Origin of the sequence: Nocardia arthritidis NBRC 100137, assembly GCF_001612765.1 — a bacterium.
Lineage (GTDB): Bacteria > Actinomycetota > Actinomycetes > Mycobacteriales > Mycobacteriaceae > Nocardia > Nocardia arthritidis.
Genome location: NZ_BDBB01000026.1, coordinates 1 through 115343, shown reverse-complemented (window position 1 = coordinate 115343; position 115343 = coordinate 1). Strand labels below are relative to the sequence as shown.

At 69.1% G+C, this 115343-nt stretch carries 102 protein-coding genes and 3 pseudogenes (1 of these 105 running past the window's edge); 63 read left to right on the top strand and 42 right to left on the bottom strand.

All coding sequences use genetic code 11. The features are described 5' to 3' along the window. A protein-coding gene (locus NA8_RS20050) for an SPFH domain-containing protein (protein ID WP_063051895.1) crosses the window boundary here: on the top strand, positions 1-325 show its 3' end. The gene continues 971 nt to the left of window position 1, outside the view; only the last 325 of its 1296 coding nucleotides appear in the window; its start codon lies off the left edge, out of view; the stop codon is at positions 323-325. A 63-nt stretch (positions 326-388) separates the two neighbouring features. Here NA8_RS20050 and NA8_RS20045 read toward each other — a convergent pair whose 3' ends face one another. Next, a complete protein-coding gene (locus NA8_RS20045) occupies positions 389-1234 on the bottom strand; it encodes an SGNH/GDSL hydrolase family protein (RefSeq protein ID WP_063051894.1) in 846 nt (281 codons plus the stop codon). Between the two features lie 115 nt (positions 1235-1349). Here NA8_RS20045 and NA8_RS20040 point away from each other — a divergent pair, with 115 nt between their 5' ends. Next, the gene (locus tag NA8_RS20040) at positions 1350-2027 is read left to right on the top strand and encodes an O-methyltransferase (protein WP_063051893.1); all 678 of its coding nucleotides are present in this window, start codon (positions 1350-1352) and stop codon (positions 2025-2027) included. A 10-nt stretch (positions 2028-2037) separates the two neighbouring features. Here the strand turns inward: NA8_RS20040 and NA8_RS20035 are convergent, their stop codons facing one another. Both NA8_RS20035 and NA8_RS20030 read right to left on the bottom strand, forming a co-directional pair. Next, entirely contained in the window at positions 2038-3030 is a 993-nt protein-coding gene (locus NA8_RS20035) for a zinc-binding dehydrogenase (protein ID WP_063051921.1), read from the bottom strand. 49 nt (positions 3031-3079) lie between these two features. Next, positions 3080-3754: a TetR/AcrR family transcriptional regulator gene (locus tag NA8_RS20030; RefSeq protein WP_063051892.1), complete on the bottom strand. Its 675-nt coding sequence runs from the start codon at positions 3752-3754 to the stop codon at positions 3080-3082. A 60-nt stretch (positions 3755-3814) separates the two neighbouring features. Between NA8_RS20030 and NA8_RS20025 the strand changes: the two genes are divergently transcribed. After that, a complete protein-coding gene (locus NA8_RS20025) occupies positions 3815-5287 on the top strand; it encodes an MFS transporter (protein WP_063051891.1) in 1473 nt (490 codons plus the stop codon). 9 nt (positions 5288-5296) lie between these two features. Here the strand turns inward: NA8_RS20025 and NA8_RS20020 are convergent, their stop codons facing one another. Further along, a complete protein-coding gene (locus tag NA8_RS20020) occupies positions 5297-6025 on the bottom strand; it encodes a hypothetical protein (RefSeq protein ID WP_063051890.1) in 729 nt (242 codons plus the stop codon). Between the two features lie 168 nt (positions 6026-6193). On the opposite strand from NA8_RS20020, the gene NA8_RS20015 reads away from it, so the two are divergent. From NA8_RS20015 to NA8_RS19995, 5 genes are all read left to right on the top strand, one after another. Then, positions 6194-6637, top strand: coding sequence for a DUF4440 domain-containing protein (locus NA8_RS20015; RefSeq protein ID WP_063051889.1), 444 nt, complete (start codon positions 6194-6196; stop codon positions 6635-6637). A 49-nt stretch (positions 6638-6686) separates the two neighbouring features. Beyond that, complete coding sequence (locus NA8_RS20010) at positions 6687-7556, top strand: SDR family NAD(P)-dependent oxidoreductase (protein WP_439957405.1); 870 nt, start codon at positions 6687-6689, stop codon at positions 7554-7556. A gap of 95 nt (positions 7557-7651) precedes the next feature. Then, positions 7652-8272 carry an urease accessory protein UreF gene (locus NA8_RS20005; protein WP_063051919.1) on the top strand — a complete coding sequence of 207 codons (621 nt, stop codon included), beginning with the start codon at positions 7652-7654 and terminating at the stop codon, positions 8270-8272. A gap of 25 nt (positions 8273-8297) precedes the next feature. After that, positions 8298-9011: an urease accessory protein UreG gene (gene ureG / locus NA8_RS20000; RefSeq protein ID WP_063051888.1), complete on the top strand. Its 714-nt coding sequence runs from the start codon at positions 8298-8300 to the stop codon at positions 9009-9011. Between the two features lie 9 nt (positions 9012-9020). Next, entirely contained in the window at positions 9021-9671 is a 651-nt protein-coding gene (locus NA8_RS19995; RefSeq protein WP_063051887.1) for an urease accessory protein UreD, read from the top strand. A gap of 137 nt (positions 9672-9808) precedes the next feature. Here NA8_RS19995 and NA8_RS19990 read toward each other — a convergent pair whose 3' ends face one another. After that, a complete protein-coding gene (locus NA8_RS19990) occupies positions 9809-10675 on the bottom strand; it encodes a hypothetical protein (protein WP_245663917.1) in 867 nt (288 codons plus the stop codon). Positions 10676-10762: 87 nt separating this feature from the next. Beyond that, on the bottom strand, positions 10763-12196 hold the full coding sequence (locus NA8_RS19985) for an NAD(P)/FAD-dependent oxidoreductase (protein ID WP_063051886.1): 1434 nt from the start codon (positions 12194-12196) through the stop codon (positions 10763-10765). Between the two features lie 219 nt (positions 12197-12415). On the opposite strand from NA8_RS19985, the gene NA8_RS19980 reads away from it, so the two are divergent. After that, on the top strand, positions 12416-13912 hold the full coding sequence (locus NA8_RS19980; protein ID WP_063051885.1) for a cytochrome P450: 1497 nt from the start codon (positions 12416-12418) through the stop codon (positions 13910-13912). Between the two features lie 18 nt (positions 13913-13930). On the opposite strand, the gene NA8_RS19975 is transcribed toward NA8_RS19980, so the two are convergent. Continuing rightward, positions 13931-14776, bottom strand: a complete 846-nt coding sequence (locus NA8_RS19975; RefSeq protein ID WP_084466937.1) for a serine hydrolase — start codon at positions 14774-14776, stop codon at positions 13931-13933. 165 nt (positions 14777-14941) lie between these two features. Continuing rightward, on the bottom strand, positions 14942-15148 hold the full coding sequence (locus NA8_RS19970; RefSeq protein WP_040866521.1) for a hypothetical protein: 207 nt from the start codon (positions 15146-15148) through the stop codon (positions 14942-14944). 250 nt (positions 15149-15398) lie between these two features. Here NA8_RS19970 and recC point away from each other — a divergent pair, with 250 nt between their 5' ends. The 9 genes from recC to NA8_RS19930 all read left to right on the top strand — a co-directional run bounded on the left by recC (position 15399) and on the right by NA8_RS19930 (position 29214). Continuing rightward, entirely contained in the window at positions 15399-18773 is a 3375-nt protein-coding gene (recC, locus tag NA8_RS19965) for an exodeoxyribonuclease V subunit gamma (RefSeq protein ID WP_063051884.1), read from the top strand. Between the two features lie 223 nt (positions 18774-18996). Continuing rightward, a complete protein-coding gene (locus NA8_RS19960) occupies positions 18997-22383 on the top strand; it encodes a UvrD-helicase domain-containing protein (RefSeq protein ID WP_063051883.1) in 3387 nt (1128 codons plus the stop codon). Further along, on the top strand, positions 22380-24278 hold the full coding sequence (gene recD, locus NA8_RS19955; protein WP_063051882.1) for an exodeoxyribonuclease V subunit alpha: 1899 nt from the start codon (positions 22380-22382) through the stop codon (positions 24276-24278). The genes NA8_RS19960 and recD overlap by 4 nt, the downstream gene beginning before the upstream one ends. A 46-nt stretch (positions 24279-24324) precedes the next feature. Further along, positions 24325-24798: an RNA polymerase sigma factor gene (locus NA8_RS19950; protein WP_040866535.1), complete on the top strand. Its 474-nt coding sequence runs from the start codon at positions 24325-24327 to the stop codon at positions 24796-24798. After that, positions 24798-25406, top strand: coding sequence for a methylated-DNA--[protein]-cysteine S-methyltransferase (locus NA8_RS19945; RefSeq protein WP_063051881.1), 609 nt, complete (start codon positions 24798-24800; stop codon positions 25404-25406). The genes NA8_RS19950 and NA8_RS19945 overlap by 1 nt, the downstream gene beginning before the upstream one ends. Continuing rightward, positions 25403-26194, top strand: coding sequence for a 2OG-Fe(II) oxygenase (locus NA8_RS19940; RefSeq protein WP_084466935.1), 792 nt, complete (start codon positions 25403-25405; stop codon positions 26192-26194). The genes NA8_RS19945 and NA8_RS19940 overlap by 4 nt, the downstream gene beginning before the upstream one ends. Before the next feature lie 12 nt (positions 26195-26206). Then, complete coding sequence (locus NA8_RS32985; RefSeq protein WP_084466934.1) at positions 26207-26458, top strand: Ada metal-binding domain-containing protein; 252 nt, start codon at positions 26207-26209, stop codon at positions 26456-26458. Between the two features lie 327 nt (positions 26459-26785). Next, the gene (locus NA8_RS19935; protein WP_063051880.1) at positions 26786-27799 is read left to right on the top strand and encodes an alpha/beta hydrolase; all 1014 of its coding nucleotides are present in this window, start codon (positions 26786-26788) and stop codon (positions 27797-27799) included. Next, positions 27796-29214: an MFS transporter gene (locus NA8_RS19930; protein ID WP_063051879.1), complete on the top strand. Its 1419-nt coding sequence runs from the start codon at positions 27796-27798 to the stop codon at positions 29212-29214. Before NA8_RS19935 ends, NA8_RS19930 begins: the two co-directional genes overlap by 4 nt. A gap of 89 nt (positions 29215-29303) precedes the next feature. Here NA8_RS19930 and NA8_RS19925 read toward each other — a convergent pair whose 3' ends face one another. Continuing rightward, complete coding sequence (locus NA8_RS19925; RefSeq protein ID WP_084466933.1) at positions 29304-31502, bottom strand: MMPL family transporter; 2199 nt, start codon at positions 31500-31502, stop codon at positions 29304-29306. A 263-nt stretch (positions 31503-31765) separates the two neighbouring features. Here NA8_RS19925 and NA8_RS19920 point away from each other — a divergent pair, with 263 nt between their 5' ends. From NA8_RS19920 to NA8_RS19910, 3 genes are read left to right on the top strand one after another with little or no spacing between them, the layout of a single operon-like run. Beyond that, positions 31766-38185 (top strand): type I polyketide synthase, encoded by a 6420-nt coding sequence (locus NA8_RS19920; RefSeq protein ID WP_063051878.1) that lies wholly within the window; start codon positions 31766-31768, stop codon positions 38183-38185. A gap of 28 nt (positions 38186-38213) precedes the next feature. Further along, complete coding sequence (locus NA8_RS19915) at positions 38214-39611, top strand: condensation domain-containing protein (RefSeq protein WP_063051877.1); 1398 nt, start codon at positions 38214-38216, stop codon at positions 39609-39611. Positions 39612-39620: 9 nt separating this feature from the next. After that, positions 39621-40304: a hypothetical protein gene (locus NA8_RS19910; protein WP_063051876.1), complete on the top strand. Its 684-nt coding sequence runs from the start codon at positions 39621-39623 to the stop codon at positions 40302-40304. Between the two features lie 95 nt (positions 40305-40399). Here the strand turns inward: NA8_RS19910 and NA8_RS19905 are convergent, their stop codons facing one another. The 8 genes from NA8_RS19905 to NA8_RS19870 all read right to left on the bottom strand — a co-directional run bounded on the left by NA8_RS19905 (position 40400) and on the right by NA8_RS19870 (position 49852). Then, entirely contained in the window at positions 40400-42514 is a 2115-nt protein-coding gene (locus NA8_RS19905) for an MMPL family transporter (protein ID WP_063051875.1), read from the bottom strand. Next, a complete protein-coding gene (locus tag NA8_RS19900) occupies positions 42511-43710 on the bottom strand; it encodes a hypothetical protein (RefSeq protein WP_063051874.1) in 1200 nt (399 codons plus the stop codon). The genes NA8_RS19905 and NA8_RS19900 overlap by 4 nt, the downstream gene beginning before the upstream one ends. A gap of 26 nt (positions 43711-43736) precedes the next feature. Next, a complete protein-coding gene (locus NA8_RS19895) occupies positions 43737-44783 on the bottom strand; it encodes an NAD-dependent epimerase/dehydratase family protein (RefSeq protein WP_063051873.1) in 1047 nt (348 codons plus the stop codon). Further along, a complete protein-coding gene (locus NA8_RS19890; protein ID WP_063051872.1) occupies positions 44780-45061 on the bottom strand; it encodes a hypothetical protein in 282 nt (93 codons plus the stop codon). The genes NA8_RS19895 and NA8_RS19890 overlap by 4 nt, the downstream gene beginning before the upstream one ends. Beyond that, positions 45058-46737 carry a fatty acid CoA ligase family protein gene (locus tag NA8_RS19885; protein WP_063051871.1) on the bottom strand — a complete coding sequence of 560 codons (1680 nt, stop codon included), beginning with the start codon at positions 46735-46737 and terminating at the stop codon, positions 45058-45060. The genes NA8_RS19890 and NA8_RS19885 overlap by 4 nt, the downstream gene beginning before the upstream one ends. Then, positions 46734-47648: a beta-ketoacyl-[acyl-carrier-protein] synthase family protein gene (locus NA8_RS19880; protein ID WP_063051870.1), complete on the bottom strand. Its 915-nt coding sequence runs from the start codon at positions 47646-47648 to the stop codon at positions 46734-46736. Before NA8_RS19880 ends, NA8_RS19885 begins: the two co-directional genes overlap by 4 nt. 8 nt (positions 47649-47656) lie before the next feature. Then, the gene (locus NA8_RS19875; RefSeq protein WP_245663916.1) at positions 47657-48709 is read right to left on the bottom strand and encodes a 3-oxoacyl-ACP synthase III family protein; all 1053 of its coding nucleotides are present in this window, start codon (positions 48707-48709) and stop codon (positions 47657-47659) included. Positions 48710-49189: 480 nt separating this feature from the next. Beyond that, on the bottom strand, positions 49190-49852 hold the full coding sequence (locus tag NA8_RS19870; protein WP_063051869.1) for a TetR/AcrR family transcriptional regulator: 663 nt from the start codon (positions 49850-49852) through the stop codon (positions 49190-49192). Positions 49853-49955: 103 nt separating this feature from the next. On the opposite strand from NA8_RS19870, the gene NA8_RS19865 reads away from it, so the two are divergent. The 4 genes from NA8_RS19865 to NA8_RS19850 are packed head-to-tail and all read left to right on the top strand — an operon-like array spanning position 49956 to position 53371. After that, positions 49956-50831: a metal-dependent hydrolase gene (locus tag NA8_RS19865; protein WP_063051868.1), complete on the top strand. Its 876-nt coding sequence runs from the start codon at positions 49956-49958 to the stop codon at positions 50829-50831. Then, on the top strand, positions 50828-51898 hold the full coding sequence (locus NA8_RS19860) for a PDR/VanB family oxidoreductase (RefSeq protein ID WP_063051867.1): 1071 nt from the start codon (positions 50828-50830) through the stop codon (positions 51896-51898). The genes NA8_RS19865 and NA8_RS19860 overlap by 4 nt, the downstream gene beginning before the upstream one ends. A gap of 37 nt (positions 51899-51935) precedes the next feature. Continuing rightward, positions 51936-52451 carry a hypothetical protein gene (locus tag NA8_RS33870; RefSeq protein WP_174550109.1) on the top strand — a complete coding sequence of 172 codons (516 nt, stop codon included), beginning with the start codon at positions 51936-51938 and terminating at the stop codon, positions 52449-52451. Further along, the gene (locus NA8_RS19850; protein WP_245663915.1) at positions 52448-53371 is read left to right on the top strand and encodes a short-chain dehydrogenase/reductase; all 924 of its coding nucleotides are present in this window, start codon (positions 52448-52450) and stop codon (positions 53369-53371) included. Before NA8_RS33870 ends, NA8_RS19850 begins: the two co-directional genes overlap by 4 nt. A gap of 15 nt (positions 53372-53386) precedes the next feature. Here NA8_RS19850 and NA8_RS19845 read toward each other — a convergent pair whose 3' ends face one another. Further along, positions 53387-54070: a TetR/AcrR family transcriptional regulator gene (locus NA8_RS19845; protein WP_063051865.1), complete on the bottom strand. Its 684-nt coding sequence runs from the start codon at positions 54068-54070 to the stop codon at positions 53387-53389. Positions 54071-54220: 150 nt separating this feature from the next. Between NA8_RS19845 and NA8_RS19840 the strand changes: the two genes are divergently transcribed. Then, positions 54221-55792 carry a succinic semialdehyde dehydrogenase gene (locus NA8_RS19840; protein WP_063051864.1) on the top strand — a complete coding sequence of 524 codons (1572 nt, stop codon included), beginning with the start codon at positions 54221-54223 and terminating at the stop codon, positions 55790-55792. A gap of 33 nt (positions 55793-55825) precedes the next feature. After that, on the top strand, positions 55826-56656 hold the full coding sequence (locus NA8_RS19835; protein WP_063051863.1) for an SDR family NAD(P)-dependent oxidoreductase: 831 nt from the start codon (positions 55826-55828) through the stop codon (positions 56654-56656). A gap of 163 nt (positions 56657-56819) precedes the next feature. On the opposite strand, the gene NA8_RS19830 is transcribed toward NA8_RS19835, so the two are convergent. Together NA8_RS19830 and NA8_RS19825 are read right to left on the bottom strand one after the other, a co-directional pair. Then, the gene (locus NA8_RS19830; protein WP_063051862.1) at positions 56820-57623 is read right to left on the bottom strand and encodes a putative protein N(5)-glutamine methyltransferase; all 804 of its coding nucleotides are present in this window, start codon (positions 57621-57623) and stop codon (positions 56820-56822) included. 92 nt (positions 57624-57715) lie between these two features. After that, the gene (locus tag NA8_RS19825; RefSeq protein WP_084466931.1) at positions 57716-58585 is read right to left on the bottom strand and encodes a YdcF family protein; all 870 of its coding nucleotides are present in this window, start codon (positions 58583-58585) and stop codon (positions 57716-57718) included. A gap of 482 nt (positions 58586-59067) precedes the next feature. Here NA8_RS19825 and NA8_RS19820 point away from each other — a divergent pair, with 482 nt between their 5' ends. After that, positions 59068-59931, top strand: coding sequence for a bifunctional 5,10-methylenetetrahydrofolate dehydrogenase/5,10-methenyltetrahydrofolate cyclohydrolase (locus tag NA8_RS19820; protein ID WP_063051860.1), 864 nt, complete (start codon positions 59068-59070; stop codon positions 59929-59931). A gap of 9 nt (positions 59932-59940) precedes the next feature. Here NA8_RS19820 and NA8_RS19815 read toward each other — a convergent pair whose 3' ends face one another. From NA8_RS19815 to NA8_RS19800, 4 genes are all read right to left on the bottom strand, one after another. Next, a complete protein-coding gene (locus NA8_RS19815) occupies positions 59941-60684 on the bottom strand; it encodes a DUF8176 domain-containing protein (RefSeq protein ID WP_157106796.1) in 744 nt (247 codons plus the stop codon). A gap of 161 nt (positions 60685-60845) precedes the next feature. Next, positions 60846-61493 (bottom strand): nucleotidyltransferase domain-containing protein, encoded by a 648-nt coding sequence (locus NA8_RS19810; RefSeq protein ID WP_063051858.1) that lies wholly within the window; start codon positions 61491-61493, stop codon positions 60846-60848. Between the two features lie 54 nt (positions 61494-61547). Then, positions 61548-62297, bottom strand: a complete 750-nt coding sequence (locus NA8_RS19805) for a L,D-transpeptidase (RefSeq protein ID WP_063051857.1) — start codon at positions 62295-62297, stop codon at positions 61548-61550. A gap of 196 nt (positions 62298-62493) precedes the next feature. Then, positions 62494-62922 (bottom strand): winged helix-turn-helix transcriptional regulator, encoded by a 429-nt coding sequence (locus NA8_RS19800; RefSeq protein WP_063051856.1) that lies wholly within the window; start codon positions 62920-62922, stop codon positions 62494-62496. Positions 62923-62988: 66 nt separating this feature from the next. Here NA8_RS19800 and NA8_RS19795 point away from each other — a divergent pair, with 66 nt between their 5' ends. Beyond that, entirely contained in the window at positions 62989-63891 is a 903-nt protein-coding gene (locus NA8_RS19795) for an NADP-dependent oxidoreductase (RefSeq protein ID WP_063051855.1), read from the top strand. Positions 63892-63926: 35 nt separating this feature from the next. Here NA8_RS19795 and NA8_RS19790 read toward each other — a convergent pair whose 3' ends face one another. Beyond that, complete coding sequence (locus NA8_RS19790) at positions 63927-64586, bottom strand: cyclodeaminase/cyclohydrolase family protein (protein ID WP_084466930.1); 660 nt, start codon at positions 64584-64586, stop codon at positions 63927-63929. Positions 64587-64732: 146 nt separating this feature from the next. Here NA8_RS19790 and NA8_RS19785 point away from each other — a divergent pair, with 146 nt between their 5' ends. Continuing rightward, entirely contained in the window at positions 64733-65770 is a 1038-nt protein-coding gene (locus NA8_RS19785; protein WP_063051854.1) for an LLM class F420-dependent oxidoreductase, read from the top strand. A 49-nt stretch (positions 65771-65819) separates the two neighbouring features. Here NA8_RS19785 and NA8_RS19780 read toward each other — a convergent pair whose 3' ends face one another. Then, positions 65820-66158 (bottom strand): STAS domain-containing protein, encoded by a 339-nt coding sequence (locus NA8_RS19780; RefSeq protein ID WP_063051913.1) that lies wholly within the window; start codon positions 66156-66158, stop codon positions 65820-65822. A 529-nt stretch (positions 66159-66687) separates the two neighbouring features. On the opposite strand from NA8_RS19780, the gene NA8_RS19775 reads away from it, so the two are divergent. After that, positions 66688-67464 (top strand): hypothetical protein, encoded by a 777-nt coding sequence (locus NA8_RS19775; protein ID WP_157106795.1) that lies wholly within the window; start codon positions 66688-66690, stop codon positions 67462-67464. Positions 67465-67849: 385 nt separating this feature from the next. Here NA8_RS19775 and NA8_RS19770 read toward each other — a convergent pair whose 3' ends face one another. Beyond that, positions 67850-68386 carry a hypothetical protein gene (locus NA8_RS19770; protein ID WP_063051852.1) on the bottom strand — a complete coding sequence of 179 codons (537 nt, stop codon included), beginning with the start codon at positions 68384-68386 and terminating at the stop codon, positions 67850-67852. A 383-nt stretch (positions 68387-68769) separates the two neighbouring features. Here NA8_RS19770 and NA8_RS19765 point away from each other — a divergent pair, with 383 nt between their 5' ends. Then, positions 68770-71379: an AAA family ATPase gene (locus tag NA8_RS19765; RefSeq protein ID WP_063051851.1), complete on the top strand. Its 2610-nt coding sequence runs from the start codon at positions 68770-68772 to the stop codon at positions 71377-71379. Positions 71380-71606: 227 nt separating this feature from the next. Here the strand turns inward: NA8_RS19765 and NA8_RS19760 are convergent, their stop codons facing one another. After that, entirely contained in the window at positions 71607-73268 is a 1662-nt protein-coding gene (locus tag NA8_RS19760) for an FAD/NAD(P)-binding protein (protein WP_063051850.1), read from the bottom strand. A 207-nt stretch (positions 73269-73475) separates the two neighbouring features. Here NA8_RS19760 and NA8_RS19755 point away from each other — a divergent pair, with 207 nt between their 5' ends. Further along, positions 73476-74594, top strand: a complete 1119-nt coding sequence (locus NA8_RS19755; protein WP_063051849.1) for a LuxR C-terminal-related transcriptional regulator — start codon at positions 73476-73478, stop codon at positions 74592-74594. A gap of 143 nt (positions 74595-74737) precedes the next feature. Continuing rightward, positions 74738-75345, top strand: a pseudogene (locus NA8_RS19750) (PAS and ANTAR domain-containing protein). 27 nt (positions 75346-75372) lie between these two features. On the opposite strand, the gene NA8_RS19745 reads toward NA8_RS19750, so the two are convergent. Then, on the bottom strand, positions 75373-75999 hold the full coding sequence (locus NA8_RS19745) for a TetR/AcrR family transcriptional regulator (RefSeq protein ID WP_063051848.1): 627 nt from the start codon (positions 75997-75999) through the stop codon (positions 75373-75375). A gap of 91 nt (positions 76000-76090) precedes the next feature. Here NA8_RS19745 and NA8_RS19740 point away from each other — a divergent pair, with 91 nt between their 5' ends. After that, on the top strand, positions 76091-76825 hold the full coding sequence (locus tag NA8_RS19740; protein WP_063051847.1) for a carboxymuconolactone decarboxylase family protein: 735 nt from the start codon (positions 76091-76093) through the stop codon (positions 76823-76825). Positions 76826-76912: 87 nt separating this feature from the next. On the opposite strand, the gene NA8_RS19735 is transcribed toward NA8_RS19740, so the two are convergent. Continuing rightward, entirely contained in the window at positions 76913-77914 is a 1002-nt protein-coding gene (locus NA8_RS19735) for a helix-turn-helix transcriptional regulator (RefSeq protein WP_063051846.1), read from the bottom strand. Positions 77915-77976: 62 nt separating this feature from the next. Here NA8_RS19735 and NA8_RS35220 point away from each other — a divergent pair. Both NA8_RS35220 and NA8_RS35215 read left to right on the top strand, forming a co-directional pair. Further along, positions 77977-78525: pseudogene (locus NA8_RS35220) on the top strand (DinB family protein); the annotation flags it as partial. Between the two features lie 21 nt (positions 78526-78546). Beyond that, positions 78547-78945 (top strand): RidA family protein, encoded by a 399-nt coding sequence (locus NA8_RS35215; protein WP_084466939.1) that lies wholly within the window; start codon positions 78547-78549, stop codon positions 78943-78945. Between the two features lie 174 nt (positions 78946-79119). Here the strand turns inward: NA8_RS35215 and NA8_RS19725 are convergent, their stop codons facing one another. Then, entirely contained in the window at positions 79120-80298 is a 1179-nt protein-coding gene (locus NA8_RS19725; RefSeq protein WP_063051845.1) for a DUF3089 domain-containing protein, read from the bottom strand. Positions 80299-80521: 223 nt separating this feature from the next. Between NA8_RS19725 and NA8_RS33865 the strand changes: the two genes are divergently transcribed. The 13 genes from NA8_RS33865 to NA8_RS19665 all read left to right on the top strand — a co-directional run bounded on the left by NA8_RS33865 (position 80522) and on the right by NA8_RS19665 (position 92069). Then, positions 80522-80800 (top strand): hypothetical protein, encoded by a 279-nt coding sequence (locus tag NA8_RS33865; RefSeq protein ID WP_157106794.1) that lies wholly within the window; start codon positions 80522-80524, stop codon positions 80798-80800. 37 nt (positions 80801-80837) lie between these two features. Next, complete coding sequence (locus tag NA8_RS19720) at positions 80838-81062, top strand: hypothetical protein (RefSeq protein WP_040867268.1); 225 nt, start codon at positions 80838-80840, stop codon at positions 81060-81062. Continuing rightward, positions 81062-81250: a hypothetical protein gene (locus tag NA8_RS19715; protein ID WP_063051844.1), complete on the top strand. Its 189-nt coding sequence runs from the start codon at positions 81062-81064 to the stop codon at positions 81248-81250. Before NA8_RS19720 ends, NA8_RS19715 begins: the two co-directional genes overlap by 1 nt. A gap of 344 nt (positions 81251-81594) precedes the next feature. Further along, positions 81595-82428 (top strand): MlaE family ABC transporter permease, encoded by an 834-nt coding sequence (locus tag NA8_RS19710; protein WP_040867357.1) that lies wholly within the window; start codon positions 81595-81597, stop codon positions 82426-82428. Between the two features lie 2 nt (positions 82429-82430). Then, positions 82431-83294 carry an ABC transporter permease gene (locus tag NA8_RS19705; RefSeq protein WP_063051843.1) on the top strand — a complete coding sequence of 288 codons (864 nt, stop codon included), beginning with the start codon at positions 82431-82433 and terminating at the stop codon, positions 83292-83294. A gap of 8 nt (positions 83295-83302) precedes the next feature. Continuing rightward, positions 83303-84754: an MlaD family protein gene (locus NA8_RS19700; protein WP_063051842.1), complete on the top strand. Its 1452-nt coding sequence runs from the start codon at positions 83303-83305 to the stop codon at positions 84752-84754. Beyond that, positions 84751-85773 (top strand): MlaD family protein, encoded by a 1023-nt coding sequence (locus NA8_RS19695; protein WP_063051841.1) that lies wholly within the window; start codon positions 84751-84753, stop codon positions 85771-85773. The genes NA8_RS19700 and NA8_RS19695 overlap by 4 nt, the downstream gene beginning before the upstream one ends. Next, the gene (locus NA8_RS19690) at positions 85770-86783 is read left to right on the top strand and encodes an MlaD family protein (protein ID WP_063051912.1); all 1014 of its coding nucleotides are present in this window, start codon (positions 85770-85772) and stop codon (positions 86781-86783) included. Before NA8_RS19695 ends, NA8_RS19690 begins: the two co-directional genes overlap by 4 nt. Further along, positions 86783-87883 (top strand): MCE family protein, encoded by a 1101-nt coding sequence (locus NA8_RS19685; protein WP_063051840.1) that lies wholly within the window; start codon positions 86783-86785, stop codon positions 87881-87883. Before NA8_RS19690 ends, NA8_RS19685 begins: the two co-directional genes overlap by 1 nt. After that, positions 87880-89001, top strand: a complete 1122-nt coding sequence (locus NA8_RS19680) for an MCE family protein (RefSeq protein WP_063051839.1) — start codon at positions 87880-87882, stop codon at positions 88999-89001. Before NA8_RS19685 ends, NA8_RS19680 begins: the two co-directional genes overlap by 4 nt. Then, the gene (locus NA8_RS19675; protein ID WP_063051838.1) at positions 88998-90176 is read left to right on the top strand and encodes an MCE family protein; all 1179 of its coding nucleotides are present in this window, start codon (positions 88998-89000) and stop codon (positions 90174-90176) included. The genes NA8_RS19680 and NA8_RS19675 overlap by 4 nt, the downstream gene beginning before the upstream one ends. Before the next feature lie 9 nt (positions 90177-90185). Beyond that, on the top strand, positions 90186-90884 hold the full coding sequence (locus NA8_RS19670; protein ID WP_063051837.1) for a hypothetical protein: 699 nt from the start codon (positions 90186-90188) through the stop codon (positions 90882-90884). 276 nt (positions 90885-91160) lie between these two features. Then, positions 91161-92069 carry an oxygenase MpaB family protein gene (locus NA8_RS19665; protein ID WP_063051836.1) on the top strand — a complete coding sequence of 303 codons (909 nt, stop codon included), beginning with the start codon at positions 91161-91163 and terminating at the stop codon, positions 92067-92069. Between the two features lie 244 nt (positions 92070-92313). Here the strand turns inward: NA8_RS19665 and NA8_RS34405 are convergent, their stop codons facing one another. Together NA8_RS34405 and NA8_RS19660 are read right to left on the bottom strand one after the other, a co-directional pair. After that, complete coding sequence (locus NA8_RS34405) at positions 92314-92466, bottom strand: hypothetical protein (RefSeq protein WP_169810527.1); 153 nt, start codon at positions 92464-92466, stop codon at positions 92314-92316. A gap of 80 nt (positions 92467-92546) precedes the next feature. Then, positions 92547-93221, bottom strand: a complete 675-nt coding sequence (locus tag NA8_RS19660; protein ID WP_063051835.1) for a PAS and ANTAR domain-containing protein — start codon at positions 93219-93221, stop codon at positions 92547-92549. A 270-nt stretch (positions 93222-93491) separates the two neighbouring features. Between NA8_RS19660 and NA8_RS19655 the strand changes: the two genes are divergently transcribed. The 7 genes and pseudogenes from NA8_RS19655 (at position 93492) to NA8_RS19630 (ending at position 99550) form a co-directional block, all read left to right on the top strand. Beyond that, positions 93492-94187, top strand: coding sequence for an APC family permease (locus tag NA8_RS19655; protein WP_245663914.1), 696 nt, complete (start codon positions 93492-93494; stop codon positions 94185-94187). 239 nt (positions 94188-94426) lie between these two features. After that, positions 94427-94972, top strand: coding sequence for a hypothetical protein (locus NA8_RS19650; RefSeq protein WP_157106793.1), 546 nt, complete (start codon positions 94427-94429; stop codon positions 94970-94972). Positions 94973-95226: 254 nt separating this feature from the next. Then, entirely contained in the window at positions 95227-96243 is a 1017-nt protein-coding gene (locus tag NA8_RS19645; protein WP_063051833.1) for a TIGR03617 family F420-dependent LLM class oxidoreductase, read from the top strand. A gap of 499 nt (positions 96244-96742) precedes the next feature. Continuing rightward, positions 96743-97120, top strand: coding sequence for a PepSY domain-containing protein (locus NA8_RS19640; protein ID WP_063051832.1), 378 nt, complete (start codon positions 96743-96745; stop codon positions 97118-97120). 33 nt (positions 97121-97153) lie between these two features. Next, complete coding sequence (locus tag NA8_RS19635) at positions 97154-97864, top strand: DUF8020 domain-containing protein (protein ID WP_063051831.1); 711 nt, start codon at positions 97154-97156, stop codon at positions 97862-97864. 99 nt (positions 97865-97963) lie between these two features. Beyond that, positions 97964-98125 (top strand): annotated as a pseudogene (locus NA8_RS35780) (DNA topoisomerase IB-related protein); the annotation flags it as partial. A 357-nt stretch (positions 98126-98482) separates the two neighbouring features. Next, positions 98483-99550, top strand: coding sequence for a DUF4185 domain-containing protein (locus NA8_RS19630; RefSeq protein WP_084466928.1), 1068 nt, complete (start codon positions 98483-98485; stop codon positions 99548-99550). Here NA8_RS19630 and NA8_RS19625 read toward each other — a convergent pair. From NA8_RS19625 to mftR, 6 genes are all read right to left on the bottom strand, one after another. Continuing rightward, entirely contained in the window at positions 99495-101789 is a 2295-nt protein-coding gene (locus NA8_RS19625) for a SpoIIE family protein phosphatase (RefSeq protein WP_063051830.1), read from the bottom strand. The genes NA8_RS19630 and NA8_RS19625 overlap by 56 nt on opposite strands. Continuing rightward, a complete protein-coding gene (locus NA8_RS19620; RefSeq protein ID WP_063051829.1) occupies positions 101786-102415 on the bottom strand; it encodes a SpoIIE family protein phosphatase in 630 nt (209 codons plus the stop codon). Before NA8_RS19620 ends, NA8_RS19625 begins: the two co-directional genes overlap by 4 nt. Then, the gene (locus NA8_RS19615; RefSeq protein ID WP_063051911.1) at positions 102408-102821 is read right to left on the bottom strand and encodes an ATP-binding protein; all 414 of its coding nucleotides are present in this window, start codon (positions 102819-102821) and stop codon (positions 102408-102410) included. The genes NA8_RS19620 and NA8_RS19615 overlap by 8 nt, the downstream gene beginning before the upstream one ends. Beyond that, positions 102811-103200, bottom strand: coding sequence for an STAS domain-containing protein (locus tag NA8_RS19610; RefSeq protein ID WP_039798459.1), 390 nt, complete (start codon positions 103198-103200; stop codon positions 102811-102813). The genes NA8_RS19615 and NA8_RS19610 overlap by 11 nt, the downstream gene beginning before the upstream one ends. Positions 103201-103212: 12 nt before the next feature. Continuing rightward, a complete protein-coding gene (locus NA8_RS19605; protein ID WP_039798458.1) occupies positions 103213-104118 on the bottom strand; it encodes an STAS domain-containing protein in 906 nt (301 codons plus the stop codon). Between the two features lie 139 nt (positions 104119-104257). Next, positions 104258-104854 (bottom strand): mycofactocin system transcriptional regulator MftR, encoded by a 597-nt coding sequence (gene mftR / locus NA8_RS19600; protein WP_063051828.1) that lies wholly within the window; start codon positions 104852-104854, stop codon positions 104258-104260. A gap of 64 nt (positions 104855-104918) precedes the next feature. On the opposite strand from mftR, the gene mftE reads away from it, so the two are divergent. Both mftE and mftD read left to right on the top strand, forming a co-directional pair. Continuing rightward, entirely contained in the window at positions 104919-105620 is a 702-nt protein-coding gene (gene mftE, locus NA8_RS19595) for a mycofactocin biosynthesis peptidyl-dipeptidase MftE (protein ID WP_063051827.1), read from the top strand. Then, positions 105617-106849, top strand: a complete 1233-nt coding sequence (gene mftD / locus NA8_RS19590) for a pre-mycofactocin synthase MftD (protein ID WP_063051826.1) — start codon at positions 105617-105619, stop codon at positions 106847-106849. Before mftE ends, mftD begins: the two co-directional genes overlap by 4 nt. A gap of 4 nt (positions 106850-106853) precedes the next feature. Here mftD and NA8_RS19585 read toward each other — a convergent pair whose 3' ends face one another. Beyond that, positions 106854-107324, bottom strand: coding sequence for a MarR family winged helix-turn-helix transcriptional regulator (locus NA8_RS19585; protein ID WP_063051825.1), 471 nt, complete (start codon positions 107322-107324; stop codon positions 106854-106856). A 275-nt stretch (positions 107325-107599) separates the two neighbouring features. On the opposite strand from NA8_RS19585, the gene NA8_RS19580 reads away from it, so the two are divergent. The 3 genes from NA8_RS19580 to NA8_RS19565 all read left to right on the top strand — a co-directional run bounded on the left by NA8_RS19580 (position 107600) and on the right by NA8_RS19565 (position 111160). Continuing rightward, positions 107600-109276, top strand: a complete 1677-nt coding sequence (locus tag NA8_RS19580; RefSeq protein ID WP_063051910.1) for a fumarate hydratase — start codon at positions 107600-107602, stop codon at positions 109274-109276. A gap of 140 nt (positions 109277-109416) precedes the next feature. Then, the gene (locus NA8_RS19575) at positions 109417-109881 is read left to right on the top strand and encodes a hypothetical protein (protein ID WP_218019484.1); all 465 of its coding nucleotides are present in this window, start codon (positions 109417-109419) and stop codon (positions 109879-109881) included. Between the two features lie 790 nt (positions 109882-110671). After that, on the top strand, positions 110672-111160 hold the full coding sequence (locus NA8_RS19565; protein WP_439957406.1) for a M15 family metallopeptidase: 489 nt from the start codon (positions 110672-110674) through the stop codon (positions 111158-111160). A gap of 95 nt (positions 111161-111255) precedes the next feature. Here NA8_RS19565 and NA8_RS19560 read toward each other — a convergent pair whose 3' ends face one another. After that, entirely contained in the window at positions 111256-112026 is a 771-nt protein-coding gene (locus tag NA8_RS19560) for an SDR family NAD(P)-dependent oxidoreductase (RefSeq protein ID WP_063051823.1), read from the bottom strand. Positions 112027-112110: 84 nt separating this feature from the next. Between NA8_RS19560 and NA8_RS19555 the strand changes: the two genes are divergently transcribed. Next, positions 112111-112425, top strand: a complete 315-nt coding sequence (locus tag NA8_RS19555; RefSeq protein ID WP_063051822.1) for an ArsR/SmtB family transcription factor — start codon at positions 112111-112113, stop codon at positions 112423-112425. Between the two features lie 39 nt (positions 112426-112464). On the opposite strand, the gene NA8_RS19550 is transcribed toward NA8_RS19555, so the two are convergent. Then, the coding region (locus NA8_RS19550) for an SbcC/MukB-like Walker B domain-containing protein (RefSeq protein ID WP_063051908.1) at positions 112465-115343 on the bottom strand (2879 nt) is incomplete at its 5' end.

Genomic DNA, 115343 nt, shown 5'->3' with positions numbered 1-115343 from the left:
CGGCGCGGAAGCCAAGCCGGAGGACGACTCCGATGTCGCGGACTGGTTCGACACCGCACCCGACCCGACCATCGAGCGAGCCGTGCGGGCCGCCGAGGCGACGGCGCGGACTCCGGTCGAGGGACTGACACCGACACCGACACCGCCTCCGCAGAGTTTCGAACCGTCGCCGCACCAGCCGGTCATCCCGCCGCAGGAGGCTTTCCCGCCCCAGCAGCAGCCGCCGCCGCAGCAACAACAACAGCCGCCGCAGCAACCGCCGGCCCAGCGCCCCGACGACCCGCACGGCCGTCCTTGGCAGCCGCCGGAGAACTTCTCGAAGTAACACCACCCGACCGCCCCGGACTCCCTGAGTCCGGGGCGGTCGGGTGGGTGTCGGCCGAATCGTTCAGCGGGGCAGGCCGGTGGCACGGATCGCGGGGAGCATGACGTCGGCGACGCCACGCATGCCCTGCGGGGTGAGGTGATAGGGGATGAGTGTTTCGGTGGCGATGACGGGGTCGATCCAGCGGACACCGACGGGCGCGCACGCGTCACGACCCGCCGAGGCGGCGCGGGTGTCGACGTAGGTCGCGCCGTGCGCGGTGGCGACGCGGGCCACCACGGTGTTGAGGCGGTCGAAGGCCGCTTGGATGGGCGCGGCGTCGGACGGTCGAAGACCGACCAGCTCCGGACAGCCGCCGTCGCGCACATAGGTCGGCCAGCCGTCGACGACGATCATCGCCCGCGGCGCCAGAGCCGAAACCTCTTGCAACGCGGCCGCATAGGGCGTCGCGATCGCGTCGATGGCGGCGTCCCAGTCCGGACCGGCGCACCCACCGGCGCCGGAGAGGCCGTAGACATGGCAGGCGACGATGTGCTCGGCCATCAAGGCGTCATTGGCGCCGATATGCACCGTGACCAGCCTCGTGCCGGGGCCGAGGGCCTCGAACTGCGGTGGAATGCCAGGCTGCTGCGCGGCGGCGAGATCCGGGATGCGTGCGGAGTTGCAGGTGCGGTCGTCGAGCTGCAGACCGAGCTCCCCGGCGATCAGCTTCGGGGTGTTCGCGGTCGAGCGCAGACAGCGCGGCGGGGCGGTGATGTCGAAGTTCCGCACGCCCGTGGTGGCCGCCCCGGAATCGCCCAGCGCGACGTACTCCGCCCCGCCGCCGAGGGGGGCGGCCTCGACGGGGCCGGTGGCGCCGAAGGCGATCGAGCAGGCGATGACCGCGACGGCCCGCGCAAGATTCGTCATGTCGGATCCTGTCCGTCCGTTCGTCGGCGCGCTCCCGGGACATGTACGTCTCTGTGCCGAACGCTACCCCGGCAAGGCGGGCACGCGTACGGAATCGGGTGGCAGACTTCCAGGTATGACGACACCTGGATGGGCCGACGTGGACCGCTATCTCGTGGAGACGCTGGTGGCGGATCCCGATTCCGCCGCGGCGCTGGAGGCGAACAAGGCGGCCGGCCTGCCCCCGATCGACGTGTCACCGCCGCAGGGGAAATTCCTGCATCTGCTGGCCAGGACGGTCGGGGCACGGCGGGTGCTGGAGATCGGCACGCTCGGCGGATACAGCACGATCTGGCTCGCTCGCGCGGTCGGGCCCAAGGGCCTGGTGGTCACGCTGGAGTTCGCCGCCCAGCACGCCGATGTGGCGCGGGCGAACCTGGAGCGGGCGGGTGTGGGCGACCGGGTGGAGATCCGGGTCGGCGCCGCGCTGGACAACTTGCCCGTGCTCGCGGAGGAGGACCCGGACCCGTTCGACTTGGTGTTCGTCGACGCGGACAAGGTGAACAACTCGAATTACGTGCTGTGGGCGCTGCGGCTGACGCGGCCCGGCTCGGTGATCATCGTCGACAACGTCGTGCGCGGCGGCGCGATCGCCGAGGAGCATTCCGAGGATCCGAACGCACAGGCCAGTCGCGAGCTGGTCGAGTTGCTCTCCGCCGAACCGAGCCTGGACGCGACCGTGGTGCAGACCGTCGGCGGCAAGGGCTGGGACGGCTTCGCCTATGCCGTGGTGAACGGCGACAGCGTCGAGTGAACCGGCTCGGCTAGGGCTCCAGCACCACCTTGCCGGTCGTGGCGCGAGTCTCCAGCGCGCGGTGCGCGGCGGCCGCGTCGGAGAGCGCGAAGCGTTGAACCGCGGGGCGCAGCCTCCCGGCGGCCGCCTCGGCCATGGCGCGGTTTTCGAGGACGCGCAGGTCGCCGCCGGCACGCGCCGACATCGGCGGGCCGATCACCATCTCCGAGGTGATGCCGCGTTCGGCCAGTTCCCCGGCGGAAAGCCGCACCGGCCCGTCGGCGGCCGACTTTCCGGACCAGCCGTAGACCAGATGCTGCCCGCCCGGTGCGAGTAGATCGATGCCGGTGCGGGCGACATCGCCGCCCACCGAATCGAACAACACGTTCGTCCCGCGGTCGCCGACGCGCGCACGGACCCGCTCTGGCCAGTCCGGCAACAGATAGTCCACCGCCAGGTCGGCGCCGTTGCGCCGCACCCGATCCACTTTCGCGGGGCCACCGGCCAAGCCGATCACCGTGGCTCCGGCGTTCTTCGCGTGTTGCACGAGCAGGGTGCCGATGCCGCCCGCCGCGGCCGTCACCAGCACGATGCTGCCGGGCTTCAGTTCGGTGAACTGGAGGATTCCCATGGTGGTCCGCCCGGTACCGACCATCGCCACTGCCTCCGCCGCGTCCAGGTTCGCCGGGATCTCGTGCAGCCGGGCGGCGTCGGTGACGGCCAGTTCGGCGTATCCGCCGGGCACCGCGCCGAGATGGGCCACCACCTGCGCGCCCAGCAGGCTCGCGGCCACGTCCGCGCCCACGCGATCCACCGTGCCCCCGACTTCACGGCCGGGGATGGTGGGCAGCTCGGGCGCGGGAAACGGCCCGGCCTCGCCCCGGCGCAGCGCCGTATCGACCAGATGCACACCGGCCGCCGCCACCGCGATGCGGACCTGGCCGGGGCCCGGCACGGGATCGGGTACGGGTTCGTAGCGCAAATTCTCGGCCGGGCCGAAGGCATGGAGGCGAATGGCGTACACGGTGGCTCCTTGGTCGTGAGGCGGTCGCCGGCCAGCCTGCAACATCAACTCAGGTCGAGGTCAACCGATCGCGGCGCGCGGCCCTGGCCTCGAATCCGTCGCAGAGCGCGTCGAGTCCGTCGTAGAGCAGTTCCTCCTGCGTCAGGTCGCGCATGCCGCTGCCGGCCAGATCGGCCAGGGCGGGCGGGACCGTATCCCGCGCCGCGCCGTTCAACAGCGTCCGTAGCCCGTTGTCCCCGCCGGGGTCCATGCCTTTGCGCGCCATCAAATCCGCGCTGATCTCCGGCAGCGTCGCGCCGGAGATGTGATTCCACACCGAGAAGGACATGCCGGTCGCCTCGCGGGTGGACACGCCGAGTTCCAGGAAGCCGTCCACCAACCAGGCCAGGCAGGCCAGGCTCTGCGGCCCGAAGCTGTAGCGCGGGGTGGCGAAGGTGAGCAGCACCCACGGATGCCGCCGGTACAGGGCCCAGTCGATCTCGGCGGCGATGCGAACCCGGTCGCGCCAGGTCCACCGCTGTCCTTCGGGGGAGGGGTACGGATTGCGCCGGGCCACTTCGTCGGTCATCAGCGCGAGCAGTTCGTCTTTGTTCGCGACGTGGCGATACAGCGACATGGCGCCGACCCCGAGCCGGTCGGCGATGCGCCGCATGGACAGCGCGTCCAAGCCCTCGGCGTCGGCGAGCTCGATCGCGGTATCGACTATGGCGGCGCGGTGCAGCATGCGTACACTGTACCCGGACTCATGCGTACGACGTACGCGCCAGCGAGAGGATGTTCGGCGATGACAGACGTGCAGCCGGTGCGGACCGCACCGTCCACGACCGGCTCGCGCCGCGCCTGGCTGGGCCTCGCGGTCCTGCTACTGCCGGTGCTGCTGGTGTCGATGGACATCTCGGTGCTGTTCCTCGCGATGCCGACCCTGACCCTCGACCTGGACCCGTCAGCGGACCAGCAGCTGTGGATCCTGGATATCTACGGCTTCCTGATCGCGGGACTGCTCATCACCATGGGCAATCTCGGTGACCGGATCGGGCGGCGCAACATCTTGCTGGTGGGCGCCGCGGTCTTCGGCATCGCGTCGGTGATCGCCGCGTTCGCGCCCAGCGCGGGTGTGCTGATCGCGGCGCGTGCGCTGATGGGCATCGGCGGCGCGACACTGCTGCCGTCCAGCCTGGCGCTGATCTCGAGCCTGTTCCCGGATGCGCGGGAGCGAGCCGCCGCGATCGGCGTCTGGACGGCGTTCTTCGCCGGAGGCTCTGCCGTCGGGCCGATCATCGGCGGCATGCTGCTGCACCACTTCTGGTGGGGTGCGGTGTTCCTCATCAACATCCCGGTGCTGCTGGTGCTGCTCGCGGTCGGTCCGCTCGTCCTGCCCGAACACCGGGCGGGTGTGCGGGGCCCGCTGGATCTACCGAGCGTCGCCCTGTCGATCGGCGGCATCCTGCCGGTGGTGTACGGCATCAAACACGCCGCGACCGAAGGTATCGATGCGCAGGCGATCGTCGTCGCGCTGGTCGGCGTGGTGATCTTGACGGTGTTCGCGCGCAGGCAGCGCCGGCTCGACGAACCGCTGCTCGATCTGCGATTGTTCGCCCGGCCCCAGTTCTCGGTGGCCATCGGCGCCAGTCTGACCGGGATGATGTCGCTGGCCGGGCTGAGCTACCTGACCAGCGTCTATCTGCAGTCGGTGACCGGGCGCACGCCGCTGTCCGCGGCGGTGCTCGGCATTCCGATGACGATCGCCGTTTTCGTCTGCTCCGTGGGCGGCGCCCGGGTCGGACATCGCTTCGGCGCTCGCGCCACCTTCGTGTTCGCCTTGCTGGCCTCCGCGGCGGGCAACCTGATGTTGCTCGGTGTCGGCGTGCACGACGGGCTCGGGTGGTATCTGGCGGGGTCCACGATCGCCGGGGTCGGCTACGGTCTGGCGTTCACCTTGGTGTCCGAGGTGTCGGTGTCCTCGGTGCCGCCGGAGCGGGCCGGGTCGGCGGTCGGCATCTCGGAGACCAGTTTCGAACTGGGCAACGCGCTGGGCTTGGCACTGCTCGGGTCCCTCGCGGCGCTGATTTTCCGGTCCGGGGGCGACTACGCGGCGACGCTCGGCGAGACCATCCAACAGGCCGCCGGCGACGCGGCGCTGGTGGAGGCGGCGCGCGGATCCTTCGTCGACGGCATGCACGTCGCGGTGGCCGTGGGCGCGACGGCGCTCACGGCGATGGCGCTGATCGCGCGGTTCGCCTCGCCCCGCCCGCGCTGAGCCGCGCGATCAGCGGCCGAATACCGCTGCCACGACCTCGGCCGCCCAGCGGTTCATCGGCCGGACGATGGTGCCGTGCACCCATCGGACCGGACGCACCACCAGCGCGCGCCAGACGACCGCGAAGGCGGCGAACACCGGGCGCAGCACAAAGCGGTACACCGCCCGGCACGGCATCACCACGAGCACGGCCACGATGCGAGCTGCCACCCGCCACCCGTACCGCGCGGTCGCGCGCACCACATTCCACAGCGGGCGCAGCACCCAACGCCACAATTGCGATAGGGGCCGGACGATCAGCCATTCGACGGTGTGGCGGCACACCCAGGCGACGGCGTAGACGATCGGGGACACGACCCACCGCAGCAGCCAAGCCCCAGCTGGGCGAATCACCTTGCGCCACAAGAAGATTTCCACTGCTCGCCGCAGCGGCCGCAGCAGGTACTCCAGCAGGAGGGAGGCCAACGGCGTGAGCACCGAGCCCCACAGTAGATGCTGGAGCATCCAGCCCCACAAGAAGTCCTTCGCGAAGATCCACGCGGGCCGCAGTATCCAATGCCAGATCAGTTCGGCTACCGGAACCAGCAGATGCCGCGCGACGAACACGAGCGCCGCGCCGGTGACGCGGCCGAGCAGGAGAATGCCCTCCCATAACAGGCGGATCGGGACCAGCACCGCGATCGCGAGCCCGCGTGCGATCCATTGGCCGATCGAGACCTGCGTGTCCGGCGTCGACACGGTGTTTCCCCCTCGGCTGGTGCGCCGGCGCGTAGCCCGGCGAAAGAGTCTCCGTAGAACCTGCATTCGAGCACATCGCCGCTGCCGCACGCATGAGTGGAAATGCTCGAGTGGTGTATCGGCGCGCCTCCCAGGAGTCGAACGCTGTTCGTGTTATAATCAAATGTCATGTTTTCACATGATCACGCGCACGCCGATGGCGCTTCCAAGTCAGGCGTCGAGGCGGTCCAGACGTTCCTCCGCCGCTACGACGACAGTGTCTCCGCTTCCGACTTCGACACGCTGCCAAGCTTTTTCGACCCGCAGATCCTGATCGTAACGCCCACGACGAGCCGCTGCGTCACCCGCGAGGAATTCATCGCCGCCGCCCGCGCCCGTGCCCGCGGGATCGCCGCCGGACACGCGCTGCTCGCCGCCCAGTCCACCATCGAACTCGGCGGGCACTACTGGCTCACTTCGGCGCACTGGACGATGACCCTCGATGACGCACCCGCCCTCGACCTCTACAGCGATTTCCTGGTCCGGCGCAGCGACGGGGAGTTGAGCATCGCCGCCTATCTCACCCGCCAGGACCTACCCCAACTCGTGCGGGACATCTCACGCGCGGACTGATCGCACGAACCCCGGATGGGTACCCTGATCGACGCCTACAGTCGAGTTCGTGAACCACGCCCAGGCCTCCAGAAGCGGCCGGCCGATCGCCGAACGGGTGGCGACGCGGCTGTTGTATCCCACGTCGCGGCCGCGCGAGCAGGCGTTGCGCGCCGCGGTGGGCGGCAAAATAGTGCTGATCACCGGTTCCTCGCACGGCATAGGCAAGGCCAGTGCGCGCAAGCTGGCCGCGGCGGGCGCGATCGTCCTGCTCATGGCCCGCTCCGGTGACGAACTCGACCGGCTGGCCGCGGAGATCACCGCCGCGGGCGGCGTCGCACACACCTACCCCACCGATCTGACGGACATGGACGCCGTCGAACAGCTGGGCCGCAGACTCCTCGACGAGCACGGCCGCCTCGACGTGGTGATCAACAACGCGGGCAAGTCGATCCGCCGCCCGATCGCCGAGTCCTACGACCGTTTCCACGATTTCACCCGCACCATCGATGTGAACTACCTCGGCCCGGTACGCCTGCTGCTCACACTGCTGCCCGCCATGCGCGCGGGCGGAGCGGGCCATATCGTCAATGTGTCCACCTGGGGTGTGCGCATGCCGCCCGCGCCCCGCTGGGCGGCCTACGGCGCGTCGAAATCCGCCTTCGACGTCTGGTTGCGCAGTGTCGCGGCCGAGGTGGCCCGCGATGGCGTCACCACCACCTCGATCTACCTGCCGCTCGTGCACACCAGGATGAGCGCGCCCACCGACTTCAGCCGTGTTCCCGGCTTGACCGTGAACGAGGCCGCCGACCTGGTCTGCCACGCGGTGACCGCCAAGCCGCGGGAGATCGCCCCGTGGTGGTCGGCCCCGGTGCAGGCGTGGACCGACCTGACCCGTGGCCACGCCCAGCGCCTCATGGAACGCGCCTTCCGCCGCTGATCCGCGACGAGCGGGACGCCGCTCGGCCCGCCGGGACATAGGATCGACCGGTGCGTGCATCCACTGCGACCGGCCCGGCCGCGTCCGGCCTGACGATGGTGCTCGCGCTCGCCGACTCTCGGCTGCCGATCGGCGGTCACGTGCACTCCGGCGGCGTGGAAGAAGCCGTCGCGTCCGGCTCGGTCCGCGACGCCGCGACGGTGGAGCTGTATCTGCGCCGCCGGATCCGGACGGCGGGACTGGTGGCCGCGTCGCTTGCCGCGGCGGTGTGCGCGGGCGAACTGGATCCGGCGCGCGCCGAGGCGGAAGCCGACGCGCGCACGCCCGCCCCGGCCGCGCGGGCCGCATCGCGCGCGCAGGGCCGCGGCCTGTTGCGCCTGGCGAAACAGCTCTGGCCCCGGCACGATTGGTCGCCCCTGGGCCCCACACCGCATCTGTCCACGGTCTTCGGCATGGCCGGCGCGGCTGCCTCGGTGCCGCCCCGGGAAATCGCGGGCGTGGTCGTCTACACGACCCTGACCGGCGCCGCCACCGCCGCCCAGCGTCTGCTGGCATTGGATCCCGCGGCGATCGCCGCGTGCACGATCCGGCTGGCCGCCCAGTGCGACCACGTCGCCGCCGAGGCCGTGACCGGTCTGGCCGCGATGTCCGACCCGTTGCAGGACGTGCTCGCCGAGCGCCATAGGCAACGCGACATGCCCCTGTTCGCGAGCTGAAGCCCCGGAAGAAGGAGACCGCGCCATGCCCCCGCATCTGATCGACGGTGAGCCACACGACCACGGTCACGATCGGCCGAAACGGACCCGCACGCCCGGAGAGGCGTTGCGCATCGGCATCGGCGGCCCGGTCGGTTCGGGCAAGACCGCCCTGGTGGCCGCGCTGTGCAGGCAGCTGCGCGACGAGCTGTCTCTGGCAGTGCTGACCAACGACATCTACACCACCGAGGACGCCGATTTCCTGCGCAGGCACGCGGTCCTGCCGGACGAGCGGATCACCGCCGTGCAGACCGGCGGTTGCCCGCACACCGCCATTCGCGACGACATCACCGCCAACCTCGACGCCATCGAGGACTTGATCGCCGCCAACCCGCCGCTGGATCTGATCCTGGTCGAATCCGGCGGCGACAACCTGACCGCGACCTTCTCCTCCGGCCTGATCGACGTGCAGATCTTCGTGGTGGACGTGGCGGGCGGCGACAAGGTACCGCGCAAGGGCGGCCCCGGCGTGACCTTCTCGGACCTGCTGGTGGTCAACAAGACCGATCTGGCGCCGCTGGTCGGCGCGGATCTCGGCGTGATGGAGCGCGACGCGGCGCGGGTGCGCGCCGACCGGCCGACGGTGCTCGTCTCGCTCACCGCCGATCCGGCGGCGACACCGGTGCTGGCCTGGGTGCGCGAGCAGCTGCGCGCCGTCGCCGAGCGGGACCGTGCGGACGAATCCGCCGCCGCGCACTGAGCGCCGCTGGTGCGCACCGAATTACGAATAGTCGCCCACCCGGCGGCCCTTCCGGAGATCCACGCCGGCGGCGGGTTGTCGGCCCGCCGCACGGGCCCGCGAACGGTCCACCTGATCGGCACCGCCGCCACACCGCTGGGCGGCGACGAACTCGACATCGTGATCGTGGTCGCGCCCGGCGCCGAACTGGTGGTGCGCTCCGTCGCGGCGACTCTCGCGCTACCGGGCGCGGCGACGCCCCTGTCGTCCGGACGCTGGCACCTGGAGGTCGGTAGCGGGGGAGTGCTGGATTTCGATCCCGAGCCGATGATCGTCGCCGGTGGCGCGCGGCACCATACGGTCACCACGATTCGGCTGGCCTCCGGCGCCCGGCTGCGCATCCGCGAACGTGTCCAAATCGGCCGCGCGGGCGAGGACGGCGGCGAGTGGCAAGGAGACCTGATCGCCGACGTGGACGACATGCCGCTACTGCGCCACCGGTTGGCTCTGGGCGCGGGCACACCGGCCGACGACGCGCTGTCCGCGCCACGGGCTCTGGAGAGCGAGCTCGTCTATCCGGACGAACGCGCCGCGGCGACGACCGGTTTGACGCAGACCCGGCTGCCGCTGGCGGCGGGTGGCAGCTTGTTCACCCGCACCGGGGCGCTGCTGAGCGTCTGACGAACGGACCGTGCCGTCTGTCGAATTCGTCTCGGACAGGTGTAGTCCGCGCGAGACGTGGAGAAAGAAAGGGTGGGAGCCCGACAGCGTCGTCGGGTTCCCACCCTTCCGGCTCGCTTCCCGGACATGTCATCCGATCAGCCGTTGGCCGTATCCGCGGCCTCCGGGGCCGTCTCGGTGACCTCCGGGGCCGTCTCGGTGGACTCCGGGGCCGGGGCGGCCGGCTCCGGCGCGCTGAGCGCCCGCGGAGGCGCGCTGAGCGCGTGTACCGCCCCGAGACCAGCGCCGATACCCGCGCCGATGGCGGACAGCGGCGCGGCCATCAGAGCCGCACCGTAAGCGGCCCCGACCGGGCCCGCGGCGAGGCCGATCGGCGCGAACGGCAGACCGATGGCCAGGCCGAGACCCCCGCCCATGGCCGCCCCGAACAGCGCGAACGGGCTGGCGAACACGAAGCCGGCCGCCGCGCCGATAGCGGCGGCGCCCATGGTCTGGCCGGCGACGCGGTCGGACCTGGTGCGCTCCATCCCGATCGAGTCGAGGAACGTCGCCATGTTGGCCTCGGCCATCGCGGAGCTGTCGTTGATCTGGATCGCCTGCTCCCGGTAGAGCCACTCCGGGGCGTCGACCTGTACGTCACCGAAGCGCAACTTGCCCGAAGGCGGTGCGATCGGCGGCACGGGGGCGACCGGAACGGGCGCGTGCAGCCCTTGCACCGGAGCCAGGTACTGGTGATCCGGCAACGGACGTGCCCACTGCAACGAACTCAGTACGTCGTCCGGGATTCGCAGACCCTCGTACGGGCGCACGTTCGGCGCCTCGGCCGCGGGCCACTGGGCCTGATCGGTGGAATCCGTTCTGGTCACCGGGACGGGGTGATCGGGCTCGGCGTTCGCCGTACCGGTTCCCACCAGCGCGAGAACGAGAGGAACCGTCCCCGCCGCGACGATGGAGCCCAGCTTCGGCCGATGCGGAGCGGGTGCTCGGTGCTTGCCTGTGCCCATAGATCACCTTTCATCCGAAGGAGACGTCGACGCCTCACATTCGGATCTGTCGGCGACCTGGATTGGTCGAGCGCGCCACTACACCGGTCAGCCGGCCTTGGCGTCGGTGTGCGCCTTGTCCACGGCGACCCGGCTGTTGGTGGCGGTGCCGAGGGCGGCGGCGAGTTGTTCGGCGTCCTCGTCGTCGCCGTTGCTGATCGCCTCCAAGGCCAGCCGGGCGAAGACCCACTGCTCGGTGGCTGCCATCTGCCCGCGACTGCGGCCGAGGAAGGTGACGAACCACTGGATGACGGTGATGATCCGGCTGCGGTAGCCGACCAGGTAGTACAGGTGCAGCGCCAGCCATGCCAGCCAGGCGATGAACCCGCCGAACTCGAGCTTGCCCACCTGGCAGACGGCGCTGAACCGCGAGATGGTGGCCATGCTGCCCTTGTTGAAGTACTTGAACGGCTTGCGCTCCTGCGGCGTCTGCCCCTTCAGCCCCGCCTCGATCTGCTTGGCGGCGTAGGTCGCGCCCTGGATGGCGCCCTGCGCCTGGCCGGGCACATTCGGCACCGACATCAGATCGCCGACCACGAAGACGTTCGGGTGGCCTTTGACGGTCAGGTCCGGTTCGACCACGACGCGGCCCGCGCGGTCGACCTCCGTGCCGTCGGACTGGTCGGCGATCATCTTGCCCAGCGGGCTGGCCTGCACACCCGCCGACCAGACCTTGCACGCCGACTCGATGCGGCGGATCGTGCCGTCGGAGTCCTTCACCGTGACGCCGAACGCGTCGACATCGATCACCATGGCGTTGAGCTGGATCTCGACGCCCATCTTCTCCAGGCGCCGTTCGGCCTTGCCGCCGAGCTTCGGCCCCATCGGCCCGAGCACCGCGCCGGCGCCCTCGATGAGCACGACCCGCGCATCGCGTGGATCGATGTTGTGAAAGGTGCCCTCCAGGGTGCGGTCGGACAGCTCGGCGATCTGCCCGGCCAGCTCGACCCCGGTCGGCCCGGCGCCGACGATGACGAAGGTCAGCAGCCGGTCGCGTTCCTCCTGGGTGGTCGCGAGCTCGGCCTGTTCGAACGCGCCGAGGATCCGGCCGCGTAGCTCGAGCGCGTCATCGATGGTCTTCATGCCCGGCGCGTAGGTGGCGAACCGGTCGTTGCCGAAGTAGGACTGCTGGGCGCCGGTCGCGACGATCAAGCTGTCGAACGGGGTGACCGTGTCCTGGTCGAGCAGGCGCGAGGTCACCGTGTTGCGGGTCAGGTCGATATCGGTGACCTCGCCGAGGAGCACCTGGGCGTTCTTCTGCTTGCGCAGCACCAGCCGGGTGGCGGGCGCGATCTCGCCGACCGACAGGATGCCGGTGGCGACCTGGTAGAGCAGGGGCTGGAAAAGGTGGGTCGAGGTCTTCGAGATCAGGGTGATGTCGACGTCGGCGCGCTTGAGGTGCTTGGTGCCGAACAGGCCGCCGAAGCCCGAGCCGATCACCACCACCCGGTGCCGGCCGTTCTCGACAGTCTGAGTGCTCATCGTCCTGCTCCTCGATGGACCTTGGGGCTCGTCCCCGGCGGCGGTTCCTGACAGCTAAACCGTAGCCGCCGCGCGGGGCAGCGTCACGGCGAGATCCCCGTTCCTGGCGTGTTGCTCACCGCCGCAGGGCCGGGGCGGGGAGGATCGACACGAGGTGAACCGGCCGAGCGGACGAGGTCGAGAGCCTACGATGGTGATTGTCGCTCAGGGAGGATTGCCATGGTCGCCGGTGACCGTGCGGTCGGCCGAAAGCCCAGCGTGCAGGCCGAATCGGAGAATATCGCGCTGATCGAGGTCCCGCACGGCCATCTGATAGACCGGGCGCTGGGACTGCTGCCGGAACGGCGCCAGGTGCTGGCCACCCCGCCGCGGGGCAGCGACACCCTGCCGGTGCGCGGCGATGCCGGACTGCCCTACCTGGGCCGGGCATTGCACTACATGCGCTGGGGTCCGGCCGAGATGATGGAGCGTTACCGCCGGTACGGACCCGTCTCGCTGAACAGCTCGCTCGGCGTGGACCGGGTGCTGGTGGCCGGCCCCGACGCGCTGGACGAAGTGCTCGGCCACCGCCGCCGTGACTTCGGCCAGGGCTGGGACTACTTCATCGGCCCGTTCTTCCGGCGGGGCCTGCTGCTGCTGGAATTCGACGAGCACAAATTCCACCGCCGGATCATGCAGCAGGCGTTCACCAGGGACCGGCTGGAGGCGCACCTGGCCGCGCTGACCCCGATAGTGCGGGCGAGCATCGCACGCTGGGTGCCGCGCGAGCGCGACGCCGAACGCACGGTGCGGCTGTATCCCACGATCAAAGAGCTGACCCTCGACATCGCGGGCGAGAGCTTCATGGCTGCCGACGTCGGGCCGCAGCGCAGGCAGTTGATCGACGCGTTCGTCGACTGCACCCACGCGGGACTGTCCATCATCCGGCACTCGGTGCCCGGCGGTCACTGGCGGGCCGGGTTGCGCGGCAGGAGAGTGCTCGAGGACTACTTCACCGCGATGCTGCCGCAGAAGCGCCGCGCCGAATCGGCGGACTTCTTCTCGGGCCTGTGCCACGCCCGCAGCGAAGACGGCGGCGTCTTCGGTGACGCGGACGTGGTCAACCACATGATCTTCTTGATCATGGCGGCGCACGACACCACCACGACGACCGCCACCGCCGTGGCCTACTACCTGGGCAAGCACCCCGACTGGCAGCAGCGGGTGCGCGCCGAAGTGCTGGACTTGGACGCGCGCCTCGGCGACGCGCCGCCCGCCATCGCGGACCTGGAGGCGCTGCGCGACCTGGATCTGGTGGTCCGGGAGAGCCTGCGGCTGATGCCGCCGGTTCCCGGATTGTCGCGCCGCGCCGTGCGCGACACCGAGATCGCGGGTCACTACATCCCGGCGGGCGCCCCCGTCGACCTCGCCTACCAGGTGAATCACCTGCTGCCCGAACTGTGGACTCGGCCCGAGCGCTTCGATCCGGAGCGGTTCGGCGAACAGCGGCGCGAGGACAAGTCGCACCGCCTGGCCTGGATGCCGTTCGGAGCGGGCGCGCACAAGTGCATCGGGATGCACTTCGGCACCTTCGAGGTGAAGACGGTGACCGCCGCCCTGGTGCGCGAATACGAGTGGCGGATCCCCGACGAATACCGCATGCCCTGGGGATTCACCACGATTCCCTTCCCCAGGGACGGTGCGCCGATGACGTTGCGCAGGCGCGCGGCGGCCTGAGCGGCCGGCCCGGCCGGGTCAGCGGCCGGCGAGCAGGATCTCCGCGAGCTTGGTGTCGGTCTCGGCGCCCTCGGTGTAGCCGCCCGCGTCACCCAGCGAGCTCATGATGGCCAGCGTGTAGCGCTCGCCCGGTCCCGCGAAGCCGACCGAGTTGACCACCCAGCCGCCTTGTTCGGCCGACCAGCCGTTCTTGAGCCCTGGACGCATGCTCGCGCCCGCGCCCCATACGCCCCAGTGCTGGTTGGAGTCCACCGCGCGCATCCGGTCGACCAGGTAGTTGCGGTCGTCGGGGTGCATGTGGTTGAGGATGTGGTCCATCAGCCGGTCGAGGTCGGCGGCGGTGCACTTCTGGAACGACCAGTCCGGGAACAGCGCGGTGTTGGTGGGCTGCGGAACCAGCGAGCTCATCCCGTTGGCGCGGAAGGCGTTGTTGAACGCCATCCGATCGATCCCCGAGTACTTGGTCCAGAGCAGGTCGGCGGCGCCGTCGTTGGAGGTGGCGAGCATTCCCTCCATCAGCCCGCGATCCTCGGGTGTCAGGTTGATGGCGCCGACACGCGCCCGGTTGAGCAGGTCGGCGGCGATCGCGAGCTTGATGGTGGACGCCGTCCAGACCGCGTTCTCGGCGTTGGCGTTGGCGTAGACGCCGCCGGAGACCCGGTCGCGCAGGACGTAGCCGGTGACACCGGGACGGCTGTTGAGGTAGGCGTCGGCTTTGGCGATGCGGCTGCTCAGATCGCAGTCGAAGCCGGGCAGGCAGCCCTGCGTATGCGCGAGCGGCGCCGCGCCCGCGATCGGGAGCGCGGCGGGCAGGCTCGGGGCGATGATCGCCGCGGCGGCGAGGAGACAGGCGGAGGCGGCCACGCGGGGAACGGTTCGGGTGGCGGGGGACGGGTAACGCACGAGGGACCACGATCGCACATCGCGGGTCCGGACGCACGTCTTGAGCTGGGGTCCAGGGTGTGCTATCGCCCGGTCCGGGTGCTTGCGCCGCAGCGTATTTCGCTCATCACCGCTGGCCAGGGCACGTCAGCGGAAGGCGGCGCGCAGTTCTTCGACGGTGCGTCCGTTGAGCCGGTAGCAGTGCTCGAACGCCTCGGTGTGCCGATCCCGGGGCCAGGAGTGTAGGACGACGGTGCGCCCGTAGTGGCGGGAGTTGACGAGCTCCCAGCGGTCACCGATCCGGCGGACCGTGAATCCGCCTCTCGGGACCAGGGGAATCACCATCGCATCCATGAACGCGAACCAGCCTTTCGGTGCAGCTCTCTCGTTCCGCCCCGGTGCAACTCTTACCTCCCCGGTGCAGCACTGTCGCACATCGCCGCGGCGGTCCCCTCGTGACACGGCGGAGTAATCCGTTCTCGTGTGGTCTATTTCACTGGCGTCCGGATGGGGGCGGTGCAGTTGCGCGTCGGTCGCTGGGCGTATAAACGTGCACGAAGTCCGAGGCCAGCGCAGCCGGACACCACCGATCGAGAGGGCGCAGATGCCGCTGCACATCCACCGTGCCGAGCGCGCCGACGTGCTCGCCCGGGTGCTCGCGGGGGTGCTGGCGTCGCCGCAGGCGGATCCTTTCGCGGCCGAGGTGGTCGCGGTACCCGCGAAGGGCGTGGAGCGCTGGCTGACGCAGACGCTCTCGGGGGTGCTCGGCGCGGACGGCTCGGGCGACGGTGTGTGCGCGAACGTCGCTTTTCCCTCGCCCGCGGCGCTGGTCGCCGAAGTGCTGGCCGCGGCGAGCGAGGTCGTGCCCACGGAGGACCCGTGGGCGCAGGAGCGGGCGGTGTGGTCACTGCTGCGGGTGATCGATGCGTCGCTGTCCGAGCCGTGGTGCGCGGTTCTGGCCAGGCACCTCGGCGCGCGCGACGCCGCGGGCGGTGAGCACCGGGCCGGTCGGCGCTATGCGACCGCGGCCCGGATCGCCGCGCTGTTCGACAGCTATGCCGCCCAGCGGCCCGCGCTGATCACCGAGTGGGCGGCGGGCCTGGACACCGATGGGACGGGCGCCCCGATACCCGACGACCTGCTCTGGCAGCCGATGCTGTGGCGCGGGCTGCGCGCCGAGATCGGGACGCCGAGTCCGGCCGAGCGGCTCGACGCCGCCTGCGCGCGGCTGCGCGCCCGGCCGGATCTGGTCGCGCTGCCGCCGCGGCTGTCGTTGTTCGGCGTGACCCGGTTGTCCAGCGACCAGCTCGCCGTACTGTCGGCGCTGGCCGCGGGCCGCGACGTCCACCTGTGGCTCGTGCATCCCAGCCCGGTCCTCTGGTCGGCGCTGAGCGAGCTGCCCACCGCCCGCGCCCGGGCCGAGGATCGCAGCGTCACGGCGGTCGCCCACCCGCTGCTGGCCGGACTGGCCCGCGACGTCCGGGAGTTGCAGCAGCGGCTGGCCGTACCGGCCGCCACCGGCTCCGACACCTATCACCCGAGCGCCTCGGCTGGGTCCGAAGACGTTGTCGCGGAAAATGATTCGCCCGCGACGCTGCTGCGTGCGCTGCAGCAGGGCATCCGGGACGACCGGTGGCCGCCGGTGCCGGGGAAAGCCGGCGCCGACGGCACCGTGCAGGTGCACGCCTGTCACGGCCCCGCACGGCAGGTCGAGGTGCTGCGGGAATGCCTGCTCGGGCTGTTCGCGGCCGACGAGACACTGGAGCCGCGGGACGTGCTGATCATGTGCCCGGAGGTGGAGGCGTACGCGCCCCTGGTGCGCGCGGCGTTCGGGCAGCGCACCTCGGGGACGCCGGAGGCGCAGGCCGACTCCGAACATCCGGCGCACCGGCTGCGGGTGCGCCTGGCCGACCGGGGCCGCGTTGTGACCAATCCGCTGCTCGCGGTGATCGCGGCGCTGCTCGAACTGGCCGACGGCCGGGTGACGGTGACCCAGGTGCTCGACCTCGCGTCCGCCGAGACCGTCCGGCGCCGTTGCGGATTCGACGACGACGACATCGAACGACTGCGCGAGTGGGCGGCCGAATCCGGGGCGCGGTGGGGCATCGGGCAGCGGCAGCGCCAAGCGTTCGGTCTCGCCGATTTCGCGCAGAACACCCTCAACAGCGCGGTGGACCGGATCCTGCTCGGCGTTACCGCGGGCGAGACCTCGGACGATTGGCTGGATCTCGCACTGCCCTTGGACGACGTGGACAGCAACGACGTCGACCTGGCCGGGCGCTTCGCGGAGTTCATCGACCGGCTCGCGGTGTGCCTGCGTGAGCTGCGCGGCCCCCGGCCCGCGCACGAATGGGCTGCGGTGCTCGGGCGTGCACTGGATTTGCTGACCGATGTACCGGACGCGCAGGCATGGGTGCGCACCGAGGCCAGGCAGGAACTCGCCGCCGCCACCGACCATGCGGGCGAGGTGTCGTTGCGGCTGGCCGATGTCGGTGTGCTGCTGCGTTCGCGGCTGGCCGCGCGTCCCACCAGGGCCAACTTCCGCACCGGTGAGCTGACCGTCTGCACGATGGTGCCGATGCGATCGGTGCCGCACCGGGTGGTGGTGCTGCTCGGGCTGGACGACGAGATGTTCCCCCGCGCGAGCGCCACGGACGGTGACGACGTGCTGGCCCGCGAACCCCTGCTCGGCGAACGGGATGCGCGCAGCGAGGACCGGCAGATGCTGCTGGACGCGATCCTCGCGGCCCGGGACGCACTTCTGGTGTTCCACACCGGCGCCGATCCGGTCAGCGGGGCGCACCGCCCGCCGGCCATCCCGGTCGCCGAGTTGCTGGACGCGCTGCGCGCACATGCGGGTCCAGCGTCGATGTCGAGGTTGGTCACGCGGCATCCGCTGCAGTCCTTCGACCGCCGGAATTTCCGGGCCGAGCGGCCGTTCAGCTTCGACACCGCGGCCTTGGCCGGCGCGTACGCGGCCGACGGACCCGTAGGACCGCGGCCCGCATTCCTGCCCGCGCCGCTGCCCGCCGCGGACACGGCGGATGTCGCGCTGGCCGATCTGATCTCATTCGCCGAGCACCCGGTGCGTGCCTTCCTGTGGCAGCGTCTCGGCCTGCGGGTGCCCGAGCACGACGAGGACATCGCCGACCGGCTGCCCATCGAACTCGACGGCCTGGCCAAGTGGGAGCTGGGCGAACGCCTGCTCGCGGCCCGCCTCACCGGCGCGGACCCGGCCGGGTTGCGGGCGGCGGAGTGGCGGCGCGGCGCCCTGCCGCCCTTCGGGTTCGGCGCGGCCGTGCTCGACGAGGTCGAGCACACCGTGGACCGGCTGGTGCGCGCCGCGCGGGCGGACTACACGGGCCCGGCGCGCGCGGTGGACATCGCGGTCGACCTGGGCAACGGACGGCGGCTCACCGGCACCGTGCCCGAAGTGCGCGGCGACACCCTGGTCCGCACCACCTTCTCCCGCTTGGCTCCCAAACACCGCATCGCGGCCTGGGTTTCGCTGCTCGCGTTGACCGTCACCGAGGATCGGTCCTGGCGGGCCGTGAGCACCGGCCGCGGCCAGTTCGGTCGTCCTGCCTGGCGCTGCGAGCTCACCGCGCCCGACGTGCCGGTGGCCGAAGAGATCTTGCGTCAGCTCGTCGCGCTGCGCGACGCGGGCCTGACCGAACCGCTGCCGGTCGCGCCTACCGCGTCCGCGGTCTACGCCGAGCGCCGCCTCCGTGGCGCGAGCACCGACGACGCGATCGCCGCGGCGGAGCGCGAATTCAACGGCGGCCCCAACGGTCCCGGGCCGTTCGGTGATCACACCGACCGTCACCTGCGCTACGTCTGGGGTCCGGCGCCCCGGCTCGGGGATCTCATGGCCTCGCCCGCCGCGGCGGGCGAGCCCGGGGAGAGCACCCGCTTCGGTGCGTTGGCCCGGCGGATGTGGGCACCGTTGCTGGCCGCGGAAAGCCAAGGCCAGCCGTGACCGAACACGAGGCGGCCGGGCGCCCGCGACGGTTCGGCGCCATCCGGTGCCGAGCGCCGGAATACACCGCCCCGGCGCGTGTCGGTCGCCGGTGGGTGGACGGGCGCGCGGCAGAATGTCAGCTCGGACAATCGCTTCGGGGCCGTGCGCCATGGCAGGCCAGCGGGGCGCGCGCGACGGCCGCGGACCGCGTGACCACCGGCCGCGCAGGAGGGAGGCACGCATGACCGTGCAGGAAACCTCCTTCGCCGCGGCCGCTTTCGACGCCGACGCGTTCGAGCCGTACGGGTCGCTGCCCACCGGTACGACCGTGCTGGAGGCCAGTGCGGGGACCGGCAAGACGCACGCCATCGTCGGTCTGGCGGTGCGCTACGTCGCCGAGGCCGGGATCGATGTTGCCCAGTTGCTACTGGTGACATTCAGCCGTGCGGCGACCCAGGAGCTGCGGGAACGCACCCGCGACCGATTCGTCGCCGTGGCCGCCGGATTGGCCGACCCGGCGGCGGCTCGCGCGCACGCCGACGAACTGGTCCGTCATCTCGCGCAGGCCGGGGAAGGCGAGGTCCGGCTGCGGCGGCGGCGGCTGCTGACCGCCCTGTCGGATTTCGACGCAGGCACGATCGCCACCACACACAGCTTCTGCCAGCGCATGCTCGACGAACTCGGGCTCGCGGGCGAGCACGACCCGGGCACCCGGCTGGTGGAGACCGTCGACGACCTCGTCGGCACCGTCGTCGACGATCTGTATCTGCACCGCTATGCCCGCGCCGAGCCGCCGTTCTCGGTCAAGGAGGGCCGCACGCTGGCGCTGGCCGCGGTGCGGGACCGGCACGCCGCGCTGGTGCCCGACGGCGAGGCCGGTGAGCGCGTGGCGTTCGCGCAGGCCGTGCGCGCCGAGACCGAGCGCCGCAAGCGACTGGCCGGCCTGCGCGACTTCGACGACCTGCTGGTGCTGCTACACGAGGTGCTCGCCGATCCGGAGCACGGCCCGCGCGCGTGCCGCCGGATCCGCGCGCGCTACCGGGTCGCCTTGGTCGACGAGTTCCAGGACACCGACCCCCTGCAATGGGACATTCTGCGCAGGTCGTTCCACGGCCACGCCACCTTGGTGCTGGTCGGCGATCCCAAACAGGCGATCTACGCCTTCCGCGGCGCGGAGGTGCTCAGCTACCTGGACGCGGTCGCGCACGCCGACGTCCGTCGTGAGCTCACCACGAACTGGCGCAGCGACGCGGGACTGCTCGCCGCGCTGGACCATCTGCACGGTGGTGCGGCGTTGGGGCACGAGGATATCCGCGTGTATCCGGTCGCCCCGACCAGAGGGTGGTCGCGGCTGTCGGGACCCGGCGAACTCACCACGCCGATGCGTGTGCGGTGCCTGCCGCGCACCGGCGCGGGACCGCTGAACAAATCCGGCTTCCCGGCCGTCGGGCGGATGCGCGCCGAGGTCGCCGCCGATCTCGCCGCGGATATCGTCCGCCTGCTCGAATCCGGCGTATTCCTGGATGCCAGAGCGGAAGTCGCCGATCCCAGCGAAGAGTCGGCCGCCGCAGAGGAGACGGCGCGCAGGCCGATCGGACCCGGCGACATCGCGGTGCTGGTGCGCACCCGCTCGCAGATCGACGTGGTGCGCGCCGCGCTGGACCGCGCGGGCGTCGCCTCCGTGCTGGCCGGCGGCATCAGCGTCTTCGCCACCAGCAGCGCCACCGACTGGCTGTGGGTGCTGCGGGCGCTGGAACAGCCGCATCGCGGCGACCGGGTACGGCTGGCCGCGTGCTCGCCGCTGCTCGGCGTGACAGCGGCCGAGATCGATAGCGGCGGAGCCGATCTGGTCGGACGGGTCAGCGCCCAGCTGCGCGAGGCGGCGCGATTGTTCGCCCGCGCGGGATTCGCGGCCGTCTTCGAGAAGATCTCCACCGAATCGGGCCTCGCGCAGCGGCTGCTGGCCGTCGAGAACGGGGAGCGGCAGCTCACCGACCTGCGGCACATCGCGCAACTGCTCGATCAGGTCGCGCTCACCGAGGGCCTGGGGCTGACCGCGCTGACGCGGTGGCTGGCCGACCGGGTGCGCGATCCCGCCTCCGGCGCGGTCGCCGACCGCAGCCGCAGGCTCGACCGGGACGCCGCCGCCGTCCAGATCGCCACCGTGCACGCGAGCAAGGGGCTCGAGTTCCCCGTGGTCTACCTGCCGTTCGCCTGGGACAGCGCGAAGAATCCCTATCCGGCGACGTTGCTGTTCCACGCCGACGACGGCACCCGCGTGCTGGACGTCGGCGGTCCGGATGCCCCGGGATACGCCGAACGCAAGGCGCGCAGCGAGGCCGAGGAGGCCGGAGAGGAACTGCGGCTGCTGTACGTCGCGCTGACGCGGGCCATGTGCCAGATCGTCGCGTGGTGGGCGCCCGCGATCTCCACCGCGGCGTCGCCGCTGCACCGGATGGTCTTCGGGCGCGCCGATCGGGACGCCGTGGTCGCCAACCGCGCCGCAGTGCCCGCGGACGCCGTTGCCGCGCAGTCTCTTTCGGTATGGGCGCAGCCCGCGGGTGCGGCGATCTCGGTGACGGCGGTCGCCGGGACCGGCGATGTCGAGATCCGGCGGGCGCGCACCGCGCCCGGGCAGGGCGCATTGGCCGCCGCGCGCTTCGACCGGGTGCTGGACCAGCAGTGGCGGCGCACCTCGTACTCGGCGTTGACCGCGTCCGCGCACGGGCCCGCGGCAGTGGAACCCGACAGTGAACCGGAGGATCCGCGCGGGCCGGGCGACGAGCCCGCGGGCACCTCTCTGCTCGGCGCGGAGCCGGAACCGGCGGGCGCGGCGTCGCTGATGAACGCGCTGCCTTATGGCGCGGAGTTCGGCACGCTGGTGCACGGCGTCCTGGAGCGGATCGATACCGGTCGCCCGGATCTGGCGGCCGAGGTGCGCGACCGGTGCCGTGCGGCGGTGGGCGAGCTGATGGCCGAGATGGATCCGGATGTGCTGGCCACCGCATTGCTGGCGGTGCTGCGCACCCCACTCGAGGGCGGCTGCCTGGCCGACATCGCCCCCCGCGACCGCCTCAGCGAACTCGAGTTCGAATTGCCACTGGCGGGCGGGGACCGCGTCGGCGCCACCACGGCGACGCTGCGGCATATCGCGGGCTTGCTGCGTGAGCATCTCCCGGCGGACGACGACATGCTCCCGTACGCCGACCTCTCGGCGGCGCTGGAGGACATCCCGCTGCGCGGCTACCTGACCGGCAGCATCGACGCCGTGCTGCGCGTCGCGGACGGCGCGGAGCCGCGATTCGTCGTCGTCGACTACAAGACCAACCGGCTGGGCACCGGCGATCTCACCGTCGCGCACTACACCCGCGACCGCATGGCCGCCGAGATGCTGCGTTCCCACTATCCGCTGCAAGCGCTGCTGTATTCGGTGGCGTTGCACCGGTATCTGCGCTGGCGGTTGCCCGGCTACGACCCCGCCCGGCACCTCGGCGGGGTTCGGTACCTGTTCGTGCGCGGCATGATCGGACCGCAGACCCCCGCCGGGTGCGGTGTCTTCGACTGGCACCCACCGGCCGCTCTCGTCGTCGCGCTGTCGGCGCTGCTGGCCGGGGAGGCGGCGCAGTGACCTCGATCCAGGTGGCGCAGCGGGGAACCGGGCTGCTGCGCACGTTCAACGAGGCGGGCGTGCTGTCGGCGGCCGACGTGCACGTGGCGCTGCGGTTGGGCCGGCTGGGCCGGGAGTCGTCGGAGCCGGTGCTGTTCGCCGCCGCGCTGGCCGTGCGCGCGGTGCGTTCCGGCTCGGTGTGCCTGGAATTGCACCGCATGCGGGAGATCGGCGTCGACGCCGACGAGACCTGGGACGCGGGCGTCGATCCGGCGACGCTGCCGTGGCCGGACATCCCGGCGGTGGTCGCCGCGCTGCGGGTGAGCCCGCTGGTGCTCGGTGGGCCCGCGGGCCCGTTGCGTCCGCTGCGGCTGGTCGAATCCCAGGCGGCGGGCGATTCCGGCCCGCTGCTCTACCTCGACCGGTACTACCGGCAGGAGCAGACGATCCGGCGGGTGCTCACCGAACGCTCCGCGCACCATCCGGTGGTCGATCCGCACATCGTGCGGCGCGAGCTGGACCGGTTGTTCGACGCCCAGGCCGGTACCGCGCCGGACCGCCAGCGGCTGGCCGCGGCGCTCGCCGCGACGCACTGGACCACCGTGGTGGCAGGCGGTCCCGGCACCGGCAAGACCCACACCATCGCGCGGATCATCGCCTTGCTGTCCGCGCACCGCGCCGCCGAGCCGAAGCTGCCCGCCCTGCGCATCGCGCTGGCCGCCCCGACCGGCAAAGCGGCCGCGCGCCTGCAGGAGGCCGTGCGCGAGCAAGCCGTCTCACTCGGACTGCCCGAACTCACCGCCGCCACCCTGCACCGGCTGCTCGGCTGGCAGCGGGGACGCAGCACCCGGTTCAAGCACCACGAGTTCAACCGGCTGCCCTACGACGTGATCGTGGTCGACGAGACCTCGATGGTCTCCTTGACCATGATGAGCAGGTTGCTGGCCGCGCTGCGTCCGGACACCCGCCTGATCCTGGTGGGCGATCCGGACCAGCTCGCCTCGGTCGACGCGGGCGCGGTCCTGGCCGACCTGGTCGCCGGACCGGTCGCCGCCACCCCGAACCCTGTCCTCGACGAGATCCTCGGACCGGAGACGACCGCCGATCACGCCGAGGCGTTGACCACGCTGGAGCGCACCCGCCTGCGTGGCGGCATCGTCCGGCTGACCAGGGGCCGCAGGTTCGGCGGCCGGATCGCCGACCTGGCGGTGGCGGTGCGCGCGGGGGACGCGGACACCGCGCTCGAGCTGTTGCGGGCGGGCGGCGACGAATTGTCGCTCGGCGCGCCCGACGAGCTGACCGCCGTGCGCGCCGACGTGGTGCGCGCCGCGGGGGCGGTCACCGTCGCCGCGCTCGACGGTGACGCGGCGGGGGCGTTGAGCGCGCTCGAATCGCATCGCGTGCTGTGTGCGCACCGGCAGGGGCCGTTCGGCGTCGAGCGCTGGGACCGGATGGCCGCGGAGTGGGCGGCCGCCGGCGGAGCGGGCCCCGAGTCCAACCAGGCGCCGTGGTATCCCGGACAACCGCTACTGGTCACCGCGAACGATCACGAGGCGCGGATCTACAACGGGGACACCGGAGTCGTCGTGCGCATGCCCGACGGTTCGCTGCGTGCGGCGCTGCAACGCGGCAGCGAACCGTATCTGGTGCATCCCACGCAGTTCCCCGCGGTGGTCACCGTGTTCGCCATGACGATCCACCGCAGTCAGGGCAGCCAGTACGACACCGTGTCCGTCGTCCTGCCCGAGCCCGAATCGACCCTGCTGACCCGGGAATTGCTGTACACCGCGATCACCAGGGCGCGCAGGCACGTCCGGATCATCGGCACCGACGAGTCCATCCGCGCGGGTATCGCGCGGCGGGTGCTGCGCGCCAGCGGGCTGTCGCGGCGGGAGGGAGAAGCCGCGCCCCGATGACGGAATCTCACGTTCGCGGCGCCCGCGGCGTCTACCCGGTGTGAGCCTGCCCCCGTTCGAGGAAATAGTGGCCGAATACGGCCCGATGGTGTTGCGCGTCTGCCGCGCGGTGCTCGGCCCGTCCGACGCGGCCGACGCCTGGTCGGAAACGTTTCTCTCGGCGCTGCGCGCGTTTCCCGGTCTCTCCTCGGAGACGAACATCGAGGCATGGCTGGTAACCATCGCGCATCGCCGCGCGATCGACGTCGGACGGGCGCTCACACGTGCGCCCGTCCCGGCCGAGTCGTTGCCGGAACGTCCCGCCACCGCTCCCGGACCCGCCGACTACGACCCCGACCTCTGGGCCGCCCTGCGCGCGCTGCCGACCAAGCAGCGCCAGGCGGTCGCCTACCACTACCTGGCCGGGCTTCCGCACGCGGAGATCGCCGAACTGCTCGGCAATTCGCCCGACGCCGCCCGCCGCGCCGCCGCGGACGGCCTGAAGACCCTGCGCAAGCTCTACCCGAAGGATGAAGCATGATGGCCACCCTCGACCGCGGCGACGGGTTGTCGCGCGCCCTGACCCCCGACGCCGACCTGCTCGCCACCCTGCACGCGCGACTGACCGCCGACGCCGAGGCGGCGGGCCTGCTCGATGTCGCCTATCGCCTGCTGGACACCCCCGTCGGGACACTGCTGCTGGCCGCGACGCCCGCCGGACTGGTCCGCGTCGCCTACCCCACCGAAGACCACGACACGGTGCTCGCCACGCTGGCCGCCCGGATCAGCCCCCGGATTCTCGCGGCGCCCGCCCGGCTGGACGCGGCGGCGCGGCAGATCGAGGAGTACTTCGCGGGCAGCCGAACACATTTCGACCTGCCGCTGGATCTGCGGCTGGCCGCGGGATTCCGCCGTCAGGTGATCGAGCACCTGCCCGCCATCGGCTACGGACAGCGCGCGAGCTACGGCGCGGTGGCCGCCGCGGTCGGCAACCCCCGTGCGGTGCGCGCGGTCGGCTCCGCCTGCGCCCGCAATCCGCTGCCGGTGGTGATCCCGTGCCACCGGGTGGTGCGCGGCGACGGGTCCATCGGACAGTACGTCGGCGGTGTCACCGCCAAGCACGCGCTGCTGAGCATGGAGGCGGCATGAGCGCGCGCAGCAGCGGCGCGGACCGCGACGGTCACCATCATGCGGACCTGACACCTCTGGCAGAGCTCGCGGAATCCGGTGCTTGCCTGACCGATCGCGTCGAGGCCCAGCCGTGGCGGGCGCTGCGCGAGGAAGTCGACGCCCACGGCTGCGCAGCGACCGGACCGATCCTCACCCCGGCCGAGTGCGCCGAATTCATCGCCATGTGGGACGACCTCACCCGCTTCCGCTCCACGGTCGACATGGCACGCTACCGATTCGGCGAAGGCACCTACCGGTACTTCGCGAATCCGGTGCCCGAGCCGATCATGGCCCTGCGAGCGGCCTTCTACCGAAGACTGCTGCCCTCGGCGCGATCCTGGGCCGAGCGGTTCGGCGACCCTGCTCCGTGGCCGGACGACTTCGCGGACTGGCTCGACACCTGTCGCGCCGCAGGCCAGACGAAGCCGACCCCGATCCTGTTGCGCTACCGCAGCGGTGACTGGAACGCCTTGCACCGGGACCTCTACGGCGAACTGGTCTTCCCGCTGCAGATCGTCATCGGCTTGGACCGGCCCGGGATCGACTACAGCGGTGGGGAATTCGTGCTCGTGGAACAGCGGCCGCGCGCACAGTCGAAAGCGACCGTCTCCGTGCTGGAACAGGGGCACGCGCTGATCTTCACCACTCGTGATCGGCCGACGCGATCCAGCCGAGGGTGGTCCCGCGCCCCGATCCGCCACGGCGTCAGCCGCGTGCGCGGGGGCCTGCGGTACACGTTGGGTCTCGTGCTGCACGACGCGGAGTAGCCGCCGGTGTACATGTTGCTCGGCGATGACGGTCGGCCGTATCCCTGCGCAGTGCCGGGGCGTTATGGCGGTCATCGCCGCAGCCGGATCTACGGTCGCCTCGACTGCCCGTCCGCCCTGCGGGCCCTCGGTCGTGGGGGCTACCGGCGGCACCGCGTCTTCTTCGCCACCGAACTCGACGCTCTGGCCGCGGGTTATCGCCCCTGCGCCGTTTGCCTCCCCGAGCGATACGCCGCGTGGAAAACCCTGCGCCCATCTCGATGAGGGTGGTGGCGCAGGAAGGATTCGCCCGCGGAAATTCGAGGCGCCGTCATCGGGACCCGGTCGGTGATCGCCCGACTGGCGCGTGATGTGGTGTCGGCAGCGCGTACACGCCTGCGCATCAGAGCAATATGTGCGAATGGGATGAAGTCGCGCCCGCTCCGTCACATCGAGGACGGCAATGGAAGCACGCGGCTTTGGGAATATTCGGCAGTGGTCGCCGAGCGGAATTGGTAAGAAACACAGGATCGCTCGAACATCTGGCGGTCCGGACAGGCGATGTTGTTGACTGCGAATTCGAGCCCTCCTACTCGGGGCCAGGAGTCCGACATGCCCGAATATTTGCAGCGAACAGGCGCGGCACTCGCCGCGGTCCTCACTTTGGCCGGTGCGTTGATCGCCGGCGCGCGGCCGGTGCGTGCCGACCCGCCGCAGGGCGTGGTTGCGGCAGACTCCTCGCGAATAGTGCAAACGCGTGCCGAATCCGGCCGGCAATCGGAACTCGAGGTGTATTCGGCCGCGATGAACAGCATCACGCGGATTCGTCTGTTGCGCGCGGTCGATCCGGATGAGCCCGCGCCGACGTTCTATCTCCTCAACGGCGCCGACGGCGGCGCGGACAAGAATTGGCTCGAGGGTACGGATCTCGTCGATTTCTTTCGCGACAAGCAGGTGAACGTCGTCATCCCCTTCGGCGGCGCGGGCAGCTACTTCACCGACTGGCGCAGCGACGACCCGGTCCTGGGCAGGCAGCGCTGGTCCACCTTCCTGACCGAAGAGCTGCCGCCGCTCGTCGACGCCACGTTCAACGGCTCCGGAGCGAACGCCATCGCCGGCATTTCGATGGGCGGGACCTCGGTGTTCCAATTGGCCATGGCCGCGCCGGGTCTGTACCGGGCGATCGGTTCCTACAGCGGCTGCGTGCGCACCAGCGATCCCGCTGGCCAGGCGATGGTCCAAGCGGTGGTCACCCAGCAGCGCGGCAACGTCGTCAACATGTGGGGGCCGCCGAGCGATCCCGCGTGGCGCGCGAATGATCCGTACCTGCACGCGGACCGGCTGCGCGGCCTCACCATCTACGTCTCCACGGGAACCGGGCAACCCGGGTCGATGGACACTCTCGACGGCGTGCACGGTGACATCGCGCACTTGCTCTATCAGCTGTTGTTCGGGGCCCCGCTGGAGGCGGTGGCGAATCTGTGCACGCATCAGTTGCAGGACCGGCTGCGCCAGCTGGGTGTCGCGGCGACCTTCGATTTCCGGCCGAACGGCACGCACTCCTGGGGCTACTGGCAACAGGACCTGCACAATTCGTGGCCGATCATCGAAGCGGCGATTCGATGACCCGCAAAGAGGCGGCGGTGGCGCTCGGTTCGTTCGGGGCGTGCCTGATCTCGGTCTTCATGCAGATGATCGATGTGACGATCGTCAACACCGCTCTGCCGGTCGTCACCGCGGAGTTGCGGGCGTCGCGGTCCGAACAGCTGTGGGTGGTGGCCGGTTACTCGCTGGCGTTCGCCTGCGTGCTGCTCACCGCCGCGCGCGTCGGCGCGATCGCCGGGCGCCGGCGGATGTTCCTCTGGTCGGCGGCGGCCTTCACGGCGGCCTCGGTGTGGTGCGGGATGTCCTCCAGCGCGGCGGAACTGGTGATCGCCCGGATCGTCCAGGGTGTGGCGGGGGCGGGTATGGCGGCGCAGACCATCGCCATCATCACCGCGAGCTTCCGGCGCGAGCACCATCAGTACGCCTTCGCGGTGTACGGCGCGACAGCCGGTTTCGCCGGAATGCTCGGCCCGATCCTGGGCGGCGCGCTGATCACCCTCGATCCGTTCGGGCTCGGCTGGCACGCGATCTTCCTGATGAATCTGCCGCTGGGCGTGGTGGCGATGGCGCTGGCCGCGGGGTACCTGCGGTTGGGTCCGGCGACGGATCGGGACCCGTTGGATCTGCGGGGGACCGTCGTGGCCACCGCGGCGCTGTTCGCGCTGCTGTTCGCGCTGTCGGACAGTCAACAGGCAGGCTGGCGTCCGTCGCACGGGATGTACATCGCGGGCGCGGTGGTGCTCGGCGCGGTGTTCGTGGCCCACGAGCGCGCGACGCGCCGCCGCGGCGGCCGCGCGCTGGTGCGGCTGGACCTGTTCTCCGATCGGGGGTTCGCGGTCGGATCGGCACTGGTGACGATCTTCTTCGGCCTGTTCACCGCGTTCGTGTTCACCGTCTCGATCCTGCTGCAGGAGGTGTTGCGGTTCTCCGCGCTGCGAACCGGTCTGGCGATGACACCGTTCGCCCTCGGCGCGGGTGCGGGCGCGGTGCTGTCGCCGATATTGGTGAGCCGTTGGGGGATCCGGGCACTGTCCGCCGGAATCGCCGTCTTCGGCGGATGCGTCGTGGTGGGGGTGGGATACCTGTACGTGGAATCAGGGGCGGTGAACTTGCCGCTGGTGGCCGCACCGGTATTCCTCGCCGGCTTCGGGGTCGGGGTGTTCGGGGTGCCGCTACAGCCGCTGATGCTGGCGGATCTGGACGATCGAGCCATGAGTGAGGCGTCGGGCTTGGTTCCCACCATCGAACAGATCGGCAATTCGGTCGGATTGGCGGTGTTCAGCGCGCTGTTCTTCCGCGCGCACACGCTGTCGGGCAGCATGATCATGCTCTCGGCCATCGCCGCAGCGGCCCTCGGCCTCGCCGCGCTCACGCTGGCGCTGCCGGACCGCGTGCGGGCGGCCGCGAGTCCGTGGAGCTGGTCGACCGCGAACTGAGCGCTTCCCCGCGCAGCACGCTTTCCGACACCACCAGGCGACGATTTGTTCTCCGCGCCGCGCTCGCGGAGGGACACCCTCCCGGGGCACTAGGGGCGTTCGGAGCCGTGGACGGCTTCGGCGGGGGCTTTTGCGGCCTCGTGAGTGCTGCTGTGCCGCACGCCGCGTCGCAGCCAGGACGGAGCCCACCAGCAGGCGTCGCCGAGCAGGCGCATGATCGCGGGCACCAGCAGCATGCGCAGGATCGTCGCGTCGATGAACAGCGCCGCGACCATGCCGAAGGCGATGTACTGCATCATGACCAGATCCGACAGCGCGAAGGCTCCGGTCACCACCAGCAGGATCAGGGCGGCGGCGGTGATGATCCAGCCCGTGCGGGCGATGCCGGCGCGGACCGCCTCGGTGGTGGTCGCGCCCGCCGCCCGCGCCTCCACGATGCGGGCGAGCAGGAAGACCTCGTAGTCGGTCGACAAGCCGTAGATCACGGCGACGATCAGCACCAGCACCAGCGCCATGATCGGCTGCGGGGTGAAGTCGAGCAGACCCGCGCCGTGGCCCTCGACGAAGATCCAGGTGAGTATGCCGAGCGTGGAGCCGAGCCCGAGCAGATTCAGCACCGCAGCTTTGAGCGGCAGCACCACCGACCCGAAGGCCAGCACCATCAGCACGGTGGTGACGAGGAAGACGAGCGCGATCATCAGCGGCATCCGACGCAGCAGCGCGTCGACGCTGTCGCGCTGCTTCGCGGGCTGCCCGCCGATCAGCACGGTCGTGCCCTTCGGCACCGGCATGGAGCGCAGATAGTCGATGGTCGCATTCGCGTCGTGCGCGTCACGCAGCACCGTCGAGGTGGTGAAGACGTTCGGATGCCCCGGTCCCTGCACCGCGCGCGGGAACGGCGCGATGAGGCCGGGTGCCCGGCCCGCCTGGGCTACCACCCCGTCGACGTCGCTGGTGTCGTGGGTGATCAGCACCAAGTCGACCGGGTTCATCTGACGCAGCGGGAAGACCTGATCGAAGTGCTGCTGCGCTGTGCGGGCCGGATGCTGCGGCGGCAGGAAGCGCTCGGAGATGCCGCCGAAGGCCACCTCGCGCACCGGGGCGATGAGCACCACCAGGACGGCCACGAGCGGAACCGCCACCGCCAGTGGCCTTCGCATGACCCACCCGGCGACGCGGCCCCACGGATTGTCCCGCCCGCGGTCGCTCGCCCGGCGCGCGTGGAAGCGGTTGAAGCCGAGTCGATCCACGCGCCTGCCGAGCACGGCCAGCATGGCGGGCAGCACCGTGATCGAGATGAGCGCCGCCAAGGCGACCGTCACCATCGCACCGAAGGCGAACGAGCGCAGGAAGCCTTGCGGGAAAAGCAGAATGGCGCCCGCGGCGACGACCACGATCGTCGCGGAGAACACGACGGTCCGCCCGGCGGTGGCGACCGCGCGCCGTACCGCCTCGGGCACTTCGTGGCCGTCGGCCAGCTCCTCGCGGAACCGGCTCACGATGAACAGGCCGTAGTCGATGGCCAGGCCCAGACCGATCATCGAGACCACCGGCGAGACGAAGGAGTTCACCTCGGTCACGGTGGTCAGGGCGCGAATGATCCCCCACGCTCCCAGCACCGTCAGCCCACCGACGACGAGCGGGAGCGCGGCCGCCACGACGCCGCCGAACAGGAAGAACAACAGCACCGCGACGGCGGGAATGGCGAACAGCTCCATCCGGCGCTGATCATGGGCCATGGTGTCGTTGAGGGCGGCAGCGACCGGCTGCCCGCCGGCGACCTCCATCTCGATGCCCGGTATCGGGAACTCGTCGGCGACCGTTCGATAGTTGCGCATCACCACCGTGTCGTTGCCGCCGCGAATGGCGACGGAGGCGAAGGCGTAGTCGCGGTCGGGGGAGCCGAAGACATCCGGTAGGTCGAGTCCGGTGTCGGTGGGCCAGTAGCTGGCATTGATCTTGGTGATCTGGTCCGGAAAGCGTTGCGGCAGGCTGTTCAAGTGGGCGACGACCGTGGCGGTGAAGGCGGGATCATCGATCGTCTTGCCTGCCGGGGCGTGGAACAGCAAGAGCACGTCGGCGATGTGGTCGTGGCCGAACGCCTCGTCTTTGAGCCGAGCCGCGCGCGCCGATTCCGAGGTCGGATCGTCCCATCCGCTGACGCTGAGGTGATCGCCGAGGCCGAGGCCGTACACACCGAGGGCGAGCAGTCCGGCGACCATGACCCCGATGACCGTGAATCGCCGCCGGACGAGCGTATCGGTCCAGCGCGTGAACTCGGCGAACAATGCCGCCTCCTAACCGATGACATCGCATTTCGACGCGGGTTCGAACGGGTGAAAACCTAGCAATATCAATGTCTTTCGCCAGCGCGGAAGTCATAGTTTCGAGATGCCACAAATGGGTCGGCGGGTGAATTGTGAACTGTCCCTGAGTCCGCGACGGTGGGTGTGGCGGCCGTTACGCTGAGGCCGTCGTCAGCTGCGCACACGCTAATTCGTGAATCGCCGAGAAAAATGGCGGTCAACTTGATCCGACCCGGAGGATACGCATGTCGGATATCGCAATCGTCGGCATCGGCTGCAGGTTTGCAGGTGGAATCGACTCGCCCGACACCTTTTGGGAATTCGTCCTGGACAAACGCGACGGTGTGGTCGAGATGCCGGCCGATCGCTGGGATTACCGCCGCTACTACGACCCGGAGCCACGTACGCCGGGACGCAGTTACACCAAGCGCGCAGCATTCATGACGATCGATCCGTGGGAGTTCGACCCGGACTTCTTCGGCATCTCCGCTCGCGAGGCGACCGTGCTGGATCCGCAGCAGCGACTGATGCTCGAGGTGACCTGGGAGGCGCTCGACGACGCCGGGATCGCGCGGCACGCGGCGGGCCGATCGATCGGCGTCTACGTCGGCGGGTTCGTGGTGGACCAGTCGGTGATCGGCGTGGTCGGCCCTGCCCTGTTCCACACCGACATGCACACCCCGGCCAGTGCGTCCTACACGATGCTGTCCAACCGGATCGCCTACGCGCTCAATCTGGTCGGTCCCGCGCTCACGGTCGACACCGCGTGCTCGTCGTCGCTGGTCGCCTTTCATCTCGCCTGTCAGGCGCTGGAGAACGGCGACTGCGAGGTGGCGCTCGCGGGTGGCGTGAACGTCATGCTGCAGCCGGAGACCTTCGTCCTGATGTGCAAGGGCGGCTTCCTGGCCGCGGACGGCCGCTGCAAATCCTTCGACGCCTCGGCCGACGGCTACGGACGCGGCGAGGGCGCGGGCATGGTGGCGCTGAAGAAACTCGACGACGCGGTCCGTGACGGCGACCGGATCTACGCGGTGGTGAAGGCGACCGGCTCCAATCAGGACGGCCGCACCACGGCGATCACCGTGCCCAACGCCGAATCCCAAGAAAACCTGGCCCGTTCGGTGTGTGTGCGCGCGGGACTGGCGCCGAACGAGATCACCTATGTCGAGGCGCACGGCACCGGCACATTGGTCGGCGATCCGGTCGAGTTGCGCGCGCTCGGGCGGGTGTTCGGCGCGCCTGCCGGGCGCACGCGCTCGCTGGGCGTCGGATCGGTGAAGTCGACACTCGGTCACACCGAGGCCGCGGCCGGTGTCGCGAGCGTGATCAAAGCGGCGCTGGCCATCCACCATCGCACCATCCCGCCGCAGGGCTGGCTCGACCAACCCAATCCCGACATCCCGTTCGACGAGCTCGGACTGCACGTCCAGCTGGAAGCGGAGGCGCTGCCCGAGGACGCCGAGCCGATGACGATCGCGGTCAACGGCTTCGGCTACGGCGGCACCAACGCCCACACCATCCTGCAGGAGTTCCGGCGGAGACCCAGCGAAACCAACGCGCCCGCACGGCATCTCGGTGTCCTGCCGATCTCGGCGCGCAGCACCGGCGCGGCACGCGCGCTGGCAGGCCGGTTCGCCGATCTGATCACCGCGGGCGCCGATCCGGACCGGCTGGCCGAGGCCGCCTGGACCCGCATGGCGCACCATCAGTACCGCACGGGCATACTCGTCGGCGAGACCGCCGATCTGGTCCGGGATCTCCACCTGTTCGCCGCGGGAGAGGGGCGCGACGCCGCGCGAACGATCGCGGCGCGGACCGCGGAGCCGGTGTTCGTGTTCTCCGGCATGGGTCCGCAGTGGTGGGGGATGGCCCGCGAATTACTGAGCGGTGAGAGCGTTTTCGCCGATACCGCCGCGGCGATCGACGCGGAGTTCCACAAGATCGCCGGCTGGTCGATCATCGAGGAGCTGCTGCGACCCGAGGAGCAGTCCCGGGTCGCCAGGACCGAAGTGGCGCAACCGGCCAACTTCCTCGTGCAGGTGGCGCTGGTGCGGGAGCTGGCGGAGTACGGCATCCGTCCCGCGGCCGTGGTGGGGCACAGCGTCGGTGAGGTGTCGGCGGCCTATGTGAGCGGCATGCTGTCGCTGCGCGACGCGGTCCTGGTGGCTTATCACCGCGCCCGGTTGCAGGCGACCACCGCGGGCTCGGGTGGGATGCTCGCGGTCGGAATGTCGCCCGAGCAGGCCCGCGGACTCGTCGGCGACGACCCCCGGGTGGACATCGCCGCGATCAACAGCGCGAGCTCACTGACCTTGTCCGGCGACATCGACCGCTTGGACGAGATCGCCGAAAAGCTCACCGAGGAAGGTATCTTCGCCCGGCGGTTGCGCGTCGAGGTGCCGTACCACAGCCGGTTGATGGACCCCATCCTCGACGAGCTGCGCGCGGCGCTGGCCGGGCTGGAGCCGAAGGCGCCGGCCGTGCCGCTGTACTCCTCGGTCACCGGCGAACGGGTGACCGGCCCCGACTGGACCGCCGAGTACTGGTGCGCGAATGTGCGAGAGCCCGTCCGGTTCGCCGACGCGGTCACCGGGCTGATCGCCGCGGACAGCCGGGTCTTCCTGGAGGTCGGCCCGCACCCGGTGCTGTCGGGCAACATCCGCGAGACTCTGCTGGGCGCGGATGTCAACGGCACGACGGTGCCGACACTGGATCGTAAGCAGCCGGATTCGGAGAGCCTCCGGCGCACCCTCATCGGTCTCTACGCCGCGGGCGTGCTCGACCTCGATGAGCTGTTCCCCGCGCGGGAGCCCGCCACACCGCACGTGCCACTGCCGCGTTATCCCTGGCAGCGGACCCGGCTGCATTCGGCGCTGCCGCTGTTCGAGCAGGCGCGCCTGGGCAGCCCCGGCACCTACGCCATGCTCGGCGATCCCGACGCCGAGGGCAGGCCGGACTGGTTGCTGCAGGTCGGCACCGAGCTGCTGCCGTGGCTGGCCGACCACGTCGTCAACGGCATCAAGATCATGCCGGGCGCGGCGTACCTGGACGCCGCGCTGAGCGCTACGGCCTCCAGGCTCGGCGTCGAACGCGTGGCGCTGGAACAGGTTCGGTTCGTGGCCCCGCTCATCATGGGCGCGCCGGACGTGCCGCTGGTGGCGCTGACCGTCGAGGAGGCCAGCGGCCGCTTCCTGATCCGATCGCGTTCGGCGACGGGGACGGCCTGGACGGTGCACGCCTTCGGCCGCACGCTGACCGGCAGCCACAAGCCCACGAAGGTCACGGTTCCCACCCTGGACGTCGGTCTCGACGTCGACCCGCAGATGTTCTACACCGGCCTGGCGGCGGCGGGGCTGCAGTACGGTCCGGCCTTCCGCCGCGTCACCTCCGTACGCGTCGGCGCGGACGCGGTGGTCGCCACTGTCGACGGCACCATCGCCGCGGACTCCGGACACCTGGCCCACCCCGCGGTGGTCGACGCCGCGATGCAGTCCGCGGCCCTGCTGTTCGCCGACGCCAGGATCGATGAAGGCACGCTGGTGCCCGTCGGTGTCGCGGCGGTGCGGCTGGTCGCCCCGCTACCCGAGCGGATCACCGTGGTCGCGCGCCGCGATCCGCGGGCCCGGCTGCGCGCCGACGTGGATCTGCTCGACGACGAACGCAACCTCGTGATGCGATTGAGCGGCCTGCAGATCGGTGCGCTCGCGCCGGGCCAGGATCCGCTGCATCGGATGGTCGACTTCTACTACGCCGAGACGCTGGAACAACGCGATCCGCTCGATCCCGAGGCGCTGCCGAAGGATTCGGTGACCACCGTGATCGTCGCGCTGGGCGGCAACTGCCGCCGTGCGGGGCAACTGGCCGCCGCCCTGCCTGGCTCCAGGCTCTACGTGGCAGGCGTCGCGGGCCGTGAACTCGCCGCCGACCTGGCCTCGACGCTGGCGGCCGCCAAGGCGGAGGGCACCGACCGCCTGCACGTCTGCGTGGTCGCGGGGACCGTCGAGGACGATGTCGCCGATCTGTGGACCCTGGAGCGGATCGCGGTGGCCCTCGACGAGTTCGTCCACCCCGAGACCGCCGACGAGGGACCCAAGAGCGTCTTCGGCGAGGGATGGTGTCATGCCACCCTGGTGACCGAACGGGCGTTCGCGCTGCCCGGCAGCCCGATTCCGCCGAATTCGAACCATGCCGCGCTGGCCGGCGCGCGCCGGGTGCTGCTCAACGAGCAGTCGGCGCTGCGCTGGCGGCTGATCGACGTGGAACCCGACATCGAGATCACCGATCTGATCGGGGAACTGGCCGTACCGGGCGCGTTCTGGAACGACAACCTCGACGAGGTCGTACTGCGCGCGGGCGAGCGCTGGGCCCCGCAGGTGACCAAGCCGCTGCAGGAGCGCCTCGACACCCTCGACACCGCCGAACCGCTGACCGACCCGGAAGCCAACTTCGCGCTGGAGCTGCCCCGGACCCGGATGCTGTCGGCGTTGGCCTGGCGGCAGTGCCCGCGGCGCGAACCGGGGCCGGGCCAGGTCGAGGTCCGGATGAAGATCATCGGCCTCAACTACAAAGATCCGCTCAAGGTCATCGGCCTGCTCGGCGAGCGCGAACTCGCGCCCACCTATTTCGGCACCGTGCCCGGCATGGAAGGCGTCGGCGAGGTGGTGCGCGTAGGCGACGGGATCACCGATCTCGCCGTGGGCGAGCTGGTCGCGGTCGCCGCCAAGGGCATGATGCAGCGCTACGTCGTCGTCGACCGGCAGCTGACCATTCCGCTGCCGCCCGATGCCGATCCCGGATACTGCACCAGCACCATCGCCTTCGGCACGGCCGAGTACGCGCTGCTGGATCTGGCCCGGCTGGAGCCGGGCGAGACGGTGCTGATCCACGGCGCCGCGGGCGGTGTCGGCACGGCCGCGATCCAGGTGGCCAAGGACCGCGGGGCACGCATCATCGGCACCGCGAGCACCGACGAGCGCCGCGCCCACGTGCTCGCCCTCGGCGCCGATCACGCGATCGACTCGCGCTCGCTGAACTTCGTCGACGACGTACTGGAGCTGACCGGCGGCAAAGGCGTCGAGGTCGTGCTCAGCAGCGCGCCGGGGGAGATCCTGCGCCAGAACTTCAACGCCGTCGCGGAATTCGGGCGCATCGTCGAGGTCGGCAAGGCCGACATCTACACCGGCGGACTGCTCGAGATGGCCAACTTCGACAAGAACGTGGCGTACTTCTCGATGGATCTGGACCGCCTGGTCGCCGTCGACGCGCAGCGGCTGACCCGACTGCTACAGCGGGTCTACGAGAAGGTGCTCGCGGGCACCTACCAGCCGCTGCCCTACAAGCTGCTGGAAACCGACGAGGTGGGCAAGGCTTTCGAGGAGACCATTCGCTCGACCGGCCTCGCCCGGATCGCGCTGCGCATGGATTCGCCCACACCGGCGGTGCGGCCCCATCTGCCCGAAATCGAGATCGACAGCACCGCGACCTATCTCGTCACCGGCGGGTTCGGTGGATTCGGGATGGCCATCGGGCGCTGGCTGGTGCTGCGCGGGGCGCGGCGGCTGGTCCTGCTCGGCCGCGGCGGCGCGAGCACCGAGGAAGCGCGCAGACAGCTCGAGGCGTGGCGCACCGTCGGCGTCGACGTGGTCGAGGAGCGTGCCGACGTGACCGACCCGGAGGCTGTCGCCACGATCGTCGCACGGTCGCACAGCGCAGAGCATCCGCTGCGCGGAGTCTTCCACGCCGCGGGAGCCGTGGCCGACAACCGGTTGGCGGCGATGCGATTCGAGGAGCTGGCCAAGGTGTACCGCCCGAAGGTGCACGGCGCCCGGGTGCTGCATCGAGCCGTGGCCGACGCCGGGATCCGGTTGGACATGTTCGTGCTGTGCTCCTCGGGCGGTTCGATGTACGGCATCTACGGCCAGTACAACTACTGCGCGGCCAATGTGGCGGTGGAGTCGCTGGCCGAGGAATGGTCCAGGGCGGGCGAGCGGGCGCTGTGCGTCGGCTGGGGCCACCTGTCGGGTGCGACGGGCGGCATGGCCGCCGACGAGACGGCACTCAAGTACCTCGATCTGGTGGGCTTCGATCCGATCGACATGGCCGACGCGACCGCCTATCTGGAGCAGACGCTGCGCCTGGGCGACGCTCGCGCGGCGATCATCCCGACCGATTGGGCCAAGCTGACCGGTACCTTCCCGCAGCTGGCCCGGACCGGCCGCACGATCGCGCTCGCTCAATCCTCCGCCAAGGACACCTCCGAACTGGCCCGGTTGCGGGCAGAGGTGGCCGCGATCGAGGAGAACAAACGCGGGGCCTTCGTCGCCCGCAAGATGGCCGAGGAACTCGCCGTCGTCATGGGCGTGCCGGTCGAGTCCATCGACATGACCGTTCCGGTGCCCGAACTCGGGCTGGATTCGCTGATGGCGGTGGAACTCGGCGCGCGGGTCACCAAGACCCTCGGCATCGACCTGATGTCGCTGCAGATGGGCCGATCGTTCAGCCTGGAGCAGGCAGGCCCGAAGGTGGCGGAGCTTATTCTGGCCGCGGATTCCGGTCAGGCGCAGCCGGTTGCGGACCTCGCCCCGCCGATGGCAGGACCCGCGCCGTCCGACGGCGCCGCGGCCGAGCGGGTGCCTGCGCTGGCGGCGGCCGAGGCCATGCCGTGACCGACCGTCGTCGAAACGAGGTGGCATCGTGGTCGGTTTCGGGCTGATCGATGAATGGGAGCCGGGGCCCGGCAGGCTGGTCAGCTGGGCGGCGTCATCGGCGTCGGTGGCGCGCGCCCGGCGGGCGCCGGTGCACCCGGCCCCGCCCTCGCACCAGCAGGAGCAGTATCTTCGGCTCGCCGACCGGCACGCCCAGGCGGATTTCCGGTACTCGGGCCTGTGCTTGGTGACGGCGGAGATACCGGCCGGTGGCCTCGACCTGGCCGCGATGACGCGGGCGGTCAACGCGTTCCTGTTGCGCCACGACACCTTTCGGACCTGGTTCCGGATCGACTCCGCGGGCACGATCGAGCGTCACCTCGTGCCCGCGCAGGACGTCGAGTTCGTCCCGGTCGACTACGGCCGCGTCGACGAGGCCCGCGCCATCCGCGATCACGTCCAGAAGACGACGCCGGGACCCTTCGACTGGGACTGCTTCACCTTCGGCGCGATCGAACGCGAGGAATCGACCACGGTCTACCTGGCGGTCGATCATCTGCACACCGACGGATTCGGCCAGTACCTGTCCGGATTCGACCTCGCGCTGCTGTATCTGCGCGAGGTGTGGGAAGACGTGGGCATGCTGGCCCCCGCGGCCAGCTACCTCGACTACTGCACCGCCGAGCGGGAGTACACGAGCCGGATGACGCTCGCCTCGCCCGGCGTGCGCAAGTGGCTGGAGCTCATCCGCGGCAACGACGGCGAACTGCCGTCCTTCCCATTGGATCTGGGCAAGCGCACCGATGTGTACAACCGCAGCGCGCACCGCACGATCACCCTGTTCGACGAGCACACCGCGCTGCGGTTCGAGCGGGTCTGCCGCGCCAACGGCGCGGAATTCGTCGGTGGCATCTTCGCCGCGGCGGCGCTGGCCGAGCGCGAGCTCATCGACAGCGACTACTACTTCGGCATGACACCGGTCAGTACCCGCAGCAGCGCCGCGGAACGCGCGTCGGTCGGCTGGTACGTGACGCTGCTGCCGGTGGCCTTTCCGATCGGCGCCACCACCACCTTCGCGCGCGCCGCGACCATCGCGCAGCACGCCTACGAGAACGGCCTGCGCCTGGCCCCCACCTCGTTCCAGCGCGTGGTGGAACTGCTGCCCGCCGACTCCGACCTGGACCTGAAACCGGGCTGGTCCACGCCGATGATCTCGTATGTGGACACCCGGGCGCTGCTCGGCAACGAGTTGTTCGACCTGGGCTCGTGCGGGCTGTACGCCAATCGTGCCGCCTCCGAACAGGTGCTTATCTGGATCAACCGGTTCGCGTCGGAAACCACGCTGAGCGTCATCTACCCGGACACACCGGTGGCGCACGGCTCCGTCGAACGCTACGTCGCCACGCTTCGGCGCGTGTTCGCGACGGCAGCCGAAGACACACTGTGAGGAGAACAGGTGCACAGCGCATTTCGTGACCCCGGAATTCCCGACGGCGAGAAGTCCGTCTACATCGCCACCATCGCCGACCGGGCGTCGAAGCTCGACCTGGTCAGTGTGGTCACCCACGACGGCGACGGCTACCGCTCGATCGTCGAGGCCGGCCTGGGACACGGGAATTTCGCGATGACCATCGAGCAGCGGTTCCTGCGCTCGGGAGACCGGCTCCAGGCCGAGCGCTACCGCGCCGAAACACGCTCGGGCGCAACTGTCGTCAGTCGTGAGGAGGCCAACTTCCTCGACACCGTCCATCTGCAGTTCGGCGGCGGGATCGCGCCCTTCCCGGCCAATGTGATGCCACTCGCCGGTGGCCTGACCCTGCTGCGCGGCCTGCACTTCGCCGAGGGCGCCGAAGAGTGCGTGGATCTGTGGCTGGCTTTCTCGGTGCACATCCCGCTCGGCGCCAAAGTGGAGCAGCGCACCGTCGTCGAGGTACCGGCCGGGCGCATCAGCAGCTGGCAGGTCCGGCTGCGGCCGCGGTTGTCCGGACTGAACATGATGCTGGAGAAGGTGCTCGCCGGCTTCCTGCCACCCGCGGTGGCGCATTTCGACGCGGCCCCGCCCCACCGCCTGGTCCGCCTCGGCTTCCCGACGGGCCCGATGCCCTGGGATCCGCGCGGCCTGCTGGAACTCGTTGCCTAGTCCACCTCCAGTGCGGCCGGCGCCGCCGTTGGGTTGCGACCTCAGCTGCCGAGCGCACGCGGAAAGCTGGTGAAGCACACTCCGGCGGTGCCGCGTCATCGAATGGTTGGCGTGCGTTCTCGGACGCGGGTGAGGGTGGCCGGGATGATGCGGGGGTGGCGGGGCGACCACCAGTTGGCGGGCCCCATCAGCTGGACCAGGGCGGGTACCAGGAGCATGCGGACGAGGGTGGCGTCCACGACCAGGGCGATGATCATGCCGAGACCGAGGAAGCGCATGGGAGTCAAGGGGGACAAAGTGAACGCTCCGGTGACGATCACCAGCAGGGTCGCGGCGGCGGTGATCACGCGAGCGGTCTTGACCGTGCCCGCCCGCACCGACGCGGCGGTGTCGGCGCCGGCGTCGTGCGCTTCGACCATGCGCGACAGCAGGAACACCTCGTAGTCGGTGGACAGCCCGAAGACGACCGCGATGATCAGCACCAGCATGCCCGCGGTGATCGGGCCCGTGCTCACCCCGAGCACGCCGGACAGATGCCCGCCGCAGAAGATCCAGGTGAGCACGCCGAATGTGGCGGCGAGGCTCAGGAACGCCAGGGCGACCGCCTCGAGCGGCAGCACGATCGATCGGAACGCGGCCGACAGCAGCACCATCGTCGCGCCGACCATGACGAGGATCATCCACGGCATCGCGGCGACGATGGAGCGCACGCTGTCCACGGTGGCCGCGGTGTCGCCGCCGATCCACAGCACGGTGCCGTCCGGGGGAGTCACCGCGCGCAGGGCGCGGACCGAGGCACTCGCCGCTTCGGTGCGGTCGGTGTCGCGCAGGAACGCGTGGAAGACGACGAAGTCCTCGGCGCGACCCACCTGAACCACCTGCCGCACGCCGTCGATCTCGCTCAGCGCCGCCGCGACCGTGTCCACGGCGGCCGACTGCGGCGGCCCGTGCGTGCCGTGCAGCACGGCGGTGGCCCCGCTGCCCGCCGCGGGAAACTGCGCGGTGAGTTCCTCGACGGTGACGCGCATGGGGTTGTCCGCGGGCAGCGCGCGATGATCGATGTCGCCCAGCCGCAGCCCGGCCAGTGGCGCCGCGAAGACCAGTAGGACGGCGCCGACGGCCATGGTCACGAGAGCGGGCCGCCGCAGCACGCGGTCGATCAGGCCGCCCCAGAACCGGTCGCTGCGATCGATCGCTCGCCCGGCGCCGATACGCTCGCCGAACAGGGCCAGCAGTGCCGGCAGCACGGTGAGCGAGAGCCCGGCGGCCAGCGCCACCGCCGTGATCGCGCCGATGCCCAGCGACCGCAGCACCGCCTGCGGGAAGACGAACGTCCCCGCGAACGCGCAGACCAGCAGCAGTGCCGAGAACGCGATCGTGCGCCCGGCGGTCGCGTAGGTGCGCGTGATCGCGGCGGGCACGTCGTGCCCGTCCGCGACCTCCTCGCGGAACCGGGTGACCAGGAACAGCCCGTAGTCGATGGCCATCCCGAGCCCCAGCAGCGTGGCGATGTTCACGGCGAACGTGCTCACCTCGGTGAGTTCGGCGAGCACCCGGATGGCGCCCATCGAGCCGAGCACGGTCAGGCCCCCGACCACGACCGGGAAGGACGCGGCGACGAGCCCGCCGAACACCAGCACCAGGATGATCAGCGTCAGCGGCAGCGAGATCGATTCCGCCCGCAGCAGGTCGTGCTGGGACTGCGCGTTGATCTCCGTGGAGACCGCGCTGTAGCCGGACAAATCGGTCGCGACACCCGGGACGCGCAGCTGCGGTTCGATGTCCGGGTACGCGCTGACGCGCTGGTTGGCGTCACCGGCGAGATACACGACGGCCAGTGCGTGCCGGTTGTCCGCGGAGCGCAGGAACTGCTTGCGTGCGATTCCGGCGTTCCAATAGGTTTCGATCGGCCGTTGCAGCAGCGCCGGGTCGATCCGCGCCAGCGATTCCCGCACCCGGGGGCCGATGTCGTCGAGCGTCTGGCCCTGCGGTGCGGTGTACCGCACCACGACGTCCGGATTCTGCGGTCCGAAGTGCTCGCTCACGAGCTGATCCACGTGCGCGGACTCGCTGCCGGGATCGATGAACCCGGCCGCCGTCACCTTGTCGGACGCTCCGATGCCGAGTAGGCCGGCCAGCAGCATCACCCCGGTCACGACCGCGAGCACCCGCCGCGGCCGGGCGAGCACGAGCCGGGCGAGGGCGATCATCTCACGGCCGCATCGTGCGGGGCCGACTCGGCTTCCAGCCGCGCGGCGATCTTGTCCAGCAGCGCCTCGAGCCGTGGCTCGATGCCCGCGCCGTTGCGGCAGGACACGGTCAGCTCCAGCTTTCCGCGTGACTCGACCATGGCGAACAGCAGCGGCATCGCGCCGCTGTGCTGGGGCAGCACCCGCATGGTCGTCGGCGTCCAGCCGGGCACGGCCATCTCGTCGAGATCGACGCTGCCCATGTGGGAGACGGTGGCCGACACCATGTTCCGGTTCAGCCGTGCCCCGAGCCAGTTGCTGCCGCGCAACACCCCGCGCAGGACTGGGGCCGGGAAATTCGACAGCTTGCCGTTGTCCAACTGGTTCAATTCGCTCCTCTCCCGCAACCCGGCGCGCATCCGTCCGCTGATCGTCGCCCAGTCCTCACCGGGCGCCACGTCGAGAAACAGGGGCAATGCCAGGTTCCCGGTCGAACGCAGCTCGGGATCGTGCCTGCGCAGGTCGACCGGAATCATGAAGCGCGACCGGGCCCGCGACTGCGCGGCCAGGACCGCCGCCACGCGCGCGACGATGCCCTTGCCGGTCGCCTCGATCGTGCGGTGGCGCAGCAGCCAGCGCGGGGCCGCCGGATCCTGGCGGCCGCGGCCGGTCGGCGCCCGGAACGTGGGCAGCACCCGGGTCGGTCTGCCCGGCGCGCCCACCCGCGCCACCAGTTCGGCGTCGGCGACCGGGTCGGCGGCGCCGACGGGCGGCAGGCCGCGCAGTGCGCGGAAGACGTCGTCCACCCACATCCGCAAGCCCATGCCGTCCATCACGCCGTGAAAGGCGCGGAACACGACGGTGGTCCGGTCACCGGTCAGCAGCAGCACCTCGGTGGTCCGCTCCGGCGTGGGACCGATCGGGCTGTCGAGTACCGCGTCGTGTTCGAGAGCGTCGTAGTTCAGCGACCATCCCGGCACGACGCGCACGGTGGCGGCCAGACCGCTGTCCACCCAGTCGCCGCCGTCGCGGACCAGGCGGGCGCCGGGGTCTGCCGCCGAGGCCACATCGACGGCCCGTTGCAGGGCGGCCGGGTCGAGGCTGCCGTCACCGTGCACGGCGATATGCATGACGAACGGCGGAGTCACTCGCCGAGTGGCGAAGTAGAGGCGTTCGGTGGGCGTGATCTTCCGGCGGAAGACAGGGGCGTTGCTCATGCTGATCTCCGGTACCGAGGTGGTGCTCAGCGCAGATTGCGGGTGAGTTCGACCGCACCGCCCTGGGCGGGCAGCCAGGCGAGGAACGCGGCCAGTCCGCTGTCGCGGTCCACCACCGGCCGGTAGCCGAAATCGCGTGCGGCGGCGGTGGTGTCGTAGGTGGCGCTGCGAGTCATCAGGGCGACGGCGTAGCGCGAGAGCGGCGGCGACCAGCGCGTCGCGACGGCCGGGATGCGCCAGATCGTCTCTATGACGCGCACCGCCGCTTCGATCACCCTCGGATCGGGTTTCCTGGACGGCGGCTGGTACCCCAGCCGAACGGCGACCTCGCCGAGGAATCCCCACACGTCGGTCCGCTCGGCGTCGGCGACGAAATACGCCTTGCCGCCGACCGCGTCCGACCCGGCCGCCTTCACACAGGCGTCGACGATGTTGTCGACGTGACACAGCGAGGCGTAGACGGTGCGGCCGAAGGACAGGTCCGGCAGCGTCCCCGCACCGGTCCGGCCGAGTAGCCGCACGATGGGGCCGGACCGATCGCCCGCTCCCCAGATCGCGCGGGGGCGCAGCGCGCAGGTGCGGAACCCTTCGGTGTCGGCGGCCAGCACCGCTCGCTCGGCCGCGGCTTTGGTCTCGGAGTACAGATTCAGATAGCGCCGGGGATACGGCACCGATTCGTCGACGTCGATCTGGTCGCCGCCGTGGTAGTCCATCAGAGCGCTCGGGCTCGAGACGAACACGAATCGCGCCGCCCCGCCGCGCCGGGCCGCCTCGAGCAATCGCTCGGTGGCCCGGACGTTCTCGTTCCAGAACTGTTCCCGAGTACCGCGCTCGTCCACCCGCGCCGCGCTGTGGAACACGATGTCGACCCCACGGGTCGCTCGTTCGAGCGAGGCGGGATCGGTCAGGTCACCGTAGACCAGCTGGATCTTGTCGACGTCGGCGCCGAGGTCGGTCAGATCGCTGGTGCGCCGCACCAGGATCGACACGTGATGCTCGCCGTCGCGCACCAGCCTGCGTACCAACGCGCCGCCCAGGAATCCGGACGCACCGGTCACCAGAACTTTGCTCATTGCCGTTCCTCCTTGCCGGGCTGGGTTCGCCACCAGGTCAAGCCGAAGATCTGTGTCAGGGCCGCCGTCTCGAACCGGCCGCGTCCCGAACCCTCGGCGGCGCGCAGGGCCACCGGGATCTGCGCCGCGTGCACGACGACGCTCAGGAACGCGTCGATCCACCAGGCGGCGCGCAGGATCCGGCTGTCGGGGACGCGGCCGGTGGCGGCGGCGAGGGCGCCGCAGGCCAGATACAGCCACCCCAGGACGGGAACCGCCCGCAATGCCGTCGTTTTCATCGTCGGTTGTCCGTTCCGAGTCGCTCGGCCGCCCAGATCGTGAGCTGTTCGCGCCCGATCTTCGCGTTGTGCCGGATGTCCACCGGGAACGACGGGTGTATCAGGAAGTCGTCGATGGTCCTGGTGAGGTCGAACCGCGCCCCGTGGGCCCGCAGCGCGGCCTCGACGACCTGCGCGTCCGCGCCCGGCTTCGGTTCCACGCAGAGCACCGGTCGCTGCGCTCCGCGCGCCCCGACCCCGACCAGCGCCGTGCGGGCCACGCCCGCGACGGTGTTGAAGACTTGTTCGACCTGGACGGTGAACATCGGACCGTGCGCCGTGACCACCCGTTGACTCTTGCGTCCGCAGAACCAGATCCGCCCTTGATCGTCGATCCACGCGAGATCGCCGGTGCGGTGCCAGATCCGGTCGCCGTCGACGATCTTGCCCAGCGCGTTCGCCTGTTCCGGCCAGTAATACCTGGCGCTGACGTTCGGCCCGGCGACCACGAGTTCACCGATCCCGCCGGTGTCCTCGAGCCCGCCCGCGAGCTCTTCGGCCCGGCTCCACGTCGGGATGGCGTCGTCGGTGATGGCGACGATGCGCGCCTGCACCTGGTGGGAGGGCCTGCCGAGGCAGGTTCCCGCCCCGCGGTGCGCCCGTTCGACCAACCCGTCCAGCAGTTCCCTGGACTCGATGGTGGACATCGGCAGTGCCTCGGTGGACCCGTATCCGGCGACGACCTTCGCGTCCTCGCCGAGCACCGCACGCAGTCCGGCGATGCACCAGTCCGGCACCGGCGCGCCGCCGGAATAGATGCTGTCGAGCGTGTTCAGCGCGGCCGGTCGGGTGCGCAGGTGTTCGAGCAGCGCGATCAGCACCGCAGGCGAGGCGAACATGGTCCGCACCCCGAATTTCTGGATCGCGTCGACGACATGTGCGGGATCGGTCGCGCCGACTTTGCTCGGAATCAGCGGCGGCAATACGCATCGCGAACCCAGTAGCAGATCCAGCACACCGACCAGTGGGAGAGTGATCAGCGAGGCCTCCGGCGCCACTTCGCCGCGCGCCACGTGCACCTGCTCTACCATCGCGGCCAGGTTGCCGTGCGTGAGCTGCACGGCCTTGGCGGGTCCGGTGCTGCCGGTGGTGAACGCGATGAACAGCAGGTCGTCCTCGGTGGCCGGTCGGCTCGGGGTGACCGAGCCGGTGGGCGTGCGGCCCCAGTCCCGCAGCGACTCGCCGCGCCAGAACCACCGCCCGCCGACGGTGACCACGGTGTGGACGCCAGGGAAGCCGCGCCGGAACAGCACGCGCAGCGCGTGCGCCTGCGGGATGCCGATGAACGCCTCGGCGTCCACGGCGCGCAGGCAGCGCAACATCTTTCGCACGCCCATCCCCGGGTCGATCACCACGGCCACCGCGCCGATCTTGAGCAGCCCGAACATGATCGCGTACAGCTCCGGGCTCGGCAGCACCAGCACGATGGTGCGTGTTCCGGTACCGACACCCGAGGCGGCGAGCCGCTGGGCGATCGTGTCCGACCACGCGTCCAGTTCGCGATAGGTCAGGTGCCGGTAGGCCGGCAGGCCATCGGGGCCGACCCCGTCCGCGTAGCGCACGGCCACCCGGGTGGGGTCGGTGCGGACAACCGCACGGAACCGATCGATGGCCTGCCAGTAGGTTCCCGTCGTCACGCAGGCGCCCCGGCGAAGACAGGCAACCGGTAGAGCACCGCCGCCGCCGAAGGACCAGCCCCCGCCGCGACGAACAGCACTTGGCGGTGCTCGGCGAAGGCGTCGTCCGTGACCGCCAGGTCGTAGGCGGCGGTGAGTGCCGCGGTGTGCGGGTCGCCGTCGCGCAGGTCCGGAGTGCGCACCGCGCGCTGATCGATGCCGAGGGCGGCGGCCAGCCTCTTCGGGAACTCCGGGCTCGGCGTCGACGCGATCAACGCGATCCGCTCGAGCGAGTCGTGCCCGGATTCGGCGAGCGCTTGCCGCGCGGCGTCGACGGCCACCTCGAGCAGGCGGTCCTCGAAGCCGGGCTCCCGTTCCACGGTCATGGCGCCGCGACCCGTGTTGCCCATGGTCGAGACGTCGACGTAGGCCTCCACGGCGGGCGTGCCTTCCCCCGCGACGGTGTGCACCTGTCCGAAGCCGGTCGGCTCGTCGGTGCGCTCCAGCAGTAGCGCCGCGCCACAGGTGGCATACGGGAACCGTTCGTCACCGACCGAGCGCAGCAGCGACGGGTGGGTGTCGCCCGAGACGATCAGCACGTGCTCGGCACTGCCGGTCTCCAGGACGGAGGTGGCCACCTGGACCGCGTTGAGCACGCTGACCGCCCCGTTCATCAGGTCGAACGAGAAGGTGCGCGGGTCGTCCTTGGCGTATTCGAGCCCGATGCCCGCCGCCTTCTGGATCAGCGCCGACACCGCTGGTTCGACGGTGTTGGAATCCCGGAAGATGCCCGCGTTGATCAGCAGCCCGACCTGTTCGGGAAGGATCCCGGCACGCTCGAGGCTTCGCTTCGCCGCGCGGGCGCTGTGCTCGACGATGCTGTTGGTGTCGCCGCCCCGGCTGACGCCGGTGGACTTGATGCGTACGCTCATGACCTACCTCAGACCTTCAGCGACGAGATGGTGGTGGACAGGAACCCGGTGACGATGCCGGAGGCCGCGGGCACCAGCAGCAACTTCGATCCCGCGGGGATGTTCTGCTCGCCGAGCTGATCGTGCAGCACGATGAAATGTGAAGTGGTGGAAGTGTTTCCGTACTTCTCGATGACCCGCAGATCCGGCGGCATCGGGCTGCCGAACTCGCGCTCGGCGATCGCGTTCATCCACGGGATGGCCGCCGCGCCGAACTGGTGGTGGATCACATAGTCGAACTTCTCGTCGGCGAAGGTCTTGCCCTGCGCCTCGAGGAATTTCCGCTGGGTATTGGTACCGAGCAGGAAGCGGTCCTCGTTGTGCATCCGGCGGTTGTCGGTGTACATCGCGATGCCCTGCGTCTTGCCGCTCGGCATGCCCAGACACAGCTGCGCGTATTCCGCAGCGGTCATCATCTCGATGTAGTGGATCATGTCGTTTTCGTCGACCGCCTGGTCCAGCACGATCGCACAGCCGGAATCGCCGACGGACAGCGATGCGAATTGCGGATCGTATTTCTGGGAAATCTCCGCGACCGCGGTCTCGGCGATCGGAGTAATGGCTTCGCCGCTGACCACCAGGCCGTTTCCAACAGCGCCGGACCGAATCATGCGGTCCAGGATGTAGGTGCCGGTGAGCATTCCGGCGCAGGCATTCGTGATGTCGAACGTAAGGGCGTTCTTGGCTCCGATAAGGCGACTTATCGAACCCGCGAAGGACGGCTCCATGTATACCCGGGTCGCGTGCTTGCTGCGGGTGATCGAGGCGGAGATGACTACGTCGATCTCCTCCGGAGCGTACTTTGACCTGGACAAACAGTCCTCTACCGCCTTGACGGCCAGCGTGAACGAGTCCTCGTGACTTTCCGGCCTGGTGTCGCGTACCCGGCGTTCGCGAACGCCGGTGATTTTCTCCAGATCGAACGAAGGCGGTTCTTTGAGCCCGGAAAGCAATTCCGCGGTGGTGACGACCCTGGAAGGCAGATAGGCACCGATGGATTCGAAGCGAGAATGGGGAGACACGAGCGCTCCTGAAATCGTGGAGATAAACGGTTCCGGATCGACTCTGATCGTCGGTGCGATGAACACTACCCGACAGTAACAACGAATCGCCACAGCCATTTCGCGCCACCGTCTGAGACGGAAATCACGACCACAAGTACATGTTTCGTGAGGTATCACCAACCGGTGACCGACTGGCTATGGTTTCCCGGTATTGCCATCCGACCTGCTGATTCGGTTTGTCACCGCATTTCGCGTTCGACACTGTGCGCGTCGCGCGACGCTCGCGACGGCGCCGCTTTCGGAATGGCTATCGATCGGCTAATGCCGGATGATGGCGGTTCGTGAGTCGTCGGCACGAAGTCTCTCTCGCTGGATGTGAGTGACTTCACTGTGCGTCGCGCGTTCGGTGCGGCTCGCATGTCGCCCGATTCGGCTCCGCGCCTAACGAGTTGCGGCAGAAGGGGATTCGTGCAACTCGCGGACCGGCGCGAGCCGGGATCAGGCTTCGGTGCTCAATGCGGAGCGCGCGGTGGCGATCCGCTCGATGACGTCGGCGGCGTGCGCGTCGAAACGTTCACGGGAGACGGGGATTTCGCCGTCGAGCCAAGGCCGGTAGAGGTAGGCGAGTGCGCCGAAGATGGCGCTGGCGTTGAGCGCGTAGTCGTGCTCGTCGGGCACCGGCTGGCTGTAGTCGCCCGCGCTGATGGTCAACGCGATCGGCGCGGTGAACAAGCCGATGAGTTCGTTGGCGCGCGGCATGAGCACGGGGGTGGCCTGCGATTCGACGAACATGATCCGCCCGCGGCGGCGGTCGGCCAGCAGATAGTCGGTGAAGACGCCGACCATGTGGCGGAACATCGCGTCGCGTTCGATGGGCGCGTTGGGCAGCTCGTCGAGCAACCGATCGCGCGCGCCGAGGACGACGGTGTCCAGCACGGTCGTCAACAATGCGTCCAGGTTCGGGAAGCTCTCGTAGAAGTAGCGCTCGGTGAGTCCGGCCTGCCTGCACACGCCGCGCATCGACGTCTCGGCCGCGCCCACGGTCGCCATCAGCTCCGTGCACGCCTCGACCAGCTGTTCCCGGCGCGCGGCGACGCGATCGGCGGGCGATTGCCCGCGCCAGCGGCGCATGCCCGGAATCGACCCGTCGGCTTGGTCCATAGCGTCATCCTCTCATAGGACCGAATTGACATCATGTGATGTTGACAGCACCTGATGTCACCAATACATTGCGAAGACACCGATCGATGACGAGGGGTGCGAGATGGGTTCTGCCGTATACGCCGACCAGACACGCGCCATCAACGCGCGGGCGGTGGAATTCGACTTCGCCACGGTGCCGATGCATTACATCCCTGGCGAGGCGATGGCCACCCACATCATCAACGTGATGCACCTGGTGCTCCCCGAGGGTGAGCGCGCGATGGCGCAGGCGCTGGCCGAGGCGTTACCCCTGATCGACGACGAGCGGTTACGCGAGGAAGTCCGCGGCTTCATCGGCCAGGAATCCATGCATGCCAGTTCACACGAGAAGGCGCGCGAGCAATTGGAGCGGCTCGGCCTGGACGTCGGCCCGATGGTCGAAAACGTGAGCTGGCTGGTCGACCGCATCCTCGGAGACCACGGATTGACCGGCCGGGCCAAACGGGAGTGGTTGTGCGAGCGGCTGGCGTTGTTCGCGGGCATGGAGCACTACACCGCGGTCATCGGGGAGTGGCTGCTCACCAACGACACCCTCGAAGCCAAGGGCATGCACCCGGCGATGCTGGATCTGATCCGCTGGCACGGCGCCGAGGAGGTCGAGCACCGCAGCGTCGTCTACGACGCGTACATGCACGTCGACGGCGGATACGCGCGCAAGGCGCGGCAGGCGCTCATCGCGAGCGCGGGATTGCTCGTCCTGTTCGTCGTCTCCGGGGGCTACCTGTTCCACAAGGATCCGTCGCAGCACAAGGGACGATTCTGGCCGCTCCAGTTGGCCGGCGCGTCGCTGCGCGGCGTGGTGCCCAGCTTCACGACGTTCATCACGGAGATTCCACGCTACTTGCGGCCGGGCTTCCACCCGTCGCAACTCGGCCCGATGGACCACGCGCTGCGTTACCTCGCGCAGTCGCCCGCGGCACGGGCGGCCAGCGCATGACCGCCGTGGGTGAGCGGTTCCAGCCCGGGGCCGCGCTGCGGCTTATCGGCTCGGCGGCCGACGCCTACAAGCGCCTGTTCGTCGAAAGCGACGCCGCGCAATTGCTTTCGCGCCCTGATCCGGTCCGCCGCACCGGCTACGAATTCGAAGTGGTCGTCGACCGGATCGGGCACGAGGCCGACGGGGTGGTGAGCTTGTGGCTGCGCCACCCCGAGGGCGGTCCACTGCCCGCGTGGACGCCGGGCGCGCATCTGGACGTCTTCTTGCCGTCCGGCCGGCAGCGGCAGTATTCGCTCACCAACGACCCCGCCGACCGCGGGTTCTACCGCATCGCGGTGCGCCACATCGCCGACGGCGAGGGCGGTTCCGCGGAGATCCACCGGGATCTGCGGGTCGGTGACCGGCTGTGCGTGCGCGGTCCGCGCAACGCGTTCCCACTCGTCGAGGCGCCGTGTTATCTGTTCGTCGCGGGCGGCATCGGGATCACGCCGATCCTGCCCATGGTCGCCGCGGCCGAATGCGCGGCGGTGCCCTGGCGGTTGATGTACCTGGGCAGGTCCCGCTCGCGCATGCCGTTCCTGTATGACCTGGCCCGCTACACCGGCGGCGACGTGGTGGTGCGGCCGGACGACGAGTACGGCGCGCCCGACGCGCGGATGATCTTCGAGCAGACGCCGGCCGGCGCCGCGGTATACGTGTGCGGGCCGCCGCCGTTGGCCGAGGCCGCGCGTGCGGTCCTCGCACTGCACGATCCGACGGCTTCGCTGCACACCGAGCGCTTCTCGCCGCCGCCCGTGCGCGACGGCGAGCCGTTCCGGATCAGGTTGCATCGCAGCGGGTTGGACGTGGAGGTCGCTGCCGACGAGTCGGCGCTCAGCGCGATCCGCCGTGTGCTGCCCGGTGTGGCCTACTCCTGTCAGCAGGGATTCTGCGGCACCTGCAAGACGCGGGTGCTCGCGGGCGCGGTGGACCACCGGGACCGGTCGCTGCTCGAATCCGAGCGCGCGGAGACGATGCTGACCTGCGTCTCCCGGGCGCGGGGCGGCGAACTCGAACTGGATCTGTGAGGTCGGCGGGCCACGCGCCCGCGTGCGGAAGGAAGACATGGCTGCGCATCCGGAACACGTGCCGATCGCGGTGATCGGGGCCGGGATAGCCGGGATCGCCCCGGATTCGGCGTTCCCCCCGTGGTTTTCGATCGGATCCACGGGCTCGGCGGTCGCTCCATCGGGGACCGATACCGCGAGCGTCCGAGCAGCTATCTCGGTGCGGCCATGGCGGGTCCCGAACTTCTTCTGCACGCTGGGGCCGTTCGGGGTGGCGGGCAATCAGTCCGCGATCTATATGATCGAGGCGCACGTGCGCTATATCGTCGATGCCGTGACCACCATGCGTGCGCGGAACATCCAGCGGATCGATGTGCGCGAGGAGGTGCAGCGAGCCTTCCTCGACGAGGTGACCGAGCGCAGTCGCGACACCGCCTGGCTGACCGGCGGTTGCCGCAGCTACTACCAGAGCGCCGAGGGCGGCAACGCCGGTCTGTACCCGAACTGGAGTTTCGAATACCGGTGGCGCACAAGCCGTTTCGATCCGGAGTCCTACCAGTTGCAGGCCGGGTGAGCATCGTGGTCGTCGACCTGCTGCGTCAGTTGCTGTCCCCACCTGCCGAGCACCGGCTCGATGTGCGCGATCGGGTGGTGGTGATCACCGGTGCGGGCACCGGAATCGGCCGCGCGCTCGCCGAAAAGCTCTACGCCTCGGGTGCTTCGGTGGCGCTGATCGACATCGACCAGGCCGCCGCCGCTGCCGTCGGGCGCTCGATGGGTGAGCGTGCGCTGGCCGTGCGCGCGGACGTCTCCGATCGAATCGGAATGCGCGAAGCCATCTCCCGGGTGCGCGAGCGTTTCGGCCGGATCGATGTGGTGGTGGCCAATGCGGGGGTGGTGCCCGAGCCCGCCACGATCCGGACGATGAACCCCGGCGATTTCGATCGGGTCATCGGCATCAATGTGACCGGAGTGTTCAACACCGTGCATCCCGCGCTGGAGGACATCGTCGCCGCGAAAGGGCACGTCGTCGTGGTCTCCTCCGCCGCGGCGTTCGCGCCAGGCATGGCCGGTTCGCCCTACATGGTGAGCAAAGCCGCGGTCGAGCAGTTCGGGCGGGCGCTGCGGGTCGAGCTCGCCGCGGTCGGCGCGACGGCGGGCGTGGCGTACTTCGGCATCGTCGACACCGCGATGACGCACGGCACGCTGGACGCGGACGATCTGGGCGCCGATCTGGGCGCATTGCTGCCGTGGCCGCTCAACCTGCGCATCACCGTGCGCGACGCGGCGGAATCCATCGCCGACGGTATCGCCCGGCGCGCGGCGCGCACCATCGCGCCGCCGCAGTGGGAGCCCTACGCGTTGTTCCGCGGCGTGATCAATGTGGTGCTGGACAGCAGGCTGGCGCGGGACCCGCGCGTGCACGACCTGATCCACCGGGTCGAACAGCGCGTCGCCGACGACAACCGTCCCGTCGCCCCGGTCCCGCGCTGACGCGCGCGGGCCGGACTACGGCGCGGCGGGAAAGATCGCAGGCAGCGTCAGCGCGTACTCCACATCGACGCGCGTACCGAGCGTCGTGAGCAGCACGCGGATCATCGTCAGGCGCGCCGCCGCGACGGTGTCCGCGTCCGGTTCGGCGCCGGGCGCGGCGCCCGCGGAGATCCGGTAGACCACGTACTCGCACAGGTGCAGCGCCGCGTCCAGGTCGAGCGGGCTCGGCACCGGCCGGCCCAGCTCGGCGAACGTCTCGCGCACCAGATCGCGGATGTCGTCGAGCGCGCGCTCGCGGTACGCCGACACCGGCGAGCCCGGATCGTGCAGCTCGGCGAACAGTGGCCGCAGCATGGGGCCGTGCCCGCGCGCCCAGTCCAGGTAGGCGTCGATCAGCCGGATGCCCAGCTCGACCGGCTCGTCGGTGCCGGTCAGCGCCGCGCGGATGCCGCCGACCAACCCCTCGTTGGAGCTGTCGAGCACCGCGAGCAGCGGTTCGTTCGCGTTGCCGAAGTAGCGGTAGAAGGTCGGCCTGGCCAGTCCCGCCTGCTCGATGATCTGCGCGACGCTCAGCCCACGGGAACCGGTGCGGGTGAACACTTCCGCCGTCGCGAGCACGATCCGGGCCCGGACCTCCTCGGCCTGCTCCTGAGTCTGCCGCGGCCTGCCGCGCCGCGCGGCCGTCGGCTCAGCCCGCATAGTGCCGCCTCACAACGCGGCCCCCGGGATCCCTGTGCGCCACGACGAACAGCTTGACACGAGGTGTGACATAGATATTAATCTAACACCACTGTTCATTTTAATGGGGCGCGTCCGCGGCGCGGTCCACCGTCCTCGAGAGGGCCGACCATGACGACCGCCTCCCAACCGGCCACCGCCGACGCGCTGTCCCCCGCACTGGTGCAGCCGTTGCTCGCGCACGCCGTCGCCGGGGGCGCGCCCGCCGTCGAAGTGTTCGCACCCGCGACCGGCGCGAAGATCGTCGATCTGCCGCAGTCCTCCGCCGACGACATCGAGACCGCGTTCGTCACCGCCCGCGAAGCCCAGCGCCAGTGGGCGCGGCGTCCGGTGCGGGAACGGATCGCGGTGCTGCGCCGGTTCCACGACATCGTGCTGGCCGAGCAGGACGCCATCCTCGACATCGTGCAGACCGAGACCGGCAAGGCGCGGGCCCACGCCTTCGACGAGGTCGGCGACGTGGCCGTGAACGCCAGGTACTACGCCTCGGTGGCCGCCCGGCTGCTGGCCACGCGCAAACCGCGCGGGGTGCTTCCCGTGCTCACCCAGGTCGACGTGCGGCATCGGCCCAAGGGCGTGGTCGCCGTCATCTCGCCGTGGAACTACCCGCTGGCCCTGGCCGCCTCCGACGCGTTGCCCGCCCTCGTCGCGGGCAACGCGGTGGTGGCGCGTCCGGACAACCAGACCGCGCTCACCGCGCTGTGGGCCATCGATGCCGCCGTACGCGCCGGATTGCCGCGCGGACTCTGGCAGGCGGTGCTCGGCCGCGGATCGGTGATCGGCGGCGAGGTGATCGCCCGCGCCGACTACGTCGACTACACCGGCTCCAGCGCGACCGGACGGACCATCGCCCGGCAGGCGGGCGAGCGCCTGATCGGCTACTCGCTCGAACTCGGCGGCAAGAACCCGCTGTTGGTGCTCGCCGACGCGGACGTCTCACGCGCCGCCAAGATCGCCATCCGGGCCTGCTTCGCCTCTGCGGGACAGCTGTGCGAGTCGATGGAACGCATCTACGTGCACGACAGCGTCTACGACCGCTTCGTCACCGAATTCGTCGGGCACGTCGAGGCCATCCGGCTCGGCGGCAGTCTGGACTACCACAGCGATATGGGATCGCTGACCTTCCAGCGTCAACTCGACACAGTCGTCGCGCATGTCGACGACGCGGTGGCCAAGGGCGCCACGGTGCTGGCGGGCGGTCGCGCGCGTCCGGACCTCGGACCATATTTCTACGAGCCCACCGTCCTGGCCGGCGTGCGACCGGGCATGACGGTTCACCGCGAGGAGACCTTCGGCCCCGTGGTCTCGATCTACCGCGTGAGCAGTGACGAGGAAGCCGTCGAACAGGCCAACGACACCGCCTACGGCCTCAACGCGAGTGTCTGGACCAAGGACACCGCCCGCGGTCGCGCGGTGGCGGCGCGGATCGAGGCGGGCTCGGTGAACGTCAACGAGGGCTTCATCGCCGCCTGGGGCAGCGCCGACGCGCCGTCCGGCGGGCTCGGCATCTCCGGCACCGGACGCAGGCACGGTCCCGAGGGCCTGCTCAAGTACATCGACACCCAGACCATCGCGGTGCAGCGGGTGGTGCCGATCGCTCCGCTGCCCGGCATGTCCGAAGCGCTCTGGGCCAAGACGATGACGCTGTACTTCGGCGTCATGAAAGCGCTTCGGCAGAAGTAACTCGCACGACTCACGGATCAGGAAGCGGTACGGATGAAACTGGAAACGGTGGCGGGCAAGAGGGTCCTGGTCACGGGGGCCGCGATGGGCCTGGGCAAGCTGTTCGCCGAGCGGGCGGTGCGCGAAGGCGCCGCGGCGGTGGTGCTGTGGGACATCAACGAGGCCGCTCTGAAGGACACCGCCGCCGAGCTGACCGGCCGCGGCAGCGCCGTTCATCACTTCGTGGTGGACGTGGCCTCGCCCGAGGCGATCACCGACGCGGCGTCCGGCGTGCGCGAGCAGGTCGGCGGCATCGACATCCTGGTCAACAACGCGGGCATCGTGCGCGGCAACAGCTACTTCTGGGAAACGCGGAACCGCGCCGACATCGACAAGACCATGGCGATCAATTCGCTCGCCCCGATGTACGTCACGCTCGAGTTCCTGCCCGCCATGGTCGCCGGCACCACCGAGGCGCGGGTGCTGACCATCGCCTCCTCGGCGGGTCTGGTGTCCAACCCGCGTATGAGCGTATACGCCGCCTCCAAGTGGGCGGCTCTGGGCTGGTCGGACTCGGTGCGCATCGAACTGGAGCAGGCCGGCCACGACCACGTGAAGATCACCACGGTCTGCCCGACCTACATCAACACCGGAATGTTCGAGGGCGCCAAGGGATTCCTGTTCACCCCGATCCTCGACCAGGACAAGGTGGTCGAGACCTCGTGGCGGGAGATGAAGAACGGCGCCCCGCTGATCGTGCTGCCGTGGACCTCGCGCCTGAACAAGGCGATCTCCGGTCTGCTGCCGATCAAGCTGCGTGACCTGTTCCTCGACACGGTCGGCGTCTACCACTCCATGGACGAGTTCACCGGCCGCGAGAAGTAGCGCGCAGCGCGTTCGCCCCGGCATCTGGAAAACACTGCGGCTCCTCCACAATGGGGCATGTCGGTCATGGCCACCCAGCGGTGGTGTTCCACGCACGCGGTGAACTCCCGGGCCGCATCGCTCGAATGATGTACGGCGCTTCCTCGACGGGCCGCCGCGGTCCTCAGCGTGGACGGGTGCCGATGACCACGGTCGCGTAGTGCTCTTCGGATGCCGCGACCTGGACCGCGAGACCGTTCTCCGTCAGGACGGCGAGTGCGATCGGCGCTTGGTCCTCGCTGGACTCCACGAGCAGATGCCCGCCCGGCGCCAGCCAATCGGCGGCCTCGGCCGCGACCCGGCGCAAGACGTCCAAGCCGTCCGGGCCGCCGTCGAGGGCGGTTCGTGGTTCGTGGTCGCGGGCCTCCGGCGGCATCCGCGCGATCATGTCCGAGGGGACGTACGGGGTGTTGCAGAGCAGGATGTCGATACAACCGCGCAATTCCTCGGGCAAGGGCCCGAAGAGATCCCCTTCGTAGACCGGCGCGCCGAGCGGGGTGAGATTCCGGCGCGCGCACGCGACCGCGACCGGATCGATGTCGGCGGCCGCCAGCGTGACCGGACGACCTTCGTCGGCGGCGGTCCGAGCCGCCGCGAGGCCGAGCGCGCCCGACCCGCAGCACAGATCGACCACCACCGGATGACCCGTCCGGGCGTGGATCAGCTCGACCGCGCGGTCGACGAGGAACGCGGTGCGCTGCCGGGGCACGAAGACGCCGGGAGACACCGCCACCCGCAGCCCGTGGAACTCCGCCCAGCCGAGCAGATGCTCCAGCGGGCTACCGGCGACGCGCCGGGCGACGAGCGATTCCAGCGCCACGCCGGTCTCCGCGGCGGCGGCCGTGAGCAGTCGCGCCTCGTCTTCGGCGAACACGCAGCCGGCCGCCCGGAGCCGGGCGACCACATCGGAATTTCCGGCTGACGTCACCGGGCCATCCTGCCGCGCTTACGCGGGATGCCGCCAACGTATTTTCTCCGCGATCGGGACCGCGCCCGGGGCGAGTCCCGATCGCCCGGGAATCAGCGTGCCGTGCTGAGCTGGAAGGTGCGGGTGGCGTCGAGATAGATGCCGCGCTGGCCCGGCTTGCCGGGCGGCGGCAGCTGCGAGACCAGTTGTTCGAGCGAGGTCGTCGCGCCGACGACCCGGGTGCCCGCGACGACGAAATCGGCGACGGCACGGCGGATGTGGTTCGGCGAGGTGACCACGATCGCGCTGGTCGCACCGACCTCCCGCAGCAGCCTCGTGCTGAACAGGGCGTTCTGCACGGTCGAGCCCGCGCGGCTCTCCACGTGGATGCGAGCAGGCGCTACGCCGTGGGCGAGCAGCCAGTCGCGCATGGCCTCGGCCTCGGTGATGCCGTTCTGCGGATTCCCGCCGGTGACGACGATCGGTGACAGCGGCGCGGCGATGGACTGCAACCATGCCGCGGTGAGCCGGTTCACCAGTTCGGGACGCAGCGCGCCATCCGGGAGCAGGCCGTAGCCGAGTACGACGATGCCGGTCTGCGGCCCCGCCAGCGCGGGCAGCGGGTTCGGCAGCGTGCCCACCGCGGCGCGCACGGCGCCGAGTACGTTGTCGGTGCCCTGTGCCAAGCCCGGATCGACCACGTGCAGCCGTGCCATGGCGTCCACGAGCGCGGGCAGGTCACCGGCGTAGTCGGACCAGATCGCCTGCAGGGCGAGCGCTTCGGCGTCCGCGGGGTCGGCGCCGATCAGATTTCGCAGGTCGGCGCGCCCCGCGGCGTCGTCGCCGTTGGTGAAGTGGCGCTGGGCGGAGTTGTACAGGGCGTCGGTTTCCGGTGCGGCGTGCGCCGGCACACCGGCCAGACCGGTGAGCGAGAACGCGGCGAACGACGCCGCGACGAGAAGTTTCCACTGCCTCGAGATCATCACTACAGTCGTCACCTTTCCGCTGTGGAACGGGTTGGCACGTGCTAGCAGTTAGCTGGGGCAAACAGGAAATACCATACGGGCGAAACCATCGTCCAGCCGGCAATTTGCGAACGGGCTCCCGCGATGTCGCGCCCGATGCGCATGCCGGGGGTGAAACCGGGCGTTGGCCCGTTTTCGGGGCAGGATCGCGGCGGCCTCTTCGGCTCCGAAGGCGTCGGGAACTGCTTGAATCGCCGTCGCTCACCAGGGAATTATCGGCGCGGCGGTCCACTGTCCTCGTCGGCGGTGCGGCGGTGCCGCCGCGCGCTCCCGGCGGGCCGTGTTCGGCGACTGCCGTCCGGCTGCGTGCGCCGTCCGGGCTCCCCGTGGTCGGCAGGGCCTGATCGAATCAGCTTCGCCGTGTGATTGCCCAGAGTTTGCACGACTGGACGCAGGCGGGGGAGGAACGTGTCCGGCCGCGCCCGTTAGGCTGTGTCAACGTGGATACCGTTTCGCTGTCCGGCAAGGAACTCGCCGCCGCCATCAACGCCGACACCAAGGCCCGCGCCGCCGCGCTCGCCGACAGCGGCGCCGCCCCGCGCCTCGCCCTGGTGGTGGCGAACGACGACCCGGCGAGCGCCTGGTATGTGAACTCGCTCCGCAAGGCGGCCGAGCGACTCGGAATAGCCTGCGACACAGTCGACCTCGGTTCCGAGGCGAGCGCTGCGGAGATCCGCGCCGAGCTCACCGCGCGCGGTGCGGACCCGGCGACCGACGCGATCATGCTGCAGACGCCCCTTCCGGCGGGTGTCACGCTCGACGACGTCAGTTCCGCGATCGTCGCGTCCAAGGACGTCGACGGCGTCAGCCCGCTGTCGCTCGGCCTGCTCGCGGCCGGGCTGGACGGTTTCGTCCCCGCCACCTCCGAGGCCGTCGTGGAACTGCTCGAACACCACGAGATCCCGCTGGCCGGCAGGCACGTCGCGGTCGTCGGCCGCTCGAACGTCGTCGGTAAGCCGCTGGCCCAGCTGCTGCTGGCGAAAGACGCGACCGTCACGGTGTGTCATTCGCGCACCGCCGACCTCGCCGCCGTCACCGCCACCGCCGACGTCGTCGTCGCCGCGGCGGGCCGCATCGGCCTGATCTCCGGCGAGCACGTCCGGGAGGGTGCGGTGGTCATCGATGTCGGCACCAATGAGGCTCCCGACGGCAAGATCGTCGGCGATGTCGACGCCGAGTCGGTGCGCGGCAAGGCCGCCGGCCTCAGCCCCGTCCCCGGCGGCGTGGGCCCGGTCACCACGGCCCTGCTGATGCGCCACGTCGTCACCGCCGCCGAGTCCGACCGACCTAGCGGCTCTGCGTGAGAAGCCGCCTCACCCCCGGGCGATGGCGCTGATGAGCGTGCGGCTGCCGTCCTTGGTGGTGGTGACGACCTGCGGGTTGTAGGTGACCGGTTGCTGCCCGGGGCGGTGTTCGGTGACCACCACGGTGTACTGGCCCGCGAACGCGCCGGGAGTGATCGCCACGCAGTGGGTGGTGCCGGCGGGGATGCTGTCGATGCCGCGCTGGATGGCGTCGGCGGTCTGTACCGCGGCGTCCGCGGTGGTGGTGGCGCGGACCTGCTCGCCGGACCGGTCCACGTAATAGGCGTGCTGGAAGGCGAAGATCACCGCGGGACCGGAATCGAAGCCGCCCACGCCATTGCCCTGAATCCGGTTGCCAACCCGCTCGGCGGGGCACTGCGCGACCGGCGCCGCCGGAGTGGTGGCCTGCGCGGACGGGGCCGGCGCCGCGGTCTGCCGGTCGGAGCCGCCGGTTCCGAACTGCAGGAAGGCCGCGAAGCAGAGCGCGGCGACGCCGAGCGTGCCGAGCAGAGGTACCGCCCACCGTCGCGTCTTTCGCGGCGCGGGAGAGCGGTCGATCAGTCCCGCGAATTGATCTTCGTACTCGTCCGGACCGGGCGCCTGCGTGTGCACGGGTTCGGCGGGCAGCGCCTCGTCCTGCGGCCGATCCACCCATGCCGCCCACTCGCCGCGGTACTCCTCGCCGACCGGCGCCTGCCCCGGAACCCCCGTGCCGTACGGATTTCCCCGGTCGTAGCCGGGTCGCGCGCTCATCTCCGGTCGATCCATCGCCCCGCCCTTCATCAGGTCCCCGTCAGATTAGCCGCATCGCCCCGACGCGGGAACGCCCTGCCGCGTTCACAATTGAGCCGTCCGCCAACCGGAGGATGCCGGCGGGTCTCCCAAAGGGCCTTGAGGTGGCCGGTGGGCGGGTGTCAATTCAGCAGAGCCAGCCATTCGTGTTCGGGATAGTGGTCGGATACGTAGGTCCGCACCACGGTGCGTTGGGCGGCGCTCAACTCCGGCCAGGTCCGTTCGAGATCGACGCGGTCTTTCGTCCGGGCCTGTTTCACTTTGAAGATCAGCACGAACTCGGGATTCAGGTAGCGGATGCCGTCGTCCGCGATCCAGGTCACCTCGTCGAGGGGCGCGACCATGGCCCGATCGCGCCGGTTGACCCAGGCGCCCCGCTGTCCGGGATTCAGCAGGAGGTCGATCAGCCACGGAGACCGTGCGTTCGCCCGCAGCCAGACCTGGTCGGCGCTGTCGGGCAAGGCGGGGAAGCGGTCGTCGACGGGGCGAATGCCGTCCGGGCCCGCAGACCAGATGTGCAAGCGGCCTCGTGCCGCGGTGCGCAGAGCGGGCAGATCCGCACGGAACATCGACGCGTCGACATCACTGTGCTCGCGTCGCGTTCCGGTCCATGCGTCGATCGCCCACCCGCCCGCGATCCACCACGGGGCGTCGATGTCGCCGAGGATCTCGCCCACATCGCGCGGCGTGACGAAAGCCCATGAACCCCAGAGGTCTTGGAAATCGGCCTCCTGCGCGTCACGCGGCGGTGGGATCGGAAACTCGCGCAACGATGGCCCTCCCCTCGGGTATATGGCTAGACGCTACCCGGAGGAGGGCGCCGCTCACCAGTGCGTGACGACCGGATCGCCGACGCCGATCGTGTGATACACCCATTCGGCGTCGTCGCGGGAGAGGTTGATGCAGCCGTGGCTGACGTTCGCATAACCCTGCTGATCCACCGACCACGGAGCAGAGTGGATGAAAACGCCGCCCCATGTGAGTCTTTCGGCGAACTCGCCGTTGATGACGTAGCCCTCCGGCGAACTCAGCGGGATGCCGATGGTGCGGGAGTCGAACACGACGGAACGGAACTTCTCCAGCACCGGCCAGGTGCCGACCGGTGTTTCGTACCCCGGCTTGCCCATCGAGGCCGGCATCGTGCGGACGACGGTGCCGCCGACGGTGACCGTGAAGGTATGCGCCGACATGTTCGCCTCGCCGAAAACGCCTGCGTTGGTGCGGAATTCCGTGCGCGTGCCACCGACCGAGACGAGGACGGTGGCGTCGGCGGGCAGGAACTCGCTCGGCGTCCACACCGCTTCGCGGTCGTCGGTCCACGCGAAGGTGCCCGGCAACGGCCGGGTCGTTGTGATGTCGATGGATTGTTCCGTCTTCGCGCGATCCGTGACTGGTGCGGCGAACCGAATGGTCACGGGATGAGCCACGCCCACCACCTGGCCGTTCGAGGGTCCGATCGCTGCCACCGGAGGCGTCGGCCGCACGATCATCGTCGCAGCCGCCGCACCCGACCCGAACGCGGCCAGTGCCACGATCACGGTCGCGAGGAACAGGTACCGAATGGCGCTCCTCATGGCGTCCACCCCTTCGAGCTGGTGTGGTAGGCAAGGAACATTTTAGGCCCCCATGATCAACTCGGCCATGGATAGAACCGGTCCATGGTCCGGTTGTGATCGGGGCAAGCCCACCAATGATCGCGTACCCCACCCCGCCCGTTCGAAACGGCAGCGAGTCGCTCGGATGCCGCAGGCGCGGAGTCCGACGATCCGGTCAGTGTGTGAGCCCCAGCGGTTGCGGTTCGGCTGCGGCTCGCGCGTCGAATTCCGCTCGCGCGGCCAGGATTCGATCCTGATGTTCGACGGCCCAGACGCCCATGGCATGACTGATCGCACCGATGCTCGCACCGAGTTCGGTGAGCGAATAATCCACCCGGGGCGGCACCGTGGGGTAGACCGCCCGGCGGATGAGGCCCTCCCGCTCCAAGTTGCGCAGGGTTCGGGTGAGCATCTTCTGAGTGATGCCGTCGAGGCGCCGGCGCAATTCGTTGAAGCGGATCGGCCCGGCATGGGAGCGCAGAACGCTCAGCACCAGCATCACCCACTTGTCGGCGAGAACGGCCAGCACCTCCCGCGCGGGGCAGTGATGCAGGTAGCTCTCGACCAGGCTGCCGGTATCCGGCCGGTTACAGGCGGTATCCATCGGGAACCTCGGTATCAAGAAAGTGCCTTCTTCCCGAAAGGTACCAGGTAGCCACAGAATCGGTACATGCTCGCAATCACGCAGTACGCATTCGGTGGCCCGGAAGTCCTCGAGGTGGTCGAGGTGGATCGGCCGCGGCCCGGCCCGGGGGAGGTGCTGGTGCGGGTTGCCGCGACCAGCGTCAACGCAGCCGATTGGAAGGTGCGCGCTGGACTGATCGGGACGCTCGGCGAGCCACCGCTGACGCTGGGACTCGATGTGGCGGGTGTCGTCGAGGAACTCGGTGCCGGGGTGGACCGGTTCGCGATCGGCGCTCCCGTGTACGGGATGGTGTTCGGCGGAGCGAACGCGGAATACGTTGTGGCGCAAGCGCACACGCTGGCCCCGGCGCCGAGGAACATCGACCTGGCACAGGCGGCGGCGCTGCCGACGGCGGCGCTGACCGCCTGGCAGGCCCTGGCCGCGCTCGGTGCCGGGCAGCGCGTGCTGGTGCAAGCGGCCGCGGGAGGCGTCGGACATCTGGCGGTGCAGATCGCCCGACATCGCGGCGCGCACGTGATCGGCACCGCGCGTGCGGTCAACCATGAGTACCTGCGCGGTCTCGGCGCCGACGAGGTGATCGACTACACCGCGGTCGATTTCGGCGCCGCGGTGCGCGACGTCGACATCGTGCTCGATCTGGTCGGCGGCGCGTACGGGTCCCGATCTCTCCCGGTGCTGCGTCCCGACGGCCGGTTGATCGACACCCAGGGTTCGGACGCGGAAGCCGACCCGCGTTACGAGCGGTTCTATGTCGAACCGTCCACGGTGTCACTGCGTGAGATCACCACCATGGTCGAGCGCGGTCGTCTGCGCGCGACGATCGACCACGTGCTGCCCCTCGCGGACGCCGCGAAGGCGCACGAACTCAGCGAATCGGGGCGGGTGCGCGGCAAGGTCGTGCTGGTCGCCTGGGATCCGCCCGCCTGACGGTCGGCGCTTGCGCGACCGGAGCGATCGCGCGGCTATCGGCGGACAGCGTGTACGACGTCGGCGTGCAGGGCGTCCGCCCGCGCGGTCAGCTCCTCGATCCGCACCAGGACCGCGGCGAACCGGTCACCGTCGGCGGCGGGCAGCGATGCCACGTTGATCTCGATGTTGAGCTGCGAGGTGGTCGCGGCGGCGCGGCAGGCGTCGGCGGCCGCGCCGATATCGGTGACGACGTTCGGATTCCCGATCGGGAACAGCTCCGCGGCCAGCGACAGCACCTCGTCGGCCTCGTCGACGACCTCGGCGGGCACGCGGGCGGCTTCGATCAGCGCGGCATTGATCGCCGCGGTGCGGGCGGCGAGATCCTCCGGGGTGTCCTTGGGCAGCTTGTAGGCGGCGCCGACGGCGGTGAACGCGTCGGCGTCGGCGGCGGCCAGCGCTAGCGCGCGCTCGCGCGCCGCGTCGGCGGCCTCGATGATCCGGTCGATCACCGGCCGGTTCTCGGCGTCCTTGGCGCGAGTGGTGTAGCGCGCGACCATCGCGACGAGCGCGGCACCCTGCGCGGCGTGCAACGCCGCGACCGCGCCGCCGCCCGGAGCGGGAATCTTGGCGGCCAGATCGCCCAGGTACTGCGCGAGGGTGACCTCGCCGGAGGACGGCGCAGTTTCCGTGGACGACGAGCTGGGCTGCGACACGTGCGTATTGCCTTTCGTTCTACGGCGAGGAAGGACTACGAGTAGACGCTACCCCGTGGCGTCGCCGCCTCGGGCGTGACCACACCGGCCGGGCTGGCACCCGGCCGGTGCGCGGCCGGGACGTACCCGCCGTTATGTTGAGTGCTATGCGGATCGGATTGAGCATCAACTACTCGGGGGGCTTCAAAGAGGCGGCGGCCGAAGTCGCCGACCTCGAGCGGGCGGGCCTGGACATCGTGTTCGTGCCCGAGGCGTACTCGTTCGACGCGGTGAGCGCGCTCGGTTACCTGGCCGCCAAGACCACCACCCTGCAGCTGGCCTCCGGCATCCTGCAGCTCTACACGCGCACACCGAGCCTGACCGCCATGACCGCGGCGGGCCTGGACTTCGTCTCCGACGGACGCTACGTGCTCGGGCTGGGCGCGTCGGGCCCGCAGGTGATCGAGGGCTTCCACGGCGTGCCCTACGACGCGCCGATCGGCCGCACCCGCGAACTGGTGGAGATCTGCCGGAAGGTCTGGCGGCGCGAGCGCCTGGAATACCAGGGCAAGTACTACCAGATCCCGCTGCCCGCCGACCGGGGCACCGGCCTCGGTAAGCCGCTCAAGCTGATCAACCACCCGGTGCGCGAGCGCATTCCGGTGCTGCTGGCCGCGCTCGGCCCGAAGAACGTGGAACTGGCCGCCGAGATCGCCGAGGGGTGGCAGCCGATCTTCTTCCTGCCGGAGAAGGCGAAGGAGGTGTGGGCGGACTCGCTCACCGCCGGTCTCGCCAAGCGCGATCCGCTCCTCGGTGACCTGGACGTCTACGCAGGCCCGGCGCTGGCCATCGGGGACAACGTCGAACCGCTGCTGGAGTTCGTGAAGCCGCATCTGGCGCTCTACATCGGCGGCATGGGAGCCAAGGGCAAGAACTTCTACCACACCTTGGCCACGAAGTACGGTTACGGCGCCGAAGCCGACCGCATCCAGGAGCTGTACCTGGCGGGGGAGAAGGAGGCCGCGACCAAGGCGGTGCCGGACCAGCTGGTCCGGGACATCTCCCTGGTCGGTCCGGCCGGCTACGTCAAGGAGCGGGTCGCGGCGTTCAGGGAGGCCGGCGTCACGGTCCTCAACGTGGTGCCGATGGCGGGCACCGCCGCCGAGCGCGTCAAGCTGATCGAACAGTTGCGCGAACTGGTCTGAGACAAGGCGCTGCCGCCGTCGCCGGGTGCGACGGCGGCAGCAGCGGGGGTCATCTCCGGCGGAGCGCCGCCAGCGCGGCGTCCAGCGTCGAATGCAGCGCGAACACCTGATCCAGGCTGGTCATCTTCAGCTGCCTGCTGGTCGCCGGGCCCTCCGCGACGACCGCGATCGAGGTAGTCGAGCCCGCGCGCTGGTGGGCTGCCACGAGCGTCGCCATGCCCGCCGAGGCGAGGAAGCTGACCGAGGTGAGGTCGATGATCAGGGCCGCGGGCTTGCCGCTGAGAATGGCATCGATCGCGTTCTCCAGCGCGGGGGCTGTCGCCAGATCGACCTCGCCGGCCACCGTCAGCACCGTCGCGCCGTCGTGCGCCGCGACCGTGGTGGTCATCGTGTCCGCGAGGGGATACGCGTCTCCGGAAGTGTTGGTCACAACATCACAACACACAAATCGCGGCAGATTCGCAACCTTTGAGTGTTCATGGAGCTAACCCTACCTCGTTCGCCGACCGGCCTGGTCCGGCTGCGGCCTGGTCGTCGCGGCGGCCGATATCGCCGCCTCGGTGATGCGTACGAGTTCGTCGATGGGCGCGAGAACCCGCGGCGCAGTCGGGAAGGGCGACTGTTGCCGTATCGGTGTACACCGTCGTCGGCGGCAGCCGTGGACGGGTGACGAGAAGCTTCGGCGCATAGGGGTAGTTGCCACATCGGTAACCAAGGGGTGGCCGCGTGCGCCCGGCATCGTCGATGCAGGAAGATCCGTGGAGCCCGAATCGGTCCGGCGCGAGTTCGTGCCGACGGTCCTACGTATGCGGAGGGAGTGACCTGCGGAGTGGGTCGCCGGGCGGCTACCGATGTGGCGAATCTACCTAGAGCTCTTAACCTTGCGACTACTTCGCACCGTTGAGAAAGACTCGCCGATGGTCAGCATGACTCGAACCGCAGCATGGCTGGGAAGCCACTTCTCCCCGTTCTCCACCGCTTCTGTTCTCGGACATCGAGCAGGAACGGCAGCGTACCCGCCCACCGCCGAATCGGGCGTATACCCTGAGCTCGCACCGCAAATCCATCTGCCATTGGTCACGCGAATGCTGCTGTATGGCGATGGCTCCACGACGCTTCTGCTCCAGCAGATCGCCGGATCGAATATCGTGGCCGATGTATTGCCCTCGCGCACCATCGAAACAAGGGATCTCGGGATATTCCAGGAGGTTTTCCGCGACTCGGTCGGCGGTCCGCTCAGAGTACGGCACACGAGGTTGCGGGATGCCGCGGGCAATATCATCAGTGAAAACCTGATCACGTATCGGGCCGCGGACGAAGCGACCTTGATCCCGCCGGACGGTATTCCATTCGGCATCCATATCCGCCGTCTCGGCGCCTTCGAACGGCGGCGGATCTTCCTCACCGGCGTGACATGCGGGCCATTCGGTCTTTTTCCCGCCGCCGCGGCTGCACGCGTGTACGAGATAATATTCTCGACGCAGCAGAGCGTGCTGGTGCACGAAGTCTTCAATCCCGCCGTGGTCGGTACCCGGAGCGTGGCATTTCGCAGGCCAGGGCCGATAATCGTGGCACGGGCCCTGCGGGCGTCGGGCGCGAGTCCGGGGCTGCGTAGCATTCGGGGAACGAGGGCAGGCGCACTCGAAACGCGGTCTCGTGAATCGCGAGAGGAAAGGTCGATCAGAACTCCTTGACGCGACGCTGTGAAACGGACGAGAAACGGCGCTTGCCGAGGGAATCTCGGCAAGCGCCGCCGTATCCGAGTCGATTCGCGGCGGGCCTCGGCGACGTTATTCCGATCCGATCTGCCCGGGACGGTTACTTCCGCTCGGATCGAGCCAGCCTGCGACCGCTTTCCAGTCGTCCCAGGTGAGATGCGATACGGGGCTTTTCGTCGGCCCGGCGCAACCGGTATGCATGCGTCGACGGCGGTCGTTATTCGACCGCAAGCGTCTTCCGCATCGTGAGCAATTAATCTCCATCATGTTTCAACCATTCGTTCGTCCGTGGAGCGACGTCATCGGTACGCGGGGCGCCGGCGGATCGGTCGGTAATGGCCTGCCGCGTTCGCCGCAGACCTCAACCGACTCGACGTCGCCGCACCAAACCCGCCGTCGACGGAAATCGCAGCCGCCGGTGGCATACTTCGTCCACCAATTCCGCATACCCTTCGCGCACCTCGCCCAGGTGAAACCACACCCTGTGCCGCGTCTCGACGTCCTTCGTATGCAGAACCGTCCACCATGCCTCGGCATACACTTCGGCCATGTGGCTCATCACTTCGCCGAGTGAGTGAGTATGCATCCGAGCGCCGTTCGGGCACGGCACGTTGCGGATGGCCCAGTCGTCGACCGCGGCGACGACCCGGTCGACTTCCGCGCGGATCTGCTCGCCGTCGAAGCCGTTTCGCCTCGGGGTTCCGACACGGTGGAATGGTATGAGCTCGGCATGCAGGTCGCCGAGTTCTCGTGCCCATGTCACCAGGGACATCCGGCTGGTGACGTGGCCGGAAATCGCTCGGAACAAGTGCTCGGGCCGCAACAAGGGCACCATCGACGTCGCCGGCCACCAGGCGTCGGACCGATCGATCGTGGATGTACATTCGTTCGAATGCATCGCTCACCTCCTCGACTCTCCAGCCTGCTGGCATAGGGTGATGTCGCACATCGGTAGGCCTCGATCGATGCCGATGGCGAGCCTGCGATTACCTACGTATCCCGGCACCACCAGTTCCGGGCCCGGTAGGCCGGGCGCGGGGCACCTTCGCTACCGCCGAGGGCGACACCGGTCGCTGTCTTCTGCTGGTTCCTCGCCGAAGGCGCTCGCGAGAAAGGTAGTTCGTCGCGTGGCCGATCGCTGATTTCGGACAGGGGGATCATCGTGGCAGGACGTCGGCTTTGTCGTCGCATTCGTCCGGACCCGCGGCCCGGATCACGGGAAGTTTGCCCGCCTCGACTTCCATCGGCGCCGACAATGCGCGAAGACTACGATGACGTCGTGTGACGATCAGGAGGCGGGATCGCGTCGGTGGCTTGCCCGCAACCGCCGCGAACTTCGTCGGTCGCGCAGGCGAGCTGGAGAAGATCAGTCTCTTTCTGCTGGAGCAGGCTCGGCTGGTCACGTTGACCGGGCCCGGAGGTATCGGTAAGACCCGTTTGGCCGCGGAGGCTGTGCGCGGATTCAGCAGAGCCAAGAGCGCGCCGGTCTATTGGGTGCGGCTGGCGCGGTTGGCGAGAGACAGTGACACCGCCGCGGTCGAGGAGGAGATCGCGCGGTCGGTGGTCGAGACCGACTTTTCCGGAAGATCGGCATGGGAACTGCTCATCGATACGTTCACTCGACTGTCCACGGCCGGGCGGCAGCGACGAATCTTGCTGGTGCTCGACAATTGCGAGCACGTACTCGTCAGCGCCGCCGTCGTGATAGCGAGATTGCTCGATGCCTTGCCCGAGCTGACCGTCGTGACGACCAGCCGTGAACCGATCGGCTGGGTCGACGAACATCTGATCGCGGTGCAGCCGCTGGCCCCACGGCACGCGGTGGCTTTGTTCCGTCAGCAGGCCGAACTCACCGGTCACCCGATCACCGGAAGGGAGCAGATGACCACGGCGGCCGAGATCTGCCGCCGCGTGGACAATCATCCTCTCTACATCCAGTTGGCGGCCGCGCGACTGCGTCATCAACCGCTCGCGGTGCTCTTGCGCGGGCTCACCGGCCGAGCCGATGACGCGCGGTTGCGCTGGTCGCACGGTCCGCGGTTCGGGGCCGACGCGCGGCACCGCGGGGTCAGCGATGTCATCACCTGGTCGTATGAGTTGTGCACCGAGAAGGAACGTGTGCTCTTCGATCGGATGTCGGTGTTCGCGGCGGGCTACGACACCGACGCCGACGAAGATGGCAGCGGTGCCTCGGTAGAGGTGGGCGTGGACCTGGAAGCCATCGAGGTTGTGTGCGGTACGGGCGACCCCCGCGGCCCAGACGAACCGACATCATCCGGTTCGGACGCGCGACCAGCGGTCGAGGACATCGAGGAGTTGCTCGAGTCTCTTGTCGATCACTCGCTCGTGACCGCGCACATCACCCCGACAACCGTGCGGTATTCCCTGGTGGAGACTCTGCGGGTCTATGCACAGCAGCGATTGCGGGAACGCTCGTCCGCCGAGGTCGACGAACCCGCCCGGCTGGCGCAGCGCCATCTTCGTTACTACCGAGACAAGATCGCCTACGCGGCCGCGCATTGGTTTCATTCCGACGGACAGCACGGCCACGTGAGCTGGGCACGGTCGGCGTGGGCCGATACCCTGACCGCGATCGAGAACAGCCTGGCCGGCGGCCGGGCCGACATCGGTCTGGAGATCTGCCTCGGCCTGATCAGCCTGCGGATGCCCTTCATTCGAGGCTCACTGCGAGGAATGCGCCAATGGACCCAACGGTGCCTCGACGCCGCCCGTGCGCCGACCACGAAGCCCACCGAACGCCAGATCGAAGCAATGGCCGCTATCGCATGGCTGGCCCTCACGCAGGGTGATCACGAATACGCCGCGCGCGTTCTGGACGACTGCGTCGTCGCCTGCCTCGCGGACGAGACCGAGCGACAGAACTGGCGGCAGATGCCCGAGCGGGACATCGGCTTGCCCGCCGCCGTCGAATTCACCTGGGCGATGGAGCTGCTGTTCGTGCGTCGCGACGCCCGGGCCGTCACCGTGTTCACCCGCGCCCGGGCCGCGTTCGATGCTGCGGGCAATGCCGGCAGTGCGGCACTGAGCGAACTGTACGCGGCGATGGCCGCGGGTCTGTTGGGCACCGGCCAACAGGCCCTGGAGCTCACGGATCGGTTCCTCGAGTCGGCGCGTGCTTCCGCTGCGCCACGCGCCGAATCCTGGGCCGAACACGCCCGAGCGATCGCTCTGACAAAGCACGGCGATCCCGACGAAGCAATGCGTCTGGAACGATCCTCGCTGGCCTACAAATTCGCTTCCGGTGATCTGTGGGGCGCTATGTGGGTTGTGGAGTGCCGGACCTGGTCGTTGGCGCGCGTCATCGCCGACGCGCTCAGCACGCGCGAGGACCCCGATCGTGATCGGCTCGTCGCGCCTGCCATCGAGATCGCGCACTTGGCCGGGGGAGTCGCAGCGCTCCGCACCAAGTTGGGCGTCGACATCGGCAAGCTGGGCCCCTATGCCGACGAATCCGCGAAGGCCGTCGAAGTAGCGCGCCGGATACTCGGACCGGACAGGTTCATCGAGGCAAAAGCCCGGGGGTCGCGGCTGCGGCCCGAAGACGGCGACGTTCAGCGGCTGGCGCTGGGCATGCTCGTCATCGAAGCAGCGCCTCGGGAGAACATCCGCGAAGCGGAGCCGCCCGGAGACTGGCTGCAACTGACCGCCGCCGAGCAGCAAGTGGCGACGTTGGCCGCTGCGGGGTGGACGAACCCCGCGATCGCCGCCCGGCGCGGAAGTTCGGTTCGCACCGTCGACGCGCAAGTCGCCTCGATACTCCAGAAACTGGTGCTCACCACTCGCGAGGACATCATCGAGAAGGTTCCCCGCAGCGTCATCGACATCGTCGGCATCGAAGCCGCCCGCAGGCCGCGGCGCGGCAAGGGCTGACGTCGACAGCACCGGCGTCGCGCGGCCGCCGGGTCGCGCCCCTGGGTCCGTCCTCGAAGTAGCAACCGAGGCCAGACCGAATCGCAAATGGTCGAAATCGCCGCGAGGTCCGGCAGGGTGGCGGCTCTTGCGCGCGAGTGCGCGACCCCGGTGTGGCCGCCGCTTGCCGCGCAGCTGGTCTGTCACAGGGGGCTATGCGATGGCTGAACGCTTTTCGGCGCGTTGGATCACCTGACCGGGGCAATCGCGAGGTGGCCTGCGAGGATCGAGGCTTCGGCGGCAAGGCCGGGGGGATTGGTGGCGATGAACATCGAGTCCGCGGCCAGGTTGCCGAGGGCGTGCCAGGTGGGGTCGGGGTGGTCGCCGACGAGGAGGCGGCGGGTGCCGGACTCGATGCGCAGACCGCCGGTCGGCGCGAGTTCCGCTGCGCCGGTGGCGATCAGTGCGCCGAGGAGCGGCTCGGTCTCCTGCGGTGTGGTGTAGGCGGGTGGGTTGACGGCGTTGAAGACCATGTCGACGGGCCAGTCGGTGCCGTCGAACACCGTGAAACCACCGCCGGGCCGGGCCGCCAGCTTCGTGACACCCGGTCGCAGCCGTAACTGCCCGGAATCCAGCAGGCGCAGGATGATTCGCGCGTTGTGCGGCACCATCGGGGAGCTGAGACTGCTGATGGTCCGGAAATACCTCTCGCGCAGCATCGTCCGGTCGTGCTCGGCGAGCACGGGCCAGAGGATCGGACCCATGGTCCGGATCGCCATGGTCAGCAGGCGGCGGCCCTGGTGAGGTGAATCGACCGCGTCCAATTGACGGCGCAGGCGGGTGGCCGGTTCCTCGGTCTCGGTTTCCAGGATCTCGGTGGCGAAGGATTCGAAATCCTGCCCCAGATCCGCCAGTTCGGCGCGCATGAGTTCGACCAGCTGGGTGACGGGGACCGTGCCCTGCCCGGCCAGTTCCAGCGCCCGGGGTGGCGTGAGGTGCTTCGGCGCCAGGGGCAACGGCCGCTGCTGGACGTACGGCAGCACGCCGCTGCGGGAAAGGAAGCTGATCGGCCCGGTATGGCCGCGGGCCGTCAGTGCCGCGGCGAGGTCGACCGCGGTCAGTCCGCTGCCGATGATCGCGACGTGCGCGCTGGTCGCCACATCGGCCGTTGTGGTCGCCAGAGGGTAGGGCTCATTCACATATCCGGGTGCGCCGGCCAATCCGTAATGGTCGCGGGGACGGCCGCTTCCGACACACAGGACGGCGCGGTCCACCGGATGGCTGCCGCCGTCGTCGGTGTGCAGCACAGCGCCGCTCTCGCGGGTGAAGCCGGTAACCCGGGCGTTAACCACGCTCACTCGCCCGCCGCGGGCGCGCAACCGCGAGATCGCGGCATGCGCGGTCTGCTCCAGATACGCGCCGTAGACACCACGCGGGACGAGGGGGACGCCGAGACCTTTATCGAGGTACTGCTCCAGATCGTCACCGCGCCACCTCCGCTCGACGACGCGCGCAGAGGATGCCTCGACCAGGCCGTCACCGACGTGTCGGGCGGTGTCCTCATTCGGGTCGGACCGCGAGGGGCCGGTGCGCTCGGTCCGTTCCGGGTATTCGCGGGGCGGCTCCTCCCCGACGAGGGGCGCGCCGGGACGCTCGTCGAGGCGCCCTGCCCCGTTGCCGCGGTCGCGCAACCAGCGCTCGTAGTGGGCGCGGTCGTCGGCGCGTGCCGACATCAGGGCGGGCGGGGCGTTCACCCGCACCGCCTCCAGGTCCGGCTGGTAGGGGCGGCCGCGCCATACGGCGGGGGAGCCGTCGAACACGGTGATGCTGCTGGGTGCCCGGTCGGCGGCGGCGAGCGCGTCGAGCAACGCGACCGCCGCGGCGCCCGCGCCGATGATGCCGATACGCATGGTTGTGCCTTCTTTCGTCGAGGTGCGCAGTGCGCACGGCTGCGGCCTCGTGGCCTTTTCCGTGCCGCCTCTGCCGTGCGCTGACCAGCCTCGGCGGCCCCGGCCCGTACCGGCATCCCGCGATCGAGGGAATTTCGCCTCGTGCCTGCGGCTTATCCCTCATATGCGGGATGGCGGGTGAACGGGCGGGACAGCAGGATGACGAAGATGACCACGCCGACTCGGCGCGCCGTCGACGCGCTGTGCACCGGCATCGCGCAAGCGCCCGACGCGCACGCGCTGTTCGCCGAGACCTCCGACCGGTTGCGTCGGATCACACCGTTCGATGCCGCTGTATGGGTCGCCACCGATCCGATCAACGGGCTGACCACCGCGCCGGTGCGGGTGGAGAACCTGCACGAGGGCGGCTGCGGAACCTATTGGGAATCAGAGCTTTTCGCCGAGCATGTGAACCTCTTCCGCGATCTGGCGCTGGCCTCGGTGCCGGTGGCGGGGTTGCGGGAGGTGACCGGCGACCGGCCGACCCTCAGCCCGCTGTATCGAAGCTTCATGTGCCCGCGCGGTTTCGAGGACGAACTGCGTGCCGTGCTGCGAGTCGACGGGCAGCCGTGGGGGCAACTGAGCCTGTTCCGGGAGCGCGGCCGCGAGCCGTTCCTGGCCGCCGATATCGAGGTGGTCAACGCGCTGTCGACACCGATGGCCCGGCGGTTGCGCAGCTTCGCGCGGTCGTCGGAGCTGTCGGCCGCGCACCTCGCCGCCGCGCCCGGCATGCTGCTGTTCGACCAGACCGGCGGGCTGGTGTCACTGAATGACGAGGCTCGTCACCTGCTCGCCCAGATGCCGCCCGGGCCGATGACGCCGACCGCCACCGGCATCGCGCTACCGCTGCCGGTCTGGATCCTCAGCACCGCGGGCCGGGCCCGATCGACCGGTGAGAACATCCGCATCCGCATCCGCTCCAGCACCGGCCGCTGGCTGGTCTGCCACGCATCCTGCCTGCACGACGGCGACGGGCGTCCCGGGATGACCGCGATGGTGATCGCACCGGCCAAACCCTCCGAGGTCATGTCCCTGGTGGTCGCCGCCTACGAGTTGACCACCCGCGAACTGGAGGTCACCGAACTGATCGCCCGTGGCCTGGCCACCAGCGATATCGCCGCCCAGCTCTTCCTTTCCGCGCACACCGTCCGCGACCACGTGAAGGCCGTCTTCGAGAAGGTGGGCGTCGCCAGCCGCGGCGAACTCGTCGCCAAACTCTTCACCGACCACTGTGAACCCCTCGCCGCCCGCAACACCGTTCGTGTGCTGGACGCTGGGGCGAGGTAGACGTGCCTGAGCGTTCGCTCCGGCCGGCGCGCGAGATTCCTCATCCCCGGGTGCCCGAGGGAGGGAATGATCGAGTGGTGACCAAGACGGCGCATCCTGGCAGCGGAAGCCAGGCGGAGACCGCCGACGGTGAGCGGCAGGAGCTGGAGACCATCGGAAGCTTCCGATTCTGGTTCGCCGACCACCGTTGGGAGTGGTCGGATCAGGTCGTGAGGTTGCACGGGTACGCACCGGGGACGGTGGAGCCGACCACGGAACTGCTGCTGGCGCACAAGCATCCGGATGACCGCGCCACGGTCGCGGAGACGCTGGCCACGGCGGTGCGGACCGGTGAGCCGTTCTGCAGCAGGCACCGCATCATCGATGTGGCAGGCCGGGTGCACCACGTGCTGGTGGTGGGGGATCGATTGCACGACTCGACCGGCGCGACCGTGGCACCACCGGCTATTCCGTGGATCTGACCGGTCGGCTGGACGAGAACCGGCAGGAAGTGCTGAAGGAGACGCTGCCGGAGGTCGTGGCCGCACGGGAGGTCATCGAGCAGGCCAAAGGCGTCCTGATGTTCATCTACGGCATCAACGCCGAGCAGGCGTTCGGGGTGCTGCAGTGGCGCTCCCAGGTGACAAACACCAAACTGCGCGATCTGGCGGCCAAACTCGTCGCCGCGGTCGCCGCGCAGGGCGGCGGGCCGGTTCAGCAGCGCACCCGGTTCGATCATCTGCTGCTGACCGTCCACGAACGACCCGACTGAATCCGTCCGGATGAACTCCGGCGCGGTTCATCCGCGGTGGCTCGGCTGCAACCCGACCAGTTTGACGAGGAAGCGGTCGACCTGTTCGGCGGCCGGCGGCCAGGGCAGGTCGGGCTCGTTGATGCGTTGCGACAGCATCCCGTTCACGGCCGTGCGAAGGTCGAGGGTGACCGTCGCCGGGTCGTCCGGCGGGGCGAGGCCCTCGGCCATGCAGCGCTGCACGGCCGAGTTCGTGCGGGCCACCAGCACCTCCTTGAAGGGCATGCCGAGGCGTCGGTGGACCTTGCTCTCGTGCAGCACCTTGTAGAGGCCGGGGTGTTCCTCGGCCCACGCCACCTGGGCCAGGATGCGGCCACGCAGCCCGGCTGCCGGGTCCTCGGCCGCCGCCTCGGCCGCGTCGCCCGCCTCGACCAGTTCCTCGTGACAGCGCTGCATGGCCGCGAGCACCAGGGTGTCCCGGTCCGGGAAGTGCAGGTACACCGACGTGGCGGCGATCGAGACCGCCCGTGCCACCGCCCGCAGGGACAGCGCCTCGTCGTCCGCCAACTCCTCGAGCATCCGCAGCGCGGCCGCGATGATCTCCGCCCGTAGCCGTTCCCCTTGGCCACGGGCATTGGGCTTACGGCGGGTCGCCGGAGCGGCGGTCGGGTCCATGATCGGCGATTGTAACTGAACACCTGTAGTGCTAGGGTCGTCCTGTCTAGCTGCACATCTGTAGCGCTACGGCTGTTTCTTTAGGAGTGACATGACCACGACCATTCGTCTCGATGCTGATCTCGACCCGGTGTTCTCCCAGATGGCCAGGGCGACCACCGCGCACTGCTGGGCGGTCCCGCAACTCACCGACCGGGAGAAGGTGTTCCTCTGCGTGGTGGCCGATGTCTGCCAGGCCGGCCTCGGGCTGCCGTTCGAAATGCACATCCGTGCCGGGCTGGACCGCGGCGTGTCCACCGACGACATCCGGGCCTTGTTGCGGCTGGTCGCCTATGACAGCGGGTACGCGGCCGCGCTGATGGCCCTGGACCGGCTCGCCGAGATCGAGGCGGCGGCGGGGCTGCCTCGTCCCACCGCCGAACCGTTGCGGGGCGCGTTGCTCGACATCGGACCGGACGCCGCGCCCAGCCCGCTGCCGGAACCGATCCGGGCTCAGCTGCGCGAACTCGATCCGCACTTCACCGAGCACTTCGAACTCCAGTCAAGGATGCGGTCCGGTGCCGGGCCGGGCACTTTGACCATCAGGGAACGGGCCTTCGCGACGATGAGCGTCGACGTGCACTACCAGACCCTGGAGGAGACGTTCCAGGCGCACGTCGACCGGGCGCTGGGTGGCGGGGCCTCCGCCGAGGACGTGCGCGCGGTCCTCCGTTTCAACGCCCAGTTCGGCGTGACCAAGGCCTGGCGCGCGTGGAAGGCGCTCAACGCGCACCTCGCCGACCGGGCGTCGGCAGCCACCGGCGGCGAGGTCGCCCGACTGCCGTGACGGGGCCGGGACGTGGCGCCCGGAATCCCGCTCAGGTCGCTCGTTCGACCGGAGAGCGCACGCGGCGCCGCGATCCCGCGAGCCGGTTCACGACTCCTCGACCTCCGGCGGCGGTGCGATCGCCGCCCCGGCCGAGAGGAGCCGCTGCGCCAGCGCGCGACTGCGCCGCCCGAGTTCGGGAGGGTCGAGGATCTCGAAGTCGTGCCCCAGCAACAGCATGTGCATGAGCACGATGTCGAGGCTGTCATCGGCGCCGCTGAGCACTTCACAGAGCTCGTTGCCGCGTGGTCGCACCACCGCTGCCGACGCGGGGATCTGCGCGCGCACCGTGTCGGCGCAGGCGTGCACGAGGAAGCGGGCGCGATGCGGATAGACCCGGCTCGCCACCCCTTCTTGCACGTACGCCGCCGCCTCGGGCGCCGTGCGGGGGCGGAAACGCCACGTCCGTGCGGACACATCGGTCATCCGGTCCACGCGGAAGCTGCGCCAGTCGTCGCGATCGAGGTCGAAGGCCAGCAGGTACCAGCGGCGGTCGGAGGCGACCAGGCGGTAGGGCTCGACCCGCCGCCGTCGCACCTCGCTCCCGGCTGGGTAGTCGAAGCCCGCCTCCACCTCGTCGCGACAGGCTCTGGCCAGGGTCATGAGCACGCCGGGGTCGACCGGGGCGCGGCCTCCGCCGAAGGACTCCACCGCACCGGAGAGCGCGCGCACCTCGTGCCGCAACCGGGTGGGCAGGACCCGGTCGAGCTTGGCCAGCGCTCGGAGTGCGGCGGCACCGGCGCCCGCGACCGCGCCACCCGCGCCGACCAGCAGTGACACCGCCGTGACGATCGCTTCCTCGTCGTCGAGAAGCAGCGGCGGGAGGTCCTGCCCCCGGCCGAGCCGGTAACCGCCGCCGACACCTTGGTCGGCATGCACCAGGTAGCCGAGCGTGCGCAAGCGCTCGACATCGCGCCGGATCGTGCGCGCTGTGACGCCGAGCCGGTCAGCGAGTTCGGGCCCGGTCCAGACCTCGCGTTGCTGGAGCAACCCGAGCAGCGTCAGCACCCGCTCGGTCGTGCCCCGCTCGTCACCGGTCGCCGCCTCCATGTCGCTCAGCCTGCCAGAAATAGCGGACCGATTCTGTCCGCTGGGCATGTCAGGGTGGCGGCATGGACGCAAACGAACTCGACTGGAACAAGACGCTGCGCGAACAGTGGGAGTTCCACTGGACCCGGCAGCTCCGGCCCCGGCTCGAGGGCCTCACCGACGACGAGTATTTCTGGTCGCCGGTGCCGGACGCCTGGAGCGTGCGCCCGCGCGGCACGTCGAGGGCGCCCGTGCAGGCCGGTGCGGGCGATTTCACGATCGACTTCGCCCTTCCCGAGCCGGTTCCCGCACCGTTCACCACCATCGCCTGGCGACTCGGTCACGTCATCGTCGGCGTGCTCGCCACGCGCAACGCGGCCCACTTCGGCGCGCCGGCGGCGTCGTACGAGACATGGGAGTACGCCGGTGACGCGGCCACCGCGCTCGACCAGCTCGAGGCCCAGATCGACACCTGGCTGGCCGGGGTGAGCGGTCTCGGACAGGCCGCGCTCCGGGTGCCGATCGGCGCGAAGGAGCCCTTTCCCGAGTTGTCCATGGCCGACTTGGTGCTGCACATCCACCGCGAGCTGATCCACCACCTGTCCGAGGTGTGCCTGCTGCGCGACCTCTACGCGCACACCGGCCCCGCCACCATGAGGAGTCCCGTGACCACGACGCATCTCGACCCCGAGGAACTGCACCGGAACCCGGCCTTCACGCAGGGCGTGATCGCACCCGCCGCCCGGACGCTGTATGTCGGCGGCCAGCTCGGCACCGACAGCACCGGAGAACTGCTCGACGGCATCGAAGCGCAAACCGTCCAGGCGATGCGCAACGTACTGACCGTGCTGGCCGCCGCGAACACCGGTCCCGAGCACGTCGTCAAACTCACCATCTACCTGGTCGACGGAGTCGATGCCCAGGTGGGATACGGGGCGTCGCGATCGGTGTGGGGCGATCACCGCACCGCCATCACGGTCGTCTCCACCGCGGGACACGCCCGCCCCGGCGCACTCGTCGAAATCGACGCGATAGCGACAATCCCCGAATAGGACGGACGGCGAGTCGACGAGCCTGTGGCACCTGTCCGACGGCACCCGGTCCGGCCAGGGGCCGGTGGGCGACCGGCGTAGCTCCGGACGGTGTGCACCAGAACGGCTTCCCCGCCGACCCGCAACGGCTTTTCGCGCTCTTCCGAGGTTCGCCGGCGGTCGCAGCTCGTGTGTTCAGCGATGCCCGGCGTGATGGGCGCTGCTCTGGGACGCCACGATGCGAACCAGATCGCCGAGTGCGATCTCCACATCGGTGAGGTGCAGACCCCAGGTCGCGTCCGGGACGGGATACAGCTCGGGGCTGCCCGGTTCGGGAGTCGCCATCAGCGCCGTCGCGTCGTCGCCGCGCACGCACTGGAGCCGGTACTTCTCGGCGGGGACCAGCCACGGCGTCGGCGCGACGACGGCGGACGGCCCGTGGCGAAGCGCCACTTCGACGCCGAGCGGGCTGGGCACCGGATTGCTGCGGAGCACGGTCGCCGCGGTGCGAGATTCGTTGCGGCTCAACGAGGCCGGATTGGTGCAGGCGATCTCGTAGCCGGGGCCGTACGGTCGTGGCAGCGGCTCCGGGGTCATCGGGTTACGGCCGAATCGGCTGTCCGGCGGCGGGGTCGCGCCGAAGGTCTGCCAGGCGAGCACGCATCGCGTCTGCTCCTCGCTGCGGCACAGCGGCAGATACCGGAAGTCGCCGCCCACGTCACCGTGCTCGGGCACCACCACGTTGCCACCCAGCAGGATCGCCGACAGGATCCGGTCTCGTACCGCCTGCTGCGGTTCGATCTCCTCGCGGATCAGTTGGCGCAGCATGCGCGCGCCCTGCGAATGCCCGATCAGCACGACCGGCCGTCCGCTCTCGCGCTCCGCGAGGAACTGCCGCCATGCCCGCAGGACGTCTTCGTAGGCGATCCGCGACATCTGCGCGCGCTGCTCGGGGGTGTAGGTCCGCTCCGTCGCCAGCGCGGTCAGGGTCCGCTGCCGGTACACCGGCGCGAATACTCGACAGACCTGGGAGAATCGGGCCGCCTGCTGCTCGGCGACTGCCCGTACCTCCGGCGTCACGCCGGTATCGGAGTTGGGCGTCGGCTCCGATGACACGGTCGGATACACATAGAAGCAGTCCACCCCGGGATCCTCGGCAGGCGACGGGTCCTCGCGCACATCGGGTCGGCCCGCCTGGCGCACGGTCGTCGCCGTACTCCCCGCGCAGGGATCATCCACCCGATCCGGCCTGCACAACCACACGACACCGGCGTCGTCGACGGTGTCCGCCGCCGCGCTCACCGACGACCCCGCCGCCAGTCCGACTCCGCACACGACGGCCGCGACCGCCCGCTGCCACCGACTGTCCCGCATCCCGCACACCTCACTGCTTCCGCGCCCGACCACGAGCGCCGGTCCGCGACACCGCGACCGGTGTTTCGGCGCTCTCGTCGGCGTCAGCCTAGCGGCGATCGCGCGCGACGGGACCTCCGATCGCTCGGCACGGTTACCGCCGCCTCAGCGGTCTCGAGGGACGACTGCGCCGCCTCGGACTCCGGGCTCGTCTTTCATGAGCTGGGCGAGGCGGCGCGGTGCCGTGGGCGACGACGATCTGCTCGCCCGCGTGGTAGACGCCGGCGACGAATCCGGGCACATGGTTCGACGCGCAGAGGTCCGCGGCCTGTTCGATGACGGCGCACCGGTGGTTAGGCCCTTCGGCCTGTCGCGAGGCCTGGCCCGCGCGAGTGTTAGGGAGAATCATCATCAACATGGCGGGCGCGATCGCTCGGCGTCGAGGTCCTATTTGCTGCTCGAATCCGGCACTTCAGCGACTGATGGCTGGAAAGCCTTCCATTCCAGTGAGAATTATGACTAACATAGCTGCGGATCGAAGCGAAAGGATGCATCGACGCATGCTCAAGAGACTCGACCGGATACTCGGTTACGAGATGAAGGTCTCCGAGTTCCTCGGCACCCTCATCATCATCGGCGTTCCCTACGGGGTGGCGGGGGTGATCTGGACGCTCACCCATACCGGCCATCTTCGCGATATGCACGGCATCGACCTGGTGATGTCGTTCCTGGGATCCATCGTGTGCTGGCCGGTGCTCACCTTCTCGAATGTGTGCATGACCTGATGATGGCTGTGGTGTGGCTCATCGACGTTCTCGTGATCGTCGTGAAGATCCTCGGTGGGCGGACGGAGGTGAATCCGGTCCTGCGCGCCGGGATGTGGGTGGCTGTGCTCAGCCTCTTCCTGGCCGGCTGTGCGGTGCTCGTCGCACTGGTGGTGCTACTGCAGCGGTGGTTGGAGGGCCTCGCGTAGCGCGTCACCCGCCTGATCCATCCTGTAGGCGGTGAGGAAGGACAGATTACTTACCGTCTCGTGGCGGGCCGCTAGAGAGTGGGCACCTGCCTACGAATATGGCATATTTGCAGTTCATGCCAGTACTATTCGGCTGAACGTCGGGCCCGTGGAGACTCGGGCGGCGGTGGATCGTGTAAGAAATGGTCAATCACTTATCCCTTGTATGACGTCTGTGCGGTGTGCAACACTTCACACGCTCCGCGCCATCGAAGGGGCGGCCGCTGGTGCGGCGGACGAGAAATCGAAAGGAACGGCCACCAGTGACTGCCTCGCTGCGATCGCCAGCCGACAAGCAACCGCCACTGGAACCGGGCGAAATCGAGAAGTTGGTTGCCGGTGCTTCGGGATTGTGGCGACGCCACCCCCAGCGCTCGCTGGAAACGCTGGGCCGCCAAGTCACTCTGGGCCGCGAAGCGATTGTCCAACTGTTCGTTTCGCTGGTCCGGGGACGATTTCCCTATCAGGAGTTCATCAAGCAGTGCGCGTTCATGGCCGGGGTGTCGGCGGCGCCGACGGTGTTCGTGGCCATTCCGATCGCCGTCGTGGTCTCCATTCAGGTCGGCGCTCTGGTGAATCAAGTGGGCGCCACGACATTCATCGGCGCGGTGGCGGGATTGGGGATCATCCGCCAAGGCGCGCCATTGGTGTCGGCATTGATGGTCGCCGGTGCGGTCGGCTCGGCTATCTGTGCCGATCTGGGATCGCGCACCATCCGGGAAGAGATCGACGCGATGATGGTGATGGGGGTCGACCCGGTACGCCGTCTGGTCGCGCCCCGGCTCGCCGCGGCGGTACTGGTGAGCGTCTTGCTCTGCGGGTTCGTCGTCTTCGTCGGCTTCGCGACCGCCTACATGTTCAATGTGTATGCCCAATCCGGGACGCCGGGCTCGTTCATCAGCTCGTTCGCCTCCTTCGCGGTGGCCGACGATCTGATCATCGCCTTGGTGAAGGCCGCGATCTTCGGGGTGCTGACCGCGGTGATCGCCTGTGACATCGGTTTGCACGCGCACGGTGGCCCAGGCGGTGTCGCCAACGCGGTGAACTCGGCGGTGGTCAGCTCCGCTCTGATGCTGTTCGCCACCAACATCATTCTCACCCAGCTGTACAACACGTTGTTTCCGGCGAAGGTGGTGTGAGGATGGCGAGCACTTACATCCCCCCGGCGCTGAAACCGCTGCGCACCGTCGGACGAGCCGCTCTGGCGCCGGTGCACGCCAATCAACGCCTGGGGCACCAGGCCATCACGTTCTTCCAGGCGCTCGCCGCCATCCCATTCGTTCTGCGGCACTATCGCCGTGAGGTGACGCGGCTGACGGCCGATATCGGCTGGGGCAATGGCTCGCTCATCGTGGGCGGCGGCACGATCGGCGTCGTGGTCATCTTGTGCGCGTTCGGCGGAATCATCGTCGGCATGGAGTCGTTCACGGCGCTGAACCTCCTCACGATGTCGCCGCTCACCGGCGCGATCTCCGGTTTCGCCACCACCAGGGAACTCGCGCCGATTCTGGCGACCTTGGCTTTCGCGATTCAAGCGGGATGCAGATTCACCGCCCAACTCGGCTCCATGCGGATCTCCGAGGAAATCGATGCGCTGGAGTCCATCGCCATCCGCCCGCTTCCCTATCTGATCAGCACGCGCATGATCGCCTCCACCCTGACCATCATCCCGCTGTACAGCATCGGTCTCGCGACCGCCTATCTGACCACCAAGATCACGGTGCTGTTCCTGGGCGGAACGGCGGCCGGTACCTACGATCACTACTTCTTCCAGTTCCTGATCGGCACGGACGTCTTTTTCTCACTGCTCAAAGTGGTGGTGTTCGTGATGCTGTCGACGTTCATCCAGTGCTACTACGGCTATGTCGCCACCGGTGGCCCGGAAGGTGTCGGGGTCGCGGCCGGGCGTGCCATCAAAATGGTGATCGTCGTGATGGTGTTCGCCAATCTCTTCCTGACATTGACCATCTGGGGCATCGATCCCGGATTCCGGATCTCGGGGTAAGGCCGACAATGATTCTGGACCCCAGTGGCCGCGGACCGAGCGCCAAGCAGTTGACCCTCGCCGGGCTGGCGGTGCTGACCACGGTCGCGGTTCTGCTGTACTTGCTGGCGCTGCGCTACACCGGCTACTTCGAGGACAAGGTGCCGGTCACCATCGAGCTCACCAGCACCGGCGACGGCTTGCCGGGCCGGGCGGACGTCAAGTTCCGCGGCATGGTCGTGGGCCGGGTGGCCGCGGTGGACGTGGTGGCCCGGGGCGCCCGGCAGCAGGCGAGCGTGGATCTGAAGCCCGGTGTGGCCGAGACGATTCCGGTGAATGTGACCGCCCGGGTGATTCCGAACAATCTGTTCGGCGTCACGGCGATCGAACTCGTCGACAACGGGCCGGAACCGAAGACGCTGCGTGCCGGTGCGACCATTCCGGAGGACACCGGCAGCGAGACGGTGGCGTTGCAGACCACGTTGAACGTGCTGCGCAACGTGCTCGACAACATCCAGCCCGAGAAGCTGGGCCGCGTGCTGGCCACCCTCTCGGCGGCGCTGGATCCCTCGGCGCGGGTGCCCGGCTCGACGATAGAGCGCCTGGACAACTGGCTGACCGAGATCAGGGCGACTCCCGGCGTCGACGCACTGTTCGGGGATCTCGGGCGAGCGTCGATCGCGTTGAGCCAGTCGGCTCCCGAACTGGTCGGGGTGCTATCGGAATCGGTGACCACCGCGCGGACGCTGGCCGAACGGCGATCGAAACTCATCGACCTGCTGGCCACCGGAAACGCGACGGTCGATACGGTCAACGCGCTGTTCGCGCGTAATCCCGACGCGGGCAAGTTCCTCGTCTCCGGACTGGACGATCTGTTCGGTGGTCTGGCCAAGGATCCGGAAGCCATTCCCTACACCGCCGCGAACCTCAACGTGGCGCTGCAACGGCTCGCCACTACGTTCCACTTCGGCACGGCCAGACAGATGGTGTGGAAGATGGATGTCTCGTTCACGCCTTTCCAGCAGTACACGGCGAAGGACTGCCCCCACTACGGCGACCAGTACGGTCCCCGCTGCGGTGGAGCCACTGTTGCGGAGGTGGCGCCGGAGCAGAACTATCCGCCGCAATTGATACCGAAGTGGCTCGATGCGGCAGGGCCAGCACCGGTACCGGCCGCGCCCGCACCACTGGGTGCCATGGGGCTGGTGCTTCCGAGCCTGCCCGCGATTCCCGGTCTTCCCTTCATTCCGGGTCTGCCGTCCATCCCGGGTCTCTCGCCTGCGCCGAGTGCCGTCGCACCGACGGAGCCCGGCGCGCAGGATCCCGGCACTACCGCGAAGCCGATCGCCCTGCGCGGATCCGATGCCGTGGCGGCGATCATCGGAACGCGGCCGACCGTGGCGCAATATCTGCTGCTGAGTCCGGTGCTGGCAGGCGGATCGGTCACCGTAGCCGCCGACGACGAAGGGCCGGGTAAATGAAATCAGCCAAGGCCCTGGCGGGGTTCAGTGTGTTCGCGGTGGTCGCCGTAGCGCTCACCTTCACCATCTGGTCCACCTTGCAGCGGTCGGTCGACGGCGACACCCAACGCTATTCGGCGATCTTCTCCGATGTGCTGGGGCTGCGCGTCGGCGACGACGTACGCATGGCAGGCGTGCGGGTCGGCCGCGTGGACAAGATCGATTTCACCGACGGCTATCGTGCCCAGGTCGATTTCCGGATCGATGAACGCCAGCATCTGACCACCACGACCAAGGCGCTGGTGCGCTACCAGAACCTGATCGGGCAGCGCTATATCGCGCTGACGCCGGGCAGGGAAGCGGGCACCGTGGTCGCGCCGGGGACACGGATTCCCTTGGAGCGCACCGAGCCGTCGTTCGACGTGTCCGCGCTCCTGTCCGGATTCGAACCGCTGTTCAGCGTGCTGCAACCGGACCAGGTCAACTCTTTGTCCGAAACGTTGATCCAGGCCCTCCAGGGCAATAAGGTGTCGCTGGGCAACCTGATAGTGCAGGCATCCCAGCTCGCGGGCACCTTCGGACAGCGCGACAAGATCCTGGGGGAGGTGCTGGGCAATCTGAGCTCGGTGATCGGTGGTCTTGCCCATCGCAGTGGCGAGCTCGAGACCCTGCTCACGCAGGCCAGGGCGCTGGTGGAGGCGCTCTACTCGCAAGGAGAGAGCCTGAAGCACTCGGTCGACCGGGTAGCCGGCACGACCGATGCACTCACGGGGCTGATCATGCAGGTCAAGCCCGGCCTGGCGAAGGCGCAGAACGACGCCACAACGGGTGTCGCGTTGCTGCTGCTCAACGGCGCCTCGCTGGACCGCGCCGCGGTCGAACTGCCCGCCGTCCTCAACGGCGTCGCCCGCTTCACCCGCAACGGCGCCTACGGAAACGCCTACCTGTGCAGCCTGGACGTGTCCCTGTGGGGTGTGCTGTTGCCTCCCGGGCTGTTCTCCCAGGTGGGCGGCAACTCGCATTCGGAGGTGTGCCGATGATCAAAAGCATTCCGGCGCCGGGATTCCTGCGGAATCGATATCTGCGGCTCGGCTTGATCGCGGCGGTCACGGTGGCGGCGCTGCTGGTCGGATCGAGTGTCTTGACTCAGGCCCGGCTGGGAGACAAGACGATCCACGCCGAATTCGCCCAGGCTGCCGGTCTCCGTCCCGGCGCGACGGTCGACATCTCCGGAATAGAGGTCGGCCAGGTGCACTCCGTTCGCCTCGAGGGCACCAAGGTCCTGGTGGATCTGAAGGTCCGCCGCGATCTTCGCTTGGGGCCGGATGCGCGCGCGGCCATCAAGATGTCGACGATCCTCGGCCGGTTGCACGTGGACTTGGTGCCGGGCGATGGAAAAGGACTTCCGGGAGAGCGCATTCGGATCGAGAACACTTCGGTGCCCTACAACCTGAGCAAGGTCATCCAGGACCCGAAATACAAGAACTCGTTCGAGCGCATCGAGCGCATCGATCCGCAGAAGCTCCGTCAGGCGCTGGATCTGGTCGACCAGCAGATGGGGGATTCCCCGCAGCTGGCAGTGCAGGCGCTCGACAGTATCGGTGCGCTCGCCAAGGTCGTCACCGATCGCCGGGACGAGGTGGATTCCCTGCTGAAGAGCATGGACCAGGTGTCCCAGCTCGTCTCCGACAACCAGAACAGCGTGCTGCTGTTGCTGACCCGCGGAGAAGCGATCGGCAATGCCGTCCGGCAACGGCAGGATCTGCTGAGGCAATTGCTCGACAATGTCGCGGCCCTGTCGAGATTGCTGCAGCAGATGGGTCTGGAGAACAACGGACAGCTCGCGCCACTGATCCACGATCTGAACACCATGTCGGAGGGCCTGGAGAAGAACCGCGACAACCTGGACCGCCTCTACGAGAACATGCCCATCGCCCTGCGGCAGTTCAACAACGCCGTCGGCAACGGCCCATACGGCGACGTCTGGGCGCCATGGTTCTTCCCGGACAACTGGCTGTGTTTCGCTCGAGCCGTACAGGGGTGCAACTGATGAGAACACGACGATTCGCCCAGATCGGTGGGCTGATCGCAGCCGCGTTGGTCACCGCGAGTTGCGCGCTGGTACCGGACAGCCTGACCTCGCTGCCCAGGCAGTACGTCGGCGAGCACGTACGCATCAGCGCCGATTTCGAGAATGTCGCCGGCCTCTACGCGGGCAACGAGGTCGCCGTGCTGGGCGTTCCGGTCGGCCGGGTCGACACCGTGGCGGCCAAGGGCAGCTACGTCCAGGTCACCATGAGCTTGGAGAAGGGAACGAAGATCCCGGCCGATGCCATCGCCGCCCTGGTGTCGCCGCAGCTGATCACCAACCGCCATGTCGAGCTCGCGCCCGCCTACGGCGGCGACGGACCGATCCTGGCCGACGGTGCGCACATCCCGCTGGCCAGGACTCGCACACCGGTCGAGCTCGACCGCATCCTGCAGAACTTCGACCAGCTCGGCGCCGCCCTGAAGGGTGACAACGACAACGGCCCCATGGCCAGCCGGGTCCTGTTCCCGCTCCTGGACGGCAACGGCGACCGGCTGCGCGAGACACTGGACGCACTGTCGTCGGCCTTCGAGGTGACCTTCGCCAACAAGGACCAGATTTCGAACACCATCATCAAACTCAACGAGATCACCCAGATCATCGCCCAGAACGACCAGACCGTGCGCGATTTCAGCGGCCGCCTCACCGAGCTGGTGCAGCTGATGGGTGACCAGGCGCCCGGCCTGCAGGCGGTACTGCAGCAGCTGGACCAGTTCGTCACCAACACCGGAAGCCTGGTGGGCGAGAACTCCGATCAGCTCGCCGGCGCGCTGGAGCGATTCACGACGATCACCGAGCAGATGCGCGCCAACGCCCGCGGACTCACCGAGATCGTCGACATCGGACCACTGCTGTTCGAGAACCTGTCCAACTCCGTCAGCCGGGAGCATCAAGCGCTACGGCTGCACGCGCTGACCGACAAGGTCCTGCTCGACAACGAAGTCGTGTCGCAGTTCTGCGAACGGATCCAGATGCGCCTCGACGGCTGCCGTACCGGGAAGATCCAGGACTTCGGGCCCGACTTCGGTCTCACCGCAGCACTTCTGGGGATCACGAAATGATCGGTACGCATGGGCTTCGACGCACCGCGATGGCGGCCGCGCTGGTCGCGACGGTGAGCACCGCGACCGGCTGCACCGTGACGGTGTCCAATCTGCCGATGCCCAAACCCGGCATCGGAGCACCGGGCTACACGATTCGCGCGGCATTTCGTGATGCGCTGAACCTGCCCGATCACGCGCACGTCAAGATCGGTGGGACCGACATCGGAGTCGTCACCGCGATCAGCACGACCAACTTCATCGCGGAGGTGGAAATGCTGATCCGGGAGGATATCGAGCTCCCACGGGGCACCACCGCCGAACTGCGTCAGGCGACTCCGCTCGGAGACATCTTCGTAGCGATGACATTGCCCGCGGCGGCAGCGGACAGTGCGAATCTGCGCGCCGGTGACATCATCGGCACGGAGCACACCTCGGCTGCCGCGTCCGTCGAACAGCTGATGATGTCGGTCTCGATGCTCATCAACGGCGGCGGCATCAATCAGGCCGCGAAGATCACCTCCGAGATGGATTCGATGTTCGCCGGTCGCGCCACTCAGCTGGCGCACTTGATCAGCGAGATGACCGCCGTCATCGCCGCGCTGAACCAGCGAACCGGAGACATCGACAACACCCTGACCGGCCTCAACGTGCTGACCGGGGAATTGGCCGGACGGAAAGCCGAACTGGGCGCCGCCGCCGACACGTTTCCGGCGTTGTTGGCGCTGTTCGCCGAGAACAACCAGTCCATCGTCGACCTGCTCGACAAAGTGTCGACGACGATGACCGCGCTCGGCGATTTCACCGAGACCACCGGGCCCCAAGCCGTCAGCCTCTTCGACAGCATCCAGCGATTGATGTCGGGCTTCACCCAGATGGGTGACGACCTGGGGGGAACGCTGGACGGCCTGCACACCCTGTACCCGTCGTTGATGGCGAGCCTGGACGGCCCCGCCTTGGCTGTCGCCGCGACGGTTTCCTACCTCAGTGTCGGCGCCTTGACCGATCCCAGTGGCAGTAGGTTGCCCGAGCTCGGCGACGTGCCCGCGTTTCTCGGCAGCCTGGCGCAAGTCATCGAGAAGGTGATCGGGCGGGTCACCAGTCCTCCGCAACAGCCGCAGCGAGGAGGAGATCGATGAATCCTCCCTTGTGGCAATGGCTCGTACGGCACCGCGTCGCACTCGCCAACCTGGGATTGGTCGTGGTGCTGGTTCTCGGCGCGGCGTATCTCGGCGCGGAAGTCCTGCGGATCAATCCGCTGTCGAGCAACTACTCGGTGACGGTGGAGCTCCAATCGTCGGGCGGATTGTCGGCGGGCAACGACGTCACCTTCCGCGGCACCAGGGTGGGAAGGGTCCGCGAGGTGAAAGTCGCGGGCAGCGGCATCGCGGCCGTCGCCGAGATCGACTCCTCGGCGAAGATCCCGGTGGGCGGCACGGTCGCCGTCGGCCGATTGTCGGCGGCGGGCGAGCAGTACCTGGACTTCCGCCCGGACTCCGATACCGGTCCCTACCTCACCGACGGGGCGTTGGTGGAACGCTCCCAGACCACCGTCCCGGTAACGGTGCAGTCGGTGCTCACCAACCTCAGCGGCTTCATCGCGGGCATGAACCCGGACCGGCTGAATGTCATCGTCGACGAACTCGACAAGGCCCTGGCGGGCGGTCCCGACCAGTTGCGGAACATGGTGTCGGGCATCAGCCGTGCCATGGCCGGACTGACCGATCTGCTGCCGCAGACACGGCAGTTGATCGAGAACCTCGAGGTGATCGCGGAGACGACCTCGCATGCGCAGCCGGACCTCGCGACGCTCACTCGCGCGGGAGGTGTGCTGTTCGAGCAGCTGACCGCGGCGGACCAGGAAGTGCGTCACCTCCTGGACGAAGGGCCGGTTCAGCTCCGTACCCTCGGCGGTTTCGTCTCCCGCACCCAGGACCCCCTCACCGATCTGGTCACGAACTTCGTCGCGATCACCAGGGCCGCCAAGCTGCGCGCACCGGCCATCTCGGCCCTGTTCCCGGCGCTACGGGTCGGGTCGGAGGCACTGGGCATACCCGCCCATGACAACGCCTTCTACACACTGGTCGACATCTGGCCGCGCCCCACATGCGAGTACGACACCATTCCCGTCGTGCCCACGGACAAGATGACCGATACCCGGATCCCGCTCTACAACTACTGCGTCACCAGCGATCCCGCCCTGCAGGTACGCGGTTCGGCGAATGCGCCACGTCCCGACATCCCGGACAACGGTTCGACCCGACCGCCGGGCGTCACCGGCGACGAGCTGTCGCGCCCGGTCCCCGGCAACTAGGAGATTCCGATGAACAGTGAAGACGTCGAGCCGATCGCCGAAGCCGAGTCGCCCGCGACTCGAGCGGAGGAGCGCGCTGTCGAGCCGGTGAAAGCCGGCTCCGGGGACACGACCGCTGAGCGGGTGGACGGCGGCGCGGAATCCGATGCGGGCACCGCGGCATCCGCCGGTCGTCGGAATCGACTGCGCGGCTTTTCGCTCGGGCGTCCCGGGCCGATCGCGCTGCGCTCGGCTGCCGCGATCCTCGTGGGCGTGTCGGTGGCCTGCGCCGGCTATTGGTACGTCCAGAACGACAACAGCAAGGATCTGCTGGCGGCGCAGGAGGACGCGCGCGCCGCGGCCTGCCGCTATGCGCCCATCCTGGCGAACTACGACTCGAAGAACCTCGACGCCTACTTCACCGCTGTCGGTGACGGCGCCACCGGTGACTGGAAGAAACAATTCGAGTCCACCAGCGCCGAACTGCGTGAGGTGCTCGGCCAAGGCCAGGTCACCTCGGCCACGCGCGACGTACAGTGCGCGATCCGCGCCGGTGACGAGCGCTCCGCGGAAGCGATCGTGGTGATCGGCCAGACCATCACCAGTCTCGGCACCAAGGGCAAGCCCGCGCCGGGACAGCTCTCGATGGTGATGCGCCTGGAGAAGGTCGGTGACCGGTGGTTGGTGAACAAGGTCAACTCGCCGTTGGCCCTGCCGCCGCAGCCCTGACCGCGTCCGCCGGGCTCGCGTGGAACCCGGCTCGGCGATGCGACGCAGATGAAGACCGGATCGCCCCCCGATAGCGCTTTAACAAACAACAATCAGAAACATAAGTTCGGGAACTTCCCGTAAGAGTCCACCTCAGCGAGCATTTTGTCCTTGATCATCGCTGTGAAATAGGTAGAATTATCAGTAACATAAATGTAAGGTTCGGTGTTCGGCTGGGTCGGTGCGACTGATTCGCCTGGTCGCGCGACGTGTGAACGCAGATGGAAGGACATCCCGATGACCGCAGTGGCTCATCAATCCGATCGCGACCACGGTGTGCCGCTGACCAAGGATCACACCCGGATCGGTATCAGCGTCACGCATCAACCGTTCACCAAGCGGCCGCTCGAGCTCACCGACGCTTTGGACTTCTGGTCCTTCGCCGGCGCCGCGGCGAACGTCGTCATGCAGATGGCTCGGCCGGGGGTGGGTTACGGTGTGGCCGAAAGCAAAGTGGAATCCGGATCGCTGATGAAGCATCCGTGGAAACGCGCGCGTACGACGACGCAATATCTCGCGGTCGCCATCCTCGGCACCGAGGAAGAGCGTAAGGCCTATCGCGAAGCGGTGAATGTGGCGCATCGGCAAGTGCATTCGGCTCCGGGGGCGCCGGTGAAGTACAACGCCTTCGACCGCAACCTCCAATTGTGGGTGGCCGCTTGTCTTTACATCGGCTTCGAGGACACCTACCAGTTGTTGCACGGAAGAATGAACGACGAGCAGGCCGAAGCGTTCTATGCCTCGTCCTCCACCCTGGGCACCACCCTGCAGGTGACCGAGGACATGTGGCCCGCCACCCGAGCCGAATTCGACGAATATTGGAACACCGCGTGCGAGCAAGTCGCGCTGGACGACTACGTCCGGGACTACCTCGGGAACTTGCTCGAGCTGCGCATGATCCACTGGTATCTTCGGCTGCCTTTCCGCAACCTGCTCCGGTTTCTCACCATCGGATTTCTGGCCCCGATCTTCCGGGAACAACTGCGGGTGGAATGGACCGCCGCCGACCAGCGGCGCTTCGAGAACTTGTTCGTGTTCGTCTCCTTCGTCAACCGCTTCATTCCGCGCTTCCTCCGCCATGGCGGATCGCACGGTCTGATGGTCGACCTGCGACGGCGCATCCGCAAGCAGAAGAACCTCATCTGAGGTCATGTGGCTAAACCATTCGGCCGCTGCTGGACTCGGATTTGGCGATATCGCGCGCTACCCGGTACATTTGTGGGGTCAAGCTACCGAGCGATCGGTGGATAGGCACGAATACCCCCGAGCGAGCCCCGAACCGATGCAGACCGGTGCGGGGCTCGGTTGGTTCGCGCGGTCTCAGGGCAATTCGGACCGGCGCGCGCTTTCATATCGGCCTGCTCCGGTACCGCTGTCGAGGTCGAACAAATCAGTCCGGCGGTTCTCGCGCCTCATCGGTGGTCAGTTCCGGGGCTACCTCCCGGGTCGCCATTCCACCGTGGCGGTCCTGATCGGTCGGACCGGGCCTGCCTCCTTTGGGCTCGCCGCTGTCCTGGTCGTCCTTGTCTTTCTCGCGTGCCATGACAAACCCCTTTCCATGTTGCTTCGATCTACCCGTCCCGGTTCACGTCAATCGGGGCGCGGTGGTTACGACCGGCGCGATCACGTCGACGGTGGTCCTGGATCGGGCGTGCGTGCGTGCACGGTGAGCAGCACGTGGTCGAAGCGGGTACGCGTCTGCATCTCGGCGCCACCGAATTCGATCAGCGCGCCAACCAGTTGCTCGGCCACAACGCGCAATTTCGTATTCGTCTCCTGCGAACGCCAGGTCAGCACGCGAAACGCCTGATCGGCCGATATCCCGTACACCAGCATCAAGGCGCCCTTGGCCTGCTCGATCACTTCGCGGGAGGCCACCATTTCCGGCAGGGTCCCGTCGATGACTTCCTGGCGTTCCTCGTCGACGGTGTCGGTGACATCGATATAGAACCCCGCCGTGCCGACCACCGCGCCGCCGGAATCACGCATCTGATCTCCCACCACCAGCACGTGGTGCACGATTCCCGCGGTATCGATGATGCGGTGGCGGCCGCTGAACGGCAGCCCGGTTCGCACCGCTGTCGCGAGGGTGTCGGCGACCTCGGCTCGATCGTCGGGATGTTTGTGGGCCAAGAGCAATTCCGTGGTCGGCGTCACCTCACCCGGCGCGTAACCATGCAGGGCCGCGACCTCGTCCGACCATGCCCAGCGTTGGTCGGCGAACCAGAATTGGAAACTGCCCGTTCTCTTCGAGATCGGGACCGTCGGCGCCGGTCCCGATGGCGCGTTGTTCGTCACCGAACCAGTTTTCCCCCGGGCGGAATCGGTATGCGCCACCACCGGCACGGCAGCGCGTGAACCGCCTCACGAGGCACACTCGCGCGTCGATCACGCTCATCCGGCATGGTGCTCGTCGCGGAATCAATGTGGAGCCGTGCGGATTCGATCGCGGTGGAGGGTACGTTGGGGCGCCGATGAACGCCGGTGTGAGGATCATCGCGACAAGGCGCGCCATCGCGAGTAGCTTCAGCGCCGGTAACGCGGGTATCCGCCGCTCTGTGGCGCTGCATGCTCGCGGCGGGTGTCGTGTCGGTGGCGGCGCTGAGCAGGGCGTTCGCGGCGGATTACCTACGCGCCCTGGTGAGTTTGCCCACCGCGCTCGTGGTGGTGGTGTTCCTCACCGCGTTGGCGTTGCTCAACGTCTCCGGGATCAAAGAGTCGCTGGGCGCCAACGTGGCCGCGACGCTGGTCGAACTCGGCGGGCTCGTGCTGGTCATCGGGCTCGGCGCGTGGGTGATCGTTCGGGGGGACGCCGATCCGGGCCGGCTCACCGAGGTGGGGACAGCGGAGCAGGGCGTTGTCGGCGCGACTCTCGCGGGCGCCGTCCTGGCCTTCTACTCGTTCGCCGGGTTCGAGACCTCGGTGAATCTGGCGGAGGAAGTCGCCGACCCGCGCAGGTCCTATCCGCGCGCGCTCTTCGGCGCGTTGCTCACCGCCGGTGGCGTGTACTTGCTGATCGGGGTGGTGGCCGGTGCGGCGGTACCCACCGACCGGCTGGCGAACTCGAGTGGTCCGCTCCTCGAGGTGGTGCGCCTGGCCGGAGGTATGCCGGACAAGGTGTTCGCGGTGGTCGCCTTGGTGGCCGTGGCGAACGGCGCCCTGCTGACCGGCATCATGTCCTCGCGCCTTGCCTACGGCAGGCTCGCGAGGGCCCGCTTCCGTGAACGCGATCCGGGCCCGCCGGTCCGAACCGGACGGTCGTGACCGCCTTCCCGGCCGGGCGCGGAGCATGACGCCGCGCGACGACACGACCATGTCCTTGCACGCACCATGAGCCTGGTGGTACACAAAATCTATGATTGCCTGAGTAGATTTTCTGACGGTCACCCCCGGTGGCCTGGCGTCGGGCCTGGACGCCATCGCCGCGGCGCCACGGCGCCGATCGCAATACGGAGATCGGATCGGAAATTCCCCACTCGCACCTGTCCCGGAGGTTCCCACGCATGACCTATGCAGCGCACGGCGGCTCCTCGCTCGGCAGCGGAGTCCACGGATACACCCCATGGCGAGACAACGCACTCCCGGCGGCGCATCGCGTCCTCGCCGTACCGAACCGTCCCAGCGAATGGCAGCCGGGGATGCTGTGGTGGGATGCGAGCGCAGTGCTGGTGACCTACCCGCGACCGGAGGCATCGCGACACTGGAATACCGTGCCACACCTGGTGTTACCGGTCGACCACGGGCGTCTGGCGTTCCGGATCTCCTCGCATTCGAGTGAGGCCCGGCACCTGGCACGCGACCGCCGGGTCATCGTGCAGGCGGGGGACTGGCACGGCGAGCCGGCTCTCGGGTCGCGCCAGCACCAAGGCATGGCCGAATTGCTCCGGACCGGACCGCTGTTCGAGCAGGTGCGGACCGGCATGGACACCAAATACGGAAGACGTGTCGGCTTGGCGCGCCTCGCGCACAGACTGGCCATGGGCGCGGCTCCCTACGGAGACATCGTCGTCGTGGTCACGCTGCGCGAGAACCGGCTCCCCGGTCTGTGACCGCGCCCCGAACCCGCCGTGACCGCGCGGGATACCGGACTCGCCCGCGGTGCCGGATCATCGCCGCCGCGGGCGGCGAGGATTCCGCGGCGCGAGAGTCGCGGTAGCCCGGCGCCGGTCGGCCCGTAGCCCCGGCCACGGGAGCCCGCCGGCGGATTCCCCGTCGGACTGGACACATGCACGGAGTGCTGTCCATACGATGGGGTCGTCGCGTCGCGGAAGGCGTGGCGCGCCGATGACCGACGGAGGTCGAAGTGAAGGTCCATCTACAGGTCACCGGAGCGCCACGGCGGGTCGCGACCGACGCGCGGGAGCTGGCCGAGACCGGGGCCGACGGCCTGTTCACCTTCGAGGGCCCACACGACGTGTTCTTCCCCCTCGTCGTCGCCGCCGGCACGACGTCGCTGGAGCTGATGACGAACGTGGCGATCGCCGGGCCGCGCAGCCCGATGCACCTGGCACACGCGGCCTACGACCTGCAGGTCTACAGCGAGGGACGGTTCCGGCTGGGGTTGGGCTCACAGATCCGCGCCCACATCGAAAAGCGCTACGGCAGCACTTGGGGCGCGCCCGCGGAACGTACCGCGGAGAGCGTGACGGCGGTGCGGGCGATTTTCGCCGCGTGGGAAGGCCGGGCGCCGTTGAACTTCCGCGGCAAGTACTACACGCACACTCTGCTACCGCCCACGTTCGACCCCGGACCGAATCCCTTCGGTCCGCCGCCGGTGCTGATGGGCGCGCTCGGACCGGTGATGACCCGCAAGGCCGCCGAGGTCGCCGACGGGCTGCTGGTGATGCCGTTCAACAGCGAGCGTCACTTCACCGAGCGCACCCTGCCCGCCGTCGCCGAGGGCCTGCGCCGGTCCGGCCGGACCCCGGAGGGGTTCCCGGTGATCGCGCAGGTGATGGTCGCACTCGGCCGCACCGAGGAAGCGCTGACCGCCGCGATGGACGGGGTGGGCTCCCTGATCGCGTTCTACGGGTCCACCCCGGCCTATCGTCCCGTGCTCGAGGTCGAGGGCTGGGCACAGTCGCACTCCAGGCTCAACGCGTTGTCCAAGACGGGCGGGTTCGCCGAGATGCGGGCGCTGGTGACCGACGAGATGGTGCGCACGATCGGGGTAGCGGGCACACCGGAAGAGTGCGCCGCGCAGATCCGCACCCGCTTCGGCGCCGGAATCGAGGAGGTGTGCTGCTATTTCCCGGGCTACGCGCCGAACGCGGCGGATGTGGCCGATCTGGTCGAAGCCCTGCACGACCGGAAGGACTGACACGCGCCCGTTGCCGGACCTGCCGCAAGTCATCGCCGGTGTATGCGATGTCGATCCCAGCTCCCGGGAGCTCATCGAACACTTCGCAGGCCAAATAGCCCTCCTGGCCCGGCATATCGGGCTTGGGCGCCACTTGAACCGGGGCTGTCACCCTGCGGCACCCGCTGCCGCGGCGGTCGGGTACCTCGCGCTGAGGCGATTCGGGAAGGTGGGTGCAGTCGGAGGGGATCGAGCGCACCCACCCTCGCGCCTCGGCGTCGGCTGAGCAGCGGGCACGGCCGACGCGGGCGGCGCCGGGACTGACCGACGGAGACGAATGCGAAAACCCCCGGAAACCCCGACCCGAGACCGACCTTAACGCCGCCGGTCCGGCGATGGCATGAAATACCGCAATTCGCCGTTCCTGAAACGGATTTCAGGTGACTTCAGGCTGCCTTAAGCCGCTGCCTGCGAAGGTGATCCACATCTTCGGATCACAACTCGCATAGGAGGTTTCAGGATGAAAGCCACTGTTCGCCGGGCACTGTCCGGTCGGCGCGGGCTCCTCGCAGGCGCCGCTGTCGCCGCTGTCCTCGTCGGTGGGCCCGTGGCGCTGTACGCCGCCACCGATGATCAGGCGCCCGGCAGGCACCGCGTCGCCGCGTATCTGTCCGATCACGACTGGGAACTCACCGCGGCTCCCGCGATCGGCAGGCAGCAAGCCGTCGACAAGGCGCTGCAAGCGGTGCCCGGTAGCACCGTGGTTTCCGCCGAACTCGACGCCGAGGGGGCGACGACGGTGTGGGAGGTCGAACTCCGCACGCCTGACGGCATCGAGCACGAGGTGACGATCGACGCGACCAGCGGGGCCGTCCTCGGCACGGTGAAACAGGACTGACGGCAGCACAGCGAAGGACAAGGTTCCCCAGACATGGTTTTGCGCAAGATCGCCACGGTATCGACGCTCGCAGTCACGATTGCCTGCGTCTCGGCCGGACATGCCGTCGCCGCGGCTCCGGATGCCGGCGCGGAAGTGGTCAACTACACCGCCACCACCTCCGCCGAGGGCGTGGTCGTCCAGATCGACTCGGGCTCCTTGCAGGCCGAGAACGGGGTATTCGCGATCGAGGCGACCGACGGCACGCTACTGGCGGGCACGCCCCTGGAGTTTCGTGTCGACGATTTCGTCTTCCCGATCGCGGCCGACATCAGTGGCCGGACCGCCACGCTCACACCACTGTTCGACCTCGAGCACGCGGCATACCGGCCCGTCGCCCTTCCATTCGAGGACTCGGCACACTGGAGGACGCCGTACGAGCGCGAAGTCGCGGCCTTCACCCGGCTGAAGGACACCATCGCGACGGGCGCCGCGATCGGCACCGTCGTCGGCGGCCTCGGCGGCGGCCTCGTCGGCTGTGTGCTCGGCGGCATCGCGGGGGCCACGGTCGCGGCCGCGACGATCGTGGGTATGTTCGGTCCGTTCATTCCGGCCGCCGCCGTCGGCTGTCTGGGCGGCATCCTGGCAGTCGGCGCGCTGGGCACGCTCGCCGGCCAACTCTTCATCACCGCGCCCGTCGCCGTCGCCGCCCTCGTCCAGTACTTCACTACGGTCAATCAGCCGTTCGTCCCCCCGGCCAAGTAGGTCCCCGGCTGGACTCGCCCTCGAATCTCGTGCCGCGCCAGGTCGAACTGCCGGGACCTGGCACCTCGGGCCGTTTCGCCGCTCGAAGACAGGGCAGCTATGAGATATGAGCACACGACGCGCTACGCCCGGCGGCGCGGGCGCGGGTTCAGCTACCGCACCGTGCAAGATGAACCCGTCGACGACGCGACACTGGAGCGCATTCGCGGGCTGGTGATCCCGCCGGCCTGGCGGAAGGTGTGGATCTGCCCGCACGAGAACGGGCATATCCAGCTCCCGACCACGGACGGCGAGCGCCGATCGAACCGGCGTCCGGGCCGGCCGAGGGGAAATGTCGCACGTCCCGCGGATCCGTTACCGGCGAACACCGTGCATCTCCGATCCCGCGATCGGCAATGGATCACCTCCACCGGAGGCACCAGGCGAGATGAGGCGGCGAAGTGCCGAAACACAAGCTGCGCAGTCGGTTTCCCCATTTTTCCTCGCGCTCATTCCACCGAAGCAGCAACATCGCAGCCATCGACGGCCGATACTGAGGGGGTAGCCCGTCCACACCTCGTGGTGATTCCTACGAGCCGATCTGGTAAGCGACGCTCCGAGAATCGACAGGATCCGGCGATGCCCAAGATCAAGAATTTGAATCCGCTCCCGATGGCAGATATCGGCGGCTCGGATCTCTTCATCCCCTTCCGCATGCCCAGCGGCGAGATCGGATACGTCCTCGGCGACACGTTCTCCGGCAGTGAACCGAGAGTCGGAGGCCCGAATTGGCGTTCGCCGATGCTGTTGCGCAGCGGTACGCACGATATGTCCTGGCCGATCGAATTCCGGTCGGCGGCGCGGGACGCTCGGCAACTCTGGGATTACGTGCACGACAATCCGGTGTACTCCACGATCCTGCCCTGCGACGCGATAACGATCGGCGGCCGAATCTATCTGTGGGTGATGGTCACCCAGGGATTGGCGAACGAGCGATGGTGTGAGATCCGTTATTCCGACGACAACGCGGAGAGCTGGACCGATACCGGGGTCCGGTGGTCGACCAGTGCCTATGGCGGCAAACGCACCATGATCTCCTGGGAACGCGGCGGCGACGGCTTCGTCTACATCATCTCCACCGGCGGGCTCGCGCGGAACAAGAACATGCTGTTGTGGCGAGTTCGCGAAACCCATGCCGCGCTGGTCGACCCGGCGGCCTGGCAGGGCTGGGGCTGGAACGGGCAGGACTGGGGCTGGGGCCGGGATCCGGGCAGCGACCCGCGCTTCGGGATCCTGGCCGACGGCACGAAGCTCGGCGAGATCGGATTACGGCGGATCCAGGGGAATTGGGTGATGTCCGGGTTCGACGCCGGGGCCTACGGCGCGTTTGTCAAGGTCGCCGCGAGGATCACGGACAATTGGCGCACGGCCTTGACCTATCGTCCGGTGAAAGGGTCTTTCTGGGCGCCGGGCGGCCCGGATATCGTGCCGCGGCTCTACGGATGTTATGTCCATCCGGACAGCAGATTCGACGGCGCGTTCGGGATGATCGTGAGCGAATGGGCGGAATCCGGTAACCCGTACCGGGGCATGCAATTCCGGATATACGGAGTGCGGCCCGCCGTTCCCATTCAATTCGCGGCGCGCACCGTCAGCCGGGAACTCGGCGGTTCGTCCCGCGCAGCGGATTGGCCACCGGGAACGTGATCGCGGGCAGCGTCACCGACATCCGCACGGTCGTGCCCGATTCCGAATGGTCGATATCGAGTTCCTCGGTGAGCGCGCGCATCATGTCGATGCCGCGGCCACGATAGCCGGGATCGGATGCGCGCGGCTTCCAACTGCCGGTGTCGGTGACCACGATGACGACGGTGTCGATGTCGCAGGTGGCCGACATCCGCACCCGGCCTGCGTCGTTGTTGTTGCGGTAGGCGTGCTCGATGCTGTTGCTGCACGCCTCGTTCGTCGCGGCGACCAGGTCGGCGGCCAAGTCGTGCGGCACCGCCGCCGCGGCCAGCCACCCCTTCAGCGTGCGCCGCAGCACCGCGAGCTCATCCGCGCGCGCGGGCACGTCCAGCCGCAGCGGCGCGGGCGGCTGGCGGTAGACCACCATGGCGACGTCGTCGTCGTACCCCGCGGCGGGCCGCAGGCGAGAGAGCACCGCGTCGGCCACCTCGCGGGGTAGGCGCCCCGAGGTGTCGGCGAGCACCGCGGCGATCTTGGCGAACCCTTCGTCGATGTCCACGCCGCGCTGTTCGACCAAGCCATCGGTGAACAGCACCAAGGTGGAGCCGGGCGTCAGCGCCGTGGTGGCCTCCGGCCGGCGCGGCGTATCGAACGTCGCCAGCGGCACCGCGCGCCCGCCTTCCAGCATCCGGCCGGTCTTGCCCACGTCGGCGAGGATCGGTGGCATGTGACCGGCGTTGCTGTAGCGGACCAGTCCGCGCACCGGATCCAGCACGGCGGCGCACACCGTGGTGCACATGGCGCCCGGGATGCGCGCGGCGACGGTGTCGAGTTCGGCGAGCAACTGGGCCGGTCCCGCGCCGCGCAGCAGCAGCGCACGGGCAGCGGTCCGCAATTGGCCCATCACCACCGCGGCCGACAGGCCACGCCCGACGCAGTCGCCGACCACCACGCCGATGGTGCCGTCGCGCAGCGGCACCACGTCGTACCAGTCGCCGCCGATCTCCAGCGGCGGCAGAGCGGGCTCGTAGTGCACCGAGAATCGCGGCGGCAGATCGATCGGGCCGAGCATGGCGCGCTGAAGGGTCAGGGAGGTGGCGCGGGCCTGGTCGAAGTTGCGCGCCCGCTGGACCGCGAGACTGAGATGGCCGATCAACAGGGAGAACAGCGTCCAGTCCGCGGCGCTGATCGCCCGGGGCGCGGCGAAGCGAAGCCACATCGCCGCGTCGCCGGTCTCGCCGAGCGGCGCGACGATGCCCTCGGAGCTCTCCGCCCCTTCCGGAATGGCCAGCAGGCTGCGCGGCGGCCTGCGCCTGGCCCGATCCAGCAGTGCGCGCGACCGGTCGTCGAGGGACGCGGCGCCGTCGTGCGACGCGCCGTCGGCGCCCACACCGGAGACGTACACCTCCGGTGCGGCGTTGCGGCTCGGCCACACGGCCACCACGGCGGTCTCCGCGCCCACCGTCCGGCGCACCTCGTCGAGCCCGACGGCGAGCACCTCGACCACACTGGTGGCCGCGCCGACTGCGGTGGCGAGCCGGGATGCGGCCTGGTCGCGCGCTTGCGCGTCGTGTTCGGCGGTGATGTCGCGCAACGTGCCGACGAAGATCCGCTCGTGGTCCTCCGGTTTGATCAGCGCGCTGGTGCTCACCGCGAGCCACACGTTCCGGCCGTCGCGGTGGCGGATCGGGATGACGAAGCGCTGCGCCTCGGTACCGAGATCGGGGTAGCGCGGCCCCTCCGGACTCGACCACGGATGCGGCAGCGCGTAGGGGACGCCGTCTGCGCCGTAGCCGGTCAAGGCGCCGAAAGCGGTGTTGACCTCGATAATGGTGCCCTGCGCGTCGGCGACGAAGAAGCCGTCCTGCAGCGATTCCACCAGGGCGGTCCGGAACGCGTCGCGTCCGGCGAGATCGTCGGCGCGGGAACGCTGCTGCTCGTAGCGGCGGGTGCCGTCGAGGTAGCCGCGGGTGGCGATGTCCAGCGGAACGAGGGTCTGCAAGAGGAATTCCAGTGCGGTCTCCGGCAGGCGGGCCCCGGACTCGGCCCCCTCGGCGGAACTGTCCTTCTGTCGCTGTTGCTCCACGTCCTGGACCACCCGGAAGTGGTTCTCGGTGAGATCGAGCAGGCTGATGCCTTCGACCAGGGCGCGCCTGCCCAGTTCGTACCCCTCGGCGAGGCCGGCTTGGGTTTGCGAATCCATGTGCCGCCGTAGCGCGTCGGCGTAGGCGTCCAGGAAGTCGGCCAGCAGGGCGCTCATCTGGCCGCCCCTGCCGCACCTCGATGCCGTGCCGCGAGCACCAGCGCGTCGTCGGTGTCCTTGGCGTGCCGGGCGAGCATGTCGGCGGTGATATCGGCGGTGGACTTGGAAAGGTCGATGTCGGCGGCTTCGGTGACGATGCCGTCGGTGGACATCAGCAGCAGGTCACCGGGGCGGACCGCGACGGTCTGCGGCTGAAGGGTCGCCGGAAGGCGATAGCCGACGATGCCCGCGGTCAGCAGGACGGTCGCGTGCACCCGCAGGCCCGCGGGACCCGCGGTCAGCACCTGGGATTCGACGTTGCCGACGCCCAGCCAGCGCACCGTGTCACCCTCATCGAACAGGGCCAGCGAGATCGCCGCCCCCCGGGTGTCGGCCATCGCTCGGTGGCACAGCACCATCAGCACGTCCAACGGTTCGGCACGGTTCTCCGACAGCACTCGGGTGGCGCGATCGGCCGCGTCCGCCGCGGCGGCGCCGTGCCCGAGCCCGTCGAGGACCGCGAACAGAACGGTGCCGCCGCCGGTGTCCAGAATGACGCCGCGGTCACCGGAGACCTGTTGACCGGGCAGTGCGCGACCGGCCACCGCCCACTCGATCCGGCCGATGAACCCGTCGTCATGCACCGTTCGGTACCCACTTCCACATTTCCACCAGCGTGCCGCGACCCGGCGCCGAATCCACGGTCAGCCGGTCCATCAACCGCCGAGCGCCGGGAAGGCCGAGTCCGAGCCCGCGTCCGGTGGAGTAGCCGTCCTCCAGAGCTCGGGTGATGTCGATGATTCCGGGCCCCTGATCCTCGGCCTGCACCACCAGGGCTTGACGACCCTCCCGGTCGTCGACGAGCAAGCGGATCTCCCCGCTGCCCGCGTAACTGGTGATGTTGCGGGCGATTTCGGAGATCGCCGTGGAGATCATCGTGCGGTCGGTCAGGGTGAATCCGAGCTTTGCTGCCAGTTCGCGTCCGGCTTGACGTGCGGTCACGATGTCCCCGGACACCCTGACCGCGATCACCACGTTCTCAGCGGCCACTGTCACGACCGTCTCGCTGGCGACGGGCTGGGATCTTTCGGTCCAACCAGGCGAGTCCCTCTTCCAGATCGAGGGCGGTGTGCATGTCCTCGAAGGTTAGTCCGAGTTGCACCATGGCGAACGCGACTTCGGGCTGCAGACCGACGATCACCGTTTCGGCGCCGCGCAGCTGCGTCATGTGCGCGATGGTACGCAACGATCTCGCGGCGAACGAATCCATCACGTCGATGGCGGTGACATCGACGATGATGCCGTGCGCCCGATATTTGCTGACCTGTTTCATCAGGTCGTCCTGCAGGCGCTCGGTATCGGCATCGGTCAGTGCGGACTGAACCGAAGCGATGAGGTACGTACCCTGTTTGAGAATCGGAACCGGCATGGGGGCGCCTGATCAGCGGCCGTCGCGTTCGGTAACCCGTTCGGTGACGCGGGAAACCTCGTAGCCCAACAGCCGTTCCGCTTCTTCGATGCCTCCCTGCAGGTCGCCGACCGCGTTCATCTTCGACAGGTCCAGACCGATGGTGACCAGGGTGAGCGCGATCTCCGAGGACAAACCGGTGATGATCACGTTCGCGCCCATCAGGCCGGACGCGTCGACGGTCTGCACCAAGTGGTTGGCCACGGTGGAGTCGATCTGGGGCACACCGGTGATATCGATGACGACCACTTTCGCCCGGTTGGCGCGGATGGCGCGCAGCAGCTGCTCGGTGAGCTGGCGGGCCCGCTGGCTGTCCAGCACGCCGATGATGGGAAGGATCAGCAACTGCTCACGCACCTGCAGCACCGGCGTGGACAGCTCGCGGATGGCTTCCTGCTGCTGGCGGATGACGCGCTCGCGCTCCTGGACGAAGGACACGGTCACGGTGTTGGCGATGCGGTTGGCGGCCGGTTCGTAGGCATCGAGCACCTTGTTCAGGAGTTCGAAGTCCGACTGATACTTCTCGAACAGGCTGCGTGCGAGCACGTCGCGCAGCAGCAGCACGATGCCGATGACCTCGTCGGTCTCGACGCCTCTCGGGATGATGCGTTCGGACAGGTCGCGCGCGTAGGCCTGCAGCGCCTCCACGCTACCGGTCTCGAGCACGTCGACATAGCCGTCGTAGATCGAGGTCGCCTCGGAGAAGATCTCCTCCGGGGTCATGGCGGTGAGCAGCTGGGCGTCGGCGATGCGGCGAGCCCACTCTTCACGCAGCGCGGTGCGGTTCTGTCGCAGGTGCTCGACGAGCTGCGGCAGCAATTGGTCGATCGGTCCCGCGGTCAGGGAATCCGCCGAAAGGCTCATGGACACCTCGGACATGGAAACTCCTGCCCCTTTCGACGGTTGAGTCGGGAAGTTCGTGCATTCGGCGCTAGCCGATTCCGAGCCTAGTCATACCCCACCCGAGTCACCCGCGAAACCTGCCGGTTGTTCGCCTGATGTTCGAGCGCGGCGGACCTTACGGCACCGTAGCGAACCCGCGTTCCAGCGCTGCGAGCGCCTCGTCCAAATACACCGTGAGGTCGGCGTCCGCGCGGGCGAGCCAAGCGTCGAAGGCGGCGCGCGCCGCCGCGAGTGTGGTGCGTCCGACGGCGAGTGGGATGAGCCCGTCCTCGGGTTCGCCCAAGCGCCCCGCGGCGAAGGCGCTGACGGTGCGCTCCCAGGCGTCGTAGTGCGCTCCCGCGGTGGCCGACAGGGCGGGGATGGTGGCTACCAGTTGCATGCGGGTGCGTAGTTCGGGGACGTCCTCGGCGCGATATTGGTTGGCGCTCACCACGACTCGGCGCACGGCCGTCATCATCGGAACGTCGTCGGGCACCGTCGCGAACGCGGCGCGTAAGGAGGCGACCTCGTCGTCGAACTGGTACCAGAGCACTTCGGCCTTGGTGGGGAAGTATCGGAAGAAGGTGCGTCCGCTGATGCCGGCGGCGGCGGCGATCTGTTCGACGGTGGTCTCGTCGAAGCCCTGTTCGGTGAACAGCCGCATCGCGATGACCTCGAGTTCGCGTTTGGTGGTGCCCCGTGGGCGGCCGCGCGCGGCCCGGTTCTCCAGCATCGTCTGATTGTGCTCGGCCGCCTCGGTCCTTGATTATGTCAGTCACTGACGATAATCTCGCGGCATGTTGGCGGATCTCACCTGGCCCGAGGCGGGCGCGCGCGCCACGGCGGGCGCGATCCTGGCCGTCGCGGTCGGCGCGACCGAGCAGCACGGCCCGCATCTGCCGCTGTCCACCGACACCGACGTCGCCGCCGCGTTGTGCGCGCGGCTGGCCGCGGCGCGGACCGACGTGCTCGTCGGACCGGCGATCCCATACGGCGCCAGCGGCGAGCACGCGGGTTTTCCCGGCACGCTGTCGATCGGGCAGGTGGCACTGGAACTGCTGGTCGTCGAGCTGTGCCGCTCGGCGACCGACACCTTCGACCGGATTCTGCTGGTCAACTGGCACGGCGGCAACATCGAACCATTGCGCCGGGCGAAGGATCTGCTGCGCACCGAGTCCCGCGACGTGCGCGTATACCTGCCGCGCTTCGACGGCGACCCGCACGCGGGCCGGTCGGAGACGGCGCTGCAACTGGCCCTGGCGCCCGAGCGCGTGCGCGGCGACCGTGCGGTGGCGGGGGACACCCGGCCGCTGACCGAACTGCTGCCGCTGCTGCGCACCGGCGGAGTGCGCGCGGTGAGCGCCAACGGTGTGCTCGGCGACCCAGCGGGTGCGACCGCCGCCGAGGGCGCGGCCCTGCTCGAGCACCTGAGTACCGATCTGCTCGACCGAACCCGGCTCTGGTGGCCGGAGAACTCCCCGGAAAGGACCGGAACATGAATCCGTGGTTCGAGACCGTCGCCGAAGCGCAGCGGCGGGCGAAGAAGCGTCTGCCGAAATCGGTGTACGGCGCGTTGATCGCAGGCTCCGAGCGCGGCCAGACCATCGAGGACAATCAGCGGGCCTTCGCCGAACTGGGTTTCGCGCCGCACGTGGCCGGGCCGATCGGCGAGCGCGATCAGTCCACGACGGTACTGGGGCAGCAGCTTTCGATGCCGGTGCTGATCTCGCCGACGGGCGTGCAGGCGGTGCACCCCGACGGTGAGGTCGCCGTCGCCAGGGCGGCGGCGGCGCGGGGCATCGCGATGGGCTTGAGCTCGTTCGCCAGCAAGCCGATCGAAGAGGTGATCGCGGCCAATCCGGCCACGTTCTTCCAGTTGTACTGGTGCGGCGGCAAGGACGAGATCCTGCAGCGGATGGACCGGGCGAAGCGGGCCGGGGCGGTCGGGTTGATCCTGACGCTGGACTGGTCGTTCTCGCACGGGCGGGACTGGGGCAGCCCGGTCATCCCGGAGAAGCTGGACCTGCGCACGATGCTGAAGTTCGCGCCGCAGACCCTGGCGCGTCCGCGCTGGCTGGCGACCTATGCGCGGTCGGGCAGCATTCCGGACCTGACCGCGCCGAACATGGCCATCGGCGGCGCCGCGGCGCCGGGTTTCTTCGGCGCCTACGGTGAGTGGATGGGCACGCCCGCGCCGGATTGGTCCGATGTGCGGTGGATCTGCGAGCAGTGGGAGGGCCCGGTGCTGCTCAAGGGCGTCATGCGGGTCGACGACGCGCTGCGCGCGGTCGACGCGGGTGTGGCGGCGATCTCGGTGTCCAACCACGGCGGCAACAATCTCGACGGCACCCCGGCCGCGATCCGCGCGCTGCCGGTGCTGGCGGACGCGGTGGGCTCGCAGGTCGAGGTGCTGCTCGACGGCGGCATCCGGCGGGGCAGCGACGTGGTGAAGGCCGTTGCGCTGGGTGCGCGGGCGGTACTGATCGGGCGCGCCTACCTGTGGGGGCTGGCCGCCAACGGGCAGGCCGGTGTGGAGAACGTGCTGGACATCCTGCGCGGCGGCATCGATTCGGCGCTGCTGGGTCTGCGCAAGACGCGCGTCACCGAGCTGGATCGCTCGGACGTGGTGGTGCCCGCCGGTTTCGAGCGCGCGCTCGGGCTGCCCGAAACCACCGCCGCGGCAAGCGCTCCGGCCGATCACGCGACGACGGCGGGCACGCCCGCCTGAGCGGTCAGCTCTCTGCCGCCGATCGCCGGTGATGCGCGAGCAAGGTGTCGTAGATATCGGCCAAGGCGGCCAGTTGCTGGCGGTCGAGGATGTCGATCATGTGCCTGCGCACGCTCTGTACGTGCGCGGGCGCAGCGCCGGTCAGCACGTCGGCGCCGCGCGGCGTGAGCTTGGCGGCGGTGCGGCGGGCGTCGTCGGGGATCGGCTCGCGCACGACCAGCTCCCGCTTCTCCATCCGGGTGATCTGGTGGGAGAGCCTGCTCTGCGACCATTCGAGTGCGGCCGCGAGGTCGGCGAAGGTGAGCCGATGGTCCGGCGACTCGGCCAGATAGGCCAGCACCGAGTACTCGACGTAGGTGAGGTCGGACTCCTTGGTGGAATCCCGCCCGACCGCCGCGGCGATGAGGTCGCGGGTGCGCACGAAACCCAACCAGGCGCGCATCTCGACGTCATCGAGCCAACGGGGATCGGTCACGATAGCGCTCCAAACTCTGATGTGTCTCGAGATCGTGGCGCGTCGCGACATGCGGCGCGCGAACGGTCTGCGCGCGTCCGGGCTCGGGCGCCCGGGCGCATTCTCACCAGACGAGAGGTAGCATCACCGGGGTTGAACGTGCAACCTTTTCGGGCAACTGTCCGAGATAGGGTTGCCTAACCGGCGGTGGGGTGCGCGGTGGTGGCTAGGCTCGCTGTGCTCGTGACCAGCCCGGCCGTTCATGGCATCCGGGCCCATGCAAAGGAGTGCGACTGGTGACCGCGCCGGACTTCCGCTATTCAGACCTGCTGCCCATCGGCGCGGACGACACCCCCTACCGGCTGCTCACCACCGAAGGCGTCAGTACGTTCGAGCACAACGGGCGCACCTTCCTGCAGGTGGAACCGGAGGCGCTGCGGCTGCTCACCGAAACCGCGATGCACGACATCAGTCACTTCCTGCGCCCGGCGCATCTGGGTCAGTTGCGCAAGATCATCGACGACCCCGAGTCGAGCGGCAATGATCGCTTCGTCGCGCTCGATCTGCTCAAGAACGTCAACATCTCCGCGGGCGGCATCCTGCCGATGTGCCAGGACACCGGCACCGCGATCGTGATGGGCAAGAAGTCCGAGGGCGTGCTGACCGGCGCCGACGACGCGGAATGGATCAGCCGAGGCGTGTTCGACGCCTACACCAAGCTGAATCTGCGTTACTCGCAGCTGGCGCCGATCACCATGTGGGACGAGAAGAACACCGGTTCCAACCTGCCCGCGCAGGTCGAGCTGTACTCCACCGCGGGCGATCCGGCGAACCCCGCCTACAAGTTCCTGTTCATGGCCAAGGGCGGTGGGTCGGCGAACAAGTCGTTCCTGTACCAGGAGACCAAGGCGATCCTGAACCCCACGCGGATGCTGGAGTTCCTCGATGAGAAGATCCGCTCGCTGGGCACCGCGGCCTGCCCGCCGTACCATCTCGCGGTCGTGATCGGCGGCACCAGCGCCGAGTTCGCCTTGAAGACGGCGAAATACGCGTCCGCGCACTACCTGGACAACCTGCCCACCGAGGGGTCGCTGTCCGCGCACGCCTTCCGCGATCTGGAACTGGAGGAGGAGGTCTTCAAGCTGACCCAGTCCTTCGGCATCGGCGCGCAGTTCGGCGGCAAGTACTTCTGCCACGACGTGCGCGTGGTGCGCCTGCCCCGGCACGGCGCCAGCTGCCCGGTCGCCATCGCGGTGTCCTGCTCGGCGGACCGGCAGGCGCTGGCCAAGATCACCGCCGAGGGCGTGTTCCTGGAACAGCTCGAGCGCGAGCCCGCGCAGTACCTGCCCGAACAGACCGATGCCATCCTGGGCGGGGATGTGGTGCGCATCGACCTGAACCGGCCGATGGACGAGATCCGCGCCGAATTGTCCAAATACCCGGTGAAGACCCGGCTTTCGCTGAGCGGTCCGCTGGTTGTCGCCCGCGACATCGCGCATGCCAAGATCAAGGAGCGGCTCGACGCGGGCGAGCCGATGCCGGACTACCTGCGCGACATGGCCGTTTACTACGCGGGCCCGGCCAAGACGCCGGAGGGTTACGCGTCCGGTTCCTTCGGCCCGACCACCGCGGGCCGGATGGACTCCTACGTCGACCAGTTCCAGGCCGCGGGCGGCTCGTTCGTCATGCTGGCCAAGGGCAACCGGTCCGCGCAGGTCACCAAGGCGTGCAAGGAACACGGCGGCTTCTACCTCGGTTCGATCGGCGGCCCGGCTGCCCGGCTGGCACTGGACTGCATCAAGTCGGTCGAGGTGCTCGAGTACCCCGAACTGGGCATGGAAGCCGTCTGGAAGATCGAGGTCGAAGACTTCCCGGCGTTCATCGTCGTCGACGACAAGGGCAACGACTTCTTCGCCGAGACGCAGAAGCCGATCGCGCTGCGCGTGCGCACCCGCTCGAAAGAGCGCGTCTGACTTCTCCCTCTCGACCCGAATGCGGCAGGCCGCGGACACGCCGATGTCCTGCCGATCACCGGGTTCTCGGCATCGCCGCAGCGGGCACGCTTAGCGAAGTACACCGTTGATTCCGGCACCGATGCAGGTCGAGGAGAGCTATGAGCACGTCCAGACCAGTACCGACGGCGTTGTGTATCACCGAGTCGGCCGCCCTCCGGTTGGCCGATCGCGCTGCCCGAGAGGGAACCAGCTGTACCGCCCTGCTCGACCGGCTGATCCGGGAGGGCGTCGACCAACTCGAACACCCCGGAATCGTCTTCCGTGGTCCGCTCGACGATCGCCGCGCCGCGCTGGCCGCGGGTCCGGAGATCTGGGAAGTCGTTGCCCGCCTGCGCGAATTGGGCGGCCCCGCGGAACGCCGGATCGCTGTGCTCAGCGCGAAGTCGAATCTGGACACGAGCAAGATCAGGCTGGCGCTGGCGTACGCCCGGGCGCACGACGGCGAGATCCTGGAACGGATCGCGCGTAACAGTCAAGCGGCGGAGTCGATTCGCCGAGGAGTCGTGCGGATGGCCGCGCCGCCGTGGTATTCGGGCGCGCTGAACAGTCCGCCGCACGCGTGATCCGGCCGGAGTGTCCGAGGCACTCGGTCTCCACATAGCTGGGGAGGGAATGTGAAATTCCCGACAACTGGATATGACCCACCGATTCGCGGGCGGCTGACGACAGGAGTCGACAGCCGCCCGCACTGTGCTTGCGGCGCAGTGGTGTTCGCCGCGCGCGGGATGCCGGCGACCGCACGGAGTGGGTTGCCGGGTGAAGGAGTTCGGCACCGGCGGAGGCGCGACATACGGGCCGAAAGGGACGCATCGCTTCGCGAAAGTTCCTTTCCATGGCCGGAACTCGGCGACCCGTCGACCACAAGACGGCGCAAATCACTCGAAACTCCCACGGATTCCGGCAATTCGGGTGCGGTAGCGCTCGTCGAGCGAATGTGATCCACAACACTGGAATAGATTGTGGACAGTGAGTCTTCCAAGCCGGGCGAAATGTTTGCCAACTGAGGCTGATTGGGCGCATAACGGACATATCAGATTACTATTATCCCAAGGTGTGGAGTTTTCTGTGGAATTCGCTGAAAGTTGTCCACACGGCGGACATGCGCATGTGGAGCGATCTGGCACCGGGGAAGCTGGGTGTGTCGCGTATTCGCGACGAATGCCGACTCGCCGCGAAGAGGGGTTCTTGCCCGCGGGTGGGGAAGGTGTCGCTGACCCACCTCGGGTCGCGACCCTCGATGTGGTCGTCCCTGCCGCACGAAGCCATCCCGGCGATCGGGGCATACCCGGCATAGGTGACCGCAGGCGATAGCATCGGCGCATGGTGCTTGGGATCGCTGGGCGGAGTCGGATGCTGATGGGTCTATCGGTGGCGCTACCCGCGCTGGTCGCGACCGGTGCGCAGGCGGGGCAGGCACAGGCCGACACCGCCGTCATCGAGCAGCGAGGGTCGGTCGGGTCGGCGGCCGGGACCGACGGGCTCGATCCCCCGCTGGCGCTCGCGTACACCCTCGCCGAACACGAGGCGCACGCGCAGGGTGTGCCCCTGTCCATCACGTCCGGATATCGGACGCCCGCCGAGCAGCAGGCGCTGTGGGAGAACGGCGTGGCGACCTACGGTCCGGACAACGCGCGCCGGTGGGTGCTGCCGCCGGAGGAGTCCACCCACGTCTCCGGACAGGCCATCGACGTCGGTCCGCAGCAGGGTGCGCGGTGGCTCGAGATGAACGGCTACCGGTGGGGGCTGTGTCGGACGTTCGAGAACGAGTATTGGCACTTCGAGTTGCAAACCGTGCCCGGCACGCCGTGCCCGCCCATGCTGCCCGACGCGAGCGTGCGGTAATCGGCGAGGTTCACCATCGGCCACCGTGTCGGGCGAGGCTTCCCGCCGATGACGCCCGTCGCGAGAGCGCGCTGACATCACCGGCCGGCCGCACGTTAGACCATCGGGTCGGGGATAGCGGTGATCAGGCCTCCGTCGACGAGCAGGTCCTGCCCGTTGATATAGGACGCCTCGCCGGACGCGAGGAAGGCGACGGCGTCGGCCACGTTCTCGGCGGTGCCGACGCGCCCCGCCGCCACCGTGGCACTGATCGCGGCCTGCGCCTCGGCGGAGACGTTCGCGCGGAACGACGGCGTCGCGATGTAGCCGGGACTGACGGAGTTCACCCGGATGCCTCGCGGCGCCAGTTCGGCGGCGAGGCTGCGCGCCAAGTTGTGCACGGCCGCCTTGGTCGCCGAGTAGAGGGACGCTCCGGGGACCCCGCGATGCAGCGCCCAGGAGGCGTTGACGATGATCGCCCCGTGCTCCGCCACCAGGGGGAGGGTCTTCTGGATAGTGAAGAACACCCCTTTGAAGTTGGTGTCCACCACGCGGTCGAACTCGGCTTCGGTGATGGTCTCGGTCGGCTGGAACGCCGCGATGCCCGCGTTCGCGAACACGACGTCCAGCCGTCCGTGCCGTTGCGCCACGGCCGAGACCAGTGTGTCGAGATCACCGAGGTCGGCCGCGTCACCGGCCACCGCGAGAACGCGGTCGGCGTCATCGAGTTCCGCGGCCGCGGCGTCGAGGCGGCCCTTGTCGCGGCCGGTGATGACGACGTGCGCGCCTTCGGTGAGAAGGCGTCGTGCGGTGGCCAGGCCCATGCCGCTCGATCCACCGGTGATCAAGGCGATCTTGCCGTCGAATCGATCGATGCCGGCGCCCATGATAACCTCCCAGATATCATCTAATTGTACAAATACTCACGTACAGTTCGACTGTATGTCAACTGTCGCGCTAATCTGGTTCGCGTGATCGCGGCACACCCCGAGCGAGCGCAGATCCAGCTGACGAACGTGCTCACCGCCCTGGGCAATCCGCTGCGGCTGCGGGTGGTGCGGATACTGGCCGACGGCGGCGAGCACACCTGCGGCTCGGTGCTGCCGGACGTCGCCAAGTCGAACCTGACCCACCACTGGCGGGTGCTGCGCGATGCCGGCGTGATCTGGCAGCGGCCCTCCGGCCGGGAACTGCTGCTGTCCCTGCGTCGTGACGACCTGGACGCCCGCTTTCCCGGCCTGTTGGACACCTTGCTCGACGCCGCCCGCCGCGAAACAACGGTCTGATCGCCGCCGGACGCGCCGCCTCGCGGTGATGCCGGACAGCTAAGTCACCGGCGTGAGTTCCAGGCCGCCTTCGATCGTGGTGGGTACCCGGCGGCGATCGGGCGAGCCGAGCGCGGAGGTGAGGTCCGTTCCGTCGTGTTCGGCGAGCAGGTCGCCGCTGTCCCACACCAGCAGTGTCGCGCTGACGGTGTTCTCGGCCGCCGCGTGCGCCAAGTCGTAGTGCGCGCACGCCGGGACGTGCGGATAGGTGATCCACAGGTCGTAGCCGGTCATGAAGAGATCGAGGTCGAATTGCACACTCAACCCGAGCAATTCACTGCGGCCGTTGTCGTCGACGCCCGCGAACGCCTCGTCCAGTGCCAGCAGGCGCGGGGCCTGCGGGTCGGCCGAATCGAGCATGACGTGCGCCGCGGCGAACAGCGGCAGGTGCAACGACACCGACTGCTCCCCGCCCGAGAGCGCGCTGTGCCTGGCCACGGTGAGTTTGTCCTCGCTGCCGTCGGCGGAGATCAACGTGAAAGAGAACACCCGCCAGGTGCGGTAATCCAGCGTCGCGGCCAGGATCTCGGGGTAGGAGCGTTCCGGATGCGCGGCCCGCGCGGCCCGGATCTCGGCGGCGAAGTGGGCCCGGACCGCCGCCAGGTCCTCCGCCGTCAGCGCCGAGGCATCCCGGTCCAGCAGCTTGCACATCGCCCGCGCCGCGTCGGACAGGCTGTCGGCGAGTACCCAGTGCACGCCGATGGTGTTGCCCGAGGACATCCGCCGCTGCTTCATCTCCGCGCCCATCCTGGCGATGAGATCGCGTGCGTCGCTCGTGCGTTCGTGGATCTGCTGGGCCAGGCCGGTCAGCAAGGCATCCTCCAGGATGCGCCGCTCGGCGTCGGTCAGCAGAAGTTCCTGGTCACGGCGTGCGCCGTCGATGCGGGTGGCGAAGTCGGCCAGCGCGGAGACCCCGTGCTCGTCATGCACCTGGACGACGGTGAGGCCGTCGGCGGCGTCCCATTGCAGCCGGTAGTCGCGGCCCGAACCGGCGAGGGCGGCGTCGAATTCCTGCAACGCCGCGGTCACCGCCGTGCGCGTGGACTTGCGCGTCGCCTCGCCCGCACGCACCGACGCCGTCGCCGCGGTGAGGCTGTCGAACAGCGCGTCGACTTCGTCGGGCAGGACGCGCGGTGCTGCCTCCGGTCCCGCCGTCGAGATCCGGTACAGCAGTTGCTCGGGCGTCGACCACGCCGCGTCGCTGCTGGGCCAGCGGCCCTCGGGTGCCGCGCCGAGCAACCTCAGCAGATCCGGTTGGGCGTAGGGCGCGAGAGCTCGAACCTCCGCCAGCACCTCGGTGAGCGCGGTGGCGAGGGATTCGTGCGCGGTCCGGTAGGCGGCCTCGGCGTCGCCGACCGCCTCGATGGCCTGGTTGGCGGCCTTGCGGGCGGCTTTCTGCTCGGACTTGGTCGCCTCGATCCGCTGCCGGGCCTGTTCCAGTTCGCGGTCGATATCGGCCGCGCCCGCGCCGAGGGCATCGCGCAGGGTCTCCAGCTTGCGCAGTTGTTCCAGGTAGCCGGTGCGCGCGGCCTCGGCCTCTTCCGTGAACGCCTCGGCCAGGTCGGTGGCCTCGGTCAAGCGGTCGGCGGCCTCGCGTTCGCGCTCCCGTTCCCGTTCGTGGTCGCCGCGCAGCCGCAGCAGTCCCGTGCCGGTGTTCTCGAAGTGCCGGATGGCGGCGGCGAGGGCATCGATCTCGTGGGCGGTGCGCGGCGTGCGGTGGGTGGTGGCGGCGGCGCGCAGCTTCTTGTCCGCGGCGGACAGTTCCGCGATCGCTCGATCGAGATCTCGCTCGGCGTGGGCGGCCGCCTCCGCCCGTGATCGCAGCACGCCCGCGGCCTCGGATACCGCGCGCAAGGCCGTGGTCACCGTGGTCGGGCGCGGAAGCGCTTTGGCGGCGGCGGAGATTCGCGCGAGTTCGGCGGTGGCGGTGGCCTCCTGCTGTTCGGCGGCGCGCCGGTCCTCCTCCGCGGCCGCCACAGCTGCGGACAACTCCGCGGAGCGGAGCTCTCGGCGCCTGGCCCGCGCGGTGGCGCCGATGAATTCGGCGTCGGTCTTGCGATGCCTGCCGATCTGCACGCCTTGCCGGAACGCGCCGTCCGCTCCGATCGTCACCGGCCCGCTCGGCTCGCCCGCTCCCTCGTGCAGGGCGATGGAGGCGAGCACGTCGGCGACGACCTGGCGCGGCACCGTCAGGGTGTCGGAATCGTCCTCTATGACCAGCACGTCGGCGAGTGTGCGACCGTTCGGGCGCTCCGGCGCGGGCAGCGGAACCAGGAACTGATCGGAGTCGTAGTCCGGCGGCAGCTCGCCCTCCGGGCAGACCCAGGCATCCAGCAGGTTCGCGGCGTGCAGGGCGGCCTCGATGCCCGCCGCGGACTCGGGCGTCACGCCGTCCGCGAAGCGCACCAGCCGCCACAGCGCGGCGCCGGGCCGGTCGCCGGTCCGGCCGCAGCGGCCCGCGAATGCCGGTGGCGCGTCGTCTCGCCGGGCCGTCACCCGTTCGTGTTCGGCGCTGAGCTCACTGCCGCGCGCCGCGGCCGCGGCCACGCGGGCGCGTGCGTCCTGGCGGCGGCCGCGGATCTCCTCCAGCAGCGGCTCGGTGCGCTCGGTCAGCACCTCGCCGATGGTCGGCGCATCCGAACCGGCCTCGGCCAGAGCCGAGTTCAGCGCCTCGAAAAGACCGGCGCGCACCGGGGTATAGACCTCGTTGTGCTCGTCCCACCAGGCGCGCAACGCGGCCGCGGCCTCGGAGCGGGTCAACGCGACCTTCGCTTCGGCGTGCGCCACCTCTGCCGCGGCCGCGTCACGCAGCTCGTTCGCGCGCTCGGACAGCCGCTCGGCCCTGGTGCGTTCGGCGGCGGCGGTCTCCATCGCCCCCA

Excerpts from the sequence above, each read along its gene's own strand:
- mftD (WP_063051826.1), top strand. The coding sequence starts at position 105,617 with ATGAATCCGTGGTTCGAGACCGTCGCCGAAGCGCAGCGGCGGGCGAAG.
- NA8_RS19780 (WP_063051913.1), bottom strand. The coding sequence starts at position 66,158 with ATGACCACCACGGTCGCGGCGCACGACGGCGCGACGGTGCTGACGGTG.
- NA8_RS19705 (WP_063051843.1), top strand. The coding sequence starts at position 82,431 with ATGGCGAGCACTTACATCCCCCCGGCGCTGAAACCGCTGCGCACCGTC.
- NA8_RS19945 (WP_063051881.1), top strand. The coding sequence starts at position 24,798 with ATGGCCACCCTCGACCGCGGCGACGGGTTGTCGCGCGCCCTGACCCCC.
- NA8_RS19985 (WP_063051886.1), bottom strand. The coding sequence starts at position 12,196 with ATGAGCACTCAGACTGTCGAGAACGGCCGGCACCGGGTGGTGGTGATC.
- NA8_RS19900 (WP_063051874.1), bottom strand. The coding sequence starts at position 43,710 with ATGAGCAACGCCCCTGTCTTCCGCCGGAAGATCACGCCCACCGAACGC.
- NA8_RS19760 (WP_063051850.1), bottom strand. The coding sequence starts at position 73,268 with ATGCGTATCGGCATCATCGGCGCGGGCGCCGCGGCGGTCGCGTTGCTC.
- NA8_RS19920 (WP_063051878.1), top strand. The coding sequence starts at position 31,766 with ATGTCGGATATCGCAATCGTCGGCATCGGCTGCAGGTTTGCAGGTGGA.
- NA8_RS19680 (WP_063051839.1), top strand. The coding sequence starts at position 87,880 with ATGATCGGTACGCATGGGCTTCGACGCACCGCGATGGCGGCCGCGCTG.
- NA8_RS19870 (WP_063051869.1), bottom strand. The coding sequence starts at position 49,852 with ATGGACCAAGCCGACGGGTCGATTCCGGGCATGCGCCGCTGGCGCGGG.
- NA8_RS19785 (WP_063051854.1), top strand. The coding sequence starts at position 64,733 with ATGCGGATCGGATTGAGCATCAACTACTCGGGGGGCTTCAAAGAGGCG.
- NA8_RS19605 (WP_039798458.1), bottom strand. The coding sequence starts at position 104,118 with ATGTCCGAGGTGTCCATGAGCCTTTCGGCGGATTCCCTGACCGCGGGA.
- NA8_RS19700 (WP_063051842.1), top strand. The coding sequence starts at position 83,303 with ATGATTCTGGACCCCAGTGGCCGCGGACCGAGCGCCAAGCAGTTGACC.
- NA8_RS35215 (WP_084466939.1), top strand. The coding sequence starts at position 78,547 with ATGAGGAGTCCCGTGACCACGACGCATCTCGACCCCGAGGAACTGCAC.
- NA8_RS19940 (WP_084466935.1), top strand. The coding sequence starts at position 25,403 with ATGAGCGCGCGCAGCAGCGGCGCGGACCGCGACGGTCACCATCATGCG.
- NA8_RS19805 (WP_063051857.1), bottom strand. The coding sequence starts at position 62,297 with ATGAGGAGCGCCATTCGGTACCTGTTCCTCGCGACCGTGATCGTGGCA.
- NA8_RS19665 (WP_063051836.1), top strand. The coding sequence starts at position 91,161 with ATGACCGCAGTGGCTCATCAATCCGATCGCGACCACGGTGTGCCGCTG.
- NA8_RS19930 (WP_063051879.1), top strand. The coding sequence starts at position 27,796 with ATGACCCGCAAAGAGGCGGCGGTGGCGCTCGGTTCGTTCGGGGCGTGC.
- NA8_RS19670 (WP_063051837.1), top strand. The coding sequence starts at position 90,186 with ATGAACAGTGAAGACGTCGAGCCGATCGCCGAAGCCGAGTCGCCCGCG.
- NA8_RS19695 (WP_063051841.1), top strand. The coding sequence starts at position 84,751 with ATGAAATCAGCCAAGGCCCTGGCGGGGTTCAGTGTGTTCGCGGTGGTC.
- NA8_RS19895 (WP_063051873.1), bottom strand. The coding sequence starts at position 44,783 with ATGAGCAAAGTTCTGGTGACCGGTGCGTCCGGATTCCTGGGCGGCGCG.
- NA8_RS19880 (WP_063051870.1), bottom strand. The coding sequence starts at position 47,648 with ATGAGCGTACGCATCAAGTCCACCGGCGTCAGCCGGGGCGGCGACACC.
- NA8_RS19675 (WP_063051838.1), top strand. The coding sequence starts at position 88,998 with ATGAATCCTCCCTTGTGGCAATGGCTCGTACGGCACCGCGTCGCACTC.
- NA8_RS19825 (WP_084466931.1), bottom strand. The coding sequence starts at position 58,585 with ATGATCTCGAGGCAGTGGAAACTTCTCGTCGCGGCGTCGTTCGCCGCG.
- NA8_RS19890 (WP_063051872.1), bottom strand. The coding sequence starts at position 45,061 with ATGAAAACGACGGCATTGCGGGCGGTTCCCGTCCTGGGGTGGCTGTAT.
- mftR (WP_063051828.1), bottom strand. The coding sequence starts at position 104,854 with ATGCTGGAGAACCGGGCCGCGCGCGGCCGCCCACGGGGCACCACCAAA.
- NA8_RS19980 (WP_063051885.1), top strand. The coding sequence starts at position 12,416 with ATGGTCGCCGGTGACCGTGCGGTCGGCCGAAAGCCCAGCGTGCAGGCC.
- NA8_RS19795 (WP_063051855.1), top strand. The coding sequence starts at position 62,989 with ATGCTCGCAATCACGCAGTACGCATTCGGTGGCCCGGAAGTCCTCGAG.
- NA8_RS19650 (WP_157106793.1), top strand. The coding sequence starts at position 94,427 with ATGACCTATGCAGCGCACGGCGGCTCCTCGCTCGGCAGCGGAGTCCAC.
- NA8_RS20025 (WP_063051891.1), top strand. The coding sequence starts at position 3,815 with ATGACAGACGTGCAGCCGGTGCGGACCGCACCGTCCACGACCGGCTCG.
- NA8_RS19960 (WP_063051883.1), top strand. The coding sequence starts at position 18,997 with ATGACCGTGCAGGAAACCTCCTTCGCCGCGGCCGCTTTCGACGCCGAC.
- NA8_RS20040 (WP_063051893.1), top strand. The coding sequence starts at position 1,350 with ATGACGACACCTGGATGGGCCGACGTGGACCGCTATCTCGTGGAGACG.
- NA8_RS32985 (WP_084466934.1), top strand. The coding sequence starts at position 26,207 with ATGTTGCTCGGCGATGACGGTCGGCCGTATCCCTGCGCAGTGCCGGGG.
- NA8_RS19610 (WP_039798459.1), bottom strand. The coding sequence starts at position 103,200 with ATGCCGGTTCCGATTCTCAAACAGGGTACGTACCTCATCGCTTCGGTT.
- NA8_RS19865 (WP_063051868.1), top strand. The coding sequence starts at position 49,956 with ATGGGTTCTGCCGTATACGCCGACCAGACACGCGCCATCAACGCGCGG.
- NA8_RS33870 (WP_174550109.1), top strand. The coding sequence starts at position 51,936 with ATGGCTGCGCATCCGGAACACGTGCCGATCGCGGTGATCGGGGCCGGG.
- NA8_RS19625 (WP_063051830.1), bottom strand. The coding sequence starts at position 101,789 with ATGAGCGCCCTGCTGGCCGACTTCCTGGACGCCTACGCCGACGCGCTA.
- NA8_RS19560 (WP_063051823.1), bottom strand. The coding sequence starts at position 112,026 with ATGGGCGCCGGCATCGATCGATTCGACGGCAAGATCGCCTTGATCACC.
- NA8_RS19715 (WP_063051844.1), top strand. The coding sequence starts at position 81,062 with ATGATGGCTGTGGTGTGGCTCATCGACGTTCTCGTGATCGTCGTGAAG.
- NA8_RS19815 (WP_157106796.1), bottom strand. The coding sequence starts at position 60,684 with ATGAGCGCGCGACCCGGCTACGACCGGGGAAATCCGTACGGCACGGGG.
- mftE (WP_063051827.1), top strand. The coding sequence starts at position 104,919 with ATGTTGGCGGATCTCACCTGGCCCGAGGCGGGCGCGCGCGCCACGGCG.
- NA8_RS19725 (WP_063051845.1), bottom strand. The coding sequence starts at position 80,298 with ATGCGGGACAGTCGGTGGCAGCGGGCGGTCGCGGCCGTCGTGTGCGGA.
- NA8_RS19775 (WP_157106795.1), top strand. The coding sequence starts at position 66,688 with ATGGTCAGCATGACTCGAACCGCAGCATGGCTGGGAAGCCACTTCTCC.
- NA8_RS19860 (WP_063051867.1), top strand. The coding sequence starts at position 50,828 with ATGACCGCCGTGGGTGAGCGGTTCCAGCCCGGGGCCGCGCTGCGGCTT.
- NA8_RS19740 (WP_063051847.1), top strand. The coding sequence starts at position 76,091 with ATGACCACGACCATTCGTCTCGATGCTGATCTCGACCCGGTGTTCTCC.
- NA8_RS34405 (WP_169810527.1), bottom strand. The coding sequence starts at position 92,466 with ATGGCACGCGAGAAAGACAAGGACGACCAGGACAGCGGCGAGCCCAAA.
- NA8_RS19690 (WP_063051912.1), top strand. The coding sequence starts at position 85,770 with ATGATCAAAAGCATTCCGGCGCCGGGATTCCTGCGGAATCGATATCTG.
- NA8_RS20045 (WP_063051894.1), bottom strand. The coding sequence starts at position 1,234 with ATGACGAATCTTGCGCGGGCCGTCGCGGTCATCGCCTGCTCGATCGCC.
- NA8_RS20015 (WP_063051889.1), top strand. The coding sequence starts at position 6,194 with ATGTTTTCACATGATCACGCGCACGCCGATGGCGCTTCCAAGTCAGGC.
- NA8_RS19905 (WP_063051875.1), bottom strand. The coding sequence starts at position 42,514 with ATGATCGCCCTCGCCCGGCTCGTGCTCGCCCGGCCGCGGCGGGTGCTC.
- NA8_RS19755 (WP_063051849.1), top strand. The coding sequence starts at position 73,476 with ATGACCACGCCGACTCGGCGCGCCGTCGACGCGCTGTGCACCGGCATC.
- NA8_RS19840 (WP_063051864.1), top strand. The coding sequence starts at position 54,221 with ATGACGACCGCCTCCCAACCGGCCACCGCCGACGCGCTGTCCCCCGCA.
- NA8_RS20030 (WP_063051892.1), bottom strand. The coding sequence starts at position 3,754 with ATGCTGCACCGCGCCGCCATAGTCGATACCGCGATCGAGCTCGCCGAC.
- NA8_RS19720 (WP_040867268.1), top strand. The coding sequence starts at position 80,838 with ATGCTCAAGAGACTCGACCGGATACTCGGTTACGAGATGAAGGTCTCC.
- NA8_RS19990 (WP_245663917.1), bottom strand. The coding sequence starts at position 10,675 with ATGGGCACAGGCAAGCACCGAGCACCCGCTCCGCATCGGCCGAAGCTG.
- NA8_RS19635 (WP_063051831.1), top strand. The coding sequence starts at position 97,154 with ATGGTTTTGCGCAAGATCGCCACGGTATCGACGCTCGCAGTCACGATT.
- NA8_RS19770 (WP_063051852.1), bottom strand. The coding sequence starts at position 68,386 with ATGCATTCGAACGAATGTACATCCACGATCGATCGGTCCGACGCCTGG.
- ureG (WP_063051888.1), top strand. The coding sequence starts at position 8,298 with ATGCCCCCGCATCTGATCGACGGTGAGCCACACGACCACGGTCACGAT.
- NA8_RS19935 (WP_063051880.1), top strand. The coding sequence starts at position 26,786 with ATGCCCGAATATTTGCAGCGAACAGGCGCGGCACTCGCCGCGGTCCTC.
- NA8_RS19640 (WP_063051832.1), top strand. The coding sequence starts at position 96,743 with ATGAAAGCCACTGTTCGCCGGGCACTGTCCGGTCGGCGCGGGCTCCTC.
- NA8_RS19835 (WP_063051863.1), top strand. The coding sequence starts at position 55,826 with ATGAAACTGGAAACGGTGGCGGGCAAGAGGGTCCTGGTCACGGGGGCC.
- NA8_RS19845 (WP_063051865.1), bottom strand. The coding sequence starts at position 54,070 with ATGCGGGCTGAGCCGACGGCCGCGCGGCGCGGCAGGCCGCGGCAGACT.
- NA8_RS19970 (WP_040866521.1), bottom strand. The coding sequence starts at position 15,148 with ATGGATGCGATGGTGATTCCCCTGGTCCCGAGAGGCGGATTCACGGTC.
- NA8_RS19575 (WP_218019484.1), top strand. The coding sequence starts at position 109,417 with ATGAGCACGTCCAGACCAGTACCGACGGCGTTGTGTATCACCGAGTCG.
- NA8_RS19745 (WP_063051848.1), bottom strand. The coding sequence starts at position 75,999 with ATGGACCCGACCGCCGCTCCGGCGACCCGCCGTAAGCCCAATGCCCGT.
- NA8_RS19655 (WP_245663914.1), top strand. The coding sequence starts at position 93,492 with ATGCTCGCGGCGGGTGTCGTGTCGGTGGCGGCGCTGAGCAGGGCGTTC.
- NA8_RS19630 (WP_084466928.1), top strand. The coding sequence starts at position 98,483 with ATGCCCAAGATCAAGAATTTGAATCCGCTCCCGATGGCAGATATCGGC.
- NA8_RS19735 (WP_063051846.1), bottom strand. The coding sequence starts at position 77,914 with ATGGAGGCGGCGACCGGTGACGAGCGGGGCACGACCGAGCGGGTGCTG.
- NA8_RS20005 (WP_063051919.1), top strand. The coding sequence starts at position 7,652 with ATGGTGCTCGCGCTCGCCGACTCTCGGCTGCCGATCGGCGGTCACGTG.
- NA8_RS19685 (WP_063051840.1), top strand. The coding sequence starts at position 86,783 with ATGAGAACACGACGATTCGCCCAGATCGGTGGGCTGATCGCAGCCGCG.
- NA8_RS19800 (WP_063051856.1), bottom strand. The coding sequence starts at position 62,922 with ATGGATACCGCCTGTAACCGGCCGGATACCGGCAGCCTGGTCGAGAGC.
- recC (WP_063051884.1), top strand. The coding sequence starts at position 15,399 with ATGCCGCTGCACATCCACCGTGCCGAGCGCGCCGACGTGCTCGCCCGG.